Raw genomic sequence first — 111,843 nt, 5'->3', positions numbered from 1 at the left:
CGCCTGTTATGTCCGGATCCCTTGCACAATAGCTTTCATAGAAAACGGAATTTTCAGGATCGGCAACACAGAGCCTGGTGCGCCCGGTCAATTCGAATTGATAGCGGATATAGCGGCCAATGGTTGCCGATGTACCGCCCGTGCCTGCGCTCATCACCACCCAGTCGGGAACGGGATGTGCCTCTTTCGCCATCTGGGAAAACAGGCTTTCGGCGATATTGTTGTTGCCGCGCCAGTCGGTCGCGCGCTCGGCAAAGGTGAACTGGTCCATATAATGGCCGCCCAGTTCCTGCGCGAGGCGCGCGGCGGCATCGTAAATCTCGCCCGATGGAACCTCGCGCGTTTCCCCGCCATAATGGGTGATCTGATCCAACTTGCGGCGTGCCGTTCCCCGGGGCACGACGGCAACGAAACGCAGCCCCAACAGCCGCGCGAAATAGGCTTCGGAAACCGCGGTGGACCCGGATGAGCTTTCCACTATCGCGGTGTCCGGCCCGATATGACCGTTGCACAGCCCGTAGAGAAACAGGGAACGCGCCAGCCGATGCTTCAAACTGCCCGTGGGATGGGTCGACTCGTCTTTCAGGTAGAGCGAAATGTCCGGGAAGAGCGGCAGATCGAGCTTGATCAGATGCGTGTCGGCCGACCGGGTATAGTCGGCGGTGATCCGTGCAACCGCCTCGCGAACCCAGGCTCGACGTTCATCACGAGCCGAACCACAGGTCACGCTGTCGCAGAATGTTCCGATATCCGCCGTGCAATCGTCCACTTTATTCTCCCCCTCGATCCGCGCCCTGTTTAGTCCCCAAGTATGATGTTGATGTCGAGTCGGTTGGTCAAAGTTCGGTGGACGGGGCATTTTCCGGCAATTTCCATCAAGCGCGCCCGCTGATCTTCGTCGAGATCGCCCTCCATCGTGATTGCTCCGTCGACGATATCGATCTTGTTGTCTGAATTGTTGCAGGTCGCGCAGTCGTCGCGATGCTCGCGGCTGTGCTCGAGCGCAATGTGGACGGCGCTGAGCGGCCAGCCCTTGCGCTGGGCATACATTTGCATGGTGATGGCCGTGCAGCCGCCCAGCGAAGCCAGCAACAGATCGTATGGCGTTGGCCCCTTATCGTCTCCGCCCAGCGATTCCGGTTCGTCGATCAACCATTCATGGCCGCCCGCAGCCACCTTCTGCGTGTAGCGCCCGCCAGCCGTTTGCACCGTGACGATGAAGGGTTCGCCGGCCATGCTATTCCACCGTCACCGATTTCGCCAGATTGCGCGGCTGATCGACATCCGTGCCCTTCGCCACCGCAACATGATAGGCGAGCAGCTGCACGGGAATCGCATAGACAAGCGGCGCGATCAGCGGGTGAACCTTGGGCATCTCGATGGTCGCGATCGTGCCTTGGCCTGCTCTTCCTATCCCTTCGGCGTCCGAAATCAGCACGACCTTTGCGCCGCGTGCCTGGGCCTCCTGCATGTTGGACACGGTTTTTTCGAACAGCGGGCCGGACGGCGCAATTACGATCAGCGGCACCGCATCGTCGATCAGCGCGATCGGCCCATGCTTCATTTCGCCGGACGCATAGCCCTCTGCATGGATATAGCTGATTTCTTTCAGCTTCAGCGCGCCTTCAAGCGCCATCGGATAATCGATCCCGCGCCCGAGATAGAGCACGTCGCGCGCCTCGGCGATCGTGCCCGCCATGCCGGCGATATCTTCGTCATGGCCCAGCGCCGCATTCATCGCCTCGGGCGCTTCGGACAAATGGCGAACGATTTCGCGCTCTTCCTCCGGTGAAAGCTTGCCCTTGGCGCGCGCGAGGTTTGTGGCAAAAGCCGCCATCACGGCGAGCTGGCAGGTGAACGCCTTGGTCGAGGCAACGCCGATCTCGGGGCCAGCATGGGTGGATAGCAGCAGGTCGACTTCACGCGCCATGGAACTGGTCGGCACATTAATGATCCCTGCCGTTTTAACTCCCGCCCTTTTGCAGTGCTTGAGCGCGGCCAGCGTATCCGCCGTCTCTCCCGATTGCGAAATGAACAGGGCCAGCTGGTTTTCCGTAAGAACCGGATCTCGATAGCGAAACTCGGACGCCACATCGACTTCGACGGGCACACGCGCAAACTGCTCGATCCAATATTTGCCGATCATGGCGACATAGGAGGATGTGCCGCAGGCGACGATCGAGATCCGGTCGAACCCGGCCAGGTCGAACGCCATGTCGGGTAGCGCGACCTGTTCTTCCAGCGGCCGGAGATAGCTCTGCAATGTCTGGGCGACGACGATGGGCTGTTCGAAAATCTCTTTCTGCATGAAATGGGCGTGATTGCCCTTCTCATTCGCGGCCGCCGAGGCGCCCGACAGCGCAACGGGCCGCGCGATCAGCTCGTCATTCTCGTCATAGATCATCGTCGCATTGCGCGTTATGACGACCATATCGCCTTCTTCGAGATAGCTGATCTTCTGTGTGAACGGCGCGAGCGCCAGCGCATCGGACCCGAAGAAACTCTCGCCATCGCCATGGCCTACCACGAGCGGTGAACCGAGACGCGCACCGATCAGCATGTCGGGATCGCTCTTGAACATGATCGCCAGCGCAAAGGCGCCATGCAGCCGGTCAAGCGTTTTGCGCACAGCATCGCGCGGTGCAACGCCGGTCTCTATCTGTTCGGAGATCAGATGCGCGACGACCTCGGTATCCGTTTCGCTTTCGAACGCCCGGCCGCGCGCCAGCAATTCGTCCCGCAATTCCTTGAAATTTTCGATGATGCCATTGTGGACCAGCGCCACTTCCTCTGTGGCATGGGGATGGGCATTGTCGGTCGTCGGTGCGCCATGCGTGGCCCATCGCGTATGGGCGATGCCCGTCACTCCATCGACCGGATCATCGGCCAGCACCCTGACAAGGTTGTCGAGCTTGCCCTCGGCCCGGCGGCGTTCGATCCGTCCCTCGGAAAGTGTCGCGACACCGGCAGAGTCATAACCTCGATATTCAAGCCTCTTAAGTCCCTCGACCAGCCGGTTGGTCACATTGTCCTTGCCGAGAATTCCGATAATGCCGCACATATATTCCTGCCTCTTCGCCCGATCCGGGGAACCCGTTGGTCTTTAGACCGAAAACGCCGAGCATCAAGTTAACATCGCCCGGACCAAGTTGACATGGCACCAAAGTCTGGCACCTTCTGAGCAAGGGGAGATTGTCATGCATCTGATACTGCGCATACTCATCGGGCTGCTGGGCGCGCTATATACGGTTATGGGGATGGCCTATCTGTTGCAGCCGCTAGACATCGCCGCCAGTTTTTTCGTTGAACCGGTCGGCGTTCAGGGGATCGCAACCTTACGCGCTGATTTCTCGGCCTTCTTCCTCACGACCGGCCTTTTCGCCCTCTTTGCCGCCGTGAAAAACCGGCCGGGCGCATTGCTCGCGCCGTTATTCCTCTTCGCTATCGCCCTTACCGGCCGTTTCGTCAGCCTTGCGCTGGACGGAATGGAGCCAACGGCCATTCAGCCCATGGTGGTCGAAGCGGTTACAATTGTAATATTCCTGCTTGGCTATCGCTCCTACAAAGGCAGCGCAGCCTAGGGAGAGGATCCGAACAATGCCCGATCAGATTGCGGTAAAGCCAATTGCCGGTGCCCTTGGCGCTGAAATCGAAGGCGCCGATCTTTCGGCGGACCTTTCCAATCAGGCCTTCGATGCGATCCACCGGGCCTTGCTCGACCATCATGTCATCTTCTTTCGAGACCAGCACAGCCTGACGCCCGAAGCGCATAAAGCGTTCGGTCGTCGTTTCGGCAGTCTCAATGTGCATCCCTATGTTTCCGGAATGGACGGCCATCCCGAGATTTTGGAGATCATCAAGGAGCCGGACGAACAAATCAATTTCGGCGGCGGCTGGCATTCGGACATGTCCTATATCGAAAAGCCCGCACTCGGTTCGATACTTCACGCCATCGAAGTGCCCGAATATGGCGGCGACACGCTGTTCGCAAACCAGATGGCGGCCTATGACGCCCTGTCGGACGGGATGAAGGCGATGCTGGACGGCCTCACCGCCATCCATTCGGCATCGCGCGAATATAGCAGCCGGGGCCAATCGGCCCAGGCGCGCCAATCCATGGACACACAGACAACGGACGAAGCGCCCGAATATGCGCATCCTGTTGTCCGCACCCATCCGGAGACCGGCAGGAAAGGCCTGTATGTGAACCCGGCCTTTACCCTGCGATTCAAGGATATGAGCAAGCGCGAAAGCCGGCCGCTCCTCGCCTTCCTGTTCGACCATTGCCGCGACGAGCGTTTCACCTGCCGCTTCCGCTGGAGCGACGGCGCGGTCGCCTTCTGGGACAATCGCTGCGTCTGGCACTATGCGCTCAACGATTATCAGGGCCAGCGCCGCCATATGCGGCGGGTGACCGTGAATGGCGACCGCCCCGTCTAAAACGCCGGAAAACGATCATAGAGGTACGGGATCAGCTGCTCCAGCAGAAGGCGGGCACTCGGCCTCTCTTTCGCGGCAACCTTGCTTCCGTCCTCCTTCTTCCCGCGCGGCTGCCGCTGCGCCGAGGCCGCCTGAATGTCGGCGGCGCGCCCGTGCCCATGCTCGACCATGGCAGCGCAAAAACGCTGCCACGCCGGCGTTTCGGTTCGCTTAGGCATAGCTCACCACCTCGAATTCGATGCCGTTCCAGTCGAAGAAATAGAAGCGGCGGCCAGGTTCGTAGTCCGCATGATTCATCGTCTCCAGTCCCGCCGCGATGACTTTCGCCTCGACCGCATCGAGATCATCCACAACGACACCGATATGATTGAGCGGTTCGCTCTTGCGGAATTGCGGGTCCGCCTTGGCGATATCGGCATTAGTGTAGATGGCGAGATAGTCGTCGTCATTGCCGACATGGATTGTATGTCCGCCGAGCATACCCGCGCCCTCCCAGCGGATATGCCAGCCGAACAGGTCGCGCATCAGATCCGCCGATCGTTGCGGATCGGTCACCGCAATGTTCACATGTTCGAGTTTACCCTGTGTCATTGTACAATCTCCTTTGGTGTTGATTTTTTGTCGATCCTCCAGGGCGGAAACCGGCGATTTTCGCCGCCGCTGAACAGGCAGAGGGGGTTGCCGGCCGGATCGCGAAGCCGTGCTTCGCGCCAGCCCCAGCTTTCATCGCGCGGGCCGCGCTCGAACCGGATACCCGCCGCCTTGAGAGCGGCAACCCGCTCGTCCAGCGCTTCGATTTCGAAATAGATGACCGTGCTGTCGCCGGTGACGGCCTCCACCTTGTGGATGGAGAATGTCTCTCCGGAAGGCGTTTCGAACCGCGCGTATCGGGGCGATGCATCCACTATCTGCCTCAGACCGAGAGCCCGGTAGAAGGCCAGCGAGGCCGCATAGTCGGTCGCTCCAACGGTTACCTGATTGAGCTGCATAACTTGCTCCCTGAAAACGGTTTCGGCAGGAGCAGTTCGGGCCTTCACACCGAACCATCGCTGCTTCGGTTGCATGATCTACAACCTCAACCTAAGTTGAGATCAAGACTTATTTCCAACGGAAAAAGCGATCACAGTTATGGCTAAAACAGCAATGCTCTCGATCGGCGACCTGGCGGCCCGCACCGGCCTTTCGGTATCGGCCATCCGTTTCTACGAGGGGAAGGGCCTGGTGCATCCCTTGCGCAGTTCGGGTGGCCAGCGCCGCTTCCTGCGCTCGGACATTCGCCGTCTCTCCTTCGTCCTGATCGCCCAGCAGCTCGGCCTCTCGATCGGCGAGATCGAGACCCAGCTGGCCAAACTACCCGAAGGCCGGGCTCCTACCCAGCGAGACTGGACACGGATCAGCAACGCCATTCGCGGGACAATCGACGCGCGCATTGCCGAGCTGGAGCGCACCCGTCGACGGCTCGACGGCTGTATCGGCTGCGGTTGCCTGAGCCTGAAGAAATGCCAGCTCTACAATCCGGAGGATCGGGCGGGAATAAGGGGACCGGGCCCGCGCCTCCTGCTGGAGGACTGACCCGCCTCGCGTGACTTGCCGGACGCGATCTCCCATATAGTTCGCAAAAAACAATTTCGGTCCGGAGAGCAAATCCATGAAGCCGCATATCCTTTCCCTCATTCTCCTGGCTAGCGCCGCGCCGGCGTTCGCACAGCAAGGCGAACTGCGCGACCCGCCTGCCCCCGGCACCGCCACCGAAGCGACGCGGGCGGCCAACGCCGCGGTTGCGGACCGGTTGCCGCTGGCCGAGCCGTCCGATTTCGCCGATGCCCGGCGCGGCCGCATCGCCCGGATCGAGGACGAGACCATATTGGGCGCAGACGGATCGGTCATCTGGAGGGTGGGCGGCCATGATTTTCTGATGGGCGAAGCACCGGATACAGCCAATCCCTCGCTCTGGCGGCAATCAGCTCTGGCCGCCGAGCACGGCCTGTTCGCCGTCACCGACGGGATCTGGCAGGTTCGCGGCTACGACCTCTCCGTAATGACGGTGATCGAGGGCGAAACCGGCTGGATCATCGTCGATCCGCTGACAACGACGGAGACCGCCGCTGCGGCGCTGCGCCTCGTCAACGAAACGCTCGGCGAACGGCCCGTCGCCGGCATGCTCTACACCCATTCGCATGCCGACCATTTCGGCGGGGCGCGCGGGATCATGGATGAGGCCGAGATCGCGGCTCGCAACGTACCGGTACTCGCGCCGATCGGCTTTTCCGACAATGCCGTTTCTGAAAACCTTCTCGCCGGAACCCATATGAGCAGGCGGGCGACTCTGATGTTCGGCCAGATCATTCCCGCATCCCCCACATCGCATATCGGATCCGGCCTCGGGCCTGGCGTACCACGCGGTACTGTAAGCCTTATTCTCCCGACCGAGGAGATTTCCGGACGGGGCACACGCCGCACGATCGATGGCGTGCAATTCGAATTTATCGATGCGGCGGGAACGGAAGCTCCAGCCGAATTCATGTTTTACTTGCCCGAGCACCGCGCCCTCCACACGGCTGAAGTGGCGACGGCGACCTTTCATAACGTCCTGACGATGCGCGGCGCGGTCGTGCGCGATGCACTCGGCTGGAGCCGGGCGATCGATCATGTCCTGATCGAATATGCGGACCGGTCCGATGTCGTTCTGGCCTCTCACCACTGGCCGAGCTGGGGCTCGGACAATGTCGCCGCCTTCCTCACCGGACAGCGCGATATCTATCGCTATGTGCACGACCAGACGCTGCGCCGGGCAAATAGCGGTGCGACGATGGTCGAAACGGCCGAAGCGATTGCTGAACCGGATTTCATTCAGAACCGTTTCGATCCGCGCGGATATTACGGCTCGCTCAATCACAACTCCAAGGCTGTGTACCAGCACTATTTCGGTTGGTGGGGCGGTGTGATGGCTGAATATCATCGACTGCCACACGAACAATCGGCAGCGCGTTATGTCGAGGCGATGGGCGGTGCGGATGCTGTCATCGGGCGCGGCATCGAGGCGTTCGACGAGGGCGATTATCGCTGGGCGGCGGAACTGTTCAATCATGTCGTCTTTGCCAATGCTGCAAACGAGCGCGCACGAAACTGGCTGGCCGCAGCTTATGAGCAGCTCGGCTTCCAGGCCGAAAGCGGCGCATGGCGCAGCTATTACCTCACCGCATCGAGCGAATTGCGCAACGGGGTACCCGATACCGGCGGGGCGCGGCTCGGCAATGCCGATTTCCTACGCGCCGTGCCTACTCTCGCCCTGTTCGACATGCTGGCCAGCCGATACGCGCCCGAGAGATTGCAGCGCGATCCCTTTACGCTCAGCTTCGCATTTCCCGATACGAGCGAGACCATCGCTGTCGAAATTGGCCGTAGCGTAATTGTACCGCGCGAACTCGCGCCCGATAACCCCACCGCGACGGTCACGATTAGCCGGACGAACTTCGAGGCCCTGCTGCTCGGTACAGCGCGGCCATTGGCTTTGGTCCAGTCCGGTGCGCTCACCATTGGTGGCGACTCGTCTGCGCTGGCCGCATTTCTTGGCCTTCTCGAACAGCCGGAATTCTGGTTCGCAACCGCAACACCCTGAGGAAATTAGTCTTTTCCGGGTTTCATGACAGAGATACGGCGATCTGCTAGCCTGTGCTTTGCGAGCCGAGCGACCGTGGCGTTTCTCGAGCGGCGCGTGTCCGAGCGAAAACGCCGGGCCACAGGGGAACTGGGAGAGAATTATGAAGAATCTGTTTGGGGCGGCTGTTGCCGCCGCTGCACTGTGCTGCGCGAGTTCGGCAAGCGCGGAGAACTTCACCTATGAAATTACATGGGGCGATGTCTCCATGGTTGGAGGTATTGGTCCGGACGGCACCTGGGGCCGTGGCGGAGCCGTCGAAGGAACCTATGTCACGACCCTAGCCGACGGCAGCACGGTAAACGGCAATGTAAGATGTGTCGGTATGGACCAACCGCCGTCCGCCGGGGTCTTTGCCGTGACATTGGCATGCGATGCCGTGCGCGACGGCGCCACAGACGCTACCGCGATTGCCTATGGCTGTAACTATCTCGGCGAACCGGGACCGGACACGGCACTGGGCTGTGTCGGGGGAATCCGCAGCCAGACGGGAACGGTTGGCGCAGTGCGCACCGGATCGGTCACCATGCACTGGCATGGTCCGGATGCAGCCTCCGGTACGGGACAATGGTATTAGGCCACGCATAGCCTTTCGGTATCGCCCGCTGATCGTGTGAACATCATTTGTTGCATGGTCGGCGGGCGAAATACCTTGCGCAAGGCCGCCGCAATTGGCGATCAGTCCACCGAAACAGCCGCTGCCAGAAAAAATATGGCCGCCGCCAAAGCGCCGAGAGTTCGAACGTGGTTCCAGCGGGTCCAGACGACACCATATTCCTGCCAATAGTCGGCAGCGGCCGCACTGGTCGTGCCCATCCGGTCAAGCCGGTTGTTCATCGGAACATTACCCAGCATCGTGACCAAAAAGACGCTCACGACGTAAACCGCTCCACCCGCCAGTATCCAGCTTGCGCTCGAACCAGGCAGATACAAATAGGCATAAGCCCCCAGTATCAATGAAGCCGGTGCCAATCCCAGCAGCATCACAAGGAACACGGAGCGAAACACCGTGCGGTTGATCATCTGCATCGATTCTATACCGGCAGATGGCTCCGTGGCGACCAGTGCCCGCATTACGAAATCCGAAAAAGACTGAAACACGCCGGCAACAAGCGCGCTGCTCAAGGCCATGGCCAAACACGCGAATACGATCCAATTGATAGTCATGATCATTCTCCAATCATCTGAATTTACGGCAGAAGGCCCTCATGCTTCAGATTGCTGCCTTGGCGCCCATCCGCTGTGCGCGAGCAATCCAGCCTTCGATCTTCGTCGGTTTTGAGGTTTTGACTGGTCCCAGCTGGATAATCTTCCGGACCTTCACACCGCAAAACCCGAGCACCTGATTCTTCAGAACGCGCCGTCCGGGTTTCCGATTTCTTAGGGTGTCATACCAGGGCGGGGTGTCGGACGTTATGATCGTATCGGCAGTTTTGCCTTTGAGGAGCTTGTCCCAGCCCAGCCCTTCACGGTGATATTTGAAACCGAAGCCTGGCAGCAGGGCCCGATCCAGAACGGCCTTGGCTCTGCCCGGCATCGCGCCCCACCAATAGGGATGAACAAAAAGGAGATGATCGGCCCAGGCGATATTGTCCTGCCAGGCCTTAAGGTCGGGTTCGAGCGGCGACCGGGTATCCGTGTAGCCCGGAAAATCGGCGCTGAACGTCATCGCGCTCAGATTGAGCTGGCGGACTTCGGCTCCGCCCTGCTCCGCCCCCATGGCATAGGCATCCGCAAGCGCATCGCTGAGAGAACCTGCCCGGGGATGGGCCGACCAGATGAAAACCTTCTTCGCCATAGCGCAGTTCCTTTTCTTGACACTGTGTCAATTGACAGGACGTCAACTGAACGATACTTTACATCATGTCAAGAAAAAATCTCGAAACCCGAAATCGGATCGTACAGGCAAGCTGGCGAATGCTGGAGGGCGGTGACGCAAATGCAATCCGCATGGGCGATATCGCCAAAGAGGCCGGCATCAGTCGCCAAGCCCTCTATCTGCATTTTCCGGCGCGGGCTGACCTGCTGGATGCAACCGCACGCTATCTCGACGAATATTATGAGATCGACAAACGCCTTGCGGCGAGCCGGGCTGCGGAAACCGGAATCGAAAGGCTTGATGCTTTCATCGAGGCCTGGGGAAACTATATCCCGAAAATCTACGGAATGGCGAAGGCCTTTCTCGCAATGAAGGATAGCGACGAAGCCGCTCGCATCGCATGGACCAGCCGCATGGAAGCCCTGCGCCATGGATGCCGCGCGGCCATTCGCGCACTCAATCGGGACGGCACATTGTCGCCCGATCATTCACCCGGCCAGGCGGCGGATATTCTCTGGACGATACTGTCGGTCCGCAACTGGGAGCAATTGCGGCATGACTGCGGATGGTCGCAAAAACGCTATCTCAGCGTTACGAAAAACGCAGCCCGGCGTATACTGGTCAATGAGAAAGGGGCTGGCGAATAGGAGCCGGCCAAACGCTATTTCGCCGCTTTCTTCCGTATCATCGCATCCCGAAACCTTTTCGCCCATCCCGGCTTCGCGCTTTGCTCACCGCGTGCCAGCACCAGGGCGTCGGTTTCAACATCCTTCGTTACCACCGATCCAGCACCGACAATCGCGCCGGCACCAATCTTCACCGGCGCAACAAGCGCGCTGTTCGATCCGATAAAGGCACCTTCGCCGATCTCTGTCTGATATTTGAAATAGCCGTCATAGTTGCAGGTGATCGTGCCCGCGCCGATATTTGCGCCCGCGCCAATCGTCGCATCGCCAAGATAGGTCAGGTGGCTGGCTTTCGCACCCTTGCCTAGTGTGGCTTGCTTCATTTCGACGAAATTGCCGACTTTCGATCCCTCTTCCATCACCGCGCCAGGGCGCAGTCGCGCATAGGGACCAACAGAGCAGCCGGCCCCCACACTTGCTCCCTCGATATGACTGAAGGCGTGGATCGTAGCGCCGTCGGCGACGCTGGAGCCGGGGCCGAAACGAACCTGCGGCTCGATCGTCACATCGCGGCCGATCCTGGTATCGTGGCTGAACCAGACGGTCGCCGGATCGACCAGCGTAGCGCCGTCCGCCATCGCTTGTTCGCGGCGGCGGTCCTGCCATGCACGTTCGGCATCGGCGAGTTCGGCCCGGCTGTTGATCCCGGCAACTTCCCATGGCGCCGCTTCGATCACAGCGCTGTGGCGGCCATCGGCCTGTGCCACCATCACCATATCCGGTAGGTAATATTCCCCCTGGGCATTATCGTTCCCGACCCGGTCGAGCAGCGCAAACATATCCGCTGCCTTCGCCGCAATAAGCCCTGAGTTACAAAGGTTTACGGCACGTTCTTCCGCGCTCGAATCCTTATATTCTACCATTTTTCCGATGCGCCCGGCATTGTCTGCAATGATCCGGCCATAGGCGAGCGCATCGTTGGGGCGGAAACCCAGAACGACGCAGGTCGGCGCATCGGGCGCGTTTAGCGTTTCCAGCATTTTGGCCACCGTCTCGGCGCGCACCATCGGCACATCGCCGAAACAGGCCAGAACAGCGCCGTCGAAATCCGCCAGCACCTCGCGCGCCCGCAAAACGGCATGGCCGGTGCCGAGTTGATCTTCCTGCACAGCGACCGATGCGCCCCGTTCGACAACAAAGGGTTCGACTTCCTCGCGGCCGGCACCAAGCACGACCACCGTCTTGGCGGGATCGAGCCGCGCAAGCTCATCCATCAGATGGCCAAGCATGGGCTTGCCAGCGATGGAATGGAGCACCTTGTGGCGCGCAGATTTCATGCGAGTCCCCTTGCCCGCAGCAAGTATGATCGCGGCAAAGGGCATGGATGGGTTTATGGTCGAGCTGTCGGTCATGTCACGCCACGGTCTGCCAGCAAATGCTTAGCATTTCCATAGCGGAACGGCGCGATGATTGCGCCGAGGCATTACCCGAAAGAACCGGCAATCTGTTTGTGAACGTCGCGCATCGTCTCATTCACGAAAATGTCGCCAAGATCCTGCAGCAGAGCATCCAGCGGTGATCCGTTCACCTTGGCAGGCGTCCCCGGCGATGCTTTTGCAAGTTTCTTGGCCAGCTTTGCCAGTTTCTTGTCGAGCTTGGCCTTGAGTTTGGCGACAACCTTCACGCGCTCAGCATCGGTTGTCGCCTTACCGAGCCCTTCGATCAGCTCTTCAACGATTTCCCCCTCGGGCATTGCGAGCGCGTTGCGCTTCGACGTTTCCAGCGATTTGCGCGCAGCCTCTGATCTCGCGTCGAAAGCGTCCGACAGAGACCGGTGAAATATCTGCAAGTCTTTAATCGATGTCATGGCAAATTCTCCTGTTTCGTCAGGATGAAAGTGCCAGAGAATTGGGCCGGCAGTTGTGCCCGACAGCACAGGGCCAGGCTTTAATTCTGCCCCTTGCGCCACTTTGTCCACAGATGCCGGATGAGCATCAGCGGCGGCATACGCAGCCAGTGGGAGCGGATATAGAAAGCGAGGCGCAGAAATTTGCGGGTTTCACGTCCCCAGTCATCGCGGGCAAGCAGGCGGCGGATATAGAGTGCATCGCCCACCCTTCCGCGGCGCGCCAAAGCGCCATCCAACGGCGTTTCGTACAGCGCCTCGGCGAGGCGCAGCGCCCGGGCGACCGGCTTTGCCAGCTGATGCCGCTCCGCGCGTTGGCCCAGCGCCTTCCAGAACCCGTCGCGGGTTCCGAAATCACGCAGCAGCTGGTCGATATCCCACAGGTTGCGCAGCCCGCCCGCCAGATCGCCATCAGCGAAGAGGTGCGCTGCGGAATGACAGACCATATCGGCGGGAGAGAGGATGCGCAGGCCGTTCTCCAGCTCCACGCTGTCCGCGATCATCGAAACAGCATCGGGCGTCGGTTTCGCAGTGAGCGGCAAGACCGTGTGGTGAACATCAATCATCCTGTCGCGTTCCTTATGGATCAGCGGCGGCAGCTCATGCATGTAATCGCGATAATAGGCGTCATCATAGGCATCCTCCTTCACCCATTCCCAACCGCCCTGTCCGGTTAGCGCGCGCTCGACAGCATCGAGCGCCTCGTGGCTAACAAGGATGTCGAGATCGCCAATGGATCGGCCCACGCCTGCAGACAGGCCCGCCGCGACATAGGCCGTGCCTTTCAGCAGAACGACCGGCTCGCCGAGTGGAGCGAGCACACGACGCGACATTTCTGCTTCCCACAGCGCCTGCCGCCGCGCATGCTCCGCAAACCGGCGCGCATCGGCGCAGAGCTGCGCGACTTTCTCAGGCAGAAAACCGAGGCCATCCAGCCGATGCGCGAGGCTGCCCATCAGCTGTTCAGCCCGCGCCATAGCAATCAGCGCGGTCCAATCCCCGGCATCGAAATTTTGCGTCGTCGAAGGGTCAACGAGCGCACGGGTCAGGATGCCGGCGTCGGTCATTCAGCCAGCTCCATCCAGAGCCGCTCGACACTGGCGACAGCGTTTTCGGTATCAGGATAGTCAACCGCCCGGGTCGGGATCGTCCGAACCAGCGAAGACAGCGCATCGAATCCCGCCTCTCCCAGTGCAACATAATTGGTCGAGGCCTGGGTCAACCGGACGAAAACTTCCGCTTCGCCAACTTCGCGAACATCCGGCGCATGACCGAAACGCGGAAAAAGGAGCAGCGCCGGTCTGGCTGGTTCGCTCATCTTCGCAATCGCATCTGTGGGAGGCTGTAAATGCCGGATATCGCCCTTGGGAGTGTCGCGCATGAGCGGGCCGAGCCGGTCTGCATCGACCGCCCCCTCGAACAGGGTGATTGCCTCATTCTTCAGGCTAACGAGACGCGGGAAAGCATGCACCACAGCAGTGCTCAAATCGACCAGCACGAATTCGTCGCCCATGAAGCGCCAGCCGCGCTCGCCTAGCAATGCGGAAAGCGTCGATTTGCCCGCGCCCGAATGACCGGTCATCAGCAGCGCCTTGCCGTCGCGCTCCACTGCCGAGGCATGAAGCAGCAGGTAGCGTCGCTGGCCGAGCGCCATTTGCAGGTTCATCCCCATTTCCGCGGCCAGCAACCCGTGGGCGAGCGAGACCGGCGCGGCGTCAGGCAGCATATAGTCGCCGCCGATCATTACCGAGGGCCGGAGGAAGCGTCGCCACGGCCGCTGGGCAAACAGACGCACGGTGAAGTCGGGAATATCGGGGGCCGGATAGTCGCTGTACAATGCGGCCAGCTGGTCTATCGGCTGCTTCCAGTCCGAGCCTATCCGGAATCCGGCCGGACCGACGCGCACGCGAAATTCATGTTTCATGCCCGCCATACCAGACCGGACATTTCCAGCTCCGCAATGCGTGCCTCCAGCGCTGCTTCGAGATCGTCGCTGTCGCCAAAATCATAATCGCGCTTCAGCCGGTCGAGCAGCGCCGCGGGTTCCGCGTCGCCTTCTGCCAGCGCTTCGAGGATCTGCGGCGCGGGCGGCGCGAGGATATGGGTCAACCCGGAGGGACGGTGAAAAATGAGCGCCACGCCGTCGAGCGCGATTACACGCCGCGCCTCGGGCGGATCGGCGCGATATGCGTTTGTGTTCATGACGAGAAGCGGCGGAGCGTCAGCCCCGTGACATCTGGATAGATGCGTAACAGGTAAAACCGCTCATGCCGTTCTGGAGACGGCGGATATAGTTGGTATAGGCTTGGCTTTCTTCATAGCCATAACCCGGAATGGAGCCACCACTTTGCAGGGCTCTGCGCACTTCCTCTCCAACCAGGTTGCGACCCGGTGGCGGAAATGCGCCCGGTGTGCCCGGTGGCACAACAGAACCGTCAGCGGCGATATAATTGCCCATACGACCGGGATCGGGAATCGGGATTTCACAAGCCATGATCGACGCCTGAGTCTGAGCCAAGGCCGGACGCACGGTGACAACTGTCGACGCAGCCGCCGCGCCCATCATGAGCACGTGGCGGCGGTCCGGTTTGGCTATACCCCGGTCGCCTGTCTCTTCGCTGTCTTCAGCCATGCCGCCCTTCCCAAATTCCACCTCAGCATTTGTTACACTAGTCTACTGCGCCTGTACTGGCGAGTGTAACAATAGCACTGTATTAATCCGCTTAATGCCCCAGATAACCCCTCTACGCGCCATTGTCGCGCTATTAACCACCTTTGCCATCGGCTATGCCGCCTACGCGCTCGGTGCCGGACCGCTACCGGTTATATTGGCCTGTATCGGCGGTTTGATCGGTGGCGCGATACTCGGCAGCTCGACGATTGAAGACCAAAGCGACCCGCCCCCCCCCGGCCCGGCTCCCAAGCCGATATCCGACGAATCGCTGTTCCCGACCCTGGAAGAGCTGATGAACGCCATCGACGATCCCAGCCTGATCATAGTCGGTCGCCGCGTGGTAAGGGCCAATCCGGCTGCCCTGGGCCTGCTTGGCACGCATATCATCGGCGAGGACGTTCGTCTGGCGATCCGCCACCCCGCTGCCGCCGAACGCCTGACCGGTGAGGCTGGCGCCGAAGAATCGCGAGTCGCGATGGAGCTGATGGGAATTGGCGAAGTGGAGCGTCCATGGGAGCTCATCATCCATGAACTGAAAGGCAATGCGCGCTTCATTCGCCTGGCCGATCGCAGCAGCGCCCATGCCGCCGAAAAGATGCGCGCCGATTTCGTCGCCAATGCCAGTCACGAGCTGCGCACGCCGCTGGCCTCCCTGCTTGGCTATATCGAAACCCTTCAGGATGGGGCCGCCAAGGACAAGAAAACCCGCAACCGCTTTCTCGAAATCATGCATGGCGAGGCAAGCCGGATGCAGCGCCTGATCGGCGATCTCATGTCGCTCTCACGGATCGAGGCGGAAAAATATCGCGCCCCGGCCGAGGATATCGATCTCGGCCCCTTGATCGAAGAGGCCTGCCGGGCAACCTGCATAGAGAGCGGCTTTGAAAGCACCAGCGTCGAAATCCGTCCGGCGACGGGTGCTGTTCATATTGCCGGGGACCGGGTCCAGATTACCCAGTTGGTCAGCAATCTCGTCGGCAATGCCCTTAAATATGGCAAGGGCGCCGACCCTGTCATGGTCGGCTATGGCTCAATTTCCGAAACGATGGTCCGTATCACGGTGCAGGATCATGGCGAAGGCATAGCGGCGGAACATTTGCCGCGCCTGACCGAACGGTTCTACCGGATCGACCCCGGTCGCAGCCGCTCTCTGGGCGGCACTGGACTGGGCCTGGCCATCGTCAAACATATTGTCGAGCGGCACCGGGGACGGCTGAATATCGAGAGTGAAACCGGACGGGGCACGAAAGTCAGCGTCGATTTGCCGAAAAAACCATCCGCAATGTCATCTTCCCGTAACGAGAGTGTCACAAAGGCAGATGCACCATCTCTGATCGCAACCCGCGATTCGCGATGAACCGGATAACCGAGCGAATTTTCAACACTGCCGGGCATGGAAATATGCCAATCGAAGGAAGAGTGCATGCAATCCGTCATACGGCGTAAACGGCCAGCGCAATCGATTGATATTTCAGTCGAACAAGGGATTTGAACGAAACCGTGTCGATCTTCTCTCTGTCCGTAATGGTGATCGGGTTCGCGGTCATTGCGTGGTTCACGGCGCGGATCCGGGCGGCAAGACTCCGCCCAATCGGCGGCGATCGTCCGCATTCCCTGCCGGGCTATCATGGCTGGTATGTTGCGCTCTGGCTGGCGATTCCCGCCCTGCTGTTCCTCACAGTCTGGTCGCTCGTCCTGCCCGGCCTGGTCGAGCAGTCGGTGTTGCTCGATCCCGCTGCTCAGGCACTGCCCGAATCTCAGATCGAACGCTCCGCCATCCTCGGCGAGGCGCGGGCCCTGGCCGATGGCTCGCTGGGCGCCGCTTTCAATGAAGAAGCCGAAGCGCTGATCCCTGCCTATCAGGAAGCATCGAATTTCTACGGCGTCATCGGAATTATCGCGACGTTGCTTCTTGCCTTTGCATGCGGTGCCTACGCTTTTTTGCGCGTGCGCCCGGATTTCAGGGCGCGTAACCGCGTCGAACGAGTCGTGATGTGGGTACTGCTGATCGCTTCGCTGATCGCAATCCTCACAACCATCGGGATAGTCGCCTCGCTATTGTTCGAGACTATCCGCTTCTTCGAGCGCATTTCAATTATCGAGTTCATCTTCGGTACGCACTGGAACCCCCAATCGACCACCTTCAGTGACGATCCGGGTTCCTTCGGCGCCATTCCGCTCTTCTGGGGCACGATCCTGATCGGCGCGATTATCGCAATGATCGTCGCCATCCCGCTTGGCCTGATGAGCGCCGTCTATCTGACCCAATATGCGCCGGCCCGGATCCGTTCGATCATGAAGCCTGTGCTGGAGATTCTCGCCGGCGTTCCGACAGTGGTCTATGGCTATTTTGCAGCGCTGACCGTGGCACCGGCAATCCGCGATTTCGCCGTCAATTTCGTCGGCATTAGCAGCGCTTCATCGGAGTCCGCCCTTGCCGCCGGCGTCGTCATGGGCGTGATGATCATTCCGTTCGTCTCCTCGATGGCCGACGATTCGCTCGCTGCCGTCCCCGGAGCCATGCGCGACGGCAGCCTTGCGATGGGTGCCACCAACTCGGAGACGATCAAGCGGGTGCTCATCCCGGCCGCCCTGCCCGGTATCGTCGGCGGTGTATTGCTGGCCGTCAGCCGCGCCATCGGCGAAACCATGATCGTGGTCATGGCTGCCGGGCTGGCCGCGAACCTAACCGCCAATCCGTTCGAAAGCGTGACCACCGTCACCGTACAGATCGTGCAGCTGCTGACCGGCGATCAGGAGTTTGACAGCTCCAAGACATTGGCTGCCTTCGCACTGGGCCTCGTTCTTTTCATTGTAACCTTGCTGCTCAACATCATCGCGCTTGGCGTCGTCAAACGCTTCCGGGAGGCTTATGAATAGATGAACACCGCCATCGCCTCTTCCCCGCCCCGCCAGCCGACCGACTGGAGCGCCGATGCCATGCAGCGGCGCATCCGGGCGCGGTATCGCGCCGAAAAGCGCTTTCGCTTCTATGGCCTGTTTGCAGTCCTGCTATCGGCCGGCTTCCTCGCATTTCTGCTGGTCACCATGATCTCGAGCGGCGCCCGTGGCTTCACCCAGACGCAAATCGCCCTGCCGGTGAACTTCGCCGCATCCGACATTTTTCTGGAACCCGGACAACTTGAAGGCGACGGCCGGGATCAATTGCTGGCCCAGGCCGATTTTCAGGGTTTGGCCCGGCAATCGGCGATTACCACCTATGGAGAAGAGGGCCCCGGCCTTCTCTCCAACGGCGCCTGGGTCTTACTGCGTGATGCGGTGTCGGCAGATCCCTCGCTCCTGACCCGCAATGAAACATTATGGGTTCCCGCGTCGACCGAAGTCGATTTTGCAGCCCGCGGCGACAGCGGCTCACGCCAGTCCGAAGCACGCGATGTGATGATCCTGCGCTATGCCGAACTGGAAGCATCGGAGCAGGTTCGCCGGACGCTCAGCTGGAATTTCCTGACGCTGGCCGATTCGAGCGACCCGACCCTGGTCGGCATATGGGGTGCGCTCAAAGGCTCGCTGCTCACAATGACGATCACGCTGCTGCTCGCCTTCCCGATCGGCGTGCTCACGGCCGTCTATCTGGAAGAATATGCGCCGGAAAACCGCTGGACTGACATTATCGAGGTGTCGATCAACAATCTCGCCGCCGTTCCCTCGATCATATTCGGCCTGCTCGGGCTCGCGGTGTTCATCAATGTCTTCCACCTGCCCCGATCCGCAGCGATTGTCGGCGGCCTCACGCTCGCCCTGATGACCATGCCCGTGATCGTGATCGCCGGACGCAACGCCATCAAGTCCGTGCCGCCATCCATTCGCGATGCCGCGCTGGGCATCGGCGCATCGCCGGTCCAGGTGCTTACCCATCACGTGTTGCCGCTGTCGCTGCCCGGTATCCTGACCGGTACGATTATCGGTATGAGCCGCGCGCTGGGCGAAACCGCGCCGCTGCTGCTGATCGGCATGCGCGCCTTTGTCGCAACGCCGCCGGGCGGATTTACCGATCCCGCCACCGTTCTGCCCGTGCAGATTTTCCTCTGGTCGGATGAGCTGGACCCCGGCTTTGTCGAGAAAACCTCGGCGGCAATCATCGTGTTGCTGCTCTTCCTGCTGGCCATGAACGGCATCGCGATCTGGCTGCGCAACAAATATGAACAACGTTGGTGATATGATGAACGACGCTACGGACATTCAGGCCGAACCCAGAGCCGATACGCCCGCCCCGACAACGGACACGCTCAAGATGACGGCGCGCAATGTCGACGTCTTTTACGGCGCAAAACAGGCGATAGATAACGTGTCGATCGATATCGGCATGGAGAATGTGACCGCTTTTATCGGCCCGTCGGGCTGTGGCAAATCGACTTTCCTGCGCTGCCTCAACCGGATGAACGACACGATCCCGATCGCGCGCGTGACCGGGCAGATCGAGCTCGACGAACATGACATTTACGATCCCAGCATGGATGTCGTGCAGCTGCGCGCCCGGGTCGGCATGGTATTCCAGAAGCCCAATCCCTTTCCCAAATCGATCTTCGAAAATGTTGCCTATGGCCCGCGCATCCACGGCCTTGCCACATCCAAGGCGGAGCTTGACGAAATCGTCGAAAAATCGCTGATCCGCGCTGGCCTGTTCGAAGAGGTCAAGGATCGGCTCAACGACAGCGGCACCGCGCTTTCCGGCGGGCAGCAGCAGCGACTGTGCATCGCCCGCGCCATCGCCGTAGATCCCGAGGTTATCCTGATGGACGAGCCCTGTTCGGCGCTCGATCCTATCGCCACCGCCAAGATCGAGGAACTGATCAACGACCTGCGCGGCAAATATGCCATCGTGATCGTCACCCACAATATGCAGCAGGCCGCCCGCGTATCCCAGCGCACCGCCTTTTTCCATCTCGGCACACTCGTCGAATATGGCGAAACTTCCGACCTGTTCACCAATCCGAGCCAGGACAGGACGAAGGACTATATCACCGGCCGTTACGGCTAGTCAGGACATCGATCATGCCAAGAAACAGCGAACATACGGTATCCGCGTTCGACGACGATATTGGCGAATTGCGGGCTCTGGTTTCAGAGATGGGCGGGCTCGCCGAAACCGCCATTGGCGACGCCATCCACGCCCTTATCCGGCACGATCTGGAAACCGCATCGCGGATTATCGACGAAGATTCCCGGATCGACGAACTTGAATCGGAGGTGGAACGCCTTGCGGTCCGCCTGATCGCCCTGCGTGCTCCTATGGCAAACGATCTGCGCGAAGCGGTCGCCGCGATCAAGATCGCAACTGTGCTCGAACGGATCGGCGATTACGCCAAGAATATCGCCAAACGCGTGCCGATATTCGATCATCGCACGGATATTGAGCCACTCAGCATCCTTCCTTCCATGGCCCAGATTGTTCAGGAAATGGTCCATAATGTGCTGGACGCTTTTGCAGCGCGTGACGCGGAGGCTGCCAAGCTGGTGATTGAGCGGGACAGTGCCGTCGACGATTTTTACGACAGCCTCTTTCGCGCGCTCCTCACCTATATGATGGAAAATTCGCACAATATCACCCAGTCCACCCATCTGCTTTTCATTGCCAAGAACCTGGAACGCGTGGGCGATCATGCGACGAATATAGCGGAAATGGTCTATTTCGCCGCCACTGGCGACTATCTCGATGATCGTCTCGTTGGGGAAGCACCGGCACTGGAAGCCGGGGAGCCCGAAGCATGAGCAAAGCGAAACTTCTGCTGGTCGAAGACGATATGGCGCTTTCCGAATTGCTGATCTGGCATTTCGAACGCGAGGAATTCAAAGTCAAACATACGGTAGACGGGGAAGAAGCCCTGCTGCTCGCGCGTGAAAATCCACCCGACCTCGTTCTGCTCGACTGGATGATCGAGGGCCTGTCCGGGATCGAAGTGTGCCGCCGCCTGCGCCGCATGCCCGACACGGCCAATGTGCCGATCATCATGCTTACCGCGCGCGGGGAAGAAGAGGACCGGGTTCGCGGTCTTGAAACCGGTGCCGACGATTATGTGACCAAGCCCTTCAGCCCGCGCGAGCTGGTCGCCAGGGTCGGTGCTGTGCTGCGCCGGGTGCGCCCTGCGCTTGCCGGCGAACCCCTGCTGCATGGCGATCTTGCGATGGATACGGTTAGCTACAAGGTCCGGCGCGACGGCGAGGTGATCCCGCTTGGCCCGACGGAATTTCGCCTGCTCAAACATTTCCTCGAGCATCCGGGCCGGGTTTTCAGCCGTGAGCGCCTGCTCGACTCAGTCTGGGGCCATGATTCGGATATCGAACCGCGAACTGTGGATGTGCATATCCGGCGACTGCGCAAAGCGCTGAACAAGGGCGGAAAGACGGACATAATCCGCACCGTGCGTTCCGCCGGTTATGCGCTGGATTCGGACAGCGCTGGCTAGAGGGCATTTTCTGGCACACGATCGACTTTACCTCGGGTGGAGGAATAGGCCAGAGCGGCGATTTCCTGCTAAGGAAATCCTGAGGGGCAAAGTGTCTGCCAGAAAACTCGCGCTTGAACCTATAGGCCTCACAGGTTAACGCGCACGTAAACCACATATACCCCCAATACGGAGTCCCCATCATGACCATTTCCTTCGAAGACAAAGTCGCCATCGTCACTGGAGCCGGCGGCGGACTGGGCCGCGCTTATGCGCTCGATCTCGCAAGCCGCGGCGCGAAGGTTGTTGTCAACGATCTGGGTGGCGCACGCGATGGCACCGGCTCTTCGGATGCCGCGCAAAAGGTGGTCGAGGAAATCGAAGCGGCCGGCGGCGCGGCAATGGCCAATGGCGGCAGCGTCACCGACGAAGAACAGATGGTCGAGATGGTCGCCAAGACCAAGGAAGCCTGGGGCGGCGTCCATATCGTCATCAACAATGCCGGCATCCTGCGCGACAAGAGCTTTGCCAAGATGACCATGGACGATTTCCGCCTCGTCGTCGAAGTGCATCTCAACGGATCGGCCAACGTCACCAAGGCCGTGTGGGAAACCATGCGCGAACAGGCCTATGGGCGGCTTCTCATGACCGCCTCTTCGACCGGCCTGTTCGGCAATTTCGGTCAAGCGAACTATGGTGCGGCGAAGCTCGGCCTTGCCGGTCTCACCAAGACGATCGCGATCGAGGGGGCTAAATACAACATCAAATGCAATACGCTGGCCCCGATCGCCGGCACGCGCATGACCGAAGACATTATGCCGCCGGAAATGTTCCAGGCGCTGTCCCCTGAAAATGTCGCCCCGGCCGCCGTTTATCTCGTCTCCGAAGACGCGCCCACCAATATGATCGTTGGCGCGGGCGGCGGTTTCTTCCACGCTTCCTATGTCACCCACACACAGGGTGTCGCCCTGCCCGAAGACCAGCGCAACGCCGAAGGCGTCGCCGCTGTCTGGGACCAGATCATCGACCGCGCGGACGAGTTCGTCCCCCAGAGCGGCGCGGAACAGGGTGCGCAGGCGTTCAAGAAACTGCAGGGTTTGGCGGGCTAGCGAAACCGCACAGCTGAATGCAAAGAAGGAGGCGTTTCCGGCAACGGGGACGCCTCTTTTTTATCGGCCAGTCCTCAGCGATCGCCGGCCTTGTCCAGATGGACCATGATCCGCTCGAACATCGACGCCTGTTTCAGGGCCTTTTCCAGCTCCGAAAGTCTGGCCACGATCCCGCCGGCATCCGCGTCGACCTCCTCGGCCGCGGCGTCGAACGCCCGCCAGAGCGGACGCAACCGCGCCGCCATATCCCGCCCCTCGGCGGTCAGGCGCAGGCGACGCTTGCGCGCATCGGACGGATCGGCCTCCGCAGTGACCAGGCCGGCCTTTTCGAGCGACTGCCGTGTCTGGCTGACCGATACATGCGTGATTCCCAGAGCTTCGGCTAGCTGCCCGACTGTGGCGGCTTCCCTCTCCAGCAGCTGGTTCATAACCCCGAACCAACGCTGTTCGAATCGGACGCCGAGAACGGAATAGGCCCGGGCGGCATCCGCATCGATCGCGTCGGACAGTCTTCGGAGCCGCGCTCCGATAGCCCGTGCGCCCTGGCTCTGCGGATAATCCATATTCGTTCCCGGCCGATCTTGTTGACAATATGTAGGCACCTACATAATAGCGTTGCCGAATGCAATGCCCAACGGAGATCGACCATGTCCCACCACCAGAATTATTGGCGCGCTATCGCCACAGCAGCGAGGTTTCCGATCTGCCTGATCGTCCTGCTGCTTGCGGTAATCGCCACTCCAGTACAGGCCCGAACGGCGGGAGACATAGTTTCCGCGCTCGAACGCCATGTGGGCGGGCTTGCGGAAACGCACGATTTCAGCGGCGTCGTACTTCTGGCCCGTGGCGACGAGATTCTCTTTGAACGGGCCTATGGGCCCGCCAATCGATCCTTCGCGGTTCCCAACCGAACCGATACGAGATTCGGCATCGCATCAATGAACAAGATGTTCACCGCGCTCGCCATTATCCGGCTTTTCGACGAACGCGGCCTATCGCTTCAAACGCCGTTGATCGAAGTTCTGCCCGACTATCCGAACAGCGCGGTCGCGCGCAGGGTTACCATCGAACAGCTTCTGACCCACACCTCGGGTGTCGGCAATTACTGGGCAGGGCTGAGCCGCCACCCGATAACGGACTTTACGGAACTGGCGGATTACCTGCCGCTGTTCGCCGATCAAGAATTGTCGTTCGAGCCCGGCAGCGCCTTTGGTTACAGCAATGGCGGTTATGTGATCCTCGGGCTCGTGATCGAGAAGATGACGGGCGAGCGCTATCGAGACCATGTCGAGAGGACGATTTTCGCACCGCTCGGCATGACGGGCACCGGCTCGCCGCGCCTTGATATGGCGACGGCAAACCGGGCGATCGGCTACACGCGATCGCTGGATCTTCCGGGCGAATGGGCAAACAACCTATTTGTGGGAGAATTGCGAGGAAGTTCGGCGGGTGGCGGTGTCTCGACGGCCCGCGATCTGCTTCGATTTTCCAACGCGCTAACCGAAAACCGCCTCCTCCCGGCCGACCGGACGGCGGCGTATACGATGGGCAGGCACGACTATCCCAAAGGCCGGTATGGATATGGATTCAGCGAGGATATCGTCAACGGTCACCGCATTATCGGCCACACCGGAGGCCATATAGGAACTGCAGCCGAACTGAAGATATTCACCGATCTGGGATATACCTTCGTCATCCTGTCCAACGGCGACGTGGATGCCTATTGGAGCATCGAAAATTTCGTAACCGAATTGCTGGCGGGTGAAAATCCGGCATCGATCAACTACCGCTACACAGAAGCGCTGATCGATCGCATTGTCGAAGATGGCACTGAGGCCGCGCTCGCCTGGAACGCGGCGCAGCCGGAAAACGTTGCGGCCCGCGAGTCCGTGATCGAGGTGGCGAGTTTCCGTTATCTGCATCGCGGGATGAACGATACGGCGATCGCGCTCCTCTCCTTCAACACATCCGCCTTCCCGGAATCTTCGTCGGCCGAATATTATCTCGGCGAAGCGCATCGGGTTCTGGGGAACAGAAGCGAGGCCATCGCCGCCTATCGCCGATATCTGACGGCATTTCCCGGCGACGAAGACACGCTGGGGCGTCTGCGCGAGATCGGCGCGGCAGATCCATTGTGATGGGCCGACAGCAAGCCCCTTCCCTCCAAGTCAACGCAATCGTATCGCCGTATTGCATCACTAATACAGCTGTGCTAGGGCCGCCCGATAAAGGCGAAAAATGGAAGGATGCCTAATGTATAGCGATAGCGATCTGGAAGCTGCGGTGGACGCGGGGGCGTTTAGCGAGGCGGATGTAGCGAAGTTCCGGCGGTTCATGGCCGCGGACCGCTCGACCACGCTGGTCGACGAAGAGCATTTCCGGCTGATCAGCGGATTCAACGATATTTTCGTGGCGATTGCGAGCGTGCTGCTGCTCGTGGCGATTGCCTGGCTTGGCGGCGAAGTACAGCCATGGCTCGGGGCGCTCGGCGTAGCGGCTGCGGCCTGGGGCTTGGCCGAATATTTCACCCGGGTTCGCCGCATGGCCTTCCCGTCCATCCTGCTCCTCCTCGCCTTTGTCGGCGGGCTGTTTGGCGCAGTTGCGGCGGGGCTGATCGGCGATGGAAACCGGTTTGGCCCGGGCGATGAGGCGACCGTTGCCACCTTTGTATCGATCGCAGGCGCGGTTGCCGCGGCCGGCGCCTTCTTCCATTGGCGGCGGTTTCGCGTGCCGATCACCATTGCGGCCGGTGCCGCAGCGGTGGTTGGAACGGTCATCGCAATTGCGGCCATCGCAACGGACGGCAATGTCGAGCCCTTTATCAATCCATTGATGTTCGTCGCCGGTCTGGCCGTGTTCGCCTTCGCGATGCGTTGGGACATGAGCGATCCGGTCCGCGAGACGAAGCGTGCGGACGTGGCCTTCTGGCTCCATCTGCTGGCGGCGCCGCTGATCGTCCATCCGATCTTCGCCGAAATCGGCGTGTTCGAAGGCACGCTGACGGTCGCGGGCGCGGTGCTGGTCATCGGGCTTTATATCGTGATGGCGGCGATTGCCTTGGCGATCGACAGGCGCGCACTGATGGTGTCGAGCCTCGCTTATGTGCTCTGGGCGCTGAACGGATTGTTCGACAGGTTTGGGGCGGTGGAGACCAATATCGCCTTCGCCGCGCTGATCATCGGATCGGCCCTGCTGCTGCTCTCCGCCTTCTGGCACAATGCCCGCGGGCTGGTGGTCAAACCGCTGCCCGAAGCCATTACAAGCCGCTTGCCAGTGATCGGAACAGAAACGGCTACGGCGTAGTTGATCGTCAGACTCTCGCCTTTGGCGAGAGCGCGGCACCGGCCCTCTCCCCCTCCCGACCTCCCACTCAGTGTATTCTATGGGAGGTCGGGAGGGGGAGAGGGCCGGTGCCGCGATTTCCCGATAGGGAAATTCTGACAAACTAAACCGCTCTTTCTATTCGCCGACAATCTTGAGCAACCTTCGCTCGACAGGCGCCAGCACGGGTACAAGTTCGTGCCCGCGTTTCAAAATCATCCCCGCTTCATTGAGGAGCGCCCACATCCCCTGGCGGTTGCGCAAGGCGGGGCGTTTCTCGATCCTGACTTCGGGACGCTCGGCAGCGCGGCGAAACGCGGAGAATGACGCGAAATCCTTCTCGAAATTCATCGCATAATCGCGCCAATGCCCTGCGGCCACCATCCGTCCGTAAAGATCGAGTATCCGATTGAGTTCGGTGCGTTCAAAGCCGACCTGGCTGGGCTTGAGTTGACCGGAAGGGCCTCGCGGGTTCGGAAACGGCGTAACAGTTCCCATCAGGCGCAGTCACTCTCCTTGCGGAGCGCATCGTCTCCGTCCCGCTCCGCGATCAGCGCGTCGATCTGCTTGTGCATCGTCTCCAGCTCGCAGCGCATGAGTTCAAGCCTCTGGGTCGAGGGGTCGAACATTTCGCTGCACGGCGTACCATAAGGCACAAAGCCTTCGGGTTTGTCTTCGGCGCTCATCAGCGTCGGTTTGGCAGGAATGCCAACCATGACCGCTCCGGGTTGCACATCTTTCGTCACCACGGCATTGGCGCCCACGCGCGCACCCTTGCCTACCGTAATGGGCCCCAGGATTTGTGCACCAGAGCCGATGATCACGTCGTCCTCAATCGTCGGATGACGCTTGCCGGGTACACCGTCGGCCGGGTTTGTCCCACCCAGTGTGACATTCTGGTAAATGGTCACATTGTCGCCGATGCTGGCCGTTTCGCCAATCACGCTGAAACCATGATCGATAAACAGGTGGCGCCCGATTTTCGCTCCAGGATGAATGTCGATAGCCGTTACAAAGCGTGACCAATGGTTGACCCAACGAGCCAGGAAAAACAGCCGCATCCGGAACAAGCGGTGCGCGATCCGGTGATAGCCGAACGCCCAGACCCCGGGATAAAGCAATACTTCCATACGCGAACGCGGCGCGGGATCGCGAACCATGATCGAATCGATATAGGACTTCAAACGGCCAAGCATTGCGTACCTCCCGCGCCAGTGGCGATCCGCAACGTAATAATCGACCATGGCGAAAAACACCAGTTCGGCCGACTATACCCCCACAAAGCACAGCTTTCCGGCCAATGTTTATTGAAATCGATCAGTATCTCGTTATTTATCGAAACGAACGATTTCAGAAAGAGTGACGCATGGCCACCTATCTTCCGACGCTCAAACAGCTCCAATATCTGGTGGCGCTGCGCGATCACGGCCATTTCGGCAAAGCGGCGGAGGCGTGTTTCGTTACCCAATCGACTCTGTCGGCAGGCCTTCGCGAGCTGGAATCGCTGATCGGTATCACATTGGTGGAGCGCACCCGCCGGGTCGTGCGCTTTACCCCGCTCGGCCTGAGTATCGCCGACAAAGCCCAGCGCGTCCTGCGCGAAGCTGAAGAGCTTTCCGAAATGGCGCGCGCTGCAGGCAAGCCGCTGTCGGGAGAAATGCGGATGGGCGTCATACCCACGATCGCACCGTTCCTCCTTCCGCAGATTCTCCCCAAGCTCCGAAGCGACTGGCCGGATCTCAAACTCTTCCTCCGCGAAGAGACAAGTCCGGCAGCCTGCGATTCCCTGCAGCGCGGGCAGATTGACTGTATATTGCTGGCGCTGCCCTACAGCTGCGGCGAGGTCGATACGGCTGAGCTGTTCGACGACCGCCTGTTCGTCGCATTTCCCAAGGGCGAACCGGACAACCCGCCCAAAAAGATCTCGCCGGAGACCCTGGACGAGGGCCGGCTGCTGCTGCTCGAAGACGGACACTGCCTGAAAGACCATGCGCTGGCGGCCTGCAACCGGCCGGAGCTGCGCGCGGAAGCGAGGATGATGGGAACTTCGCTCCACACTCTGGTACAAATGGTCGAAAACGGCCTTGGAACCACGATGCTCCCCGAAATGGCCATCGAGGCGGGCATCTTGCGCGACACGCATATTGTCGCTCGCCCGCTCGATGCGGAGCACCCGGCGCGCACAATCGCACTTGTCTGGCGCAAGAACAGCCCGCGCGAAAAGGATTTTCGGCTGCTTGCAGACGCGATGCGCGATGCGGCCGGCTGAACCATGGTCGCCGAAAAAGGTTCCGGGGGAACCATTGCCAAGCTGGCGCGTAGCCTGAATAAGTCGTGCCCCTAAACCAACATCGAGAGGAGAATGAAATTGTTGAAGTCTATGCGATTGGCCAAAGGAACCAGCGTAGCAATGGGTTTGGCCGTGTTCGCCCTGGGCGGTGCGCCAGCGCTTGCCGATAATCATCAAGGTGAGGCAGCCGCCCCGGCAGCGGAAACCGAGGTTGTAACCATTGGCGGCGCGGAAATGCTGCCGACCCGCAATATCGTGGAAAACGCATCCAATTCGGCGGACCATACAACGCTGGTTGCCGCGGTTGTGCAGGCAGAGCTTGCCGAAACGCTTTCCGGCCCCGGCCCCTTCACCGTGTTCGCACCGACCAACGAGGCTTTCGGGCTCCTGCCCGCCGGAACGGTCGATGCGCTGATGCAGGACGCCGCGCGCGCGCAGCTTGCACAGATTCTCACCTATCATGTCGTGCCAGGCGCATTGGATGCCGAAACGCTCACCTCCAGGATCGAGGCAGCCGGTGGCGAACTCACCCTGACAACCGTTGAAGGGTCTCCGCTGGTCGCTACAATGGACAACGGCGCAGTAGCGCTCCGCGACGAAATCGGGGGGATATCCTATGTCACACAGGCTGACGCGGCTCAGTTAAACGGGATCATCCATGTCATCAACGGCATCCTTGTCCCTGAACCGGAAGCCGCCGCCGACTGAACGCGGCCAACCGCAATTCATTTGCCGGAAAGGGGTGCCGCGCCGCGGCACCCCTTTTTCGTTCGGTCGCTCCACTTTTCGCGTTGCACCGCATCGCCTTCGCGCGCTTCGACCCAGGCAGAGTGGCCATCCGCAAACTCTTCGCGCTTCCAGAACGGCGCGTCCGTTTTCAGCCAGTCGATAACAAAATGCATCGCATTGATCGCATCGCCTCTGTGGCGCGACGCCGCACCCACAAAAACGATCCGTTCACCCGGCGCCATGCGACCGACTCTATGGACGATCGTCAGCCCAGCCAGCGCCCAGCGCCCGGCGGCATCCGCAGCGATCCGTTTCAGCGCTTCTTCCGTCATTGCCGGATAATGTTCGAGTTCCAGCGCGACGAGACCTCCTTCGCCGCGAACAAGCCCCGTAAAGCTCGCGACGGCACCGGCGTCGCCCAGTTCCAGTTTCGCGCATTCGGCGACCGGGTCGAATACCGCATGCTGGAGGCGGATAACCGGCATCATCCGCCGGTTACCGGCGGGAAAAGGGCAACTTCGCGAGCGCCCGCGAGAGGTTTCTCCAGCCCGGCAAACTCCTGATCGATAGCCACCCGGATCCTGCCTTTGTCGGCAAAGGCATCCGCATAACCATCTCCGCGCGCAGAAAGCCAGTCGATCAGCTCGGCGGCGGTTGTTACGTTATCGGGCGGATCGACCGTTTCTCCATCGCAGCCGATGGCTTCCCGGATCCATGCGAAATAGAGCAAATCTATAGCCATACGGCCTAATCCATATGCTTGAGACCAGCGCGCAGATAGTCCCAACCGGTTATCATGGTGAGCCCCGCCGCCAGCCATAGAGACACGAGCCCGACGCTCTCTACCCAGGCAAAGTCCGTCCAGCCGCCATGTCGCACAGCGCCGGCCAGTATCAGCGCGCCGAGCGCGATCATCTGGATCGCGGTTTTCCATTTGGCAAGCTGGCTCACCGGCACGGATACGCTGAGACCGGCGAGAAATTCGCGCAGGCCCGAAACGATTATCTCGCGCAGCAGGATCACGATCGCGGCGATGACATGCCAGCTTTCGATATCGCGCGTGAAAATCAGCATCACGATAACCGACGCCACCATGATCTTGTCGGCGATCGGATCAAGAAAGATCCCCAATTTGGACACCGTGCCCTGCGACCGCGCGAGATACCCGTCGAGATAGTCCGTGAGCCCGACGATGCAGTAGAGAATGAATGCGCAGATATAGCCGAGCCACGCTGAATCCCACAGCAGCGCGACGAGAACCGGCACGGCGAAGATGCGCGACAGGGTGAGCAGGTTGGGCAAGGTCAGCATGGTCCCTCCCTCCTAACCGTTTTTGACAGTGCAACAAAGCCTCCTTCTGATCACTGCCCCGGCAGTTGCCCTTGGCGGGCCGCCATGCCTCGGCTATGCGTGCAGGCGAATTCTGAAGCACCCCTTCCTCTTCCTCGAAGGACTGCATGCCAACATCGCTCGATCTTTTGACCAAGCGCCGTTTTGCGCCGCTTTTCGTCACCCAGATGTTGGGCGCGTTCAACGACAATCTGTTCAAGTTCGCGATGCTCGTGCTCGTAATCTACGAAATCTACGATGACGAGGCGCTCGAATTTCAGTTCAGTACGGTTTCGACAGGGCTCTTCATCCTGCCTTTTTTCCTGCTTTCCGCGATTGCCGGTCAGCTGGCAGACAATTTCGACAAGGCCAGGGTCATTCGTTTTGTCAAAACGCTGGAAATCTTCATCGCCCTGACGGGCGCCGCAGGCCTCATCCTCCAATCGATCCCCCTTATGCTGGCTGCGCTGTTTGCACTCGGCGCGCAATCGACATTTTTCGGACCGATCAAATATGCGATCCTGCCTCAGCATCTCAAGAAAGAGGAAGTTCTGGCCGGAACGGGTCTGGTCGAGGCTGGCACCTATGTGGCCATTCTCGCGGGAACAATCCTCGGTGGGGTGATCGTCGACTGGCTCGGCGCGTTCTGGGCCGCCATCTGGGTTCTGACGGTAGCACTACTCGGCCGGATCAGCGCGCATTTCGTGCCGGATGCACCGGCGCAAAAAGAGCCCGAGCCGATCGATTTCAATATCTTCCGTTCCTCATACCGGTTGGTCAACGGAACCATGCATATCCGCCGGCTCTTCCTGGCTATCGTCGCAATCAGCTTCTTCTGGACGATCGGATCGGTACTGATCATCCAGTTCCCGCCGCTTGTGAAAAACGTGCTCACCGCCGATCCGAAGGTCGCGAGCCTGTTTCTCGGGATATTCTCGATCGGGATCGCAATCGGCTCGATTTTGGCCAATCGTCTCCTGAAGGGCAAAGTCTCGGCGCGCATTGCACCGTTCAGCGTCATCCTGATGGGTGTTTTCGTCCTTATCCTCTACTTCATCTCGGTCCAGTGGGATGGTCTGGAGAATGGCGAACTCTACGATCTTGTTGGCTTCATCATGCATCCGGGAAGCTGGCTGCTGCTGGCGGTATTGCTTGGGGTAGCCATGGCAGGCGGCATGTTTGTCGTCCCGCTCTACGCGTTTCTGACGACGACCGTCGATATCAGCGAGACCGCGCGAACCGTGGCCGCCAACAATGTCGTCAACTCAGGATGCATGGTGCTCGGTGCGCTGGTTGCACTCGGCCTTAGCTTGATGGGCGTTTCTACGACCGAACAGCTGTTCCTCGTCGCAACCATGTGCCTGGTTTCGGCCTGGACGGCGTGGCTGTTGCATAAAGCCTGCGACTAAGGTTTGGGGCTTATTTGTCAGAACGTTGCCGGCGCAACGTTGCTGCATCAGCCCAGGAAAGTCAGAAAGAAAACAAACCCGCCTGCCCAGGTCATCGTGAAGAGCTTTGCGTTTTCAGCAAACTCCGATCTGCGTGGAAATGGCGGCCTGTGCAGCGCGACGGCCGTCTCGGTTTCGCACGCCCGACGAATGAGGTCGGCGGTCAACGGCGCATAGCGCGAGTCGGGCGGAACTGTGGCCATGCCCGCTCGTTAACATTTTGTTTACTATCCTGTTTACACCCAAACAGGGTTAAGATGGGGATCGCCCATAGCTGTCTCCGATCGGGACAGGAGCGAATCCCGGATTTTGCGGAAAGTCAGTCGGCCTCATCCTCCCGTTCGGCGATCGCGTCGGCCAAGGCGGCGATCGTCGCCCGCGCATCCGCGAGCGCGCTGCGCGAAGGTGCGAAAATCCGGTTGGCGGCATCAAGCTGATCCGGATGGATGACGGTCTTGCCGTCGAACCCAAATTCCCGCCCCTGTTCGCATTCCGAGGCTAGCCCGGCATCGTCGCTGATCGCATTGAAGACGCCATCGATGACAATCTTGCCATGGGTCCGAGCCGCCATGACCGTCATCGACAAGGCCGTTACGAATGCTTCCCGCCCGGGGCGCAGCTTGGCCTGCATGTCTTTCGCAAGATCATTCGTACCCATCACCATCGCAGAGAGATTTGGCGCAGCAGCGATTGCGGAGATGTTGAGAATAGCCAGAGGGGTTTCGATCATCGCCCAGACCGGCACGCCTATGCCAGCAGCGCCATCGATATCCTGTGCCCGCGAAACTTTCGGAACCAGGACACCGTCAGGCTTGACCGCCTTGACCATCTTCAGATCGTCAGAGGCCCAGTCGGTATCGAGCCCGTTGATGCGGATGATGACCTCCCGTGGACCATAACCACCCGCCTTTACAGCCTCCGCAACCTGCTCCCGCGCCTCTTCTTTCACAGAAGGCGCAACTGCGTCCTCCAGATCGAAAATCACCACATCGGCAGGTAGCGTCTTTGCCTTCTCAAGCGCCCGGGTATTGGCACCGGGCATATAGAGGCAGGAGCGGCGGGGTCGGAATTCGGTTTTGGTCATGCCGCCCTTATTCCGCATGACTGCACACAAACCAAGGTTGACGTTCACGTCAACCGGCGCAACAGTGCCAAAAAACAGAATCACAGGAGCAGCCGATCATGTCCGAAGCCGTCCTCACCAGCGCCGAAAATGGCGTCCTCACCATCACCATCAACCGCCCGGAAGCAAAGAATGCGGTAAACCGGGCCGTTGCCGAAGGCGTTGCTGCGGCAATCGAAGCTCTTGAGAGTGACGACAGCCTGACAATCGGCATCATCACCGGTGCCGGCGGCACCTTCTGTTCTGGCATGGATCTGAAAGCCTTTCTCCAGGGAGAGCTTCCCGTCGTCAGCGGAAAGGGTTTTGCCGGCTTTGTCGAAGCCCCGCCCGCCAAGCCGCTGATCGCTGCCGTAGACGGCTATGCGCTCGCCGGCGGTATGGAGGTCGCCATCGCCTGCGATCTCGTCGTCGCCAACAAGGATGCCAAATTCGGCATCCCAGAAGTGAAGCGCGGTCTTGCAGCAGGCGCCGGCGCCTTGCTCCGCCTGCCCCGCCTGATCCCACAACGCTATGCCATGGAACTCGCGCTAACCGGCGATTTTATCGGAGCCGAACGCGCAGCCGAAATCGGGTTCGTCAATCGCGTCGTCGATGGTTCTGCGCTCGATGGCGCAAAGGAACTCGCGGCAACGATCGCTGCGAACGGCCCGCTGGCGGTAAAAGCGAGCAAGGAAGTCATAGCCAAGACCGAAGACTGGTCGCATGATGAAATGTGGGCGGAGCAGCAGAAGATCATCGGCGGCATCTTCACCTCTGAAGATGCCCGTGAAGGCGCGGCCGCCTTTGCCCAGAAACGCAAACCCGAATGGAAAGGCCGCTAGGGCCTGACCCAACAATAAGAACAAAAGACAATTCCGCCTGAGGAGGCTTATCTCTATGAAGACCCGCATCACCGAACTGTTCGGCATCGAACATCCGATCATCCAGGGCGGCATGCATTATGTCGGCTTTGCCGAGCTGGCCGCTGCAGTTTCGAATGCGGGCGGGCTCGGCATCATCACCGCACTGACCCAGCCTTCCGCAGAGGCCCTTGCGGAAGAAATCGCCAAATGCAGGGAGATGACGGACAAGCCTTTCGGTGTGAACCTGACTTTTCTGCCGGTCGTAAACTCACCCGATTATCCGGGCATGGTCAAAGCGATTATCGAAGGCGGCGTGAAAGCGGTTGAAACTGCGGGCAACAACCCGGTTCAGGTGCTTCCGGCACTGCACGAGGCCGGAATCAAGGTGATCCATAAATGCACCTCGGTTCGGCATGCCCTGAAAGCGCAGAGCATCGGTTGCGACGCCGTTTCGGTTGACGGGTTCGAATGCGGCGGCCATCCCGGCGAAGATGATATCCCCAACATGATTCTTCTGCCCCGCGCCGCCGATGAGCTGGACATTCCCTTTGTCTCGTCCGGTGGCCAGGCCGATGGCCGAAGCCTTGTCGCTTCGCTCGCCATGGGTGCCGAAGGCATGAACATGGGCACCCGCTTCATCGCCACCAAGGAGGCGCCGGTTCACCAGAATGTGAAGGATGCGATCGTCGCCGCCAGCGAACTGGACACGCGGCTTGTCATGCGCCCGCTTCGCAACACCGAACGCGTGCTCAACAATCCCGCGGTCGAACGCGTGCTCGAAATCGAAAAGGAAAAGGGTGCAGATCTGCAGTTTACCGACATTATCGAGCAGGTCGCCGGCGTCTATCCCAAGATCATGAAGGAAGGCGATATGGATATCGGCGCCTGGAGCTGCGGCATGGTCGCGGGCCTGATCAACGATATCCCGACCTGCCAGGAACTGATCGACCGCATAATGGCGGAAGCCGAAGCTATCGTGCGCGAGCGGCTGGAGGGTTTTCTGGCGGCCTGACCGCCCGTCACTCTTCCGCTTCTGTTTCCGGCACCGCCAGGAACTGCATATTCTGCCCGACAACGTCGATACGCACCACGCGGCGATCGGCGGCGCCGCGCGTGACATAGACGTCATTGTCGGGCGATCCGCCGCGTATCTCATACCGGGTCGTATCGAAGCTGCCTGCCGGCGTTTCGATGACACCGCCCGGGCGCGCCGTGATCGTGACATCGGCGAAAGCATTGCCAAGCGGTCCATACCAGCGAAACGCTTCCTCGGTGCCTTCCTCTTCAGACATGATCAGCGGCATGATGAACGCAACGGGGCGTGGCAAAATGCCCTCGGGCATGGCGATATCGACAGCCTGTTCTTCAGTGCCCTCGAGCCTCTGAATCACGCGCTGGCCCACAAGGCGGCCATTTTCCGCATCGAGGTCGAGGTTCATATAGGCCAGTCCTCTGTGGAACTCGAGATGAACGCTCTCGAACTGCAAGTCGGGCGTCAGGCCGAAAACCAGTGTCTCATAGACCTGCGCGCTCGGCATCATCGACCGGTCGTAGAGCAGCATACCGTGTTCAGTCTTGATCCATCCAAGCCGCATGAACCCATCCCGCTCGCCTTCATTGACGAGACCGAGAACAAACTCGCCGCGTTCCGGCAGGGCTGCAGATGCCTGAGCACCGATGCTCTCCTGTGCCTGTGCCTGTGCCTGTGCCTGCGTTGCGACACCAAATACCGGAACGGCCAACAGAACAGCCAATGCCGTCCGAATATGTGCAAAACTAGGCGAACGGAATGGCATGGTTGTCTCCCCTGTTGGGAGGCAGTTAAACACGCGCGTCCGGTCCGCGTACCGCAGTTCGACCAACCACCGCCAAAATTCTGACGAATGGATAATATTCGACGATTTCATCAGAAAATGGTGGAGCCGAGGGGGATCGAACCCCTGACCTCTACACTGCCAGTGTAGCGCTCTCCCAGCTGAGCTACGGCCCCATCAGGTGCGGGAGCGGCGCATGTAACGCCGCCGCCCGCGTTAGGCAAGATAGCCTGTCAGTTAAGTGTCTTCTTCCTTGCCATCCTTGGCGCCGCTCGTGTCGACCTGCAGATCGTCATCCCCGCCCAGATCGACTTCGTCGTCCGGATTGATTTCGGCATCTTCGTCGACACCGGCAGCGAGATCCTCTTCTTCATCGTCGTCGCCGCCCGAAAGATCGGCATCGTCCGACTTGGATTTTGCATCTTTCTTGCTGTCGTCAAACATGACCGGCTGTTTCGACTTGAGCACAGGTTCCGGTTCCCAGATTGCACCGCATTCGCCATTGATGCAGGTTACGGGATCCTCTTCACCGAGGTCATAGAAACGGGTTCCGCATTTCGGGCAGGTTCGCTTCGTGCCCCATTCTGGCTTCACCATTGAATTGTATCTTTCATCGCTACGGAAAATTGTTTGCGGGCAGAGCCCACGGTCGGGCGGGCGCTTGCCACATGGGGTTGCCACTGTCAAAAGCCAAGGCCAGTAAATGCGTTTCGGGCCGGGCTGGAACGAGCGGCATTTACCACTACATGCAAGCTTCCAGGCCAGCCGCGCCCCGTTTTTTTCCGAATAAGGACCATCATGTCAGAAGCGCCGATCCCACGCACCTTCACATCTGCGGGGCCAGTTCGTGGCCATGCCCGCGTGCCCGGCGACAAATCTATCAGCCACCGCGCGCTGATTCTCTCGGCTATGGCGGTTGGCGAAAGCCGCATCGAAGGATTGCTCGAAAGCGAAGACATTATCGCAACGGTTGCCGCGCTTTGGGCAATGGGATCCGAGATCGGGCAGGATTCAAACGGGAACTGGGTCGTCAACGGAGTAGGTGTGGGCGGGCTGTTACAACCTGAAACCGCACTCGACATGGGAAATTCGGGAACCAGCGCAAGGCTGCTGATGGGCCTTGCCGCAAGCAATGCCATCACCGCGACTTTTATAGGAGACGCTTCGCTCTCCAGACGTCCTATGGGGCGCATTATCGAACCTCTTTCACGGATGGGAGCAAGCTTCTCCGTAACGCCTGGCGAACGCCTCCCGCTCATGGTCCATGGCCGCGTACCGGCCGTTCCCATCGAATACCGACTTCCTGTCGCCTCGGCGCAGGTGAAGTCGGCAATCATGCTCGCGGCCCTCAACACGCCGGGCGTCACGCGGGTCATGGAGCCCGAGCGCACCCGCGATCACAGCGAGCGGATGCTGGCCGGTTTCGGCGCGGAAGTCGGGATCGAAGAAGTCGATGGCGAGCGCGTCATCAGCGTAACCGGCGAGGCTGAGCTGAATCCACACAATATGAGCATTCCCGGCGATCCGTCCTCCGCCGCCTTCCCTGTTGTTGCGGCCCTGCTCGTTCCAGGCTCCGAAGTCGTGATCCAGCATGTCGGCATCAATCCAACCCGCACCGGATTGTTCGAAGTTCTCAAGCAGATGGATGCAGACATAACGTATGAGAATGAACGTGATGTGGGCGGCGAGCCCGTCGCGGATATCCGCGTACGGCACAGCGCGCTCACCGGCATAGAAGTGTCTCCGGAAATCGCGCCGCGCATGATAGACGAATTCCCGATCCTGTTTGTGGCGGCCGCGCTGGCCAAGGGCGAAACGGTTACGACGGGCCTTCAAGAGTTGCGTCACAAGGAATCGGACCGCCTCGCCCTGATGGCCGAAGGACTAGCCCAGCTTGGCGTCCGTCTGAAGGAACATCCCGACGGGCTGACCATAATCGGTTCCGACGGTGAGAAACTGAAAGGCGAATATGCAACTCCTCAGATCGCCACGGCCCTTGATCACCGCATAGCCATGAGTTTCGCCGTTGCCGGGCTGGTTTCGGCACATGGCGTAACCATCGACGATGTCCGTCCGATGGCCACCAGTTTTCCGAGTTTCCCGCCCATGCTGGCCGATCTCGGCGCTATCGCTGCCGAGTAGCGGCTGGGGGCTGATTGGTATGGATCCCTTCATCGCCAATATCGTGGGAATTGCCGGCGGCATCCTGATCGTAGCGGCCTATGCCTATGCCAATATCGCCGACCCGGTGCGCCTGCTGCCCTATAATCTGGTCAATCTGGCCGGTGCGATACTGCTGACTCTGTCGCTGCTGGTGCATTTCAACCTTGCCTCGCTGCTCCTGGAGATCGTCTGGATGGCGATCGCCATTTATGGCATCGTCAAAGCGCTCCGGAAAAAGGAGAAACCGGCATGATCATCGCAGTCGACGGCCCCGCAGCGTCGGGCAAGGGCACCGTTGCGCGAGCCTTGGCCGAGCATTTCGGGCTGCCCTGGCTGGATACCGGCCTGCTCTATCGGGCGGTAGGGATCAGCGTCGTTCGCGCAGACCGCGATCCGCGGAAACCCGAAGACGCATTGGCAGCCTGCGACTTCCCGGAAGCGCTGCTCGACGATCCCGAACTGCGCAGCGAAGCGGCGGGCAAATACGCATCCTTTGTGTCCGCACATCCGGCCGTGCGCGAAGCGCTTGTCGATCGGCAACGGGTCTTTGCAAACCAACCCGGCGGCGCTGTTCTGGATGGCCGCGATATCGGCACCGTTATCGCGCCTGACGCCGATGCCAAGCTTTTCGTGACGGCGAGCGCGGAAGCGCGTGCGGATCGGCGCTACAAAGACGAATTGCGATCCAGCGCCGACGCCGATCTGGCCGCTATTCTCGCCGATATCGAAGATCGGGACCGGCGCGACAGCGAACGGGCCAACGCACCGCTCAAACGCGCGGACGATGCGGACTTGCTCGACACCACGAACCTTACTATATCGGCCGCCGTCCAGCGGGCGATTGCGCTCGTAGAAGCTCGGACGGGTAAGCGGTAACAACCGCATCCACCCAGCAACGTGTCAGGCAGTGGCGCTCGCGCTGCAGCCTTGGTGCGTTTTTGTGCTTTGTTCAAAGCACCGGCTTCTACGGCGGAAATGCGCGGATGGATGCGGATTCGGCATGGGGCCGGAATCGCAACACTGTTCCAAGACCTCCGGAGACAACCGGATGGCCTGAAACGAAATTGTAAGGACATATTATCCATGGCAACTGCGCCAAACCCCACGCGGGACGATTTTGAAAAACTGCTCAATGAAACGCTGGGCGACTCCGAAGGCTTTGAAGGACGCGTCGTCAAAGGCACCGTAACCGGTATCGAGAATGATCTCGCCGTCATCGATGTCGGTCTGAAATCCGAAGGCCGCGTTCCCCTGCGCGAATTCGCGATGCCCGGCCAGAAAGCCGATCTTTCGGTTGGTGACGAAGTCGAAGTCTTTGTCGACCGCGTTGAAAACAACAATGGCGAAGCCATGCTCAGCCGCGACCGCGCCCGCCGCGAAGCCGCCTGGGACCGCCTCGAAGCCGAATATGACACGGAAGCACGCGTCGAAGGCACGATCTTCGGCCGGGTCAAAGGTGGCTTCACCGTCGACCTTGGCGGCGCTGTGGCCTTCCTGCCCGGCAGCCAGGTCGACATCCGCCCGGTGCGCGATGTAACGCCGCTGATGGATATTCCGCAGCCGTTCCAGATCCTCAAAATGGACCGCCGACGCGGCAACATCGTTGTTTCGCGCCGCGCCGTTCTCGAAGAGACACGGGCCGAGCAGCGTTCGGACCTGATCCAGTCGCTGACGGAAAACCAGATCATCGAAGGTGTGGTCAAGAACATCACCGACTATGGTGCATTCGTCGATCTCGGCGGTATCGATGGCCTGCTGCACGTCACCGACATGAGCTACAAGCGGATCAATCACCCGTCAGAAATGGTCAATATCGGCGACAAGGTCACGGTTCAGATCGTTCGCATCAACCGCGAGACCCAGCGTATCAGCCTTGGCATGAAGCAGCTGGAAACCGACCCGTGGGAGGGCGCATCGGCCAAATATCCGATCGACGCCCGTTTCACCGGCCGGGTTACGAACATCACCGAATATGGTGCGTTCGTAGAACTGGAATCCGGCATCGAAGGCCTGGTCCATGTTTCCGAAATGAGCTGGACCAAGAAGAATGTTCATCCCGGCAAGATCGTTTCGACGAGCGAGCAGGTGGAAGTCGTTGTTCTGGAAGTCGATGAAGAGAAACGCCGGATCAGCCTTGGCCTCAAACAGGCCCAGGACAATCCGTGGGACAGCTTTGCAGAACGCTTCCCTGTCGGCGCCGAAGTCGAAGGCGAAGTCAAGAACGCCACCGAATTCGGCTTGTTCATTGGCCTCGACGGCGATGTCGATGGCATGGTCCACATGTCCGACATCAGCTGGGGCGTCTCGGGCGAGGACGCTCTCGAGCTTCACCATAAGGGCGAAACGGTCAAAGCGATCGTGCTTGATGTCGATCCCGAAAAGGAACGCATCAGCCTCGGCATGAAACAGCTCGAACGTGGGGGCGCGTCCACCGACACCGGCGATCTCCGCAAGGGCAAGATCTCGACGGTCACCGTACTCGACGTTCGCGATGGCGGGCTCGACGTACAGGTGGGCGACGATGGCCCGACCGGCTTCGTCAAGCGGGCCGATCTTGGCCGCGATCGCGACGAGCAGCGCCCGGACCGTTTCCAGGTCGGCCAGAAGTTCGACGCGATGGTGGTCGGTTTCGACCGTTCCAAGAAGCCGAACTTCTCGGTCAAGGCCCTTCAGGTTGCCGAAGAGAAGCAGGCCGTCAAACAATATGGTTCGACCGACTCCGGTGCGAGCCTCGGCGACATTCTCGGCGAAGCGCTCAAGCAGAAGAGCGACGACGGAGATACCAAAGACGGCGAGTAAAAACCGCCGCCTGATATCTCAGGCAAAAAAATGATCTGGCCCGCGACTCGTGCTTTTGGAAACAATCAAAACGCACGGCGCGGGCCTTTTTTTTGAGAATCCGTCCCTAATTGTAACAAAAATGCCGGATTCAAGCCGATTTCTTGCTGAATCAAGGTCAGTTGGCTTGAAAAAAAACCCAAACAAGAACATTAAGATAATGCAGAGGGCGGAAGCGTAAAGATACAGGCGCGGTCCCTGTCGCAATGGCAAAAGTCATGCGTGTGGTGTCGCAACTAATGGCCTTTCGGGGGAAATTCGCCATGATTCGATCTGAACTTGTTCAGAAGATCGCTGCTGACAATCCAGAGCTTTCGACTAAAGATGTCGAACGCCTGGTCAACAGCTTCTTCGACACGATTACCGAACAGCTGGCCAAGGGCGGGCGCGTTGAACTGCGCGGTTTCGGAGCCTTTTCTACCCGCCAGCGCGACGCGCGTGTCGGGCGCAATCCTCGCACGGGCGAATCCGTGAATGTGCCATCCAAGCGCGTTCCCTATTTCAAACCGGGCAAAGAAATGCGCGAGCGACTCAACTTCTGACTGCTCTCGATTTACGCTTGTAACGCCGATCGAGTTCGGCCACCTCTTTTTGCCATGCGGACGTGGCGAAACCGGTAGACGCTGCAGACTTAAAATCTGCTTCCCGTAAGGGAGTGCGGGTTCGAGTCCCGCCGTCCGCACCATTTTCAATTGTAACAATTCGGCGTTAGGCTCGACAGGACCGAGATTTAACAACGCTGGAAAATACTATGCCTCTCTCCCGACGGACCTTCCTCCAATATGGCAAGGCTGCAGGCCTCTTCTATTCGGCTTCGGCGCTGGGTGCGCTCTCGGTATCGCGCGCCTCCGCGCAGGCGCCGGGCCTGGTGAGCGACGCCGCCGGGATCCTGGACCTTCCGGAGGGCTTTACCTATGCGGTCGTCTCAACGACGGGTGGGCAGATGACCGACGGCTTTCTCCGGCCCGGCAGGCCAGACGGCATGGCCTGTTTCACCGATCCGGCAAATGCCGACCGCTGCATCCTGATGCGCAATCATGAAAACTGGCCCGATACAGAAACGGGCAGCCCATTCGGCGAGAATGATGAACTTCTGCCGCACCTGGACGATGATCTGGTCTTCGGTCTCAAACCGGATGGAAGCCCCTTTTTCGGCGGCGTGACCAAGGTTGTGGTCGACATGCGGACGGGTCAATTGGTGGAGGATTATCTGGTGCTGACCGGTACCGCCGCCAATTGCGCCGGCGGGCCGACACCCTGGGGGTCGTGGCTGAGCTGCGAGGAATCGATGCGCCGCCCACCCGAAGAATCCCAGCGCTACCATGGCTGGGTGTTCGAAACACCTTCCTCGGCAACAGGGGTGATCGCGCCCGTTCCCCTGACCGCAATGGGCCGTTTCGCGCACGAGGCTGTGGCGATCGATCCGGATACCGGCATCGCCTATCTTACCGAAGACAGCAGCACCGGCCTATTCTATCGCTTCCTGCCCGACACGCCCGGCAAACTCCATCGCGGCGGACGACTTCAGGCGCTTGCAATTCGCGACTGGCCTTCCGCGACGACCAGCAACTGGCCGCGCGACTGGGGCGGCCCTGGTCTTGGTCATATCGAACCGGGCCAGTCTTTTGCGACAGACTGGATCGACCTTGAAGACGTGCATTCGCCCGAGGGCGATCTTGCCGAGCGCGGCCATGCAACGGGTGCAGCCCAGTTCTTCCGCGGCGAAGGCATGGACTATGCCCGAAGGCCTGACGGCAGCGGCGGCGATATCTTCTTCAATTGCACCCAGGGCGGCAACCAGCGCTCCGGCCAGGTCTGGCGCTATACGCCAAGCGCGTCGGAAGGCCGGAATGGCGAAGCCGGCGCGCCCGGTACGTTGACCTTGCAATACGAATCTCCGGGAGCGGACACGCTGGACATGTGCGACAATCTTGTCGTCGCGCCCTGGGGCGACCTGATCCTGTGCGAGGATGGCCGCGGCGATCAGTATTTGCGTGGGCTGACTCCAACTGGAGAGATTTACGATTTTGCCCGCAACGCCCATCCCGATCGCAGCGAATTTTGCGGTGCCTGTTTTTCGCCCGATGGCCAGATCATGTTCGTCAATATTCAGGAACCCGGAATAACCCTCGCGATCCGCGGTCCATGGGCAAACCTGCACAGCTGAATTGCCGCTTGGTCAGGGAAAGCAGCATAGCCTAAGGTGGAGCTATGATCCGCCTGCGCGCATTTTTTTTGTTTCTTCTGCTGATCGCTGGCTGTGGCGGGCCGAATACAAATCCGCTTCCCGCCGATATGCTCGTCCGTCTCGCCGATGACGAAATCAAATCGCTCGACCCGCATAGCGTTTCCGACCTTGCCTCATTGCGTGTTGCGGCTGACCAGTTCGAGGGATTGACACGTTACGCGGCCAACGGCGATATCGAACCCGGCCTTGCCCGGTCATGGACAACCTCTGCGGATGGACTGACATGGGATTTTGCGCTGCGTAAAGGCCTGACCTTTTCGGACGGCGCGCCCATCGCAGCTCCGCTATTCGAGGCCGTCTTCGCCCGGCTCACAGAGCCTGCCACCGCCGCGCCTACCGCATCCCTGTTCGACGCGATCGAGACTGTCCAGGCCGCCGGCCCGGACCATGTGATCATCACCCTCGCCTATCCCTTTCCGGCGCTGCTCGAGCTGCTCGCCCACCCAGCGATGGCCGCACTGCCGCTGCACCGTATTGCAGAGGCAGGCGAAGGATGGACCAGAGAACGGCCACTTGTGACCTCGGGCCCTTACCGGCTGACCGATTGGACCCTCAATGACCGCGCTCTGCTTGAGCGCAATCCGCACTGGCACGAAGGCGCGACCCCGATTGCACGGGTCGCATGGCGACCCGTTGATGACAGTCTCACCGCGATGCGGATATTCCTCGCAGGCAGTGCCGACATAGCTGGCGAGTTCCCCTCGACGCGCCTGCGATGGTTGCGCGCCAATCGCGACGAAGCAACGCGCGTGGCGGGATATCGGGGCGCCTATTATTTCGCCTTCAACACCCGCCGACCGCCCTTTGACGATGTGCGCGTCCGCCGGGCGTTGAGCCTTGCCGTCGATCGGCCCTGGATATCGGAAGAATTGCTGGCCATAGGCACGGTGCCCGCCTGGGGCATTATCCCGCCCGGCCTGTCCGGCCTCGACCCGATCGCCCCGGTCAGCCGAACGATGACGCGTCGGGCGCGCCTCGAAGAGGCCAGGCGCCTGTTGGACGAAGCCGGTTACGGCCCGCGCAATCCCCTTTCATTCGACATCCGGTTCAACAGCGCAGCCGAGCATCGCCGGATATCGGTTGCGCTCGCGGCCATGTGGGAACCGCTGGGCGTTGATGCACGACTGTTCAACAGCGAAGCGACATTGCATTTCGCGGCTCTGAGACGGGGCGATTTCACTCTCGCCCGCTCAGGCTGGATTGGCGATATTTCCGCGCCGGAAAACTTCCTTGCTGTGCATCGATCGGACGCCGGAGTTATTAACTATTCCGGCTATGCCAATCCCACCTATGATACCGCGCTGGACCGAGCCCTTGGCGAACCGGAACCTGCCGCACGCGCGCGGCTGATGCGTGCCGCAGAGGATATCCTTGTCCGCGACGTGCCGATCCTGCCTGTCTATTATTATGTCAGCCGCTCCCTTGTCGGACCGCGTGTTTCGGGCTGGATCGACAATTCGGCCAATGTGCATCCCAGCCGCACGCTGCTACTGAGCGAGGCGCAATGAACCGCACTACACCCTTAATTCTGGCTCCCATACTGGCCCTTTTTTCTGCCTCCTGCGCAGACGGCGAAGATCTGGGCCCGATGCGCGTCGACATGATTGGGGAAGCCACGGCATTCACCCGGCCGATTGCCGCCCTGCCCTCGCCCTCCGATGCGCTATTGCTCGAAGCGACAGCACAGGGGCTCGTCAGGCTGGATGGAGAGGGTCAGATCGAACCGGCGCTCGCGCAGCGCTGGATCGTGCTCGACGAGGGGCAGACCTATGTCTTCCGCCTGAACGAAATCACCTGGGATGATGGCACCGCAGTCACCGCTCGCCAGATCGCACAGCAATTGCGCAATGCCAGCCGGTCCGGCAGCCGCAACCGGCTGGCCCGTTTGCTGGCTGATATAGACGCCGTTCAGGCCGTGACGCCGCAGATTGTCGAGATCAACCTTTCCCGCCCCCGACTCGATTTTCTCCAATTATTGGCAGCACCGGACCTCGCCATCTTTGTCGAAGGACGGGGCCTGGGGCCCTATACCCTGACCGGCGAACCGACCGACGAAGACGAGACGGTGTACCTTGCGCCCCGCCGCGAGCCACCGGAAGAGATTGACGGGGATACCGCCGAAGCGCCCCCGATTTCGCCCGAAGAAACGGTTCAAATCCGGTTTGGACCTGCGCCGGCTGCCGTTGCGCGTTTCGATGCGGGCCACACGGATATCGTTCTTGGCGGCAACTGGACGACCATATTCTACGCTGATGCGATCGATCCCAATTCCAGCCAGCTCCGGATCGATCCCGTCGACGGCCTGTTCGGCCTTGCGATAGTCGAGCAGACCGAATTTCTCTCCGAGCCGCAAAATCGGGAAATTCTGTCTCTCGCCCTGGATCGCGGGCAGCTTGCCGGATATTTCGGCGGCAATCGCGCGGAAGCCCGGCTGGAAATCGTTCCGCCCGATGTCGAAGGGCTCAACGATCCGGTCGGACCGCCCTGGGCCAGCAGCACCATGGACCTGCGCCGCGCATTTGCCCGGGATGCCATCGCCGAGTGGCGTACGATCAATGGCGAGATCGAGCCCATCCGCGTTGCTCTGCCGGAAGGCGCCGGCAGCCGGGTCATCTTCGCAGTGCTGCGGACAAATTGGGCGGTTGTGGGCATTCCCGCCGTGCAAGTCGCCTGGGATGCGGATGCGGACTTGCGACTGGTTGACCGTGTGGCGGCAACCGAAAGCGCGACCTGGTATCTTCAGCAATTCCGCTGCTCCCGTGGGCTGCCGTGCAGCGATGCCTATACGCAGAAATTGAGCGAAATCGAGGAAGCTCCATCTGCGCGGGTTCGCGCGATCAGGATTGCCGAAGCCGCAACAGAGCTGCAGAGAATAACGCCGTTCATTCCTCTGCTGAGGCCCATTCGCTGGTCATTGGTGTCCCAGCGGATCGCCCATTTTTCGGTAAACCGTTTCGGCCGGCATCCGCTGGATACGCTGGCGCCACCTAGCTAATCGGAGTTTCGCTTCCTATATCGGGAGCGGGCATCAAATGCTGTAGGGGAAAAGCATTTAGTTAGAAAAGGTTATTGATGACTCTTACACAGGAACATCTGGAACGGATTGCGCATGGCATCCCCGAAATCGGACGCGATCCCTCCTCTGTCCGACAGCGCGTGGAAGCCATGGAAGCCCTGCTCGAGCGCGGTTTCACAATGCCGGTTCTCAATCGCCAGTTCGGCCTTGATTTCATTCTCGGACTGGTCCCGGTCATCGGCGACATTATCGCCGCCGCCATGGGCACCTGGCTGGTATGGGAAGCCCGCAACCTCGGTATGTCACGCTGGAAAATCGCGAGAATGTTCGCCAATATCGGCGTCGATCTCGCCGTTGGCGCCGTGCCCTTTGTCGGCGATGCAGTGGATTTCGTGTTTCGCTCCAACACCCGCAACCTGCGAATTATCAAAAAGCATCTCGACCGGCATCACCCCGAAACGACAGTGATCGAAGGCACTGTTATCCGATAGTGTTCCAGAGCCATCGGTCAGCAACAGCCTGACACACTAGCGTCCGCGCCATATCCGCAATCTTAAGTTGGATCGTGCGCCGCGCCTCGCAGCGCCGCACCGCATCGGCCTGAAATCACGGCCCAGGCATATCCGCACCTCGGTCAGCCAGCCCCGGTCGTTGACACCCACGCGCAACATGTCCGCCGATACGCCGCGATTGGCGGCGGCGAAAGCCCTGGTAAACTGGCCAACGGTCAGATTGCGACGCGAAAGCGCGTCCATATCCGGGTAGCGGACGGCGCGGTAAAGGATCGCTCCCGCCCGCAGATAGCGCCCCGGATCGCGGGTCATGCAACTGCCATGCTTGGCCCATTCATGCTGGAGCAGCTGGACAGAAGGCGTCGTGCACAGATGTTCGCGAACAAGGCGCCGGGGCAGCGGCGAGACCGGTCTGCACCATTGCGGCCAGCGCGGCCCGTTCGTTTCCGGCCAGAGACCATGCAGTATGAAACCAAACCGCCCCGCTCCACCATTGGCGATACCCCCGCACTGCATCCTGTGGCCGGGAACGCGGCCCCGCGTGCGGCAGAACTCCGGCGACCAGCTCAAAGCCAGAAGATAATCCGTGATCGGTCCGGTCCGTCGCGCACCCTGTGGGATCGCTTCGGCCCGCGGCGCGGCAATGCGATCCGGTATCCGGCATTCGCGAGCCTGAGCGGAGAGCATGGCCGGCATGGCAAGCAATACGAGCGCAACCAGCCAAGGCCGCATCAGTCAATCTCTGCGAAGTCGAGACCGATATCGGCTGCCGGGGCGGACTGGGTCAGGCGGCCGACCGAAATGAAATCGACGCCGGTTTTCGCAATCTCGTTGATCGATTCCAGCGTAACGCCGCCCGAGGCCTCGGTGGGGACGCGATCGCCAATCTGCTCAACCGCACTGCGGAGCATTTCAACGGGCATATTGTCGAGCAACAAATGGGTGGCGCCTGCCTCCAGAGCCGGTTCGATTTGATCGAGTCTGTCGACCTCGACAATGACCTGCGCGATCCCGGCGTCGACCGCACGGCGCACTGCTTCTCTGACACCGCCGGCAACCGCGACATGATTGTCTTTGATCATCGCCGCATCCCACAGACCCATCCGATGGTTCTGCGCCCCGCCCATACGGGTCGCATACTTCTCCAGAGCGCGCAGGCCCGGGATCGTCTTGCGCGTATCCAGCAGCACCGCGCCAGTGCTGGCAATCTCGTCGACGTAACGCCGTGCCAGTGTCGCGATGCCGGACATGTGCTGTACCGTGTTGAGCGCCGAACGCTCGGCGGTAAGCATCGGCCGGGCAAGGCCCCTGAGCCGCATCAGGTCCGTGCCTGCCGGCACGCTATCGCCTTCGCTGACCAGCACCTCGATTTCGACATCCGGGTCCAGTGTCCGGAAAAAGGCTTCCGCGATCGGGATACCGGCGACGACAATAGCATCGCGGCTATCCATCGCCCCCTTGAACCGGGCGGTTTCGGGAATCACGGCAGCCGAGGTAACGTCTCCCCCATCCCCGAGATCTTCGGCAAAGGTTGCAGCGATAAATGCGTCGAGATCGAAGCGATCGAGTGTAAAGTCTGTCATATGCCCTGTTTCTGAATTGCCTCGACGAAATTGTCGAATCGGGTTTCGAGTTCCTTGAGCGATGGCCCCCGCAAGGCCGTCCGCGCTTGAACGACCAGATATGTCGCCTCTTCAAGAAACAGTCGGCGACGGGGAGCGGAATTGCATGCCAGCGATGCTGTTTCCAAGGCATCGATAAATTTTTTTGCGGCCAGCGGGCTGCCAGCGGCCGAAGCCCTGATACCGCCGAAACCGCGTTGCAGGAAATGTTCGAAATCATCGTCCAGCGGTTGGACACGGTTGGGATCGTAATTGTTCTGTTCGGGACCCCGGTCGAGACTGCGATGGCCCAGTTCCGCTGTTGCCGCACCAAGCCAGTGCAGCGCGGTAATGGCGGTGAATGGATCGTTGATGCCCGGAGAGAGCGCCCGCAGCGCGATTTCGACCAGCTCGTCGAACAGGAATTCCAGATCCTGGGTCGGTGTGCGCATGCCGCCCGCACTAAAACAGGCGCGAATATCGTCTGCGATGGCATCGCTGGCATCAGCCTGCGCCAGTTCGGCAATCGGCACAAAAGGATGGACGAAATCACCGGTCCGCACCTTAAGCGCAATCACGCCTCCCGTGCGTTCGGCAATGGAGTCGAGCGTTTCGAAGTCGATGATCTTTATGTAGCCCGTGGTCTTGGCCACAACCGCCTCGCCCGTTGCGCGCGTACCGGGCTCTTCGCCGCGCCAGTCTTCGGGAAAACGCTCATCGATATCGTCGATCAGGCGTTGGCCAATACCCTTGAGCACGGTGTTGATTCGGATGCTGTCTGGAATATGGTGGAGGAAATAGACGAGCACGGCGACCGCAACCAACGCCAGTGCCGTTGCGATCAGAAGCGACAGTTGCGGCGTGAAGCCCGGCAGCGCAGTGGCCGCCGCGTCGACGGAATCGCTGGCCTGTTCGTCCGCCCCCCGCACGACGCGCAACACCAGAACAGCATAAACAAAAGTTGCAATAAACACGCCAAGCGAGAGTTGATTGCCCTTGTCCTGCATGAAATTGGTGAGCAGGCGCGGGCCATAATTACCCGATGCATATGCAACAGCGGCGATGGTGATCGAAAAGACCGTCGAAGCGACACCGATCATAGATCCCGCGATCACCGTCAACACGGTCCGCGCGCCCTCGGGACGGCTGGAATGGATCCAGCTGACTTCGTTTAGCCAGTCGGCAAAGCCGTTGCGATCGAGGTAAACCGTCACGAATGCCGCGATTCCGGCGATGATCGAGAACAGCGCCGGGTAGAACCAGTAGCTGGCGTTGACGTTGAGCCAGAGCGAGCGAAACCAGGCGATCATCGTAGCATTGTTTCGGGTTCGCTGGTCACTCCGCCCTAGTCGCCGCTGACCGGCGCCCCAAGATCGCCCTGACCCACCGTGGCTCCAGCCATTTCGAGCATCTTGTCGAGGCTCTTCTTCGCCTGAACACGCAGCTCCTCGTCGAGCTCTATCCGAGGTTCGAGGTCGCGAAGCGCAATGTAGAGCTTCTCCATCGTGTTGAGCGCCATGTACGGGCAGATATTGCAATTGCAGTTTCCGTCCGCGCCCGGTGCGCCGATAAAGGTCACCTCAGGCAGCGCCTTTTCCATCTGGTGCATGATATGCGGTTCGGTCGCGACGATCACGGTATCGCTCTCGGTTGCCTTGGCTTCGGCAAGGATCGAACTGGTCGACCCGATATGATCGGCATGATCGAGAATTGCTGCCGGGCATTCGGGGTGGGCGAGCACGGGTGCGCCCGGATGCTTGGCCTTGAGTTTCAGGAGCTCGGTTTCAGAGAACGCCTCATGGACGATACAGACGCCCGGCCAGAGTAGCATCTCGCGGCCCGTCTTGCGCGCCATATAGGCGCCCAAATGCTTGTCGGGTGCGAAAATGATCTTTTGGTCCTTGGGAATCTGGTTGAGAATCTTTTCGGCAGATGAAGAAGTTACGATGATATCCGAAAGTGCTTTCACAGCTGCCGAACAGTTGATGTAAGTCAACGCGATATGATCGGGATTGGCGTCGCGGAATTCCTTGAACTTGTCGGGCGGGCAACTGTCTTCAAGACTGCACCCGGCATTGAGGTCCGGCAGCACGACGATCTTTTCGGGCGAAAGTATCTTCGCCGTTTCCGCCATAAACTTCACACCGCAGAATGCGATCACATCGGCATCGGTCTCCGCCGCCTTGCGGGAGAGGTCGAGGCTGTCGCCGACAAAATCGGCAATGTCCTGGATCTCCGGATCCTGATAATAATGGGCAAGGATGACAGCGTTGCGCTCCTTACGCAGCCGTTTGATCTCTTCCTTGATATCGACTCCAGCAAGGCTGCCGCCGATTCCGTCGCGTACGTCCATGAATCTGCTCCTTTGGGATTATATAGTTACTCGAACGGCGAATGTCTTGGGGAGAGTCCCGCCCGATCTGCCATGAATTCCGGGACATTTCGTTCATCAATACCGGCCATTGAATGTGCGATTCCTGTCATCTGCCCAGTCTTTCAAAGATTTTCCTACTTTGGAAGGGATATACGCATGCCCATGGTGTATTGGTAATATAGTACACTATGGACATGCGCGGAAATCGTCATTAGGGGACCCCGATGGAACAAGATCAATCAAACAGGCGAGATGCATGGAAAACCATTTCCATTTTTCTCATTGCCTTATTCGCGCTTAGCGCCGTCGCTCACGATGCAATCGTTACGCTGAACCCCGCCAGCATCTATGTTGGCGCGTTGATGTGGTGCCCGGCAATCGCGGCTTTCGCGACGTTGAAGATTAGAGGTCGAACGCTCGCCACCCTGCCCTGGAAATGGGGAAGCTGGTCGAGCAACTGGGCCGCCTATGCTGTGCCGGTTTTGTACATTTCCGTCGCCTACGCACTGATCTGGCTGCTGGGGTACGGCGGGGTGCCGAATCCGGAAACAATCGCAGAATGGGCTCAGGAGCTCGGATTTTCAGCCGCATCGCCCATCATGACAATCGCAGTGATGGTCTTCCTGCTGGGAACGGTGCAGCTCATCAAATCGCTGGGATCGATTGCCGGCGAGGAAATAGGATGGCGTGGTTTCTTTATCTGGGAGCTCCGCAAGGTCATGCCGTTCGGTGCGGTATCGATCGTTAGCGGCGTCATCTGGGCGATGTGGCATTATCCGATCATCATTGCCTATGGCGGCGGCAATGCGACATTTCAGCTCGCCTGCTTCACGCTCATGATCATCAGCATGTCCGTCATCATGGCCTATTTTACATTCAGGTCCGAGAGCGTTTGGCCCGCCATTTTCTTTCACGCCGCGCACAATATCTACATTCAGAAGATATTCTCGCCGCTCACGGTTGAAAATGAGCAAACCGGCTTCTGGATCGACGAATATGGCCTGATGATTCCAATCGTCGTGACCCTGCTGGCTCTATATTTTTGGAGAAAGGCCAAATCGGAAGGGATGTGATGTAAGGCGCTCCAGCGCTTACTCACCCGTACTCCGCCGGGCTTCGCCCAGCACATCGCGGGAGCGGTCCATCTGGTTGGGATTTGCTTCGTTGCGGAACTGGGCGCGCACTGTGGCATCGATCCCGGCGGCGCGGAGCGGCAGTGCGAAGTTCGTTTCGACCGCCCGGCGCGCAGCATCGCGGGCCAGCCGCATCGGCGCGGTCGCCTGTGCCTGACGCAGCAACGATCGCTGCCCTTCGGCGCGATTGGCCGCATCGAGCGTGGATTCCGCATCGGTGACGGTAATCAAGATTCCGCCATCATCATATTCGCGGATTGCGTCGATATCGATATCGGGCCCGGCGATGCGCAGGTCGGGCAACGTCACGGTCAGCGTGTTGGAAGCGGCCTCCCATTCCACATCGTCATCGCCCAGCGCGGAAAGATCAAGCTCATAGCGGACATTGCCCGGCATGATCAGAGTCTTGCGTGCCGACAGGCCAAAGCGCCGCTGGGTCGAAGTCACGACCGCCACGAACTGCGCGGAAAAGGGTATGAGGGTGTTCTGCTCGCGTAGCCCTTCGAGACTGGCGCTAGCGACCGTTTCAGGATCAGGCCCGCTACCGAAAATACGCTCGCCGACACTGCCGATGCCGATGACGAATATCGTGATGATCGCCACCACGCTCAGCAGGCAGCCCAGCGCCCAGAAGCGGCCCGACCCCTGCCGGATGATCATCGTCGGATGGGAGCGCTCGAAATTCGGCGTTTCGGGAGGATCGATTTCTATGCGGCTGTCGTCGACCATGACTCTTCGCTTTCTTCGACCAGCCCCCGATCCCTAAGATCGATCAGATGGGCCAATACGGACCGCCCGGCCGCGCCGTGCAGCCTTGGGTCGATGCCCTTGTACATTTTCTGAACCATATCGGGGATGGCCGTCAGCCCCTCGTCAATGGCGCGCAAGATTTGCCCTTCGCGCTGTTTCCGGTGCCCCATCAGGCCGCGCGTGAACCGCCGCGCCTTTTCGATGGGTTCGCCATGCGCAGGGTAATAGAGCGTCTCCTCACGATCGATAAGCTTGGCGAGGCTTTCCATATAGGATTTCATATCGCCGTCCGGCGGCGCTATCACGGTCGTCGACCAGCCCATGATATGATCGCCGGTAAACATCGCTTCCGCCTCATGCAGCGCGTAGCAGAGATGGTTGGACGTATGGCCCGGGGTCGCCACGGTTTCGAGCGTCCAGCCCTCGCCTGTCAGCAGTTCGCCATCCTCCAGCACGCGGTCCGGCGCATAGGAGGAATCGAACGCCGCATCGGCCCGTGGACCGGCATCCTCCAGCGCCAGATACGCGCAACCGACAATTTGAGCCCCGGTTGCCTCCTTCAGGGGCGCAGCCCCGGGGCTGTGATCGCGGTGGGTGTGGGTGCAGGTGATATCGCGGATCGTCTCACCCTTGGTCGCCGCAAGGATCGCATTGATATGGCGCGCATCGCTGGGCCCCGGATCGATCACAGCGACGTCGCCCCGGCCGACAAGATAGGTCTGCGTCCCGGTGAAGGTGAAGGGCGAAGGGTTGGGCGCGAGTACGCGGCGCACCAATGGGTGCAGCTCCATCGTCAGGCCCGTAGGCATATCATCTGCTGTCTTCATTCCCTCCCTGTGCCAAGTTGCAGCGCTTGGCGAAAGGGGAAGCAGTCAAAAAACGACCGGCTCTCCCTGCTACGGAAGAGCCGGCGCCAGCAGGCCGATCAGCGCGGGACTAATGGCTCATCCGGGCGATATGGGCGTCGAGCGAAGCCAGAACTTCGGCACGAAGATCGCCCGGGATATCGGCATCGGCGGCTATCTCCCGGCGTGCTTCCTGCAAACCGTCAAGAGCTTCAGCCCAGACTTCGGTCACCAGGGCTTCACTATCCGGCATCATGGCACGGAGTTCGGCCTCGCTCGGGATCATTTCCCGCAATTCGGCTTCGCTGGGAATCATCGCCGCCAGCTCTTCCTCGCTCGGAATCATCGCCTCGATCTCTTCGGCGGTAGGCATGCGTTCGCTGGCATAGTGACGGGCATGGCTTTCGTCGTCCTGATGGGCGGCGGCCGGACCAGCCAAAGCCGTCATCGTAAGGGCAAGCGTGGCGCCGATTGCAGCCAGACTGGCGGCTCGGCAAAATTGGGAAAGGATGTGCATGGCGGGTCTCCTGTGCCTTTTCGTTCGTGATCGGAGGCTCCGGCAGAAAGGATATCCTATGTCGCCGGGCCTGTTTACGACACCATTCGTAATATCCGACCGCCACACTGTAAACGACAAGCGTCGTATCTGGTCGATGGGAAATGACGGATCGTCGAAATTTCTTACAGTTCGACAAATGGTAAACAGGCTGGAAACCATCGAATTACCGGTTTTCCGCCACTTGCTCAAAACTGGCACGACCGCTGCATGGTATAGGGTGTTCCATACCCACATACCCCCATGAGGGACGGGTTAGCCAGCTATACTGGTCTCGCGCTAACCCGTCCCCTCATCCCCAGAAAAATCAGCGCAGCCAGCCCGGTGGGCACATAAAAGAGCATGAGGCGCCATATCACCATCACCGGGCCCAATGTGTCTGGAGAAACGAACGGCGCATAAAGCAGCAGGAACGCCGCTTCGCTGCCGCCTATGCCGCCTGGTGTGGGAACGACGGTGCTGAAGGTGAAGGTGAGCCATTGCAGCGCCCAGTAGAGCAAGGGGAGCATCGCGCCTCCGGCAAAGCCGATAATTGCCGTCGCCACCGAATAGCGCGCGCCCCATTGCACCGCCGATAGCGCCATGCTCGCCATGACAACCGATTTGCCGCCCCTGAATACCGTCTTCCAGTCGCTTACGATATTCCGGCACAGTTCGCCGGTTCGCGCCGCCGCGCGCTGAGCCAGGCCGCCAATCCGCGCGCCGAACCAGCCGCGCCGCGCGATACTGAAGACCATGCCCGCAATCAGGACAATCGCGACAAGGAACAGCAGCGCCTGTGCCGTGGACGCTCGCGCGCCCACCCAATCCAGTTCGCGCAGGGTGGAAGGGAGCTCGAAACCGAAGGCAAAGAACAGGGCGAAAGCCAGAAGGCTGAGCATGACGATCGTGTCTTCGGCGATTTGCGTCGAGATCAGCGTCCCCGCCTTGTCGGCCGACACGCCTTCATTGACGAGGAATCCCCATTTGATGACGGTGCCACCGGTTGCCGTGGGGGTTACCGAGTTGGCAATCACGGTGCCCAGGATAATCCGGACAATCTGTTTCAGCTGCAATGGTACGCCCAGAAAGCGGCACCAGATGGCAAGGCGCAGGACATTGGTAATCCAGGGGACGAAGGCAAGCCCCGCCGCCAACCCCAGCAGCCAGGGGCGCTCGGCAATCGACGAAAGCGGCCGGCCGTCCAGCGCCCAGAGGAAAAAGACGATATTGCCGAGTGCGGCCAGAGGCAAAGCCCAAAGCGCTATCCGGATCGCTTGTCGGCTGAGCTTGGCGGGTTTGGCCGGTTCGGCGGTCAAATCGACTCTGCGGGAAAAGTTGTCAATCGTGACTCGGCGCTGCTGGAAAGTCGCGCATCCCGGCATGAAAAAGCGTGCGGATAGATCACGTCCAACAACGTATCGAATGTCTGCTGCCACGAAAAGCGATTAGTGACTAAACGGCGTCCGCGTTCGCCAATAGCCGTGGCCCCGTCCCGCCAGACCTGCGCAATATTGTCGGCCATTGCCTGAGGATCATCAACCGGGCCCAACATGCCGGTATTTACGGCAACGCGCTCCGGCATTGCGCCACTCGCCACACCCACAATCGGCAAGCCCGCTGCCTGTGCCTCTATCACCGAAATACCAAATGTCTCGTAAGGCATGGCGGACACATATATATCGGATGAGGCAAGCGCGACTGCCAGCCGCCCACGATCCCTCTCGTAACCCGGCAGATGGACACGCATACCGTCAGCTCGGGCAATTAGCCTGTCCCGGCACTTGCCCTCGCCTATCAGCAACAGATGCGCCCGCATTTCGGCCGGCAATCGCCGAAATGCCTCGAACACGGTCATGACCCGCTTTTCCCGATCAAGACGTCCGACATAGACCAGCAACGGTTCGCACGGACCGACGCCCAGGGAATATCGAAAGGCCGGATCGCGTTTTGCCGGACCGAACTTTCTGTGATCCACCCCCAAAGGCAGGATGTGGACGCTTTGCGTACCCATTTCCTCAAGCCTATCTTTTGCATTGGAATTAAGAGCATATACGCCATCAAACCGGCTGTAGAGCGCTGCGGCATAGCGATGCGAAAGCCGACGCGTCCCGCGTCCCAGCCAGCGACCAAACCAGCGGTCCGTGAAAGAACCAATATGTGCGTCTGGAAAATCAGTACGGTAGCCGGCGACCACAGCCGATTGCGGATACTTCTTGCGATGGGCGAGTGCGGCCCAGGGCAGATTATAGGGATCGAGAGACTCAACAATATCTGGTTTCAATTGTCCCAATATCCGCTGGACAGCGCGATTGCGCAGCAATAGCCGGTAGTTGGGCGATCCAGGTACTGGCGGGCTGGCAATTTCAACCGTCTTACACCGCCCCGTTCCACGGATACGGTCTTCCTTGCCGGGGACGATCAGCAAATGCTGGTGAGCAGTATTTTCCTCGATAAAGGCTCTTTTTTGGCGAAGGTATGTGCCAACCCCGCCCCCTGTTTCTGACCAGCTTTGTGTCAGATCGCATAAGAGCAAACCATCATCTCGCATATACTCCCCCCCCGAGGACATAGGAGACGAATACCGCCTTATTATCTAAGGCGTCAAACGGCGCGATAACGGGCCAAATATTCTATGTGACGGAGACATTTCGACGCGCCTTCACCGCGTCCAGTTACTGTGCAGTATCTCCGCCGTTTTCTCATCCGCCGGGAAAAACGCTTCGATGGCAAGTTCGGACAGGGTGATGTCGACCGGCGTCCCGAAAATCGTGATCGTTGCCACGAAGGAAAGCCGCCCGAGCACCGTGTCGAGGATCAGCGGAACCCATATCCTGTCCGGATCGGCAGGCGGGGGCGTCTTGTCGCTTTCATGCGGATAGGAGGCCACTTCGTCGCGCAGTTCTATCAAACCCGGATCGGCGCTGCTGGCAATCTGCTGGTCGAGCTGTTCCAGCACATGGCTGTGCCATTCCGCGAGATTGACGATCTGCGGGGCCAGCCCGTCCGGATGGAGCGCCAGCTTGATCGCGTTGATCGGCGGTACGAGCAGCGTCGTCCCGATCTGCTCGGTAAAGAAGCTGATGGCATCGTTCATGGCAACGACATTCCAGTGCCGGTCGACGGCGATCGCCGGATAGGGCTCATGTCCTTTGAGGATATGTTGGATAGAATTGCGTGCGACCGCCATCGCCGGGTCGTCGAGACTGCGCTCGCCATGGCGCGGTGCAAAGCCCGCTGCCGTCAGCAAGCTATTGCGCGCACGGAACGGTATATCCAGCCGCTCGGCGAGACGGTCTATCGTACCGGTGCTCGGCTGCGACCGCCCCGTTTCGATAAAGCTTAGATGGCGCGGCGAGATCTCCGCGTCCAGCGCCAGCTGCATCTGGCTGAGTCGCCTGCGCTCCCGCCATTGCCGGATATGCTTTCCCACCACCATCGTCGCCATTGGATCGCTCCCTGTCTCGATAGCCTCCGGGATAGGCCGACCAGCGATCCAATTCCATTACCTCTAAGGTAATCGACTTGACCCCGGCCTGTGCGGAAAAGGCGCCTGTTTCAATGACAGGAGGCTCCGATGACCCCGGACTATGTGAAGAAGATTTTCCTGATCGATGCCGCAGCATGCGCGCTGACCTTTGGCAGTGGTGTGTTCGCGACACAGATGATCGCCACCGATACCGGGCTCAGTCCGTTTATCGTGGCCGAAGCTGGCTGGATTTGCCTCGGCGCGGCATTGCTCTGGGGGTGGCTGGGTACACGCGCGCATCCTCCCCTCCGCATCTGCTGGCTGGCCATCGCACTCAATATCGGCTGGATAGCGGCCAGCATCGGTGTGCTCGAACTGAACTATGCCAGCCTGACCACTCACGGCCAGCTGCTCGTCCCACTTCAGACGGTGGGCGTTATCATATTGGTTACGTTGGAAATTATCGGCGTTCGGCAGATGAGTCGCCAGCGCCTTTCGGCCGCATAATACCGGAAGAAGGGCGTCAGCTCGCCGCGGCTTTGACGCCCTTCTTCTGCAGCAGTTCCTGCAGCTCGCCGGCTTCGTACATTTCCATCATGATATCCGAACCGCCGACAAACTCACCCTTCACATAAAGCTGTGGGACGGTCGGCCAGTCGGAATAGTCTTTCACGCCCTGGCGGACTTCCTGATCCTGCAGCACGTCGACGCTGGCAAATTCAACGCCGCAATGTTCGAGGATCGCAACCGCACGGCTTGAGAAGCCACATTGCGGAAAAAGCGGCGAGCCTTTCATGAAAAGAACAACATCGCTGCCGTTAACGGCCTGATCGATACGGGAATGTGCGTCGGACATGGTAATGCTCCTAATCGGGTATCGCGGTGGTTACTTGCAAGGCATGGAGGACACCGCCCATGCGGTCACCCAGCGCCCTGTACACCGCTTGATGTTGTTTGATGCGGGTCAGGCCGCGAAAGCTCTCGGCAACAACACGCGCGGCATAGTGATCGCCGTCGCCCGCCAGGTCGGTAATCTCGACCTCGGCATCGGGGATCGCATCGCGGATCATCGTTTCGATATCGTCTGCAGCCATCGGCATTGCGCGTCTTACCTTTTAGTCTGTCGATTCGATCAGCTGTCGGCGCGCCTGGACTGTCATTTCTTCCAGCTTGGCGCGAATGGCATCGGCGTCGACATCTTGACCGGCCGTGGTCAGATCGCCCAGAACCTTGCGGACCACATCGTCGTCGCCCACTTCTTCGAAATCGGCCTGAACAACAGCCTTCGCATAGGCGTCAGTTTCTTCGGCCGTAAGCCCCATAAGGCCCGCAGCCCATTCGCCGACCAGGCGATTGCGCCGCGCCGTGATGCGAAACTGCGTTTCCTGATCATGGGCAAACTTGTTTTCGAACCCTTTTTCGCGATCCTTGAAATTGGCCATGAAACTGTCTCTCCGGGAAATAGATGCGTTGGCGATTAAAATAGGGAGGCAAGCGCCCCGGCGCAACGGGGCTGCGCCCGATCGCGAAACTTAGTCGGCGACCCGGACAACCAGTTTTCCGATCGCCTTGCGCGCGCCCATCTTGGCGATCGCCTCTCCGCCCTTCTCGAACGGAAAGACTTCCGTGACCTTCGGCGCAATCTTGCCCTCGCTCCACCAGTTGAACAGCTGATCGACATTCTGCCGGTTGTGCTGGGGATCCCGGGCCGCAAACGCACCCCAGAAAACGCCGCGCACGTCGCAGGATTTCAGGAGGGTAAGGTTGAGCGGCAGCTTCGGGATACCTGCGGGAAAGCCGATGACCAGATAGCGGCCTTCCCAGGCGATCGACCGCAACGCAGGCTCGGCATAATCGCCGCCTACCGCATCATAGATAACATCGGCGCCATTCGGCCCGACCTTTTCCTTGAACTGGCTCGCTAGCGCCTTGGACGCATCCTTGTCGAACGGCCCGCGATCATAGACCAGTACGTCGTCCGCGCCGGCATCGCGCACAGCCTGCGCCTTTTCTTCGCTGGAAACCGCGCCGATCACGCGCGCACCCATCGCCTTGCCAATCTCGACGGCGGCAAGACCGACTCCGCCGGCCGCACCGAGCACGAGCAACGTCTCACCCTCTTTCAGGTTCCCGCGATCGGCCAGCGCATGGATGGTCGTGCCATAGGTCAGGATCATTGCGGAGCCAGGCTCGAAATCCACACTGTCGGGTAGCTTGAAGGCGCCCGTCGACTGGACCGCCGCATATTCCGAAAGCCCTCCATTGCCGCACATCGCCAGCACCCGGTCACCGACGGCGAAATCCGTCACACCCTCGCCAACGGCCTCTACGATACCTGAAATCTCGCCCCCCGGCGCAAAGGGTCGCTCGGGCTTGAACTGGTATTTGTCGACGATGACAAGCACGTCCGGATAGTTGATCGCGCAGGCCTTGACCGCGACCAGCAATTGCCCCGGCCCGGCTTCCGGCTTATCCAGCTCACCCATTTTGAGGGTTTCGGGTCCGCCGGTTTCGTAGGACAATAGGGCTTTCATCAGGCGGTCTCCTTTATGAGCCATGGCCGGGCGGCGCTGACTTGCTGTTCATAGGAGGCAATCGCTTCCCCGCTCTCCAACGTCAAGCCGATCTCGTCAAGTCCCGCCACGAGACAGGATTTGCGAAACGCATCGATGGGAAATTCGAACCGATCCTGAAACGGTGTCGTCACGACCTGATTTTCAAGATCGACGGTAATCGGGTCGGTCGTGGCGACCTCCATAAGCCGGTTGATCGCCGCTTGAGACAGTTCGACGGCCAAAATGCCGTTCTTGAACGCATTGCTCGAGAAAATGTCGGAGAAGCTCGGCGCGACAACCACACGAATGCCCATATCGTTGAGCGCCCAGGCGGCATGCTCGCGGCTCGATCCACATCCGAAATTGTCACCGGCGATCAGGATTGGAGCGCCGGCATATTCGGGATCGTCAAACACATTCCCTTCCTCGGCACGGACAACCTTGAACGCGCCTTCGAACAGGCCTTCGCGGCTGATGGTTTTCAGATATTCGGCCGGAATGATGACATCCGTATCGACATTTTTCCGCCCGAACGGATAGGCGCGGCCCTCGACTTGCTTGAATGGCTCCATCAGCGCGCGCTTTCCGGAAAGACCGGTAGCCGCTCCAGGTCGCCGGGGTCGTGCTGGATGACGATCATCGCATCGAGCGCCAGATCGATCTGCAGGAAGCGCGCGAACGACGCGAGCGTATCGGCACGGTCGGTGTTGAAAACCGGCACGCCTTCATTTTCGATCTGCTCGCGGAAATGATAAAGATCGCCGGTCAGAAGCACCGGGCCGGTTTCCGGGAGACGAACGAGCAGCGAACTGTGCCCCGGCGTGTGGCCCGGCATGAACAGGATCGTCACGCTACCATCGCCAAACACGTCATGATCGCGGCCGATATCCACGCTCTCCGCCCCGCCGGAAATCCAGGGTGCAAGAGCAGCCTGAGCGGACGGCATCTCCTGATCGCGAACCGCGGCAATATCCCGCTGGTTCATCAACAAGGTCGATCCGGCAAAATCGGGTGCCTGACCGATATGATCGTCGTGATAATGGCTGAGGCCAAGAAAAGTGATGTTATCAGGCGCAAGCCCGATATCGCCAAGCTGGTCGGCGATTGTCCGGTCGAGCGACATTGTGAAAACCCACTGGGTGACGGACGTCCCAAGCAATTGGCCGGAAAGCCCGGCATCCCAAAGCAGGTAGCGATCGCCGTTGCGGATGAGATAGCAGCTGTCCGTCAAAGTCCGCGGTTGCCCGTCATAAAGATGGCCATCGGAAAAAGGCGCGGTATCGCTCAGGACCAAAGAGCCGCAATCAAGCCGCCACATCTCGATATCGGGCGTGTGGGCCTGCTGCGCGAAAACCGCTGTGGACATCAGGAGCGCAGCCAACCCGGCGCCCAATTTTCGTATCATCTTCATCCCATCATCTCCCTGATATCGGCGAGTTTGCCCGTAATAGCGGCAGCGGCAGCCATCGCCGGCGAAAGCAGGTGCGTGCGCGCTCCCGGACCCTGTCGACCGACGAAGTTGCGGTTGGACGTCGAGGCGCAACGTTGGCCCGGCGGAACCTTGTCGGGATTCATGCCGAGACACATGGAACAACCCGGCTCCCGCCATTCGAAGCCCGCTTCGATAAAGATGCGGTCGAGCCCTTCTTCCTCGGCCTGGCGCTTCACAAGACCGGATCCCGGCACCACGAGCGCCTGCTTGATACCGCCCGCAATCTTGCGACCTTTCGCCACTGCGGCGGCGGCTCGAAGATCCTCGATCCGGCTGTTTGTGCAGCTGCCGATGAAAATGTTGTCGACCGGGATATCCTGCATCCGCTGGCCGGGAGTCAGCCCCATATAATCGAGCGATTTTGCAGCGGCAGCGCGTTTCGATTCATCCGCGAAACTATCGGGATCCGGAACATTTCCGGTGATCGGCACAACATCTTCGGGACTGGTGCCCCAGGTGACGTTGGGCGCGATATCGGTGGCATCAAGCGCAACGCGCTTGTCGTATCTCGCTCCCTGATCGCTGGGCAGCGATTGCCACCAGGCAAGGGCCGCGTCCCAGTCCGCACCGGTCGGCGCATAGGGGCGGCCTTTCAGATAGGCATAGGTTTTCTCATCGGGTGCGATCAGCCCGGCCCGTGCGCCCGCTTCGATCGACATGTTGGAAATAGTAAGCCGCCCTTCGATGCTCATGTCACGGATCGTGGAGCCAGTATATTCGACGACATAGCCCGTGCCGCCGGAAGCGCCGAGCTTGGCCACAATCGCAAGCACCAGATCCTTCGGCGAAACGCCAAATCCGAGTGTTCCCTCGACGCGCACTTCCATGCTTTTCGACTGTTTCAGCAGCAGGGTTTGCGTCGCAAGAACATGTTCGACTTCACTCGTTCCAATACCGAAAGCCAGCGCGCCAAGAGCGCCGTGCGCAGCCGTGTGACTGTCGCCGCACACCAGCGTGCAGCCGGGCAGCGTGAAACCCTGTTCCGGGCCCACAACATGGACGATCCCCTGCTCGGGCGCGGCGTCGTCGATATAGCGGATACCAAAAGCCGGCGCGTTGGCTTCAAGGGCTTCAAGCTGTTTGGCCGACATCGAATCAGCGATAGGAACGCGATTGCCGCCTGCATCCCGGCGCGCCGTTGTCGGAAGATTGTGGTCGGCGACGGCAAGAGTCAGGTCGGGCCGGCGAACGGGTCGCCCCGCCGCGCGCAGTCCTTCAAAGGCCTGCGGGCTCGTCACCTCATGGACCAGGTGGCGATCGATAAAGACGATACAGGTGCCGTCATCGCGCCGTTTGACGACGTGCGAATCCCAGATCTTTTCATAAAGCGTACGTGGTTGATTCATGCGAGCTTCCCTAACGCTATTTTGCCGCAGTGCAAAAGAAGGATTTCTTAGAATACTAATTATATGGATTATGCAACCGGGCGCAAAGCTGATTCGGTTCGTCGCGAATGGCAGCCTGCCGACTATCCTTTGCCGCATTTCCGGCGGAAACTGCCATCAGTGTGCAACGTGTTGAGTAGGATCGCCGAAATGAAGAACTCCAAGCCGAAATCCATAACCCCGTTGATCGCCCTTGTTGCTACGCCGCTGGCGGCCGTTCCCGTACAGGCTCAGAGCATACCCTTTGTCCCCGATATCTATATGGGGCTGGAAGCGGGAACAGGCGAGCGCAGCGCCAGCCGGTTCGGCCAGCCGGGCACTGTCGTTTCGAGCGATGAGAGCAATGGCGTGGACTATGGCGCCTTTGTCGGTGTGGAGCTTCCCGCCTTTCCGCTGGGCTATATGGCAGTGGAAGCCGGTATCGGGGATTCAACGGGCGAAACGACCGCGATCGTCCGCGATGGCGCGACCGATCGCCGCGTTTCGACCCAGGCGCGATTCAACTGGAGCGCGACGGCGCGGCTCGGTCTTGCGCCTCTCCCCGGTTTCGCGGCCTATGGAATCGCCGGATATGGCGGCGAACAGATCGACCTTACGGTCACCGATGTCACCACGGGGGCAAGCTTCGAAAGCGACGATTCAATGGACGGCATCATCTATGGTCTCGGCGCGCGCTATATGGTCGGCACCGATGTCGGCATCCGGGCCGAATACCGCCACCGCGAAGCCAGCGGCGCCTATGACCCCGAGCAGTTCATGCTCGGGGCGTTTGTGAGTTTCTAGAAGTTACCCCGGAAGATCGACCAGCGGACCGCCGATCTCAATCGCTTTCTTATAGGCCGGGCGCGCCATCAGCCGCTCGAGATAGGCTTTCGCGTTCGGGCGATCGTCGAGAAGGCCGACCAGATTGGACAGTTCAAGCAGATATTCGAGATTGATATCCGCACCGGTCATCGTATCGCCGACCACGAATTCGCGGCCTTCGAGATGGGCGTCGATATAGTCGAGCAGCTTTTTCACTTCGCCGCCGACAAACCCGCCAAGGACGTCGCCCAGCCCGCCGAAACGCGGCCCCAGCAAGGTCAGCAGAACCGGCATGGCCAGCGTACCTTCTGCGAACTGCAGCCATTCCAGATAGGCCGCGCGATCGGCGTTGGATGCCGGCGCAAGCTCACCCTCGCCGCGCGTTTCGATGATATATTCGATGATCGCCCCGGACTCGAACATGACATGCCCATCGATTTCGACGGTCGGAGCCTTGCCGAGCGGATGGATCGCAAACAGGTCTTCCTGCGAACGATTGGTCTCCGGATGCCGGTGATGTTCCACCAGATCGTATGAGATCCCGAGTTCTTCGAGCAGCCAGATGATGCGCGTCGAGCGCGAAAAGCGGAGATGGTGAAGTTTGATCATGAAGGGGTTCCTGAATGAAATATGTTCTGTTTGGCAGTCTTGTTGCCGCTTATGCGGGCCGGATCAATGGCCAACCACGCCGAGGCTCTGAAAAGGCTTCTCATTATCGCTATATTTCTCGATCAGCGTCGCGCTGGCTTGATTGAGGCCGATCACGCGAACCTGCTTGCCCTCGCGCTGTAGTCGCGCGACCACCTTGTCGAGCACACCGGTGGCCGAAATGTCCCAGAAATGCGCGTGCGTCAGATCGATATCGACATCGGTGATATCCTCCTCGCCATATTCCATCGCTTCGGTGACCTGATCGACCGAGGCGAAGAATATCTGGCCCGCGACCACATAGTGCCGGGTCGTGTCCTCGACGCTGGTCGTGATCTTCACGAGGGTGCGCACCATCCCGGCGAAGAAGATACCGCTCAACAACACACCGACCAGCACACCTTGCGCGAGATCATGCGTCCAGACGACGGTCACGACGGTCGCAAGCATCACCGCCGTCGATACTTTCGGATGGTGACGGATTTCGAGGAAGGATTTCCAGCGGAAGGTGCTGATCGATACGAAGATCATCACTGCAACGAGCGCAGGCATCGGGATCTGCGCAACCCAGGGGCCGAGGACGACGATCAGCACGAGCAGCATGACACCCGCGATCATCGTCGACAGTCTGCGCCGTCCGCCCGATTTGATGTTGATGACCGACTGGCCGATCATCGCGCAGCCCCCCATACCGCCGATGAAACCGGTGAAGAAATTGGCTGCGCCCTGGCCATAGCATTCCTGCCGTTTATCGCTGCGCGTTTCGGTCATATCGTCGACGATCGAGGCGGTGAGCAGCGATTCGAGCAGGCCGACGGCAGCCATGCCGGCCGCATAGGGGGCGATGATCTGGAGCGTCTCCAGGGTCAGCGGAACGACCGGGAGATGAAACATCGGCAGGCTGTCCGGCAGCGTGCCCATATCGCCGACCGTCGAGACGCCGAACCCACCGAATATGCTCACCAGCGCCAGCAATATGATCGCGACGAGTGGCGACGGCACGGCCTTGGTGAGCATCGGCAGCAGATAGATGATCGCCAGCCCGGCACCGACCATGGCATAGGTTTCGATCGTGAAATTGTCGCCGATCAACTGCGGTATCTGCGCCATGAAAATGAGGATCGCGAGCGCGTTGACAAAGCCGGTGATCACCGAGCGCGCGACGAAGCGCATCAGCAGATCGAGCCGCAACAGTCCCGCAATCCCCTGAAACACGCCCATCAAAATCGTCGCGGCGAACAGATATTCGACGCCATGATCGCGCACCAGCGGGATGACAAGCACGGCCACCGCCGCCGTCGCCGCCGAAATCATCCCCGGCCGGCCGCCGAGCATCGCCGTGATCACCGCGATCGAGAAACTCGCATAGAGCCCGACCCGCGGATCGACGCCCGCGATGATCGAAAAGCCGATCGCCTCGGGAATCAGGGCGAGAGCAACGACGAGGCCAGCAAGGAACTCGGTGCGTGGCTGGGAGAGCCAGTCGCGCTTGAAATTGCGGTGCATGGGCATGCGGGTATGACTTTCAGGCGGTGCCGGGAAACTGCAGGGCGCATGAGCGCTCCGCAGTCGCCGAGGCTTTGATATATGGAATCAAAGGCCGATCAGGCCCTTATTGCTGCGCTGCAATATAGGAAGCCCACACGAAACGGAACCCCCGGTCCGGCAGCAGGCAACTATTCGACGGTGATCAGGCCGCTTCGGTCTTGGTAACGACAATCCTGTGCCGCCGCCGCGTTTCCGCATTTTTGGTGGAGCGCGTCTCGCTCAGCATCTCGCGATCGGCCTCATCGTCGGGTGCAATCGCAGCATCGCGATATTCCGTCCGGTCCGGATCTTTCAGGATGCGCATCATACGAACCCGGAGGCGCCACCATGTCCGCGCTACACGGGCCGTATTGTAGACACCTATGGCCAGATATTTGGGATAAAAGACCAGCGGATTTTCAATTTTCATGCCGGGCCGGCGCTGCTTACGCGAACGCAGCCGCAAATAGCCCGATTCCAGCTTCGCAATGCCGGCGATGCGCACGGATTCTCGATAGGCAACGAGGCGGTTCAGCGTGACATATTTCTTGTTCGATCCCAGCGCCGCCATCCGCTTGATGATCCGTTCCATATGTTCCCAACTGTAAAAGCTGTTATGCGCATCGCGGAATGCCCGCTCCCATTCCTCGTCGCTCATCTTCGGATGATGGGTGACGCGATGATTGAGATCGTATTTGGCCAGATCGGGGTCCATCCAGATGCCCGATTCATACAGCTTCTTGTGATCCTCGCTCCCGGGCAGCGGCGTCAGATAGTTGAGATAGAGCGCATCGACGGCGAGGTCGGACTTGATCAGCTCGATATCGTGCATGATCGACTCATAGCTGTCGTTGGGGAAACCAAGGATATAACCGCACATGATAAAGACCGGGTGCTGTTTCCAGGCAAGGAACATGTCGCGATATTCCTCGACCCTGTTCTGCCTCTTGTTAGCCGCTTCCAGATTGTCGGCATTGACGTTCTCGAGACCGATAAAAATCTGGTCGGCGCCAGCTGCGCAGCATTTGTCGATAAAGCCATCGATCCGGTGGGCAAGCGTGTCCACCTGGATCGCCATATTGACGGGGAACCCCTGTTTCCTGAGATCTATCAGCCGGTCGAGAAAAGATTCCCAATTGCGATTGCGCGCGAAATTGTCGTCGGTGAGCAGAAAGCGCGTAACGCCCTCCTTGGCGTTTTCACGGACGATCAACTCTAAATCGTCGGCCGTGCGGAAGCGGCTCTTGCGCCCCTGCACATTGATGATGGTGCAGAAAGAACATTCGAACGGGCAACCGCGCCCCAGATCGAAGCTCGAATAGCTGTTGATGTTTCGCTTCACCTGTTCGGGCGGCATGAAAGGGATCGGAGCCCCGGCCAGGTTGGGCGTATCGTCGAGATAATTGTAAACCGGTTTGAGCGCGCCATTGGCCGCATCAACCAGAACATCGTCGATCCGCCCTTCTTCAGCCTCACCACCGAACAGGCCGATGCCGAGCGCCTGAGCTTCGAGAATTTCGGGTGGCTGTTCCTTGAGCATCGACAGGCAGCCGGAGACATGGAAGCCGCCGATCGAAACCGGCATACCGGCAGCGCGAAACTCGCGCGCCAGATCCATAGCCCTGGGGTACTGGTTGGACTGGACGCCAACCAGACCAATAAAGGCCTTGCCGCCCTCCTTGCGGATCGTGCGGATGATCTTGGTCGGCTGTACGTTCTGATGAATCTCGTCAATCGCGTGGACGACACAATCATATTCGGAGAGTATTCCGCGCTCCAGCGCATCGTTCACGATGCCCGCCAGGCAGGCCAGCGAGTTGGAGGGGATGAGCGACCGCCACCATTGCAGAGGATAACCATCGTCATGATAGCGCGTCGGTTTGATCAGATAGATATGAAATTTTTCACGCATCAAAAGGCCCCTGCGGAAAAGAACCTACGCGACTATGGCCTTTATCGCCACATTATTTCGCCAATAGGCCGGATTCGCAGCCCACCGCATACCTTCTCGACAAAATGGGCTGTCGTCTTCTCGCCAACTCCATCAACTGTGACCCCGGGCCAGTTCGATCTGTTCCACACGCTGCCCGGACGTAAAAAAATGGTCAGATCACCATCAAGTCGCGCCCGACGATTATCTCTCCGGTGAAGCCAGCTCTGACGGCTGCCTCCCACACATCGTCTTCGATAAACGGATAACCGCCAGGTACGAAATGCGACAAAACCAGAGTTTCAACGCCCGCGCTGGTTGCGATCTGCGCGGCCTGCTCGGTTGTCGTGTGGCTGGCGAGCAGATGATCGCGAAGGCTTGCCGGATCGTGGGCGTCTGCGATCAGGCCCTCGATCGCGGGCAGATACATCACCTCGTGCACCAATATGTCCGCCCCCTCTGCGAGGGCGATCAGCGCATCGGATGGAGCCGTATCACCCGAAAAGACGATGGACCGGTCGGGACAATCGAACCGATAGGCAAAGGCGGGTGAAACCGGCGGATGATCGACCAACGCGGAGGTAACCCGGACATTATCATCCTCGAATATCAGACCCGGTTCGCTGAATTCATGGGCGTTGATGAGGTCGGCGAGCGGCGGCCTGCCTTCATCTGCGATGCGCGTCGCGATATCATAGGCGTTCAGATCCAAAAACTGCTGGCGCATGGCCTCAAGCGGAGGCGGGCCGAAACATTCGACCGGTGAGGCCAAGTCGTCCGCCCAGGCAAGCAGCAGCAAATTTCCGAAATCGGCGTTATGGTCGGAATGATGATGGGTTAGAAATATCGCCGTCAAATCGGCGGGATCCAGGCCCGCCAGCACCATCTGACGGGCAACGCCGTCTCCACAATCGACGATATAGACATTGTCGCCGACGACTATCGCCTGGGCGGGCGCGGACCGATTCGGTTTTGGCGAAGGTCCGCCCGCCGTTCCCAACAAGATCAGTCGTGACGCCAGTCCGTCCGCCGCGATCGCCGGGCGGAGGGATAATAACGGCGTGACTGCTGCCCCGAGAAGAAGCGCCCGCCGCGACAAGCGCGCCCGGGCAGCCGTCTCTGAAAGGTCGCTACGAGGCATCAAAGCACTTCGATATAGTGCGCCGTCGTCTTCCCACCCACTTCCTCGACCGTCACGCCCGGCGCCAACTCGATCAGTTCGAACGGGCTGTCATGATCGGGGCGGCGGAACACACCGAGATTGGTAATGATCATGTCGACGACATTGGTCCCGGTCAGCGGCAGCGTGCATTCCGGAATGAACTTGGGATCGCCCGCCTTGGAATTGTGATCCATCACGACGATGATCTTTTTCACGCCCGCGACGAGATCCATCGCGCCGCCCATGCCCTTGATCATCTTGCCAGGGATCATCCAGTTGGCGATGTCGCCATTTTCCGCAATCTCCATCGCACCGAGCACCGTCAGATCGATGTGCCCGCCACGGATCATCGCAAAACTGTCGGACGAGCCGAAATAACTCGACGAGGGCAATTCGCTGATAGTCTGTTTACCGGCGTTTATGAGATCCGCGTCGATATCTTCGGGATAGGGAAACGGCCCAATGCCGAGCATGCCGTTTTCGGACTGCAAGGTAACCTCGACACCATCCGGGATATGGTTGGCGACCAGCGTCGGGATACCGATGCCGAGATTGACATAATAGCCATCCTCAAGCTCCTGCGCCGCCCGCGCGGCCATCTGGTTGCGGTCCCACCCTTGGTTTTCCTGGGCCATTAGGCGCTCTCCCTCTCGCGGGTGGTCTCGAACTCGATCTTCTTGTCATAGGGCGAACCGTCTATCAGACGTTTGACGTAAATGCCCGGCAGATGAATGCCGTCCGGATCGAGTTCCCCGACCTCGACGATTTCCTCGACCTCGGCGACGCAGATCTTGCCGGCCGTCGCCATCGGGGCGTTGAAGTTGCGCGCCGTTTTGCGGAAAACGAGATTGCCCGATTTGTCCGCCTTCCAGCCCTTGATGATGCACAGATCGGCAAAGATGCCGCGCTCAAGGATGTAATCTTCGCCGTCGAACTGCTTCACTTCCTTGCCTTCGGCGACCACCGTGCCGACGCCGGTCTTCGTGTAGAACCCCGGAATACCCGCACCGCCAGCCCGGCACCGCTCCGCGAGCGTCCCCTGAGGGCAGAACTCCACTTCGAGCTCCTTGGAGAGAAACTGCCGCTCGAATTCCTTATTTTCCCCGACATAGGAGGAGATCATCTTCTTGACCTGTTTGGTACGGAGCAGCTTGCCCAGCCCCTCCCCGTCAATGCCCGCATTGTTGGAGGCGATGGTGAGGTCTTTCGTACCCGCATCGCGGATCGCGTCGATCAGCCGCTCGGGAATACCGCACAGGCCAAAGCCGCCCGCGCAGATATGCATGCCATCGAACAGCAGGCCATCGAGCGCCGCAGCAGCATTCGGGTAAATTTTCTTCATCGTCGAGCTCCGCATGGGGTTTGCCCCATTAGGCAGCCGCCACGGGTCGGGTCAATTGCCGTATCCGTCACCCCGGTCTCGAAATCTGCAACTGCGGAGCGACCGACAATTGCCGCCCGCGGCCATCCGGACAATCGCTCCGCTCAGGCCCAGAATGCGAGATAGGCGAAGATCAGGCTTCCGGCCGCGAGGGTCAGGATTGTCGGACGCCGATAGGCTGGTGCAAGTAGCCCGACCAGCACACCGCCGAACACGACGAAAAAGAGCGCCACCCCAACGACGATGCCATAGGTGCGGTATATCTGGGGGCCATGGCCCTTGTGCAGCTCTGTCAGCGACTCCAGCAGATCAGGCTCAACAAGCTGAACGCTGGTTTCCTGCTCGCCATTTTCGACACGCAGATGAGGCCGCGATGTTGGCCGGGTAACGAAACTGTCTCCGCGGCCCCGGATATAGTCGAACTCGATATCAAGGTTCTGATCGGAAATATAACGCCGGACTTCAGCCTCCAGCTCCGGGTTTTCGGCCTCCAGTGCATAGCCGGTCGGCGCGGCAAGGTCCGTCTCTACACTATCGCCCTGAACGCCGGCCAGGTACAACCCGCCCGTGATCGCCATGAGCAGAAAAGCCGGAGCCAGCATAGCCGCCAGGTAAAGATGGATATTCACCAGGGTACGGCGCAGCTTAACCTTGTTCATTCCGATCATCCTTTTCATTGACTGGACAGAGCGAATGCCTGGCCCCTTGATCTATAATTGCTATTGCGTACTATTCGCATTAGATCGGGTCAATGCGGAAAGCGCGCTATTTGACCTTGATCAATGCGCAGCTCCCTGAACTGTCCTATACGGAAATGGAAGAGTCAGTTCGTTCTGGGAGAATGATAATGAAATCCATCCTGTTATCTGTAAATGACGAAGAAGGCTTCGAATCCCGCCTACAGGCGGCGCTTGATATCGGACGCGCGAATAATGGGCATATCACCTTCCTGCATGGCATTCCGGTCAGCGATTATGTAGCGCTCGATCCCTTTGGCGGCTCCTACTATGTCGCGGAACAGCGCGAAGCCGCCCTCGAGGAAGCCGAGCGCAAGCGCGAAATGCTGCGGGAAACCATGGCGAACGAGGACGTGTCATGGGATTTCCTGTCTGAAGACGGCGCCCCGGACGATGTGCTGGTCAGCCAGTCGCGCATGGCCGATGTTGCCGTACTCAGCGAACCAGCCGGAGATCACGACGCCGATCTCGCTTCCAGCGTCACCTATATGGTCATGACAGCCCAGTGCCCGGTCCTGGCGGTACCCCAGTCCAGCAAGGCGCTCGACTGCGCAGGCAAGGCCGTTATTGCCTGGAACGGGTCGGAACAGGCCGGCAATGCCATGCGCGCAGCCGTCCCCATCTTGCAGACCGCGAGTTCGGTCGAGGTCGTCACGATTGGCGAGGATCCGGCTTATTTCCCGGCTTCGACCGCTGCCGTCTATCTTTCGCGCCACGGCATCAAGGCCGATCTGATCCAGCGTGAGCGGAACGAAAAAATTGCCGATGCGATGCACAGCCTGCTTATCGATCGCGAAGCCGATTATATGGTGATGGGCGCCTATGGGCACAGCCGCGTCCGTCAGACTCTGTTCGGCGGCGTCTCCCGACACTTCATCCAGCGTTCGCCTGTGCCGGTCTTCATGGCGCATTAGGAGCGGTTACGGCCGGGGTGAGGTGCTCGGGGAAAAATGCCCGTCGATCGTTAGCGAAATGCTGGTAAGGGTGCCGGCCCATCCCTCATCGCCCGCCCTCCTCCAGTACCGGCTTTCGGGCCTGCCGACAAAGGTGAACTCGGCATTGCGCTTGCCGTGATCCTGCCGGACATCGACATCGATCACGGCATTGCCCCCCAGATAACGTTCGCTTACCTGAAGGGTTCGGCGCTCGCTTTCCAGGGCGTCTAGCGAGCGTGCGCTCGGCCAGATACCGCCATACACCCTCTGGCGGTCCTCGACCGGACGACGGTCTGCGTCTGGACTGACCTCCAGATCGGTGAGCGACAGCCGATCCCCCTCGTGCAATCGCGACAATCGCAGGCCGCGGACCAGAAACCCCGATATACTGGCCGTCCGCGATGCCCGCCGGCCGTCGAGCAGCGTCACCGCCCCCGGTCCCAACACCCGCGCGCTCGCCCGTTCGAGATCGACAAGCAGCCCGGTATCGACATCGATGCCAAGGCCGATGCGCGCGGGTCCGGGCTGCCCCATTATCGCGTGCGCCAGCCGGCCGAGACGCCCTTCCTGGCCGAAACGGGTATCGATGGTGAACGGCGAAAAGAGACGCAGACCCTGCGGCATCACCAGTGGCTGGACCCCGTTTGCAAACTCCTGCGAGTCCGCCCTTATTTCGCTGAACAGTGCGTTGAACGCATCGCCGTGCGCGATCATCGGATTGCTCATCGCGGCCGCGGCCCCATCGATACCGCCAACAATCGCGCCCGCTGCCAGCCGCGCCCGGATGGCCGCCAGCATAGGGCTATCGGCGCCCCGCCCCTGCACAAGCAGTGCGGTCAACCGCTGCGGATTGCCCCCGGCGAACCAGATTGCTCCGGCATTTTCGATCTTCGCAATTTCCTCGGCGCTATCCGCGCCCGCCGCCCAGTCAGTTTCGTCTACGTCTGGCGTGTCAGGATCGTCGGATCGGGCAAGGTGCACAATCGCGATGTTTTCCGGCTCCACGCCATGAAACATCAATCCCCCGGCAAAGATGGCGGCCTGGCTGGCCGGTTCGGCTGATGCCGCCGGGATGATCGCGATGCGCGGCGCATCAGCCGGGCGATGGTCTATCAACGCGCGGTAGATGGCGTCATTTTCGAGGCTGAGCCCGCCGCCGACAATCAACAATCGGCCATTTACCGCCTGGGCCGGGCCGCTGAACAGGAGCCACCCGGCCAGCAGCACGCCAACAATCGCCAGCAACCGCCTCAAAGCCATCCGTCCTGCAATTCCAGAACCGTTCCCAGATCATCGAGCGCCTGCGCTTCCCCGGTCACCTTGATCGCCGCCATGCCCAGCGCCGCCGCCGGCTTGCAGTTGATCCCCAGATCGTCGAGATAAACGCATTCGGCCGGTTCAACATCCAGGGTTTCGCACATCATCTGATAGATTCGCGGGTCAGGCTTGCGCACGCCCGCTTTGGAGCTTTCGATGACATGATCGAAACGGGTCATGATATCGGCAATGGCCATCGCCTTCTGCTCGGACCCGGCCATGCCAGCGCCCTTCCCCGCGGGAACATTGTTGGTGATGCAGCCTAGCTTGTGCCCCTTGGATTTGAGCACATCGAGCGCCGCGACCATTTTGGGCCGGATATCGCCGGAAAGACAGGCAAGCACATCGCTTCCCCGCAATTCCACACCCATGGCGCGGGCTTCCTCGGCGAACAGCTCGTCAAACTGCGCAGCATCGATTTCGGCGCGTTCGAACAGCGCCCAGGCGTTGCCGTCCGGATTGGTCGCATTGATCCGGCGAACGCTGTTCACCGGCATGCCGCGCGCTTCCTCCATCCGGTTGAACGCATCGAACGGCGAGGACGTAATGACGCCGCCAAAGTCCCAGATAATCGCAGAATAGCTCAAGCGTTATGCTCCAGTCTGAGGCCCGGCCGGGCCCATTCGGTTTTCACCAGCCGGCCCGTACCCGACAGGCAGATATAGGCGGTGCGCATATCCGCGCCTCCCCAGCAGATATTGGTTGTGAAGATATCGTCAGTCTCTACAAATTCGACCAGCTCACCAGCAGGAGAGACGACGGAAATTCCGCATTCGCCGATTGTCGCGACGCAAATATTGCCATTCGCCTCCATGCCCAGGCTATCGAAAAACTTATATCCTGCCGGCCGGTAGAGCGGGATACCCGGGCCGCCAGGCCCCGCAGCATCGTCGACCTTGCCGGGCGCAATGATATTGAATGCGGTTAGCCGGCAGGTGAATGTTTCGGCCGCGTAGAGCGTCTTGCCATCGGGAGAGAGGCCCACACCGTTGGGATTGTATGACGGGAAAATCACTTCTTCGAGGTGGCTGCCATCGGCCTTTGCGTAAAAGATGCCAACAATGTCGTGGCAGCGCGTTTCAAAATTCTGCTTGCCGTGGTCGGTGAACCAGAAACCACCATAAGCATCGAAAACAATGTCATTTGGACCGCGCAACGTGCAGCCGAAATCACCGGACTTGTAGAGAGTCTCCACTGCACCGGTTTCCAGATCGATCCGCTCAATCCGTCCGCCGGAATAGTCTTCGGCGATGCCGTGGGGCGCCAGCATGCCGCCTGATTCGACATAGTTGAAGCCACCATTGTTGCAGACATAGAGCTTGCCATCGGGGCCGATCGCCAGTCCATTGGGTCCGCCGCCCGGTTCCGCAACGATCTCCTTCGTACCGTCGGACCGAACCCGTGTAATCCGTCCCGCCGCGATCTCGACCAGCACAATGCTGCCATCGTCCATCGCCACCGGACCTTCCGGGAAGCGCAGTCCGTCTGTTACCAGTTCCATGTCTCATCCTCTCCTGGAATGCGGCCTTGTTTTCTTTTGCCGCCTTTGCAGGGCAGCCAACTATCGTTGCCCGCGCGGGTCAAGTGACTTAATAGCCGGGGCAGAGAAAAATCCTCCCGGGAAACACATTATGAGCACCGAATATCCGCAAAATCTGCGCTTCCATATCGATAGCGAATGGATCGAAGCCGGAGACCGGCAGATGCAGGATGTCGTCAATCCTGCGACTGGCGAAACACTGGCCGCGCTACCTCTGGCGACGGCCGACGATCTCGACCATGCCCTGGCCGCGTCGGAGCTCGGTTTTCGCGAATGGAAAGCACGGGACGTCAACGAGCGGGGCGCAATCCTGCGCAAGGCCGCCGAGCTGTTACGCGAACGGGTGAGCGATATCGCGCCACTCCTGACGATGGAACAGGGCAAGCCGGTCAAGGAGGCGATGGGCGAAGTGCTGGGCGCCGCCGCGCTGTTCGACTATTTTGCCGAGGAAGCGAAGCGGGCCCATGGCCGCGTCCTTGTTCGCCCCACCGGGCAGCGCGCGATCGTGATCAAGCAGCCCGTTGGCCCGGTGGCCGCGTTCAGCCCGTGGAACTTTCCGCTTTTTCTGATGGCCCGCAAACTCGCCCCCGCCCTGGCAGCAGGCTGCTCGATCATCTGCAAACCGCCCGAGGAAACCCCGGCGTGCGCAATGGAGTTGATGCGCTGCGTGCTCGACGCGGGCGTGCCCGGAAACGTTGCGCAGATGGTGTTCGGCGTGCCCGACCAAGTCAGCACGCATCTCATCGCCTCGCCGATTGTCCGCAAGATCAGCTTCACCGGCTCGGTGCCGGTCGGCAAGCATCTGATGAAACTTGCTGCAGATGGCGTGAAGCGCACGACAATGGAGCTGGGCGGCCATGCGCCGGTGCTCGTGTTCGACGATTGCGATCTGGAGCGCACCCTCGATATCATCGTCCCGCAGAAGTTCCGCAATGCCGGACAGGTCTGTGTGAGCCCGACGCGGTTTTATGTGCAGAACGGCATTTACGACCGTTTCGTCGACGAATTCACGAAGCGTACGCAACAGTTGACGGTGGGCAACGGCCTGGAAGACGCGACCCAGATGGGCCCGCTCGCCAATGAACGCCGCCCCGAAGCGGTCGGCGCACTGATCGCCGATGCCGCCGACAAGGGCGCGCGGATCATGACCGGCGGCGATGTGCTGGGCGAGAGCGGCTTCTTCTTCCGCCCGACCGTTATCGCCGATGTCCCGCTAGACGCACAGATCATGGCCAACGAGCCGTTCGGTCCGGTCGCTATGATGCGGCCATTTGAGAGTTTCGACGAGGCTATCGAGCAGGCAAACCGCCTCCCTTACGGCCTCGCGGCCTTCGCCTTCACCGAGAATGGCCGGCAGGCGATGCTGCTGGGCGATGCCATCGAAAGCGGTATGGTCGGGATCAATACTGTCGGCATCAGTGCGGTCGACGCGCCGTTCGGCGGGATCAAGGAATCCGGCTTCGGGAGCGAGGATGGGCCGGAAGGGCTGGAGGCCTATATGGTCACCAAAGCGGTGCATCAGGCATGAGCGACGCAGCGACACCCCGCACCGGTGGCCAGATATTGGTCGACAATCTCGTCACGCAAGGCTGCGATCGTATCTTCTGCGTGCCCGGCGAGAGCTATCTCGCCGTGCTCGATGCGTTGCACGACACGTCGGAAATCGATCTCGTCGTCTGCCGCCAGGAAGGCGGCGTCTCCTTCATGGCGGCGGCCGATGGCGCGATGACGGGTAAACCCGGCATAGCCTTTGTCACCCGCGGGCCCGGCGCAACCAATGGCTCGATCGGCGTCCATGTCGCGATGCAGGATTCAGTGCCGATGATCTATTTCATCGGCGATGTCGGGCGCAGCGACAAGGACCGCGAAGCCTTTCAGGAAATCGACTTTCCGGCAATGTTCGGCCCCATGTGCAAATGGGCGGCGAAGATCGACCAGGCCGAGCGCATTCCCGAATATATCGCGCGCGCCTATGCAGTTGCAATGAACGGCCGACCCGGCCCGGTCGTGCTCGCGCTGCCTGAAGATATGTTGCGCGATACCGTGGAGGCCATGGATCGTCCCAAGATCATCCGCCCCGCCCAGCATCCCGATCCCGAGGCGATAGCCGTTATGATGGAGCTGCTGAAGGACGCGGTCTCACCCGTCGCCATCGTCGGCGGCGCGGATTGGTGCGCGGGCGCATCCCATTATTTCCGCGAATTCGCCGAGGATATCGGCCTGCCCGTCGCCTGCGGCTTTCGGCGGCAGGACGCGATTGCGAACGAGAGCCCGGTTTGGGCCGGCAATCTCGGCTATGGGCCGAATCCCAAGCTGCTCGAGCGGATCCGGGGCGCCGATCTGTTGCTCGTCGTTGGCGCACGGCTCGGCGAGGCTACGACCGACGGTTATACACTGATCACGCCCGATCATCCCGATCAGACGCTCGTCCATGTCCATCCCGATCCGGAAGAACTGGGCAGCGTCTATCGCACCGATCTCGCCATCTGTGCCGATATGCGCGAATTTTCGGAAGAAACCTCGCTCTGGGAGCATGATATTATCGATTTCGATTGCGGCAAAGAGGCCCATGCCGAATGGGAGGCCTGGAACACGGTTGAACCCAATGACGATCTGACGCTGGATCTCGCACAATGCGTGAAAGCGGTGCGCGAAACCCTCCCCGCGGACAGCATCATCTGCAACGGCGCGGGCAATTTTTCCGGCTGGTGGCATCGTTACTGGCGCTATGGCGGGCCGGTTTGCCAATTGGCACCGACGGCAGGCGCGATGGGTTATGGCGTTCCGGCGGCAGTGGGTGCCGCCCTGCGCTATCCGGACCGTCAGGTGATCGCCGTTGCCGGCGATGGCGACTTTCTGATGAACGGGCAGGAATTGGCGACCGCGGTCCAGCATGGCTGCAACATGCTCGTGATCGTTATCGACAATGGCAGTTACGGCACGATCAGGATGCACCAGGAACGCAACTATCCCGAGCGGCTCTCGGGCACGGCGCTCACCAATCCGGATTTTGCGGCGCTGGCCAGGGCCTATGGCGCCTCGGGAGAAACGGTCGAACAGACTGCGGATTTCGCACCCGCGCTAGACCGGGCCAAGGAGAAAAAAGGTGTCCGCCTTCTGCACCTGAAAATCGATGTCGAGGATCAGCTGGCGGCGGGCACGTCGGTGGCGAAGGTGCGCTCCGCCTCGCAAAGCTAACGCCCGGCGCCAAATCGGAAAGGGCCACCGCCGGGAAACCCGGCGATGGCCCGATGCGACCCGGTTTACCTACAGGGGCAGTAGTCACCGAGCGTCTCCGACTAGTGTCGTAGGCCCGATAACCGGTTTCGAGTAAAGGGTTGGCCGGGCCGTTTTCGACGAACGGCCCGTGAGCTTAGATCAAGCCCGCCAGAGGACTGGAGGGGTCGGCATATTTGCGGGTTGCCATCCGGCCGCTGCGATAGGCTTCGCGCCCCGCCTCGACCGCCAGCTTCATCGCCCGCGCCATACGCACCGGTTCCTTCGCCTCGGCTATGGCGGTATTCATCAGAACCCCGTCGCAGCCCAGCTCCATCGCAACCGCCGCATCGGAGGCGGTGCCTACCCCCGCATCGACAAGCACGGGCACATTCGCACCCTCGACGATAAGCCGGATCGTAACCCGGTTCTGGATACCCAGCCCGGAACCGATCGGCGCGCCAAGCGGCATCACGGCGACCGCGCCAGCCTCTTCCAGCTGCTTCGCGGCGATTGGATCGTCCACGCAATAGACCATCGGTTTGAAGCCTTCTGCCGCCAGCGTTTCCGTGGCGCGCAATGTTTCACGCATGTCCGGGTAAAGCGTCTTCGCCTCGCCGAGTACTTCGAGCTTCACGAGATCCCAGCCGCCCGCCTCGCGCGCCAGCCGCAGGGTGCGGATCGCTTCATCAGCAGTGAAACATCCAGCGGTATTCGGCAGGTAGGTGTATTTCTTCGGATCGATAAAATCGGTCAGCATCGGCGCGTTCGGATCCGACACGTTCACCCGGCGTACGGCCACGGTTATGATCTCCGCGCCGGAAGCCTCGAGCGCTGCGGCATTCTCTTCGAAATCCGCATATTTGCCGGTGCCGACAATCAGCCGCGATTTGAAATCTTGGCCCGCAACGCTCCAGCCGTCCTCGTCCATACCGCTTCCGCCTCCCACAAAATGCACAATTTCCAGCTCGTCACCGTCCTCGACCAGCACGTCGCCAAGGGTCGATCGGGGCATGACCTCCAGATTGCGCTCCACCGCCACCTTGGCCGGATCGAGACCGAGAATCTCGCTGGCCAGGGCGGCCAGGCTCAACCCCGGATGAACGCGCCGGTGCTCGCCATTGATGCGAATGGAAATCGTGCGCTCGTCGGTCATTGCTGCATCCTGCCTTTGCGTTACGGAACGAGCCGCATATAGGTGTCCGCCCCGTATCGCTGCAACCGAAAGGCAAGGCCAATGGCCGATAAACCTGTGATATATGTCCTGAATGGGCCCAATCTGAACCTGCTGGGTTCCCGGGAACCTGAAATATATGGCTCCGACACGCTCGACGATATCGCGGGCCGGCTGGAAGACCGGGCCCAGGAACTCCGTGTGGACGTCGAGGTCAGGCAATCGAATCACGAAGGCCATCTGCTTGACTGGATACATGAGGCCGAGGCTGAAAACGCCAGGGCTATCCTGTTGAATGCGGCCGGTTTTACCCACACATCGATCGCGCTGCACGATGCCATAAAGGCCGTTTCGGTTCCGGTTATCGAGGTTCATCTTTCGAACCCCCATGCCCGCGAGCCCTTCCGCCACCAAAGCCTGGTGGGCGAGGCCGCTCGCGGAACTATTTCCGGATTTGGAGCACTTTCCTATATGCTGGCGCTGGACGCAGCCATACAGCTTTGAGTAAAGCAAAAGCTTGCAGTCCGGCCCGGGGGGCCGACAACAGGGATAAAGGGTCTGTGATGACAACCAACAAAGGCGCCGCTGCCGGCACCATGAATGTTGACGTCGATCTGGTTCGCCAGCTCGCCGAAATGCTGGACGAAGCCAATCTTACCGAAATCGAAGTGGAGGACGGCGATCGCTGTATCCGCGTGGCCCGCTCGGCGAGCGGCGCGGCCGTCATGGCTGCCCCCGCCCCTGCTCCCGCGGCGACTCCGGCACCTGCCGCCGCTCCTGCTCCGGTCGAAGCCGCCCCGGCAGCAAGCGCCGAGAACAATCCGGGCACGGTGAAATCGCCGATGGTCGGCACCGTCTATCTTGCACCCGAACCCGGCGCCGCCCCGTTTATCAAGGTTGGCGATTCGGTATCGCAGGGAGATACTCTGCTGATTATCGAAGCGATGAAGGTGATGAACCCCATCGTCGCGGAAAAATCGGGCACCGTGACTGCCCTTCTGGTCGAAGATGCCGAGCCGGTCGAGTTCAACCAACCGCTCGCCACAGTCGAATAGGCCGGCGGCTGTGATCAAAAAGGTCCTGATCGCCAATCGAGGCGAGATTGCACTCCGTATCCATCGGGCATGCCACGAAATGGGTATCAAGACGGTGGCCGTGCATTCAACCGCCGATGCCCAGGCCAAGCATGTGCTGCTTGCCGATGAGACCGTATGTATCGGCCCGCCCTCGGCAACCGACAGCTATCTCAACATTCCGAACATCATCTCTGCCGCAGAGATCAGCGGCGCCGATGCGATCCATCCCGGCTATGGTTTTCTCTCCGAGAACGAGAAATTCGCCAAGATCGTCGAAGACCATGACATTATCTGGATCGGACCAAAGCCCGAACATATTCGCATCATGGGTGACAAGGTTGAGGCAAAGCGGAGCGCGGGCAAGCTGGGGCTTCCACTCGTGCCGGGTTCCGACGGTGCGGTGAAAGAGATTTCCGAAGCCAAGAAAGTGGCGGATGAAATCGGCTATCCGGTGATTGTGAAAGCCGCTTCAGGCGGCGGCGGGCGCGGCATGAAGGTTGTGCCGGATGCCAGCCAGCTCGAATCGCTGATCAAACAGGCGGGATCGGAAGCCAAATCGGCCTTTGGCGACGACACGGTTTATCTTGAGAAATTTCTCGGCAATCCGCGCCATATCGAATTCCAGATCTTTGGCGACGGCAAGGGCAAGGCCGTCCATCTGGGCGAGCGTGACTGTTCGCTCCAGCGCCGCCATCAGAAAGTGCTGGAAGAAGCGCCTTCGCCCGTCATCACGGAGGAAGAACGCACCCGGATGGGCGATATCTGCGCCAATGCAATGGCCGATATGGGCTATCGCGGGGCGGGCACGATCGAATTCCTATATGAAGATGGTGGCTTCTATTTCATCGAAATGAACACCCGGCTCCAGGTCGAGCATCCGGTGACAGAGATGATCACGGGTCTTGACCTGGTGCGCGAGCAGATACTTGTCGCCGCCGGGCAGCCGCTGTCGGTAACCCAGGACGAAGTAACGTTCACCGGCCATGCAATCGAGTGCCGGATCAATGCCGAACATCACAAGACCTTTGCCCCATCGCCGGGCAAGGTGATCAACTATCACGCCGCCGGCGGCATGCATGTGCGCGTCGATAGTGGCCTGTATTCGGGCTATTCGATTCCGCCTTACTATGATTCGATGGTCGCCAAGCTGATCGTCTACGGCAAAAACCGGAAAAAGTGCATCATGCGCCTGCGCCGCGCACTGGAAGAAATGGTGATCGAGGGTGTGGACACGACCCTGCCCCTGCACCAGGCCTTGCTCGACGATCCGGAGTTTCTCGAAGGCGATTATACGATCAAATGGCTCGAGGAATGGCTGGCGCGCGACCAGACCGAAACCAGTTAAATGCCCGGCGAATCGGAACTTGCAACGCTATTGCGTGACCTGAAACCCATGCTGGCAGAAGAAGAGCATGGCTTTGTGACGATTCCGATCGGATCGGGCTGGCCGCAGGGCCTGGTGCCCGTTGCCACCTTCGCCGAAACCGAGGGCGCGAGCGTAATTGCGCTTTCCTCCATCCTTGATGGGATCGGCCTGGAATACGAAGAGGGCTGGGCAAAAATCACAATCGGCGCTACGAGCGCGCTCAGCGCCGTTGGACTGACGGCGAAAATAGCCGCAGCGCTTGCCGAAACGGGGATTAGTGCCAATATAGTGGCGGCATATCATCACGATCATGTTTTCGTGCCCTGGGCCCGGCGTGACGAGGCGATGGCAGTTTTGGAAAACTTGTCGAAGGTACAGGAGTAGTTAGTTCGATGCAGGCCATAATCTACCACAATCCGCGCTGCGGCACGTCCCGCAAGACGCTGGAGATTCTGGAAAAGGCACCGGCTATTGCTGTTCGCGTCGTGGAATATCTGAACGACACGCCCAGCAAGAAAAAGCTTGCCGATCTCTATAAAAAGGCCGGGATTTCCCCGCGCGACGGTTTACGCGCCAAAGAGTCCCTCGCAAAGGAACTCGGCCTGAACGATCCGGATGTCAGCGATGAGGCAATCCTCGATGCGATGGTCAAAAACCCGATCCTCATCAATCGGCCGATTGTCGAAACCGAAAAGGGTGTGCGGCTCTGCCGTCCTCAGGATCTGGTCAAAGAGATAATCTAGACGCACGGGAAAAAGGGAGCGGCGCGGCAATGAAAAGGTTTTTCAAATGGGCCGCGCTGATCCTGCTGATTTTGATCGGCGGCGCCGTTTTCTGGTTCTGGACGCCGGACCGGGATGTGGACGATCTCCGCGCGCGCTACACCAATGAGGCGTCGCAATTCATCGAACTACCAGGCGGGCTGACTGTTCATGTCCGCGACGAAGGACCGCGCGATGCACCCGTACTCGTGCTCGTGCACGGCTCAAGCGCCTCGCTGCAGACGTGGGAACCGTGGGTCGAGCGTCTTTCGGACGACTATCGCATCGTTACCTATGACCAGCCGGGCCACGGACTAACCGGCCCCACCCCCGACGGCGATTACAATACGGCCGTATTTGTCGAAACTCTGGACGGCGTCGCCAATGCGCTCGACCTTGGCCAATTTGCGGTGGGCGGCAGCTCGATGGGCGGCTGGGTCAGCTGGAACTATGCACTTGCGCATGGCAACCGGCTTACCGGCCTCGCACTCATCGGCGCTTCCGGCGTACCCGACGCACAGCCACGCAGTCTGCCAATCGGATTTCGTATCGCGCAGATGCCGGTGATTTCCCGCTTGATGGAGAAAATCACTCCGCGCTCGATGGTCGAACGCTCGATCCGGGAGAGCGTGAGCAACGACGACATTGTCGACGATGTCATGGTGGACCGTTACTATGATCTCCTCCTCTATCCCGGCAACCGCGCGGCAACCGGCGCGCGGGGGCGTGCAGAGCGCACCGTGGCCAGCCCGGAAACTATGGCGCAAATTACCGTGCCGACATTGCTGATATGGGGTGAGGAAGATCCGCTTGTGCCGCTTTCGTCGGGCCAATGGTTCGACGATCATATCCCCGACAGCGTCCTGATCGCCTATCCGGATATCGGCCATATACCGATGGAAGAAGCGCCCGACCGCAGCGCTGCCGATATGCGAGCCTGGCTCGACAGGCTCTATGTGAGCGAAGACAGCCAAGCCGTTGAATAGGAGCGCGAAACAGCGTCCCAAAATGGGATGTTCTTAACCATCGCGATTTGGCGATGCGATCTACGGACGCTAGGATCACGGCATGGCAACGATTGCGATTTACAGCATGAAAGGTGGCGTCGGAAAAACGACGCTGGCGGTAAACCTGGCATGGTGCTCCGCCATGCTTTCATCGCGCCGCACTCTGTTATGGGACCTCGATCAGCAAGCGGCGGCCACTTTCCTCATGCAGGATGGTAAGAAGCCCAAGCGCCGCGCCGAGGGCGTTTATGATCAGGAAATCAAGCCGGGCAAGCTGATCCGGCCCACGAGCATCGAGCGGCTGGATCTGCTGGCGGCCGATCATTCGCTGCGGGAGCTTGACCGCATGTTCTTCTCCTTCGGCAAGAAGAAACGGCTCTCCAAGATTATCGATTCCGTTTCGCGCGATTATGACCGGATCATACTCGATTGCCCGCCAGGCCTGACCGAGACAAGTGACCAGATTTTGCGCGCTGCAGATCTGGTTCTCGTGCCCGTCATCCCCTCCCCGCTTTCACAGCGAGCGTTTGAAACGGTGGTCGGGCATATCGAGCGCAACCATAAGGGACGCACCGCAATTCTCCCGGTGTACACCATGGTCGATCGCCGTCGGACCTTGCATCGCAATGCCCTGGAAGACAAAAAACGCTGGCCCGTTATTCCCTATGCAAGCGCGATCGAGCAGATGGCGAGCCACCGCGCACCGGTGGGCGCTTTCGCACCACAATCCCCGGCCGGCCAGGCGTTCGCAAAATTGTGGCGCGGCGTAGAGCGCAAGATCGCCAAACTCTGACCCCAGCGATTTTTCAGCCGATGACGGGCGGCGCGACCTGCGCTACTATCGTCGGGTGAACTTGCTCGATCCGAATATGTTGCTGCGCGCCTATGCGGTGGGAGTCTTTCCCATGGCGGACAGCCGGGATGCGGATGAAGTTTTCTGGGTCGAACCGAAAATGCGTGCGGTCCTGCCGCTTGACGGTTTCCAGCTATCTCGCTCACTCGCCAAAACACTGAAATCCGACAGATTTCGCGTAACCCGTGATACCGCCTTCGGCGAGGTTGTAAGCGCATGTGCGGAAGCGCAGCCCGACCGCCCTGACACCTGGATCAACCCCGCCATTGAAAGCGCCTATGGAGAGCTTCACCGGCGCCAGCACGCGCATTCGATCGAATGCTGGCAGGATGGCAAGCTGGTTGGCGGGCTATACGGTGTGCAGCTAGGCCGCGCCTTTTTCGGGGAGAGCATGTTCAGCCGGGTATCGAACGCCTCAAAGGTGGCATTGGCGCATCTGGTGGCGCGCATGAAAACGGGCGGGTTCGCCCTGCTAGATTGCCAGTTCATGACCGATCATCTCGCCTCGCTCGGCGCGATCGAAATTTCCAAAGACGATTATACGTCGTTGCTCGACGCGGCGCTGTCTTCTGTCGGGCTGTCGGGAACGGGCTCAACCGGTTCGGCTGCCGGGGCAGGTCTTGCAGCACTCGAGCGACTATTTCCCGACGATGCGGACGAAGACGGCGCATTGTCCGGATATGTCATTTCGCAGGCCTTGGGCCAGACATCGTAAAGCCGGTGCTCAATCACATTGAGCGACGGGCGCTCCTTGAACAGCCAGCCGGAAAACACCCGCTCCCAGCTTTCCTCGTTGCTGCCGCGGGCGGTTTGCCGGACAAAGAGCTGGACAAAGGCGCCGGTCAGCCTTTGCGGCTCCCAGGGCGCGGTTTCTTCGCACGCCCGTAAGCGAATCAGAACGTCGCCGACCCGCGTCGATTCGCCGGGACTGAGACGGATTTCGCGCGATAGGCCGTTGCGCTTGTTCAACAGGCCGAGCACCGCGACACGCTCCGCCATCGGGGTAACGCCGGTGAGATCCGCAGGCAGATCGCCAATCTCTTCAATATCGTCGATATTGAGTGTTTCATCGTCCGCTTGCCCGGTCCGCGTCTGATCGAGCGTCAATTCAGCGGCGGGGGCCTCTGCTTCGGGGTTATCTGTCGATCCGCAGGCCGCAAGCGCTACCAGGGTCGGTACTGCAACCCACCGGATCATGGGAGCATTTCCCCGTCTTCCGCCCCGAAATCGTCACTCATCGTATCGCCCATACTGCCGGAGCTGCCGCCCGAATCGTTGATCATGGAACCGATCAGCCCGGTCATGTCTATGGCGCCCTGGGTATCCAGAATGACATCGTCCTGGACAAAGGGGTCCGATGATCCGCCGGGCAGGAGAGCGATGAAGCTGCCGCCCAAAAGGCCTTCGCTGGTGATCGCCGCACTGCTGTCATTGGGCAGATTCGTATCCGGATCGATAGCCATCCGCACCTCGGCCTGGAAATCGTCAGAATTGAGCCGAACCTCGGTGACCTCCCCGATGGAAAGTCCCGCAACGCGAACATCCGTACCGACATCGACGCCGCTGACATTAGGGAAATAGGCGATCACTTCGATGGCGTGGCTTCCGGCCCCGCTCGCGGTGCGACCGAGAAAGGAAAAAACTAGCAAAACCGCCGCGATAACGACGACAAGCCCGACCAGCGCTTCGAGCAAATGATTTCGAACGGCGCTCAACTTGGGCTCCATGCCTCATAGTCGCCGCTCGCCCGCGCCCGGGCACGATTCGATTCCAGCGCCCCGGCCGGATGATAGGCGCCGCCCGTCCCGGTCAGATTGGCCGTATAGGGAGCCTCCCATGCGCGCGCCGGCGGCAGGCTCTGGTCAGGCACATCTTCCACCGTCTGATGAAGCCAGCCATGCCACTCGGCCGGCACATTGCTCGCATCGTTGGGCTTGCCGCTTGCATAGATGACCCAGCGACGGCGCGGGCCCTTCTTGCTTTCATAATAGCGATTTCCGGAGGAATCCTCGGCAATGAACCGGCCTTTGCGCAGCGAGTGCCATGCCGTGCCGATTGTCGCACCGTCCCACCAGATGAAGATGTTTTTAAAAAGTCCCATAGCGATTGGCGTTTAGCGCCTCTTCAGCGACACGCCAACTCTTCTTGCGTCGAATCGAATTGCTTATTCCGGCAAGGCCGGGCCCTCGGGCCAGCTAACGCGGTCGCCGGCGGCTATTCCCAGCTCCTCGCTGCGCCCCCCCGCAATCTCGAGTACCGCGATTACCGGTTCATTCGAATAATAGGAATCGAGCGTATAGGGTACCGTCTCTGCGGCGATGTTGGTGATGACGCCGTCGGATCGGATGAAGATCATGTCAAGCGGGATCAGCGTATTGCGCATCCAGAAGCTCGCCAAACGCGGAAATTCGAATGGAAAGATCATCCCGCCATTTTCGGGAAGCGATTCGCGAAACATCAGTCCGCGCCGCTGCTCTTCTGGCGTGATCGCCGTCTCGACATCGAACAGGCGGTCGCCAGTCGCGGTACGCACCGTTACGGGAATCGTTTCCACGCCAGCTTCGTCGCTGGCATTCTCTTGCGGGCCGGCAGCTTCCGCCATTGCCGGGGGATCGGCCGGAAGCTGCGTTTCAGCCCTGCATGCGAGCAGCGCGAGAGCGGCCAACGCACAGGGCCCCGCTCGATACGGTAAATAGGTCATGCCTTGCTATTCGCAATGCTGGAGCGTCACCGCAAGTGGCCCTTTGCCGCCATCGGCAATGCGCGCCTCCAACCGATCGCCGGCGTCGATCTCGCCAAGACCCGAACTGCGGACAACCTCCATATGGACAAACACATCCCGGCCCTTGCCTTCTCGAACAAGAAAACCATAACCTTTCAGGCGGTTGAACCATTTCACGGTAACCGGTTCGAAATCCCCTGCAGCCTCTGCCAGTGCATCATGTTCATGCCTGCTATCACCTGAATTCTGATCCGAAAAGTCTTCGCACCCTTCAAGGTCAATCAAGAGAATTTCTGTCGCCTGCCGGCCCCGATCCCGCTCGGCAAAATTGCATTCCAGCCGCGCACCTTCCGGCAGGGTTCGCCGGCCGTGATCGCGCAGGATGGAAAAATGAATAAGAATGTCTCCATCGCCGTCATCGGGAACGAGAAAACCGTAACCGCGCGTCCCATCGAACCATTTGACGATTCCCGATGCCCGCGACAGCGCCTCTCCAGATGCGCCTTCACCGGCAGCATCATGCGCTATATCCTCCGGCACAGCTTCCAAAGCCGCCGCGTTCCCTTCCGATGTCATGCACCGTCCCCTGTTTCGGCAATTATCTAACACAAAATTCGCTATTCGTGAAAGGGTGCCACGAAGGAGGCGCTACGCATCGCGTTCGGGAAAGTCTCCGGGATCTCGGTCGATGAATTTTCGTGCAAGCTCATAAGGATGGCCAGCGCGGATCATCGCGGCCAGCGCCTTGCGCTTGCGGTCCGGGTCGAAGGACTGGGATGCATAGGGGCCGAACCGTCGCTTCCGGACAAAGGCTAGCGCCGCGTCCCAGGCCTGATCGGCAGCAATCCCCCGCGCATCGGCGCCGTCAGCCTCTTCGATTCCGGCAGCGTAAAGCGCCTGTTCGACCCGCCTTGCTCCGTAGCCGCGCCGGCCGAGCGATGCTGCGCGCGAAGCGGCGAAGGCGGCATCATCGATATAGCCGAGCTCGGAGAATTTCTCGGCAAGCGCTTCTATCGCAGGCGGCCTCTTCCCTACCCATCCCCGCTCCCGTAGCTTGCGCGCAAGATAACTGCGCAGCTTGGCTCGCGTGGTCGCGTACCGGCCGACATAGAAGAGCGCAAGTTGCTCCAGACTCTCTCTATCGAGCGGTGGACGGGGTTTTTTGCGGGCTTGACCGGTCATGCGCCATCTTTGTGCCATAGTGGAGCCGAATTTTGAACGCGGCTCATCGGCTATGCGTCCAATCAGAATAATATCCGTCGCGCATATGGCATGGCGACTGTCGCAAAAAGAGAAATATCCGATCGCGACGCGGGGAGCATTTGAAGGAAATCATGACAGATTCTCTTGAACCGACACCGATTCATGACGAATTGCCGCGACGTTTTGCCGATTTCGACACGTTGGGTGAAGCGCTGGACTATGCCGCCACCGGCAAACGGGGATTCAATTTTCATGACGCCCGCGGCAATCTCGTGCATCCCTACCCCTATTCCGAACTGCGGGCCGATTCGATAGCCGCCGCCAAAAGACTGATCGACTTCGGGATCAAACCCGGCGATCGGGTTGCGCTCATCGCCGATACCGAGCCGGAATTTTGCGCACTGTTTTTCGGCACCGTCTATGCAGGCGCGCTTCCTGTTCCCCTGCCCCTGCCGACCTCGTTCGGCGGCAAGGAGGGCTATATCGACCAGCTGGCGGTGCAGCTGCGCAGTTCCGAACCCCAACTGCTGCTCTATCCGGCGGAGATCGGAGAAATTTCGCAAGCCGCCGCCGAAGCCTGCGCCGTGCCCGGCCAGGACTGGGAAAGCTTTGCTGAGCGCGATGCGCCGGATGTCACCCTCCCTCAGGCGGGCCCCGACGATATTGCCTATCTGCAATATTCGAGCGGTTCGACCCGCTTTCCGCACGGCGTGATCATCAGCCACAAGGCGCTGCTTCACAATCTCGGTTCGCATGCCAATGGCATGCTGATCGGTGGGGAGGATCGCTGCATCTCCTGGCTGCCCTTCTATCACGATATGGGCCTTGTCGGGTGCATGCTCTCCATGGTCGCAAACCAGGTATCCACCGACTATCTGAAGACCGCCGATTTTGCGCGCCGCCCGCTCGCCTGGCTTGACCTGATCAGCCGCAATCCGGGCACGTCATGTAGCTATTCGCCGACCTTCGGCTATGACATCTGCGCACGCCGGATTGGTAGCCAGTCCCACGTCGCCGACCGCTTCGATCTCTCCCGCTGGCGCCTGGCCGGCAACGGCGCGGACATGATCCGGCCCGATGTGATGCAGCATTTCACCGATGCCTTTGCCGATGCAGGCTTCGATCCGAAATGTTTCGTACCGAGCTATGGTCTGGCCGAGGCCACACTCGCAGTTACCCTGATGCCCGCAGGTGAAGGCATCGTCGTCGACCTCGTGGAAGAGAGCGAGCTTTCCGGCGTCCCTAAAGCCGATAATGACGAGCCTGTCCGTTATCGCGCCATCGTCAATTGCGGTAAGGCCGTGCGCGATACGACCATTCAGATCCGCCATGAAGATGGCTCAATCATGCCTGACAAGGCGATCGGCCAGGTCTGGATCCAGGGACCGGCGATCATGGACGGCTATTTTCGCGATTCCGAAGCGACCGATGCCTGTATGAAGGATGGATGGCTCGATACCGGCGATATGGGATATCTGTCAGATGACTATCTCTATGTGGTTGGCCGCGCCAAGGATATGATCATCATCAACGGCAAGAACCATTGGCCGCAAGACATTGAGTGGGCCGTCGAACAGCTGCCCGGTTTCAAGTCCGGCGACATTGCCGCATTCTCGATTACCGCGCCGGGCGGGGAGGAAACACCCGCGGTTCTAGTGCAGTGCCGCACATCGGATGTTAACGAACGAACAAGACTTCACGGCATGATCCGCGACAAGGTGCGGGCGATTACAGGTATGAATTGTGTGATCGAATTGGTTCCGCCACGAACGTTGCCGCGAACGAGTTCGGGCAAGCTAAGCCGCGCAAAAGCCCGTAATCTTTACCTTTCCGGCGAAATACAGCCCTACGACATCGCTGCCTGAGACGCCGTACCGCCGAAAAGCGCGGTAAAGATCAGATTAACTGTTCTGGTCCGGGTTTCGGAAAGGCTTTTTCCACTATTCCTTGTCCAAAGGGATGGTGATGGCTGCAACGGATAACAACCAGCTTGGCTGGATGGAAATCTTGGGATTTCACGAACCGCAAGGCGGCGAGTGGAAAATGGTGCGTGCCGCCCAGTTGCGCGAACTCAGCAAAAACTCCCTGCTCCCGGTCGTTGCCGTGATCCTGGCGACATTGTCATCGGCATCGCTATTCTGGGATGTCGTGCCAGCCGGAATGATGGCCGTCTGGCTGATTACCCTGATCATCGGCCTGCTTTCGACAATATCCGCCCGGAAAGCCAATCTTGCCCGAACCGGAGGTGCCCGACGCCGAGACATCATGCGCGCTATCGCCAATTGCACGATCATCGGCCTGTTCTGGTCCATCCCTCCGCTCTTTTTCGCTCAATATGGCGATATGGAGCAGATTATCACGATTGCAGCCTTCAGCCTCGCGCTGATGGGGGCAAGCGCATTGATGCTCAACGTCGTGCCCCTGGCCGGCATCATGCTCAATGGCCTGGTCGGCTTCAGCCTGAGCATCATGCTGCTCCGGATGGATCTGACCCTGCTTGCCAGCCTTGTCCTTTCCTATACGCTCTGCCTGACTTTCACGATGCTCATCAACGGTCGGGCAGTCATCGTCAGGCTGCGCAATGATATGGCACTGGCTGAACAACGCGAAGTGGTGAACCTGATGTTACGTCAGGACGATTCAGCGGACAGCGACTGGCTGTGGCAGGTCGATTCCCGCAAGTGCATTGTCGAACCTTCCCAGCGTTTTGCTGCTGCCACCGGGCTGAGTTCGGAGCAATTGAACGGATTGCCGCTGTTGGACATTCTGGCCGGCCCTACCTGGCGTGAAGAGCGACTTGGCAAAGAAGTCAGCGAGTTGCTGTCCAAGATGCAGGCTGGCCGGACATTTAGCGATTTCACTGTTCCGGTGATTTTGGGAGGCAACCAGCGCTGGTGGAAAATATCCGGCACGCCCAGGTTGAGCGCGAACCGGCATATCATGGGATATCGCGGTGTCATCGCAGATGTCACCGAACGCGAAGCTATTGAACGTCGTATATACCATATGGCGCATTTCGACACGCTAACCGGGCTACCCAATCGTGCTTATACCAACGAGCTCCTGCGCGACCGGATCGCCCAAGCGGCGAACGAACACGCATACTGCGCCTTTCTCATGATCGATCTCGATCGCTTCAAGGCCATCAACGATACGGCCGGCCATCCGGTCGGTGACAAATTGCTTGCCCAGGTCGCCGAGCGGCTGAACAAACTGTGCAAACCCGATGACGACTGCGGTCGTCTCGGAGGCGACGAGTTCGCCATGATTATTGCAGACAGCCAGTCCTCCGAAGGGCTTGACGTACGCGCGCGTGAAATCATCATGAGCCTCTCCGCCCCCTATTCCGTCGACGGTCAAATCCTGCATATCGGGGCGAGTGTCGGCTCCGCCATTTATCCGAAAGACGGAGCCTCGGCCTCCTCGCTGCTACGCAAGGCCGATCTGGCTCTTTACCGAGCCAAGGACGGCGGACGGGGAGTCCATTCGCCCTATGAACCTGCTTTGCTCCAAAAAGCCGAGGAGCGCCGGGCCATCGAAAGCGCGTTGCGCAACGCGCTGAAAAAGGGTGAGCTGCATCTTGTTTACCAACCGGTTATCACACTCGCTACGGGCGAAACGGCCGGATTCGAAGCTCTCCTGCGCTGGACGAACCCGGAATTGGGTAGCGTGTCTCCCGACAAATTCATCGCGATTGCCGAAGAAACCCGGCTGATAGACACGATCGGCGAGTGGGTTTTCAGGGAAGCGTGCAATGAAGCCGCTTCATGGCCGGAACAATATCGCCTCGCGATCAACCTGTCCGCCGGGCAGCTCCGCAATCCGCGGCTGAGCACAGCGGTCATTTCCGCACTTTCGCGTTCCGGAATCGCTCCGAGCCGCCTCGAGCTGGAAACCACAGAGGCCATTCTGAACAATGATTGCGAACAGGCGGTCAATACCTTCGAACAGCTGAATGCGCTGGGCGTAACTATGGCCCTCGACGATTTTGGAACCGGCTATTCCACTTTGGGCTTCATCGGACGCACGAACTTCAATTCCATCAAGATCGACAAACGCTTTATTCGGGACGCCCAGAGGGGATCAAAATCAAGCATCGCCATCATCCGCGCAGTCATCGCCATGGCCGACAGCCTTGGCGTCGCCACGATTGCCGAGGGCATCGAGAATGAAGAACAATACGCCATTGCCGAACGTCTCGGCTGTTCGCAGGTTCAGGGCTATTTCATCGATCCGCCAATGAACGCCGCCGCCGTCCGGTCCCGAATTGGCGGAACCGATGGAAAGGCCGTCGCCTGACTTTGGCGCCAGGTGGGCGCATCCACGACAATATCCTTGCATCCCCCTCCCCGCCCCGTTAAACGCGCGCATCTCGGACTCGGAGGAGTGTAGCTCAGTTGGTAGAGCATCGGTCTCCAAAACCGAGGGTCGTGGGTTCGAGCCCCTCCGCTCCTGCCATCCGGTCTTCAATTGGTCCGGCAGGCATGCCTTGTAATGGCAGCTTGCGGGTCCGAGATAGAGTTTAACACTCATGCCAATGTCGGCCGACAAGGCCGATGGCGGCGTGTGTGTGTTTTTGGTTTTGAATAAGGTGAATGGAAACCGTGGCAAAGGTCAATCCAGGCGAGTTCATCCGGCAGGTCCGCGCCGAGACGTCGAAAGTCGTCTGGCCAACCCGTCAGGAAACGATTCAGACCGGTATCATGGTGATGATCATGACCGCCGTCCTCGCCGTGTTTTTCCTCGGCGTCGATTCCTTCTTCAACATGATCGTCCGGTTCCTGATCGGGCTGGTGAGTTAAAAGCCTCAGCTTAAGGGTATTCAATGTCACGCTGGTACATCATTCACGCCTATTCGGGCTTTGAGAACAAGGTGCGGGACGCCATCCTGGCGGAAGCTACGCGCATGGGTCTTGAGCCGCTCGTCGAGGAAGTCGAGGTACCGACCGAGGAAGTGACCGAAGTCAAGCGCGGCAAGAAGGTACAGACCGAGCGGAAATTCTTCCCCGGTTATGTGCTCGCCAAGCTGAGCATGAACGACGATGTGTATCACCTCGTCAAGAACACGCCGAAGGTAACCGGCTTTCTGGGTTCCAACGGCAAGCCGCAGCCGATCAGCGAAGCCGAAGCCGCGCGCATCCTCAACACGAAGGAGGAAGCCGCAGCGGCACCGAAACAGAAGATCAACGTCGATTACGAAATCGGCGACCAGATCAAAGTGCTCGACGGGCCGTTCGCGAGCTTCAACGGCGTGGTCGAAGAGCTCGATTTCGACCGGGCCCGCGTCAAGGTCTCGGTGTCGATCTTCGGTCGCGCAACGCCGGTCGAACTGGAATTCGAGCAGGTCGAACTGGTCAAATAGGAATTTACGAGTTTCCGGAATGATCCGGGAAATGTGGAAGGCAGTGCCACTGCCGCTTGTACCACTAAGCCAAGAGAAAAGGTGAGAAGACAGTTATGGCGAAGAAAATAGACGGCTATATCAGCCTGCAGGTTCCTGCCGGCACAGCCAACCCCTCCCCGCCGCTTGGGCCCGCATTGGGCCAGCGCGGCGTGAACATCATGGATTTCTGCAAGGCGTTCAACGCGCAGACCCAGGAAATGGAAAAAGGCGCTCCGATCCCGACCAAGATTACGGTCTATGCTGATCGCAGCTTTACCTTTGTCACGAAAACGCCGCCGGCGAGCTACCTGCTGAAAAAAGCAGCCAAGCTCAAAAAAGGCGCGAGCACGGTCGGCACCGAGATCGTCGGTCAGATCAAGCGTTCACAGCTTGCCGAGATCGCCGAAACCAAAATGGCCGACCTCAATGCCAATGACATTGAAGCCGCAACCCGCATCATCGAAGGCTCTGCCACGTCGATGGGCCTCGAAGTGGTGGAGGGCTAAATCATGGCAAAACTGAGCAAAAAGCGTAAAGCGCAACTCGAAGCTATCGATCGCGATGCACTGCATTCGTCGGACGATGCACTGAAAATTGTAAAAGCCAATGCGACCTCGAAATTTGACGAGACCATCGAAATTGCGATGAACCTCGCCGTCGACCCGCGCCACGCCGACCAGATGGTCCGCGGCGTTGTTTCTCTCCCCTCGGGTACGGGCAAGGACGTTCGCGTCGCCGTATTCGCCAAGGATGCGAAAGCAGATGAAGCCAAGGAAGCTGGCGCCGATGTGGTTGGCGCCGACGACCTTATGGAAGCCATGCAGGGCGGCGATCTCAATTATGACCGGGTCATCGCGACGCCGGACATGATGGGCGTTGTCGGCCGTCTCGGTAAGGTTCTCGGTCCCAAGGGCCTGATGCCGAACCCGAAACTCGGCACGGTTACGCCTGATGTCGCGAAAGCGGTCAAGGATGCCAAGGGCGGCCAGGTTGAGTTCCGCGCCGAGAAAGCCGGTATCGTTCATTCGACGATCGGCAAGGCGAGCTTCACCGAAGCGGCTCTCAAAAAGAACTATGACGCATTTGTCGGCGCCATCGTGAAGGCCAAGCCTTCCGGTGCCAAAGGCAAGTACATCACGAAGATCGCCGTCAGCTCGACCATGGGCGCCGGCGTAAAGGTTGATCCGACAGACGTCGGAGCGTAAAGGGCTTCCCGGCTCTTCGGAGCCGGGATTCGGCCGAAGGCGGTTTTCGCATTCGGTCACACCGTCCGAGACAGTTGGTGATGGCAATTGGGCCATCTTAATTTCCAGCCAAGACGGGGATATGTTTTTGCGGGTGCTTTTCCATCAGGAAAGCCCCGGTCTGCTGCGGCACCGGCCGGTTCAGACAACAGACCCCTCGGACAATTTGTACGGACCAAAGGGCGTTTCGCCCTGCGGTTCATCATGGTTTGCGGATGTTCCGCAGGCTGAACAAGGAGTGCGATATATGGATCGAGCTCAAAAGACCGAGGCGGTTACTGAACTGAACCGCACCTTCACCGAGGCGGGCGTGATCGTTGTCACGCGCAACCTTGGCCTCACTGTTGCCGAATCCGGCGAACTGAGGGCGAAGATGCGTGAAGCCGGTGCCAGCTTCAAAGTATCGAAAAACAAGCTTGCCAAGATTGCGATCAAGGACACGCAGTATGACCCGCTCAGCGATATGCTGACCGGCCCTACCGCTCTGGCCTGGTCGGACGATCCGGTTGCAGCCCCGAAAGTGGTTGCTGAATTCGCGAAAGCGAATGACCGGCTCGAGATCATCGGCGGGGCGATGGGCGAAACCGTCCTCGATCTCGACGGTGTGAAGGCATTGGCAGCTCTGCCTTCGCTTGACGAACTGCGCGGTAAGATTGTGGGTCTGCTTAACGCACCTGCAACCAAGGTCGCTCAGCTCGCCAATGCTCCGGCATCCAAGCTGGCTCGTGTTTTCGGCGCCTATGGTGCGTCGGAAGCCGCCTGATTTTCGAATAGCTCAACACTGAATTGACGGGGCCGACGCGCCCCAATTGGAGACTTTAAAATGGCAGATCTTGATAAACTCGTGGACAGCCTTTCTGAGCTGACCGTTCTGGAAGCCGCTGAACTGGCTACCAAACTTGAAGAAAAATGGGGCGTTTCGGCCGCTGCAGCTGTTGCAGTTGCTGGCCCGGCTGCTGGTGGCGATGCCCCGGCTGCGGAAGAACAGTCCGAATTCGACGTCATCCTCACCGGCGACGGCGGCAAGAAGATCCAGGTGATCAAAGAAGTCCGCGCCATCACCGGCCTCGGCCTCGGCGAAGCGAAAGCTCTCGTCGAAGGTGCACCGAAAGCCGTCAAGGAAGGCGTCGCCAAGGCGGAAGCCGAAGAAATCAAAGGCAAGATCGAAGAGGCCGGCGGTACCGTCGAACTCAAGTAAATCGGTTTTCCGACTATTTCGCGAAGGGGCGGCGCAGCGATGCGCCGCCCCTTTTCGTTTCAGCCAAGAGCGATGCGCCGTTCGACGCCGATAGCCCGCAGGAATGCCTCGTCATGGCTGACGCACAAAATGGCGCCGTCATAACCCGCCAGTGCGTGCTCCAGCAGTTCGGTTGATTCGATATCGAGATGGTTGGTCGGCTCGTCGAGGAGCAGGAGCTGCGGCGGTTCCGCGCGCGTCACTACGCCCGCAAGCGCCAGCCGGATCCGCTCGCCGCCGCTTAGCGAACCAGCCTGTCGATCCGCCCAGATGTTGCGAAAAGCGAAGCGAGCCAATGCCGCGCGCGCTTCTTGTCCAGACAGGCCCGGACTGATCCGTCGCATATTGTGAAGCAGACTCTCCTCCCCGTCCAGTAGCGTCAACGCCTGGTCCAGCAGCGCCAACCGCCCGCTCACCCGCCGCGCTTCGCCGCCAGCCGGCGTAATTTCACCCGTCGCGATCCGAAGCAGGGTGGATTTTCCCGAACCGTTTGGGCCGGTGATGGCGAGCCGTTCCGGCCCGTGCATCGTAAAGGATAGCGGCGAAAAATCGGGGTCGCCCAGTCGATCATGGGTTACCGCGTCGAATGCCAGCATCTCGCGATTGGACGGGAGGCCCGTCGGCGGCAGGTCGATACGGATCGGTTGATGGATTGCGATCCGTGATCGCACCTGTTCGAGCCTGTCCTCTGCCTCACCTACCTTGCGTTCCGATAGACCGGCGCCACGGCCAGCGGTTCGCTCGGCCCGTTGCTGTTGCGCATCGAGATAGACTTTCGGATCGGCTCGTTTCGCTCGCCGGGCCCGCCCCATACCGTCACGCCGCTCCTGTTTTTCGCGAGCCCGCTGGGCCGACCGCCCTGCACCCCGGACTGCCTGCTCGGCCGATTCCAGCTCAGCCGCGGTTCGCTCTCGCTCGGCATCGCGCTCGGCGACAAAGGTGGACCAGCCCCCACCGACAATCGTCGCGCATGTCGGCGAGACATGGACGATGCGGTCCATATCTTCGAGAAGCGTCCGATCGTGGCTCGCGACGATCACACCGCCGCGCCATTGTTCGAGCAGCCGGCCGATCGTCTCGCGCCCCGCTCCATCGAGATTGTTGGTGGGTTCGTCGAGCAATATCAGATCGGGCTCTTGCAAAAGCACCGCAGCCAACGCCAGTCGTGTTTGCTCCCCGCCGCTAAGGCTCCCCAGTTGGCGGTCCAAGGCCAGGGCCGGCAGGCCTCCCTCGGCCAGCGCTGTTTCAATACGCGCCTTAAGGCCCCAGTCGGCTTTGTCGAGATCGCCTTCTCTGGGATTGCCTGCCTCGATCCGCTGCAGTCGCGCCAACGGCGATTCCACGCCGAGCGCCGAGGATATGGTTGTGGGAAGTGCAGCAGAAATCTGGCGGAGCATCGCGACCCTGCCACTGCGAACGATTTTGCCGCCAACGGGATCGATTTCTCCGACCAGGGCACGAAGCAATGTCGATTTACCCGAGCCGTTGCGACCGACAAGACCAACCCGTTCGGCACCAACGGCCAACGATAGATTTGTGATCAGCGGGTGCCTATCAGGCGTTTCAAGCGATAGGGAATCGAGAGTGAGAAATGCAGACATATGACACCAGACAAGGATTGCGCGAAGAAGCGGAAATCGTTGGTGCCTTGTTCATGACTGCCTCCTTTGGATGCGAATTTCGATATTATCTGCCCCGATCTCCGAACTCAACAGCCGCCTTGTCTTGAAATATGGCTAGGTTAGATGGCCAGGCTAGCGCGATGCGCGGATGAATTGACACTCGCCCTCCCCAATCCTATATCATCGGCATCACCGCTACCGTTCGAGAAATGATGCGAATTTGCGCGCCGTGTCACAAGAATAGATCGGTTTTGGTTTCATAGACGCTGAAAGCTGCGGACTCCGCGATTTCGAGGCCAAGAACCTCGAACATTGGAGTCTTGCGGCTTTTTGTCGTTTTTGCGTTATGAAATTTGAGAAGAAACCGAGGCATATACTCCATGGCGACCAAGGCGAAAGCGGCAGACCAGAGCCGCACCAAGCGTATCCGCAAGATATTCGGCGACATTCACGAAGTGATCAAAATGCCGAACCTCATCGAAGTTCAGAGGGACAGCTACGAACAGTTCCTGCGCTCCAACCCCGAGATCGACTACGTCTCGGGTCTTGAGAAAACGCTTCGTTCGGTTTTCCCGATCCGGGATTTCGCCGGCACCGCCGAACTCGATTTCGTCCATTACGAACTCGAACCGCCAAAATATGACACAGAGGAATGCCGCCAGCGCGGGATTACCTATGCCGCTCCGATGCGCGTTACGCTGCGCCTGATCGTTTTCGAGGTCGACCCCGACACGGAAACCCGCTCGGTTCTCGATATCAAGGAACAGGACGTCTATATGGGCGACATGCCGTTGATGACCGACAACGGCACCTTCCTTATCAATGGCACCGAGCGCGTCATCGTCTCGCAGATGCACCGTTCGCCGGGTGTTCTGTTCGATCATGATCGCGGAAAGACCCACGCCTCGGGCAAATTCCTCTTTGCAGCCCGTGTCATTCCTTATCGCGGCAGCTGGCTCGATTTCGAATTCGACGCGAAAGACATCGTCAATGTCCGCATCGACCGTAAGCGGAAATTGCCGGTCACGGCCCTGCTCCACGCACTCGGCCTGACCAGCGAGGAAATCCTCGCACAGTTCTACGAAACCGTTGTGTACAAACGCGCTAAAGATGGCTGGGAAATCCCGTTCGTAGCCGATGCGTGGCGGGGTATGAAGCCAACCTTCGACATGGTCGACGGGAAATCCGGTGAAATCATCTTTGCCGCAGGCCAGAAGGTTACGCCTCGCGCTGCCAGCAAAGCCGAAAAGGACGGCCTCAAGAGCCTCCTTATCCCAACGGAAGAGATTTTTGGCCGCTACAGCGCGTTCGATCTGATCAATGAGAAGACCGGCGAAATCTATATCGAAGCAGGTGACGAGGTTTCGGAAGAAAATCTTGAACTGCTCGATAATGCCAAGATCAATGAGCTGGTGCTGCTCGACATCGATCACACCAACACCGGCCCCTGGATCCGCAACACGCTGAAAGCCGACAAGGCCGAAGATACCGATCAGGCACTGGCCGATATCTACCGCGTCATGCGCCCCGGCGAACCGCCCACGCGCGAAACCGCCGACGCGCTGTTCGAAGGCCTGTTCTTCGATCCCGAACGCTATGACCTTTCCGGCGTTGGCCGCTGGAAACTCAACATGCGGCTCGAACTGGATGCCCCGGAAGACCTGACGACACTGCGCAAGGAAGACATTCTCGCAGTGGTTCAGGAAATCGTGGACCTCAAGGACGGCAAGGGCGAAGTCGATGATGTCGACAATCTCGCTAACCGCCGTGTCCGCTCGGTCGGTGAGCTGCTGGAAAACCAGTACCGTGTCGGCCTTCTCCGTATGGAGCGCGCCGTCAAGGAACGCATGAGCTCGGTCGATGTGTCGACCGTGATGCCGAACGATCTGATCAACGCGAAGCCGGCCGTTGCCGCTGTTCGCGAGTTCTTCGGTTCGTCCCAGCTCTCGCAGTTCATGGACCAGACCAACCCGCTCTCCGAAGTCACGCATAAGCGCCGCGTTTCGGCGCTTGGGCCGGGCGGTCTCACACGTGAGCGCGCCGGCTTCGAAGTCCGCGACGTTCACCCGACCCATTATGGCCGTATCTGCCCGATCGAGACGCCTGAAGGTCCTAATATCGGCCTGATCAATTCGCTGGCCTCGTTCAGCCGCGTCAATAAATATGGCTTTATCGAAACGCCTTATCGCAAGGTTGTCGACGGCAAGGTGACCGACGAGGTCGTCTATCTATCTGCAATGGAAGAGCAGAAGCATACGGTCGCACAGGCCAATGCCGAGCTAAATGCCGACGGCTCGTTCGTCGAGGAAATCGTCTCTTCGCGTCAGGCCGGCGAATTCCTGATGGCCCAGCGCGAACAGATCACCCTTATGGACGTTTCGCCGAAACAGCTGGTTTCGGTTGCGGCCTCGCTGATCCCGTTCCTCGAAAACGATGACGCAAACCGCGCGCTCATGGGCTCGAACATGCAACGCCAGGCCGTGCCTCTGGTAAAAGCCGAGGCGCCGCTTGTTGGCACCGGCATGGAAGCGACCGTGGCCCGGGATTCCGGCGCAGCCGTCGTCGCCCGCCGCGGCGGCGTGGTCGACCAGGTTGATGCCACACGTATCGTGATCCGCGCATCTGGCGCGGTGAACGCGAATGAGAGCGGCGTGGATATCTACACGCTGATGAAGTTCCAGCGCTCGAACCAGAACACCTGCATCAACCAGCGCCCGCTGGTGAAAGTCGGTGAGATGATCGAAGCCGGCGACGTCCTGGCCGATGGTCCTTCCACGGAATATGGCGAGCTCGCGCTCGGCAAGAATACGCTCGTCGCGTTCATGCCTTGGAACGGCTACAATTATGAGGATTCCATCCTCATTTCCGAACGCATCGTGAAAGACGATGAATTTACCTCGATCCATATCGAGGAATTCGAAGTCATGGCCCGCGACACCAAGCTCGGGCCTGAAGACATCACCCGCGACATTCCGAATGTCGGCGAGGAAGCCCTGCGCAACCTCGACGAGGCGGGTATCGTATATATCGGCGCGGAAGTGCATCCGGGCGATATTCTCGCCGGCAAGATCACGCCGAAGGGCGAAAGCCCGATGACGCCGGAGGAGAAGCTTCTCCGCGCCATCTTTGGTGAAAAGGCTTCGGACGTTCGCGATACGTCACTCCGCCTGCCGCCGGGCGTTGCCGGCACGGTTGTGGAGGTACGGGTGTTCAACCGCCACGGCATCGACAAAGACGAACGCGCCATGGCCATCGAACGCGAGGAAATCGAACGCCTCCGTAAGGATGCGGATGACGAACGCGCCATTCTCAACCGCGCCACCTATGGCCGACTGAAGGAAATGCTCGTCGGCCAGACGGTAACCGCTGCGCCCAAGGGCGTGACCAAAGGATCGAAGCTGACAGCAGCAATGCTCGACGAAGTCGAAAAGCATGACTGGTGGGAATTTGCGGTAAAGACCGACAAGCGCCAGGGCGAACTCGAACTCGTCAAACAGCAATATGACGAAGCGGCCGAGAAAATCGAAGCCAAATTCCAGGATCGTCGTGAGAAGCTGGAACGGGGCGACGAACTGCCGCCAGGCGTTCTCAAGATGGTCAAGGTTTTCGTCGCGGTGAAGCGCAAGCTGCAGCCGGGCGACAAAATGGCCGGCCGTCACGGCAACAAAGGTGTGATTTCCCGGATCCTGCCGCACGAAGACATGCCGTTCCTGGAAGATGGCACGCCGGTCGATATCGTGCTCAACCCGCTTGGTGTGCCTTCGCGCATGAATGTCGGGCAGATCTTCGAAACCCATCTCGGTATGGCCGCTCGTGGCCTTGGCGGGCAAATTAAAGAAGCCCTTGAGGATTGGCGGCATGCCAACCCGGATGCCAGCACAGGAAAACCGCCAGCGGCGGTTCGCGATGCGATGAAGACCGCCTATGGCGAACCTTATCACGAGAGCATCAAGGCAATCGACGATGATAAAGTGATCGAGATGGCAGGCCGGCTCACAAGCGGCGTTCCGATGGGCACACCGGTGTTTGACGGCGCGCGCGAAGGCGATGTCACCGACATGCTGACGCTCGCCGGGCTCGACGCAAGCGGTCAGGTTGATCTGTATGATGGCCGCACCGGCGAATGTTTCGATCGCAAGGTAACGGTGGGCTATATCTACATGCTCAAACTGCACCATCTGGTCGACGACAAGATTCACGCCCGTTCGATCGGTCCGTACAGCCTCGTTACCCAGCAGCCGTTGGGCGGCAAGGCGCAGTTCGGCGGCCAGCGCTTCGGCGAGATGGAGGTCTGGGCGCTCCAGGCCTATGGCGCGGCATATACGTTGCAGGAAATGCTCACGGTCAAGTCCGACGATGTCGTCGGACGGACCAAGGTCTACGAGGCGATCGTCAAAGGCGACGACACGTTCGAAGCCGGCATTCCCGAAAGCTTCAACGTGCTTGTGAAGGAAATGCGTTCGCTGGGCCTCAGCGTCGATCTCAAGTCTATCTCAGAGGACGGAGAAGACGGGGACGACCTTTCCATCGCCGCCGAATAATTACGACTATTCAGTCCCCCGCTCGTGATCGGGCGGAGGCAGACAAGGATCAGACATGAACGAACTGACCAACTTCCAGAATCCCGTCGCCAAGCCGGAGACGTTTGACCAGATCCAGATCGGTCTCGCATCTCCCGAGAAGATCCGCAGCTGGTCTTTCGGTGAAATCAAGAAGCCGGAAACCATCAACTACCGGACGTTCAAGCCGGAACGTGACGGCCTGTTCTGCGCCCGTATCTTTGGCCCGATCAAGGATTATGAATGCCTGTGCGGCAAGTACAAGCGCATGAAATACAAGGGCATTGTGTGCGAGAAGTGCGGTGTGGAAGTCACCGTATCGAAGGTCCGCCGTGAGCGGATGGGCCATATCGACCTCGCTGCCCCGGTTGCCCATATCTGGTTCCTGAAGTCCCTGCCTTCGCGCATCGGCCTTCTTCTGGATATGCAGCTGAAGCAGCTCGAACGGATTTTGTACTTCGAGCAATATGTCGTGATCGAGCCGGGCCTGACGCCGCTCGAGAAATTCCAACTGCTGACCGAGGACGAGATTCTCGAAGCGCAGGACGAATATGGTGAAGATGCCTTCTCCGCCGGCATCGGTGCAGAGGCCGTCAAGCAGATGCTGATCGATCTCGACCTTGAACGGGAACGCGAAGACCTGCTCGAAGATCTGGCGACGACAAAATCGACGCTGAAGCCGAAAAAGATCATCAAGCGGCTCAAGGTCGTCGAGAGCTTCATCGATTCCGGTAACCGCCCCGAATGGATGATCCTCGATATCGTTCCGGTCATCCCGCCCGAACTGCGCCCGCTGGTCCCACTGGACGGTGGTCGCTTCGCAACGTCGGACCTCAACGACCTGTATCGCCGCGTGATCAACCGCAACAACCGCCTGAAGCGCCTCATGGAGCTGCGCGCACCGGACATCATCGTCCGCAACGAGAAGCGCATGCTGCAGGAATCCGTCGATGCCCTGTTCGATAATGGCCGCCGCGGCCGGACGATCACTGGCGCCAACAAGCGCCCGCTGAAATCGCTTTCGGACATGCTCAAAGGCAAACAGGGCCGCTTCCGCCAGAACCTGCTCGGCAAGCGCGTCGACTATTCCGGTCGTTCGGTCATCGTGACCGGCCCGGAGCTGAAATTGCATCAGTGCGGCCTGCCGAAAAAGATGGCGCTCGAGCTGTTCAAGCCGTTCATCTACGCCCGTCTCGATGCCAAGGGCCTCTCCATGACGCTCAAACAGGCCAAGAAATGGGTCGAGAAAGAGCGCAAGGAAGTCTGGGACATCCTCGACGAGGTTATCCGCGAGCATCCGGTAATGCTGAACCGCGCGCCGACGCTTCACCGTCTCGGCATCCAGGCTTTCGAGCCGGTCCTGATCGAGGGTAAGGCCATCCAGCTTCACCCGCTGGTCTGCGCAGCCTTCAACGCCGACTTCGATGGCGACCAGATGGCCGTCCATGTCCCGCTGAGCCTCGAGGCCCAGCTGGAAGCGCGCGTGCTGATGATGTCGACGAACAACATTCTCTCGCCCGCCAACGGTAAACCGATTATCGTGCCCTCGCAGGATATGGTGCTCGGCATCTACTATCTGTCGATGGACCGTGAAGGCGAGCCCGGCGAAGGATCGATCCTTGCCGATATCACCGAAGTGCACCAGGCACTCGAAGTTGGCGCGGTAACGCTCCACTCGAAGATCACGAGCCGAGTTCCGCAAACCGACGAGAATGGCAAAACCTATATGGCGCGCGTGGAAACGACACCGGGCCGGATGCTGATCAGCGAAAAGCTGCCCCAGTCGCACAAGGTGCCTTATGAGACGATCAACCGCCTGCTCACCAAGAAGGAAATCGCAGACGTCATCGATCAGGTCTATCGCCACACTGGCCAGAAGGACACCGTCCTGTTTGCTGATGGCATCATGGCACTGGGCTTCAGGCACGCATTCAAGGCGGGGATTTCGTTCGGTAAAGACGATATGATCATCCCCGATGCGAAAGAACCTCTGGTCGACGAAACCCGCGCGCTGGTGGCCGATTATGAGCAGCAGTATCAGGACGGCCTGATTACCCAGCAGGAAAAATATAATAAGGTCATCGATGCCTGGAGCCGTTGTTCGGACCAGGTGGCAAACGCCATGATGGACGAAATCCGTGCAACGCCGAAGGACGATGACGGCCGTGAGAAAGAGATCAACTCGATCTACATGATGTCGCATTCGGGCGCTCGCGGCAGCCCCGCCCAGATGAAACAGCTGGCTGGTATGCGTGGCCTGATGGCCAAGCCGTCGGGCGAAATCATCGAGACCCCCATCCTTTCCAACTTCAAGGAAGGCCTGACGGTTCTCGAATATTTCAACTCGACCCACGGCGCCCGCAAGGGCCTTGCCGATACGGCTCTCAAGACGGCGAACTCGGGTTATCTGACCCGTCGCCTTGTCGACGTGTCGCAGGATTGCACAATCGTCGAGGAAGACTGCAAGACGAAGAACAGCCTTGAGATGAAAGCGATCATCCAGGGCGGTTCGACCATTGCCACCCTCAGCGAGCGTATCCTTGGCCGGACGGCTGCCGAAGACATTGTCGACGGCAAGACCGACGAGGTGATCGTCAAGGCCGGCGTGATGATGGACGAACCGACGGCGCTCGCTGTCGAAGAGTCCGGCGTCCAGTCGGTGCAGATCCGTTCGCCGCTGACCTGCGAATCCAAGGTCGGCGTCTGCGGCAAATGCTATGGCCGCGATCTTGCCCGCGGCACGCCGGTCAATATCGGCGAAGCTGTTGGCGTTATCGCAGCCCAGTCGATCGGCGAGCCGGGCACCCAGCTGACGATGCGGACCTTCCACATCGGCGGCGCGGCGCAGCTCAACGAGCAGTCCAACCTTGAATCGCCGGCCGACGGTAAGCTCGAATATCGCGAGCTTAACGCCATCGTCGACAGCAAGGACCGGACGCTGGCTCTGTCTCGCTCCGGCGAACTGGCGATTATCGACACCGAAGGCCGCGAAGTTGGCGTGTTCCGCGTGCCTTATGGCGCACGGCTCCTCCAGAAGGACGGCGAAACCGTCGCCAAGGGCGATCGGATTGCCGAATGGGATCCGAGCTATGCACCGGTCATCACCGAAAAAGGCGGTACGGCGAAGTTCCAGGACATCATCGACAACCGAACGGTCAAGGACGAAACCGATGAGGCGACGGGTATTACCCAGAACGTCATCACCGAAGACCAGGCCAAGACCAAGAAGGACGATCTCAAGCCGCGTATCACGCTGCTCGACGATGACAGCGGCGAGGCAGGCGTCTATCGCCTGATCCCCGGCGCGGTTATCTCCGTCACGGACGGTCAGACGCTCCATGCTGGTGACATTGTCGCCCGTCTGCCGCGGGAAGCCGCCAAGACGCGCGATATTACCGGTGGTTTGCCGCGGGTTGCCGAGCTTTTCGAAGCCCGGATTCCGAAGGACAATGCAGTTATCGCCAAGATCGATGGCCGCATCGAATTCGTCCGCGACTATAAAGCGAAGCGCAAGATTGCGATCATCCCGGAAGAAGGCGATCCAGTCGAGTATCTGATCCCGAAAACAAAGATCATCGATGTGCAGGAAGGCGATTTCGTTAAGAAGGGCGACGATCTCGTTGCCGGCTCGCCCGATCCGCACGATATTCTCGAGGTTCTTGGCGTTGAAGCACTGGCCGAATATCTCGTTTCGGAAATCCAGGAGGTCTATCGTCTGCAGGGCGTGAAGATCAACGACAAGCATATCGAAACGATCGTTCGTCAGATGCTTCAGAAGGTCGAAATCACCGATGGTGGCGATACCACGCTGCTCGCAGGCGAACAGCTTGACGAAGAAGAGATGAACGAGATCAACGAGCGCCTGACCAAGAAGCAGAAGCCTGCCATCGGCAAACCGGTGCTTCTCGGCATCACCAAGGCCTCGCTGCAGACGCGCAGCTTCATCTCTGCAGCATCCTTCCAGGAAACGACGCGCGTTCTTACCGAAGCCGCCGTTCAGGGCAAGATCGACACGCTGCAGGGCCTGAAAGAGAATGTCATCGTTGGCCGGCTCATCCCTGCTGGCACCGGTGCGGGCATGAACCGCGTCCGTGTAACGGCATCTTCACGCGATGCGGCACTCCGTGCTCAGCAGAAGAAGCTCCAGGAAGCCATGCTTGCTGCGCAGGAAGCTGAAGCTGAACCGGCCGCCGAAGAGGCCGCCGTGGAAGCCGAGACCAGCGAAAGCTAGGGCGCGACCATGCGTGCAATGAGAACAGCCTCGCCGGTGTGAACCGGCGGGGCTTTTTCTCGCCAGAAGGGCATCGAAGCCCGGCATTGGCCTTTGCAGCGCAAACCCCTATTCCGTCATCATGGAAGTTACCGATCTCCGCATTGCACTGTTCAGCGGCAACTACAATTATGTCCGGGACGGTGCGAACCAGGCGCTGAACCGGCTGGTCGGCTATTTGCTCAACCAGGGCGCGGCCGTCCGGGTCTATTCGCCCGTTGTCGAAGAACCGGATTTCGAACCGACTGGTGATCTCGTTCATGTACCGGCTCTCGCCCTACCCGGCCGCGCGGAGTATCGCGCCCCCGTTCGCCTCCCCGGCAGAGTCCGCAAGGACATTGCCGAATTCGCGCCGAACATATTCCATATCGCGAGTCCGGAAATCCTGGGTCACCGCGCGCTCAGCCTCGCGCGGCGCTGGAACATCCCGGCCGTGGCCTCTGTGCACACCCGGTTCGAGACCTATCCCCGCTATTACGGCCTGACTTTTTTGGAGCCGTTGGTCGTTGCCGTGCTTCGCCGCTTCTATCGCCGGTGCGATGCGATTTTCGCGCCATCGGAGTCCATGGCCCAAATCCTCCGCGAACAGCGGATGAGCTTTGACGTCGGCATCTGGTCCCGCGGTATCGACCGCGGAATATTCGATGCGCGCCACCGCGATCTCGAATGGCGGCGGGGGCATGGCATCGGGGATGATGAAGTCGCTATCGGCTTTGTCGGCCGTCTCGTCATGGAAAAAGGGCTCGACGTCTATTCGGACGCGATCGACCAGCTGGAAAAGCGCGGCGTTAAACACCGCGTCCTCGTCATCGGCGAGGGCCCGGCTCGGGAATGGTTCGAGCGGCGCCTGCCGAACGGCGTTTTTGTCGGCTTTCAGAAGGGTGCGGACCTTGGCCGTGCGGTCGCGTCGATGGATATGCTGTTCAACCCCAGCATCACCGAAACTTTCGGCAATGTCACGCTGGAGGCCATGGCCGCCGGCCTCCCGGTCGTCGCAGCCAGGGCGACGGGCAGCCAGAGCCTCGTCGATGACGGCATCACGGGCCGGCTCGTCCGCCCCGGTGCTATCGAAGCCTTTGCAGACGCACTTCAGCTCTATTGCGAAGATGACGCCGCCAGAAAGGCAGCGGGAGCCGCCGGATGCGCCGCCAGCGAGCGCTATGGCTGGGATCAGGTGAACCAGGCGCTAGTTGACGGCTATCTGCGTGTCGTCCGCCAGCGAGTCGATGGAACTTCGGGACCGCCACGCAGCCCCGTACCCTAAAGCCGCTCGATACGCTGCGCCGTCTCGTCGAGAATTTCCGTGATCTGCCTGGCCAGCGCTTCATCCGTGTCGTCACGCGAGAAACGGTGGCCGAGGACAGCGAAGAGGTTGCCCATGGCCCGGCGCACAGATGCATTTTCGGCCTTATTTTCCCGCTCTCTCATTTGCGACAAGCGGGCGAGCAGCGCCTCGACTTCCGCCTGCTTTTCTTCAATCTCGGCCCTGCCTGCATCGGTAGCCGCAAACGCCTTGCGCGAACCATCGGCCTCCACCGGCTCGATTAAAGAGCTGTCTTCCAGCAAGTTGAGCGTTGGGTAAATGATACCCGGGCTTGGTGTGTAGGCACCGCCCGTCAGCTCCTCAATCGCGCGAATGAGATCATAACCATGCCGGGCTTCATCCGCGATCAGCTTAAGCAGAACGAGGCGCAACTCGCCGGAATCAAAGATCCGCCTGCGCCGTTTACGCTGCTGCCGGCCGCTGAAATCTCTGCCCCGCCAACCATCAAACTGCATGGCAAATAGCGATTCGGGAAAGCCCTTGTTCCAGCGGCTCCGGTGGCCGCTCCGATGGTTCCTTGTCATAGTCACGTCCTTTTCAAGATAGATTTAAGATATATCTTGATAGTTTTTTGTCAATAGCGCTATGCCTTGTGCTTGGATGGCATGCCTGCAGAAATCGGCTAGAGTGCCACGATGGCCGACCTGTTTGTAAGCGACGACCCCGAAGACGGGGAAATAACGAACGCTCCCCTTGCCGACCTGCTTCGGCCCGCGTCACTTGTAGATGTCGTTGGGCAGGAGCATCTGACCGGTCCCGACGGACCGATCGGCCGGATGGTCGCCGCCGGCAGGCTCGCCTCCATCATCTTCTGGGGACCGCCAGGAACCGGTAAGACAACCATCGCCCGGCTTCTCGCCAATGCGGTCGACCTGCGCTTCATCGCCATTTCGGCGGTATTCTCCGGAGTGGCCGACCTGAAAAAAGCCTTTGCTGAAGCCCGGCAGATGGCCAGCGCCGGAAAGCGGACGCTTCTTTTTGTCGACGAAATCCACCGTTTCAATCGCGCGCAGCAGGATGGCTTCCTGCCCTATGTCGAAGACGGCACCGTCACGCTGGTCGGCGCGACGACCGAAAACCCGTCTTTCGAGCTGAACTCCGCTCTGCTGAGCCGCGCGCAAGTGTTGATCCTCAATCGCCTCGATACCGTTGCGCTGAGCACGCTGCTCGATCGCGCCGAGGCGCATGAAGGCCGCCCACTGCCCCTGACCGCGGAAGCGCGCAGCGCCCTGATCGCATCAACCGATGGCGATGGCCGCTTCCTTCTCAACCAGGCGGAAACGTTGTTTTCGGTCGACCTTGCAGAACCACTGGATCCTTCGGGCCTGGCCGACATGCTCCATCGCCGCGTGCCGGTTTATGACAAGGACCGGGAAGGCCACTACAATCTGATATCGGCACTGCACAAGGCGATGCGCGGGTCCGATGCTCAAGCCTCTCTCTATTATCTCGCCCGCATGCTCGTGGCGGGCGAAGAGCCACTCTACGTCCTGAGGCGGATTACGCGATTTGCCAGCGAAGATATTGGGCTGGCCGATCCCCAGGCTCTGCTCCAATGCCTCGCCGCCAAGGATGCCTATGCGTTTCTCGGCAGCCCGGAAGGCGAGCTCGCGATCGTCCAGGCCTGTCTCTATTGCGCGACAGCCCCAAAATCGAACGCCACCTACAAGGCGCAAAAAGCGGCTTGGAAAACCGCCATGGAAACCGGCTCGCTGATGCCGCCCAAGAATATCCTCAACGCCCCGACCCGGCTGATGAAGGATGTCGGATACGGCAAGGGCTATGCCTATGACCATGACAGCGACGATGCCTTTTCCGGCGACAATTACTGGCCGGAAGAGATGGAAAAGCAGGAATTCTACAAACCGTCCCCGAGAGGTTTCGAAGCAAAAGTGGCGGAACGCCTGGCGTTCTGGGAGAAGTTACGGATGGGTCGATAGTATTGATTGGCTAATGACCGCAAAAAAGCGTATTCTGCACCAGACAGATAGTAATGTTACAACAGGGGAATTTTCATGGAATTCGATCTCAACCGTGACATAGATTGGGCATTGATCTGGGAATGGTCGCTCAAAATTGGCGCGGCATTGCTGATCCTTCTGATCACGCACTTTATCGCCAAAGCGGTAAAATGGGCCATCGCCCGAATGGTCGACAAGATCCCGGCACTGCAGAAACACAGTTCGGCCGAACCCGGCGAGACCGTTGGCAGCCAAATCGGATCATTGGCTTACTGGATCGTCTGGCTTGTCGGCCTTGTCGTGGCCCTGCAGCCGTTGGAACTCAGCGGCGTTCTCGACCCTGTTCGCGAACTGACCACGGACATATTCGGATTCCTTCCCAATCTGATCGGTGCAGGGTTGATCATGTTCGGCGGCGTTATCGTTGCAACGATCGTCCGCCGTATCGTCGAGACTTCACTGAAAGCGATCAATGCGGACGCATGGTTTGCACGGGCAGGAGCCGGCGAGATCACCGGCGGTGACGACGTTGCGGCAGGATCCGGCACCAGCACGTCCCTGAGCGGCGCCATCGGCGTCATCGTCTTCGTGCTGATCATCATTCCGATCGCGACGGGTGCTCTGCAGACGCTCCAGCTGACGTCGATTTCCGAACCACTGGTCGCAATCCTCAATGATGTCGCCTTTTTCATTCCGCGAATGATCGCCGCGGCCCTGATCCTCGGCACGGCCTATTTCATCGGCCGCTGGGTCAAAGGCTGGATCGAGCAGGTTCTTGGGGCTCTGGGTGTCGATGCTGCAGCATCGGGCTCGGGGCTTGTTCCGGAGAGTGTGCATGCCAGCAAGGTCATCGGCACTATAGCCCTCACCGCTATTATGCTGGTATCCGCCGTCGCCGCCATTGAAGTGCTCGAAATCCAGTCCGTACAGGCCATGGTGACCGAAGTGGTTGCGCTGGGCAGCCGGGTGATTTTCGGTCTTGTCATCATCGCTGTCGGTATCCTGCTTGCGCGGGTTCTCAGCAATCTGATGGCAAGCTCGACCGGCGAAAGCGGACTGCTGCAGACCATCCTGAAATGGCTGATCATCGCGCTGTTCGCGGCCATGGGCCTCAAATTCATGCAGATTGCCGATGAGATCGTCGTGATTGCCTTTGCCGCGATCCTCGGTTCGGCCGCAGTCGCCGCCGCCATCGCCTTCGGGCTTGGCGGACGGCCGACGGCGCACAAGCTGCTTGAACGTTGGACGGAAGGCAAAGCCAATCGAACCAACCCGGGAGACAAGACCCCTCCCGGTATCTAGGGCGGGAGCCGCATGCGGCGTTTTGGCCAGTTCGCCTGTTTCGACTGGTCGGGACAGGCGGTAGCGAGGCCCAAAGGCATTGCCTTGGCGGTAACGGAGGCGGGAGCGAAAGCCCCCGCCCTTGTTGCGCCTGTAAAGGGCTGGTCGCGCGGTGAAGCCCTGCACTGGCTCGGCGATCGCGCGGCCGAGAATGCGGACATGCTGATCGGCTTCGACTTTTCCGCCGCCCTGCCCTTTGTCGATCATGGCTCTTATTTCCCCGGCTGGGGAGACAGCCCGGGCAGCGCTCGCGCGCTGTGGCAGTGGATCGACACATTTTGTGCTGCCGAACCGCATTTCTCTGCCTCAACGATCCTCGAGCAGGACTTCCTCGCCCAGCATTTCCGCTATCAGGTCCGCCGCGAGACTATCACCGGCACCCGGTTCGAGGGACCGCTAGGCCGCTTGCGCGTAACCGAACAGGCATGCCGTACACAGAAGCGCGGCAACGCGGTCTCCTGTTTCAATCTTGTCGGCGCAGCACAGGTCGGAAAATCGAGCCTTACCGGGATGCGGATCCTGCACCGGCTTGGCGGAGCAATCCCCATCTGGCCATATGATGCGATCCCGGAACAGGGCCCGATGCTCGTTGAAATCTATACCGGCATCGCCGCCCGCGCAGCAGGGCTTACAGGTCCTACAAAGCTTCGCGACGGGAATAGCCTGGACGAAGCGCTAGCCAGTCTTGGCAGCGCGCCGCACAATCGCCTCCTCCACTATGACGATCACAGTACCGATGCGATTCTGGCGAGCGCCTGGCTGCGCCGTGCCGCTAACGATTCCGCACTCTGGAACCCTGCCCGACTCAGCGCCCCGCTGGCGCAAACCGAAGGATGGACTTTCGGCGTGGCCTGATGACAGGGATGGGCGCGACGGCAAAGACAACGGGGCTGGACCTCCGCAATCTTTACAGGCATGGGAACGCGGCGCGCCGGATTAGCTCAGCTGGTAGAGCAACCGCCTTGTAAGCGGTAGGTCGTCCGTTCGAGTCGGACATCCGGCACCACACAGTTTATCCTTCCAAATCAATAACTTAGCCTGCGCATTAACTCGGCGAATTGAGGCGCAATTACCGCCCCTTAGCCCTATTATGCG

115 protein-coding genes, 4 tRNA genes and 1 pseudogene (1 of these 120 only partly in view) are annotated in these 111,843 nt (G+C 59.8%); 60 read left to right on the top strand and 60 right to left on the bottom strand.

Annotation, left to right across the window (positions count from 1 at the left end):
* The 3 genes in view from DFR46_RS00635 to glmS are tightly spaced (at most 29 nt apart) and all read right to left on the bottom strand, a layout consistent with a single transcriptional unit that may run on beyond the window.
* Positions 1-769, bottom strand: the 5' portion of a protein-coding gene (locus DFR46_RS00635) for a PLP-dependent cysteine synthase family protein (RefSeq protein ID WP_281269996.1). Its footprint begins 353 nt before the window's first position; 769 of the gene's 1,122 nt are visible here — the first part of the coding sequence; its start codon is at positions 767-769; its stop codon lies off the left edge, out of view.
* Between the two features lie 29 nt (positions 770-798).
* Positions 799-1,236, bottom strand: a complete 438-nt coding sequence (locus DFR46_RS00630; protein ID WP_116234699.1) for an OsmC family protein — start codon at positions 1,234-1,236, stop codon at positions 799-801.
* A gap of 1 nt (position 1,237) precedes the next feature.
* On the bottom strand, positions 1,238-3,061 hold the full coding sequence (gene glmS / locus DFR46_RS00625) for a glutamine--fructose-6-phosphate transaminase (isomerizing) (RefSeq protein ID WP_116234698.1): 1,824 nt from the start codon (positions 3,059-3,061) through the stop codon (positions 1,238-1,240).
* Positions 3,062-3,197: 136 nt separating this feature from the next.
* On the opposite strand from glmS, the gene DFR46_RS00620 reads away from it, so the two are divergent.
* A complete protein-coding gene (locus DFR46_RS00620) occupies positions 3,198-3,581 on the top strand; it encodes a DUF4345 family protein (RefSeq protein ID WP_116234697.1) in 384 nt (127 codons plus the stop codon).
* Between the two features lie 16 nt (positions 3,582-3,597).
* A complete protein-coding gene (locus DFR46_RS00615; protein WP_116234696.1) occupies positions 3,598-4,440 on the top strand; it encodes a TauD/TfdA dioxygenase family protein in 843 nt (280 codons plus the stop codon).
* Here the strand turns inward: DFR46_RS00615 and DFR46_RS00610 are convergent.
* The 3 genes from DFR46_RS00610 to DFR46_RS00600 are packed head-to-tail and all read right to left on the bottom strand — an operon-like array spanning position 4,437 to position 5,429.
* A complete protein-coding gene (locus tag DFR46_RS00610) occupies positions 4,437-4,658 on the bottom strand; it encodes a hypothetical protein (protein WP_116234695.1) in 222 nt (73 codons plus the stop codon). The two genes, DFR46_RS00615 and DFR46_RS00610, sit on opposite strands and share 4 nt — an antisense overlap.
* Positions 4,651-5,031 carry a VOC family protein gene (locus DFR46_RS00605; protein WP_116234694.1) on the bottom strand — a complete coding sequence of 127 codons (381 nt, stop codon included), beginning with the start codon at positions 5,029-5,031 and terminating at the stop codon, positions 4,651-4,653. The genes DFR46_RS00610 and DFR46_RS00605 overlap by 8 nt, the downstream gene beginning before the upstream one ends.
* The gene (locus tag DFR46_RS00600) at positions 5,028-5,429 is read right to left on the bottom strand and encodes a VOC family protein (RefSeq protein ID WP_116234693.1); all 402 of its coding nucleotides are present in this window, start codon (positions 5,427-5,429) and stop codon (positions 5,028-5,030) included. The genes DFR46_RS00605 and DFR46_RS00600 overlap by 4 nt, the downstream gene beginning before the upstream one ends.
* Before the next feature lie 139 nt (positions 5,430-5,568).
* On the opposite strand from DFR46_RS00600, the gene soxR reads away from it, so the two are divergent.
* The 3 genes from soxR to DFR46_RS00585 all read left to right on the top strand — a co-directional run bounded on the left by soxR (position 5,569) and on the right by DFR46_RS00585 (position 8,675).
* Entirely contained in the window at positions 5,569-6,012 is a 444-nt protein-coding gene (gene soxR, locus DFR46_RS00595) for a redox-sensitive transcriptional activator SoxR (RefSeq protein ID WP_116234692.1), read from the top strand.
* Between the two features lie 76 nt (positions 6,013-6,088).
* A complete protein-coding gene (locus DFR46_RS00590) occupies positions 6,089-8,059 on the top strand; it encodes an alkyl/aryl-sulfatase (RefSeq protein WP_116234691.1) in 1,971 nt (656 codons plus the stop codon).
* 142 nt (positions 8,060-8,201) lie between these two features.
* Positions 8,202-8,675, top strand: coding sequence for a hypothetical protein (locus tag DFR46_RS00585; protein ID WP_116234690.1), 474 nt, complete (start codon positions 8,202-8,204; stop codon positions 8,673-8,675).
* A 101-nt stretch (positions 8,676-8,776) separates the two neighbouring features.
* Here the strand turns inward: DFR46_RS00585 and DFR46_RS00580 are convergent, their stop codons facing one another.
* Positions 8,777-9,265 carry an anthrone oxygenase family protein gene (locus tag DFR46_RS00580; RefSeq protein ID WP_211306354.1) on the bottom strand — a complete coding sequence of 163 codons (489 nt, stop codon included), beginning with the start codon at positions 9,263-9,265 and terminating at the stop codon, positions 8,777-8,779.
* 46 nt (positions 9,266-9,311) lie between these two features.
* Positions 9,312-9,896: an NAD(P)H-dependent oxidoreductase gene (locus tag DFR46_RS00575; protein WP_116234689.1), complete on the bottom strand. Its 585-nt coding sequence runs from the start codon at positions 9,894-9,896 to the stop codon at positions 9,312-9,314.
* 65 nt (positions 9,897-9,961) lie between these two features.
* Between DFR46_RS00575 and DFR46_RS00570 the strand changes: the two genes are divergently transcribed.
* Positions 9,962-10,564 (top strand): TetR/AcrR family transcriptional regulator, encoded by a 603-nt coding sequence (locus tag DFR46_RS00570; protein ID WP_116234688.1) that lies wholly within the window; start codon positions 9,962-9,964, stop codon positions 10,562-10,564.
* A 14-nt stretch (positions 10,565-10,578) separates the two neighbouring features.
* Here the strand turns inward: DFR46_RS00570 and glmU are convergent, their stop codons facing one another.
* The 6 genes from glmU to DFR46_RS00540 form a co-directional block, all read right to left on the bottom strand.
* Positions 10,579-11,925 (bottom strand): bifunctional UDP-N-acetylglucosamine diphosphorylase/glucosamine-1-phosphate N-acetyltransferase GlmU, encoded by a 1,347-nt coding sequence (gene glmU / locus DFR46_RS00565; protein WP_245953878.1) that lies wholly within the window; start codon positions 11,923-11,925, stop codon positions 10,579-10,581.
* 101 nt (positions 11,926-12,026) lie between these two features.
* Positions 12,027-12,410, bottom strand: a complete 384-nt coding sequence (locus DFR46_RS00560) for a hypothetical protein (RefSeq protein WP_116234686.1) — start codon at positions 12,408-12,410, stop codon at positions 12,027-12,029.
* An 80-nt stretch (positions 12,411-12,490) separates the two neighbouring features.
* On the bottom strand, positions 12,491-13,516 hold the full coding sequence (locus DFR46_RS00555; RefSeq protein ID WP_116234685.1) for a nucleotidyltransferase domain-containing protein: 1,026 nt from the start codon (positions 13,514-13,516) through the stop codon (positions 12,491-12,493).
* Positions 13,513-14,373, bottom strand: coding sequence for an HprK-related kinase A (locus tag DFR46_RS00550; protein ID WP_116237059.1), 861 nt, complete (start codon positions 14,371-14,373; stop codon positions 13,513-13,515). Before DFR46_RS00550 ends, DFR46_RS00555 begins: the two co-directional genes overlap by 4 nt.
* Positions 14,370-14,651, bottom strand: coding sequence for an HPr-rel-A system PqqD family peptide chaperone (locus tag DFR46_RS00545; RefSeq protein WP_116234684.1), 282 nt, complete (start codon positions 14,649-14,651; stop codon positions 14,370-14,372). The genes DFR46_RS00550 and DFR46_RS00545 overlap by 4 nt, the downstream gene beginning before the upstream one ends.
* Before the next feature lie 19 nt (positions 14,652-14,670).
* Positions 14,671-15,081 (bottom strand): hypothetical protein, encoded by a 411-nt coding sequence (locus DFR46_RS00540; protein ID WP_116234683.1) that lies wholly within the window; start codon positions 15,079-15,081, stop codon positions 14,671-14,673.
* Between the two features lie 94 nt (positions 15,082-15,175).
* Between DFR46_RS00540 and DFR46_RS00535 the strand changes: the two genes are divergently transcribed.
* From DFR46_RS00535 to DFR46_RS00505, 7 genes are all read left to right on the top strand, one after another.
* Complete coding sequence (locus DFR46_RS00535; protein ID WP_116234682.1) at positions 15,176-16,480, top strand: sensor histidine kinase; 1,305 nt, start codon at positions 15,176-15,178, stop codon at positions 16,478-16,480.
* A gap of 167 nt (positions 16,481-16,647) precedes the next feature.
* On the top strand, positions 16,648-18,003 hold the full coding sequence (gene pstC, locus DFR46_RS00530; RefSeq protein WP_425453152.1) for a phosphate ABC transporter permease subunit PstC: 1,356 nt from the start codon (positions 16,648-16,650) through the stop codon (positions 18,001-18,003).
* Positions 18,004-19,299, top strand: a complete 1,296-nt coding sequence (gene pstA, locus DFR46_RS00525; RefSeq protein WP_116234681.1) for a phosphate ABC transporter permease PstA — start codon at positions 18,004-18,006, stop codon at positions 19,297-19,299.
* 76 nt (positions 19,300-19,375) lie between these two features.
* Positions 19,376-20,122 (top strand): phosphate ABC transporter ATP-binding protein PstB, encoded by a 747-nt coding sequence (gene pstB, locus DFR46_RS00520; protein WP_245953877.1) that lies wholly within the window; start codon positions 19,376-19,378, stop codon positions 20,120-20,122.
* Positions 20,123-20,136: 14 nt separating this feature from the next.
* Positions 20,137-20,853, top strand: coding sequence for a phosphate signaling complex protein PhoU (gene phoU / locus DFR46_RS00515; protein WP_116234680.1), 717 nt, complete (start codon positions 20,137-20,139; stop codon positions 20,851-20,853).
* A complete protein-coding gene (gene phoB / locus DFR46_RS00510; protein WP_116234679.1) occupies positions 20,850-21,548 on the top strand; it encodes a phosphate regulon transcriptional regulator PhoB in 699 nt (232 codons plus the stop codon). The genes phoU and phoB overlap by 4 nt, the downstream gene beginning before the upstream one ends.
* Positions 21,549-21,730: 182 nt before the next feature.
* On the top strand, positions 21,731-22,636 hold the full coding sequence (locus DFR46_RS00505) for an SDR family NAD(P)-dependent oxidoreductase (protein WP_116234678.1): 906 nt from the start codon (positions 21,731-21,733) through the stop codon (positions 22,634-22,636).
* A 74-nt stretch (positions 22,637-22,710) separates the two neighbouring features.
* Here DFR46_RS00505 and DFR46_RS00500 read toward each other — a convergent pair whose 3' ends face one another.
* Positions 22,711-23,199, bottom strand: coding sequence for a MarR family winged helix-turn-helix transcriptional regulator (locus DFR46_RS00500; RefSeq protein ID WP_116234677.1), 489 nt, complete (start codon positions 23,197-23,199; stop codon positions 22,711-22,713).
* A gap of 84 nt (positions 23,200-23,283) precedes the next feature.
* On the opposite strand from DFR46_RS00500, the gene DFR46_RS00495 reads away from it, so the two are divergent.
* Positions 23,284-24,774 carry a serine hydrolase gene (locus DFR46_RS00495; protein ID WP_116234676.1) on the top strand — a complete coding sequence of 497 codons (1,491 nt, stop codon included), beginning with the start codon at positions 23,284-23,286 and terminating at the stop codon, positions 24,772-24,774.
* A gap of 115 nt (positions 24,775-24,889) precedes the next feature.
* Complete coding sequence (locus tag DFR46_RS00490; protein WP_116234675.1) at positions 24,890-25,939, top strand: hypothetical protein; 1,050 nt, start codon at positions 24,890-24,892, stop codon at positions 25,937-25,939.
* Between the two features lie 156 nt (positions 25,940-26,095).
* Here the strand turns inward: DFR46_RS00490 and DFR46_RS00485 are convergent, their stop codons facing one another.
* Together DFR46_RS00485 and epsC are read right to left on the bottom strand one after the other, a co-directional pair.
* The gene (locus DFR46_RS00485; protein ID WP_116234674.1) at positions 26,096-26,455 is read right to left on the bottom strand and encodes a DUF2794 domain-containing protein; all 360 of its coding nucleotides are present in this window, start codon (positions 26,453-26,455) and stop codon (positions 26,096-26,098) included.
* A complete protein-coding gene (gene epsC / locus DFR46_RS00480) occupies positions 26,455-27,153 on the bottom strand; it encodes a serine O-acetyltransferase EpsC (RefSeq protein WP_116237056.1) in 699 nt (232 codons plus the stop codon). Before epsC ends, DFR46_RS00485 begins: the two co-directional genes overlap by 1 nt.
* A 170-nt stretch (positions 27,154-27,323) precedes the next feature.
* Between epsC and DFR46_RS00475 the strand changes: the two genes are divergently transcribed.
* Positions 27,324-28,226 (top strand): hydrogen peroxide-inducible genes activator, encoded by a 903-nt coding sequence (locus DFR46_RS00475; RefSeq protein WP_116234673.1) that lies wholly within the window; start codon positions 27,324-27,326, stop codon positions 28,224-28,226.
* Between the two features lie 141 nt (positions 28,227-28,367).
* Positions 28,368-28,955, top strand: a complete 588-nt coding sequence (locus DFR46_RS00470) for a fasciclin domain-containing protein (protein WP_116237055.1) — start codon at positions 28,368-28,370, stop codon at positions 28,953-28,955.
* A 17-nt stretch (positions 28,956-28,972) separates the two neighbouring features.
* On the opposite strand, the gene DFR46_RS00465 is transcribed toward DFR46_RS00470, so the two are convergent.
* Genes DFR46_RS00465 through pgsA form a run of 3 tightly spaced genes read right to left on the bottom strand, consistent with a single transcriptional unit; the run spans position 28,973 to position 30,287 of the window.
* The gene (locus DFR46_RS00465; RefSeq protein ID WP_116237054.1) at positions 28,973-29,461 is read right to left on the bottom strand and encodes a molybdenum cofactor biosynthesis protein MoaE; all 489 of its coding nucleotides are present in this window, start codon (positions 29,459-29,461) and stop codon (positions 28,973-28,975) included.
* Entirely contained in the window at positions 29,461-29,718 is a 258-nt protein-coding gene (gene moaD, locus DFR46_RS00460; protein ID WP_116234672.1) for a molybdopterin converting factor subunit 1, read from the bottom strand. The genes DFR46_RS00465 and moaD overlap by 1 nt, the downstream gene beginning before the upstream one ends.
* Positions 29,719-29,723: 5 nt before the next feature.
* On the bottom strand, positions 29,724-30,287 hold the full coding sequence (pgsA, locus tag DFR46_RS00455; RefSeq protein ID WP_116234671.1) for a CDP-diacylglycerol--glycerol-3-phosphate 3-phosphatidyltransferase: 564 nt from the start codon (positions 30,285-30,287) through the stop codon (positions 29,724-29,726).
* A 146-nt stretch (positions 30,288-30,433) separates the two neighbouring features.
* Between pgsA and DFR46_RS00450 the strand changes: the two genes are divergently transcribed.
* Positions 30,434-31,714 (top strand): MFS transporter, encoded by a 1,281-nt coding sequence (locus tag DFR46_RS00450; protein WP_116234670.1) that lies wholly within the window; start codon positions 30,434-30,436, stop codon positions 31,712-31,714.
* Between the two features lie 358 nt (positions 31,715-32,072).
* On the opposite strand, the gene DFR46_RS00440 is transcribed toward DFR46_RS00450, so the two are convergent.
* Positions 32,073-32,837 carry an HpcH/HpaI aldolase/citrate lyase family protein gene (locus DFR46_RS00440; RefSeq protein WP_116237053.1) on the bottom strand — a complete coding sequence of 255 codons (765 nt, stop codon included), beginning with the start codon at positions 32,835-32,837 and terminating at the stop codon, positions 32,073-32,075.
* Positions 32,838-32,935: 98 nt separating this feature from the next.
* Here DFR46_RS00440 and DFR46_RS00435 point away from each other — a divergent pair, with 98 nt between their 5' ends.
* Positions 32,936-33,697: a crotonase/enoyl-CoA hydratase family protein gene (locus DFR46_RS00435; RefSeq protein ID WP_116234668.1), complete on the top strand. Its 762-nt coding sequence runs from the start codon at positions 32,936-32,938 to the stop codon at positions 33,695-33,697.
* Between the two features lie 55 nt (positions 33,698-33,752).
* Positions 33,753-34,730 (top strand): NAD(P)H-dependent flavin oxidoreductase, encoded by a 978-nt coding sequence (locus tag DFR46_RS00430; protein ID WP_116234667.1) that lies wholly within the window; start codon positions 33,753-33,755, stop codon positions 34,728-34,730.
* A gap of 7 nt (positions 34,731-34,737) precedes the next feature.
* On the opposite strand, the gene DFR46_RS00425 is transcribed toward DFR46_RS00430, so the two are convergent.
* The 3 genes from DFR46_RS00425 to DFR46_RS00415 all read right to left on the bottom strand — a co-directional run bounded on the left by DFR46_RS00425 (position 34,738) and on the right by DFR46_RS00415 (position 36,129).
* Positions 34,738-35,472, bottom strand: coding sequence for a hypothetical protein (locus tag DFR46_RS00425; protein ID WP_147297588.1), 735 nt, complete (start codon positions 35,470-35,472; stop codon positions 34,738-34,740).
* A gap of 160 nt (positions 35,473-35,632) precedes the next feature.
* Positions 35,633-35,708, bottom strand: a tRNA-Ala gene (locus tag DFR46_RS00420).
* A 61-nt stretch (positions 35,709-35,769) separates the two neighbouring features.
* Complete coding sequence (locus DFR46_RS00415) at positions 35,770-36,129, bottom strand: TIGR02300 family protein (protein ID WP_116234665.1); 360 nt, start codon at positions 36,127-36,129, stop codon at positions 35,770-35,772.
* Positions 36,130-36,330: 201 nt separating this feature from the next.
* Between DFR46_RS00415 and aroA the strand changes: the two genes are divergently transcribed.
* The 10 genes from aroA (at position 36,331) to DFR46_RS00365 (ending at position 46,288) form a co-directional block, all read left to right on the top strand.
* Positions 36,331-37,674 carry a 3-phosphoshikimate 1-carboxyvinyltransferase gene (gene aroA / locus DFR46_RS00410; protein WP_116234664.1) on the top strand — a complete coding sequence of 448 codons (1,344 nt, stop codon included), beginning with the start codon at positions 36,331-36,333 and terminating at the stop codon, positions 37,672-37,674.
* A gap of 19 nt (positions 37,675-37,693) precedes the next feature.
* The gene (locus tag DFR46_RS00405; RefSeq protein ID WP_116234663.1) at positions 37,694-37,948 is read left to right on the top strand and encodes a CBU_0592 family membrane protein; all 255 of its coding nucleotides are present in this window, start codon (positions 37,694-37,696) and stop codon (positions 37,946-37,948) included.
* Positions 37,945-38,571 (top strand): (d)CMP kinase, encoded by a 627-nt coding sequence (locus DFR46_RS00400; RefSeq protein ID WP_116234662.1) that lies wholly within the window; start codon positions 37,945-37,947, stop codon positions 38,569-38,571. The genes DFR46_RS00405 and DFR46_RS00400 overlap by 4 nt, the downstream gene beginning before the upstream one ends.
* A 207-nt stretch (positions 38,572-38,778) precedes the next feature.
* Complete coding sequence (gene rpsA, locus DFR46_RS00395) at positions 38,779-40,494, top strand: 30S ribosomal protein S1 (RefSeq protein WP_116234661.1); 1,716 nt, start codon at positions 38,779-38,781, stop codon at positions 40,492-40,494.
* A gap of 302 nt (positions 40,495-40,796) precedes the next feature.
* Positions 40,797-41,075, top strand: coding sequence for an integration host factor subunit beta (locus DFR46_RS00390; protein ID WP_116237052.1), 279 nt, complete (start codon positions 40,797-40,799; stop codon positions 41,073-41,075).
* 56 nt (positions 41,076-41,131) lie between these two features.
* Positions 41,132-41,218: transfer RNA gene (locus DFR46_RS00385), tRNA-Leu, on the top strand.
* Positions 41,219-41,284: 66 nt separating this feature from the next.
* Complete coding sequence (locus tag DFR46_RS00380) at positions 41,285-42,700, top strand: alkaline phosphatase PhoX (protein WP_116234660.1); 1,416 nt, start codon at positions 41,285-41,287, stop codon at positions 42,698-42,700.
* A gap of 44 nt (positions 42,701-42,744) precedes the next feature.
* Positions 42,745-44,289, top strand: a complete 1,545-nt coding sequence (locus tag DFR46_RS00375; protein WP_116234659.1) for a peptide ABC transporter substrate-binding protein — start codon at positions 42,745-42,747, stop codon at positions 44,287-44,289.
* Positions 44,286-45,776: an ABC transporter substrate-binding protein gene (locus DFR46_RS00370; RefSeq protein WP_116234658.1), complete on the top strand. Its 1,491-nt coding sequence runs from the start codon at positions 44,286-44,288 to the stop codon at positions 45,774-45,776. Before DFR46_RS00375 ends, DFR46_RS00370 begins: the two co-directional genes overlap by 4 nt.
* 77 nt (positions 45,777-45,853) lie before the next feature.
* On the top strand, positions 45,854-46,288 hold the full coding sequence (locus DFR46_RS00365; RefSeq protein WP_116234657.1) for a DUF4112 domain-containing protein: 435 nt from the start codon (positions 45,854-45,856) through the stop codon (positions 46,286-46,288).
* A gap of 36 nt (positions 46,289-46,324) precedes the next feature.
* Here the strand turns inward: DFR46_RS00365 and DFR46_RS00360 are convergent, their stop codons facing one another.
* From DFR46_RS00360 to nadA, 4 genes are read right to left on the bottom strand one after another with little or no spacing between them, the layout of a single operon-like run.
* Positions 46,325-47,041 (bottom strand): ribonuclease T2 family protein, encoded by a 717-nt coding sequence (locus DFR46_RS00360; protein ID WP_116234656.1) that lies wholly within the window; start codon positions 47,039-47,041, stop codon positions 46,325-46,327.
* On the bottom strand, positions 47,041-47,892 hold the full coding sequence (gene nadC, locus DFR46_RS00355; protein WP_116234655.1) for a carboxylating nicotinate-nucleotide diphosphorylase: 852 nt from the start codon (positions 47,890-47,892) through the stop codon (positions 47,041-47,043). Before nadC ends, DFR46_RS00360 begins: the two co-directional genes overlap by 1 nt.
* Entirely contained in the window at positions 47,889-49,220 is a 1,332-nt protein-coding gene (locus DFR46_RS00350; protein WP_116234654.1) for a DUF2254 domain-containing protein, read from the bottom strand. Before DFR46_RS00350 ends, nadC begins: the two co-directional genes overlap by 4 nt.
* A gap of 35 nt (positions 49,221-49,255) precedes the next feature.
* Positions 49,256-50,263 (bottom strand): quinolinate synthase NadA, encoded by a 1,008-nt coding sequence (gene nadA, locus DFR46_RS00345; protein WP_116234653.1) that lies wholly within the window; start codon positions 50,261-50,263, stop codon positions 49,256-49,258.
* Between the two features lie 245 nt (positions 50,264-50,508).
* On the opposite strand from nadA, the gene DFR46_RS00340 reads away from it, so the two are divergent.
* Positions 50,509-51,357, top strand: coding sequence for a CPBP family intramembrane glutamic endopeptidase (locus DFR46_RS00340; RefSeq protein WP_116234652.1), 849 nt, complete (start codon positions 50,509-50,511; stop codon positions 51,355-51,357).
* A gap of 18 nt (positions 51,358-51,375) precedes the next feature.
* Here DFR46_RS00340 and DFR46_RS00335 read toward each other — a convergent pair whose 3' ends face one another.
* From DFR46_RS00335 to DFR46_RS00310, 6 genes are all read right to left on the bottom strand, one after another.
* Positions 51,376-52,146 (bottom strand): DUF4230 domain-containing protein, encoded by a 771-nt coding sequence (locus DFR46_RS00335; protein ID WP_245953577.1) that lies wholly within the window; start codon positions 52,144-52,146, stop codon positions 51,376-51,378.
* Complete coding sequence (locus DFR46_RS00330) at positions 52,125-52,994, bottom strand: MBL fold metallo-hydrolase (RefSeq protein ID WP_116234651.1); 870 nt, start codon at positions 52,992-52,994, stop codon at positions 52,125-52,127. The genes DFR46_RS00335 and DFR46_RS00330 overlap by 22 nt, the downstream gene beginning before the upstream one ends.
* A 109-nt stretch (positions 52,995-53,103) precedes the next feature.
* On the bottom strand, positions 53,104-53,529 hold the full coding sequence (locus tag DFR46_RS00325; RefSeq protein ID WP_116234650.1) for a hypothetical protein: 426 nt from the start codon (positions 53,527-53,529) through the stop codon (positions 53,104-53,106).
* Positions 53,530-53,831: 302 nt separating this feature from the next.
* Positions 53,832-54,866 (bottom strand): lysylphosphatidylglycerol synthase transmembrane domain-containing protein, encoded by a 1,035-nt coding sequence (locus tag DFR46_RS00320; protein WP_162843367.1) that lies wholly within the window; start codon positions 54,864-54,866, stop codon positions 53,832-53,834.
* Positions 54,863-56,098, bottom strand: a complete 1,236-nt coding sequence (locus DFR46_RS00315; RefSeq protein WP_116234648.1) for a glycosyltransferase — start codon at positions 56,096-56,098, stop codon at positions 54,863-54,865. Before DFR46_RS00315 ends, DFR46_RS00320 begins: the two co-directional genes overlap by 4 nt.
* A 111-nt stretch (positions 56,099-56,209) precedes the next feature.
* Complete coding sequence (locus tag DFR46_RS00310; RefSeq protein ID WP_116234647.1) at positions 56,210-56,995, bottom strand: helix-turn-helix domain-containing protein; 786 nt, start codon at positions 56,993-56,995, stop codon at positions 56,210-56,212.
* Positions 56,996-57,124: 129 nt separating this feature from the next.
* Here DFR46_RS00310 and DFR46_RS00305 point away from each other — a divergent pair, with 129 nt between their 5' ends.
* The gene (locus DFR46_RS00305) at positions 57,125-57,523 is read left to right on the top strand and encodes a hypothetical protein (protein WP_116234646.1); all 399 of its coding nucleotides are present in this window, start codon (positions 57,125-57,127) and stop codon (positions 57,521-57,523) included.
* Between the two features lie 16 nt (positions 57,524-57,539).
* Here DFR46_RS00305 and grxD read toward each other — a convergent pair whose 3' ends face one another.
* From grxD to leuC, 7 genes are all read right to left on the bottom strand, one after another.
* The gene (grxD, locus tag DFR46_RS00300) at positions 57,540-57,872 is read right to left on the bottom strand and encodes a Grx4 family monothiol glutaredoxin (protein ID WP_116234645.1); all 333 of its coding nucleotides are present in this window, start codon (positions 57,870-57,872) and stop codon (positions 57,540-57,542) included.
* Between the two features lie 10 nt (positions 57,873-57,882).
* Complete coding sequence (locus DFR46_RS00295) at positions 57,883-58,116, bottom strand: BolA family protein (RefSeq protein ID WP_116234644.1); 234 nt, start codon at positions 58,114-58,116, stop codon at positions 57,883-57,885.
* A gap of 15 nt (positions 58,117-58,131) precedes the next feature.
* A complete protein-coding gene (locus DFR46_RS00290) occupies positions 58,132-58,458 on the bottom strand; it encodes a DUF1476 domain-containing protein (RefSeq protein WP_116234643.1) in 327 nt (108 codons plus the stop codon).
* A 90-nt stretch (positions 58,459-58,548) separates the two neighbouring features.
* Entirely contained in the window at positions 58,549-59,550 is a 1,002-nt protein-coding gene (locus tag DFR46_RS00285; RefSeq protein WP_116234642.1) for an NADPH:quinone oxidoreductase family protein, read from the bottom strand.
* Positions 59,550-60,143 (bottom strand): 3-isopropylmalate dehydratase small subunit, encoded by a 594-nt coding sequence (leuD, locus tag DFR46_RS00280; RefSeq protein ID WP_116234641.1) that lies wholly within the window; start codon positions 60,141-60,143, stop codon positions 59,550-59,552. The genes DFR46_RS00285 and leuD overlap by 1 nt, the downstream gene beginning before the upstream one ends.
* A complete protein-coding gene (locus DFR46_RS00275) occupies positions 60,143-60,982 on the bottom strand; it encodes an N-acyl homoserine lactonase family protein (protein WP_211306353.1) in 840 nt (279 codons plus the stop codon). Before DFR46_RS00275 ends, leuD begins: the two co-directional genes overlap by 1 nt.
* The gene (gene leuC / locus DFR46_RS00270; RefSeq protein ID WP_116234640.1) at positions 60,979-62,409 is read right to left on the bottom strand and encodes a 3-isopropylmalate dehydratase large subunit; all 1,431 of its coding nucleotides are present in this window, start codon (positions 62,407-62,409) and stop codon (positions 60,979-60,981) included. The genes DFR46_RS00275 and leuC overlap by 4 nt, the downstream gene beginning before the upstream one ends.
* A gap of 189 nt (positions 62,410-62,598) precedes the next feature.
* On the opposite strand from leuC, the gene DFR46_RS00265 reads away from it, so the two are divergent.
* Positions 62,599-63,231 carry an outer membrane protein gene (locus DFR46_RS00265; protein WP_162843366.1) on the top strand — a complete coding sequence of 211 codons (633 nt, stop codon included), beginning with the start codon at positions 62,599-62,601 and terminating at the stop codon, positions 63,229-63,231.
* A 3-nt stretch (positions 63,232-63,234) separates the two neighbouring features.
* Here DFR46_RS00265 and DFR46_RS00260 read toward each other — a convergent pair whose 3' ends face one another.
* The 7 genes from DFR46_RS00260 to DFR46_RS00230 all read right to left on the bottom strand — a co-directional run bounded on the left by DFR46_RS00260 (position 63,235) and on the right by DFR46_RS00230 (position 70,559).
* Complete coding sequence (locus tag DFR46_RS00260; RefSeq protein WP_116234638.1) at positions 63,235-63,861, bottom strand: glutathione S-transferase family protein; 627 nt, start codon at positions 63,859-63,861, stop codon at positions 63,235-63,237.
* A gap of 63 nt (positions 63,862-63,924) precedes the next feature.
* A complete protein-coding gene (locus DFR46_RS00255; RefSeq protein WP_116234637.1) occupies positions 63,925-65,412 on the bottom strand; it encodes a SulP family inorganic anion transporter in 1,488 nt (495 codons plus the stop codon).
* 178 nt (positions 65,413-65,590) lie between these two features.
* The gene (locus DFR46_RS00250) at positions 65,591-67,339 is read right to left on the bottom strand and encodes a B12-binding domain-containing radical SAM protein (RefSeq protein WP_116234636.1); all 1,749 of its coding nucleotides are present in this window, start codon (positions 67,337-67,339) and stop codon (positions 65,591-65,593) included.
* Between the two features lie 193 nt (positions 67,340-67,532).
* On the bottom strand, positions 67,533-68,498 hold the full coding sequence (locus tag DFR46_RS00245) for an MBL fold metallo-hydrolase (RefSeq protein ID WP_116234635.1): 966 nt from the start codon (positions 68,496-68,498) through the stop codon (positions 67,533-67,535).
* Complete coding sequence (locus tag DFR46_RS00240; RefSeq protein WP_116234634.1) at positions 68,498-69,154, bottom strand: 3-oxoacid CoA-transferase subunit B; 657 nt, start codon at positions 69,152-69,154, stop codon at positions 68,498-68,500. The genes DFR46_RS00245 and DFR46_RS00240 overlap by 1 nt, the downstream gene beginning before the upstream one ends.
* Positions 69,154-69,861, bottom strand: coding sequence for a CoA transferase subunit A (locus DFR46_RS00235; protein ID WP_116237049.1), 708 nt, complete (start codon positions 69,859-69,861; stop codon positions 69,154-69,156). Before DFR46_RS00235 ends, DFR46_RS00240 begins: the two co-directional genes overlap by 1 nt.
* A gap of 143 nt (positions 69,862-70,004) precedes the next feature.
* Positions 70,005-70,559, bottom strand: coding sequence for a hypothetical protein (locus DFR46_RS00230; RefSeq protein WP_147297587.1), 555 nt, complete (start codon positions 70,557-70,559; stop codon positions 70,005-70,007).
* A gap of 188 nt (positions 70,560-70,747) precedes the next feature.
* Between DFR46_RS00230 and DFR46_RS00225 the strand changes: the two genes are divergently transcribed.
* On the top strand, positions 70,748-71,551 hold the full coding sequence (locus DFR46_RS00225; RefSeq protein ID WP_162843365.1) for a universal stress protein: 804 nt from the start codon (positions 70,748-70,750) through the stop codon (positions 71,549-71,551).
* A gap of 6 nt (positions 71,552-71,557) precedes the next feature.
* Here DFR46_RS00225 and DFR46_RS00220 read toward each other — a convergent pair whose 3' ends face one another.
* Genes DFR46_RS00220 through DFR46_RS00210 form a run of 3 tightly spaced genes read right to left on the bottom strand, consistent with a single transcriptional unit; the run spans position 71,558 to position 74,390 of the window.
* Positions 71,558-72,832 (bottom strand): cyanophycinase, encoded by a 1,275-nt coding sequence (locus DFR46_RS00220; protein WP_116234631.1) that lies wholly within the window; start codon positions 72,830-72,832, stop codon positions 71,558-71,560.
* Complete coding sequence (locus DFR46_RS00215; RefSeq protein WP_116234630.1) at positions 72,823-73,476, bottom strand: HAD-IA family hydrolase; 654 nt, start codon at positions 73,474-73,476, stop codon at positions 72,823-72,825. Before DFR46_RS00215 ends, DFR46_RS00220 begins: the two co-directional genes overlap by 10 nt.
* Entirely contained in the window at positions 73,473-74,390 is a 918-nt protein-coding gene (locus tag DFR46_RS00210; RefSeq protein ID WP_116234629.1) for an SMP-30/gluconolactonase/LRE family protein, read from the bottom strand. The genes DFR46_RS00215 and DFR46_RS00210 overlap by 4 nt, the downstream gene beginning before the upstream one ends.
* A gap of 130 nt (positions 74,391-74,520) precedes the next feature.
* On the opposite strand from DFR46_RS00210, the gene DFR46_RS00205 reads away from it, so the two are divergent.
* Together DFR46_RS00205 and DFR46_RS00200 are read left to right on the top strand one after the other, a co-directional pair.
* Entirely contained in the window at positions 74,521-75,957 is a 1,437-nt protein-coding gene (locus DFR46_RS00205; RefSeq protein ID WP_116234628.1) for an NAD-dependent succinate-semialdehyde dehydrogenase, read from the top strand.
* Positions 75,954-77,627 carry a thiamine pyrophosphate-binding protein gene (locus DFR46_RS00200; RefSeq protein WP_116234627.1) on the top strand — a complete coding sequence of 558 codons (1,674 nt, stop codon included), beginning with the start codon at positions 75,954-75,956 and terminating at the stop codon, positions 77,625-77,627. The genes DFR46_RS00205 and DFR46_RS00200 overlap by 4 nt, the downstream gene beginning before the upstream one ends.
* A 175-nt stretch (positions 77,628-77,802) precedes the next feature.
* On the opposite strand, the gene thiS is transcribed toward DFR46_RS00200, so the two are convergent.
* Positions 77,803-78,801 carry a sulfur carrier protein ThiS gene (thiS, locus tag DFR46_RS00195; RefSeq protein WP_116234626.1) on the bottom strand — a complete coding sequence of 333 codons (999 nt, stop codon included), beginning with the start codon at positions 78,799-78,801 and terminating at the stop codon, positions 77,803-77,805.
* Positions 78,802-78,882: 81 nt separating this feature from the next.
* Between thiS and aroQ the strand changes: the two genes are divergently transcribed.
* The 8 genes from aroQ to aat all read left to right on the top strand — a co-directional run bounded on the left by aroQ (position 78,883) and on the right by aat (position 84,597).
* Positions 78,883-79,323: a type II 3-dehydroquinate dehydratase gene (gene aroQ, locus DFR46_RS00190; RefSeq protein ID WP_116234625.1), complete on the top strand. Its 441-nt coding sequence runs from the start codon at positions 78,883-78,885 to the stop codon at positions 79,321-79,323.
* A gap of 59 nt (positions 79,324-79,382) precedes the next feature.
* Positions 79,383-79,874: an acetyl-CoA carboxylase biotin carboxyl carrier protein gene (gene accB / locus DFR46_RS00185; protein WP_245953576.1), complete on the top strand. Its 492-nt coding sequence runs from the start codon at positions 79,383-79,385 to the stop codon at positions 79,872-79,874.
* On the top strand, positions 79,828-81,240 hold the full coding sequence (gene accC / locus DFR46_RS00180; protein ID WP_116234624.1) for an acetyl-CoA carboxylase biotin carboxylase subunit: 1,413 nt from the start codon (positions 79,828-79,830) through the stop codon (positions 81,238-81,240). Before accB ends, accC begins: the two co-directional genes overlap by 47 nt.
* On the top strand, positions 81,241-81,645 hold the full coding sequence (locus tag DFR46_RS00175) for an ACT domain-containing protein (protein WP_116234623.1): 405 nt from the start codon (positions 81,241-81,243) through the stop codon (positions 81,643-81,645).
* An 8-nt stretch (positions 81,646-81,653) separates the two neighbouring features.
* Entirely contained in the window at positions 81,654-82,004 is a 351-nt protein-coding gene (arsC, locus tag DFR46_RS00170; protein ID WP_116234622.1) for an arsenate reductase (glutaredoxin), read from the top strand.
* 29 nt (positions 82,005-82,033) lie between these two features.
* On the top strand, positions 82,034-83,008 hold the full coding sequence (locus DFR46_RS00165; RefSeq protein ID WP_116234621.1) for an alpha/beta fold hydrolase: 975 nt from the start codon (positions 82,034-82,036) through the stop codon (positions 83,006-83,008).
* Between the two features lie 82 nt (positions 83,009-83,090).
* A complete protein-coding gene (locus DFR46_RS00160) occupies positions 83,091-83,822 on the top strand; it encodes a ParA family protein (RefSeq protein WP_116234620.1) in 732 nt (243 codons plus the stop codon).
* Positions 83,823-83,877: 55 nt separating this feature from the next.
* On the top strand, positions 83,878-84,597 hold the full coding sequence (aat, locus tag DFR46_RS00155) for a leucyl/phenylalanyl-tRNA--protein transferase (protein ID WP_116234619.1): 720 nt from the start codon (positions 83,878-83,880) through the stop codon (positions 84,595-84,597).
* A 35-nt stretch (positions 84,598-84,632) separates the two neighbouring features.
* Here the strand turns inward: aat and DFR46_RS14910 are convergent.
* The 6 genes and pseudogenes from DFR46_RS14910 to DFR46_RS00125 form a co-directional block, all read right to left on the bottom strand.
* Positions 84,633-84,881, bottom strand: a pseudogene (locus DFR46_RS14910) (DUF2155 domain-containing protein); the annotation flags it as partial.
* A gap of 194 nt (positions 84,882-85,075) precedes the next feature.
* On the bottom strand, positions 85,076-85,597 hold the full coding sequence (locus DFR46_RS00145; RefSeq protein WP_245953572.1) for an MlaD family protein: 522 nt from the start codon (positions 85,595-85,597) through the stop codon (positions 85,076-85,078).
* Entirely contained in the window at positions 85,594-85,983 is a 390-nt protein-coding gene (locus DFR46_RS00140; RefSeq protein WP_116234617.1) for an NADH:ubiquinone oxidoreductase subunit NDUFA12, read from the bottom strand. Before DFR46_RS00140 ends, DFR46_RS00145 begins: the two co-directional genes overlap by 4 nt.
* A 63-nt stretch (positions 85,984-86,046) precedes the next feature.
* Positions 86,047-86,583 carry a DUF192 domain-containing protein gene (locus DFR46_RS00135; protein ID WP_245953570.1) on the bottom strand — a complete coding sequence of 179 codons (537 nt, stop codon included), beginning with the start codon at positions 86,581-86,583 and terminating at the stop codon, positions 86,047-86,049.
* Between the two features lie 6 nt (positions 86,584-86,589).
* On the bottom strand, positions 86,590-87,180 hold the full coding sequence (locus DFR46_RS00130; RefSeq protein ID WP_116234616.1) for a cold-shock protein: 591 nt from the start codon (positions 87,178-87,180) through the stop codon (positions 86,590-86,592).
* A 72-nt stretch (positions 87,181-87,252) separates the two neighbouring features.
* Complete coding sequence (locus DFR46_RS00125) at positions 87,253-87,786, bottom strand: regulatory protein RecX (RefSeq protein ID WP_245953568.1); 534 nt, start codon at positions 87,784-87,786, stop codon at positions 87,253-87,255.
* Positions 87,787-87,938: 152 nt separating this feature from the next.
* Here DFR46_RS00125 and DFR46_RS00120 point away from each other — a divergent pair, with 152 nt between their 5' ends.
* The 9 genes from DFR46_RS00120 (at position 87,939) to rplL (ending at position 95,632) form a co-directional block, all read left to right on the top strand.
* On the top strand, positions 87,939-89,672 hold the full coding sequence (locus tag DFR46_RS00120) for a fatty acyl-AMP ligase (RefSeq protein WP_116234614.1): 1,734 nt from the start codon (positions 87,939-87,941) through the stop codon (positions 89,670-89,672).
* A 100-nt stretch (positions 89,673-89,772) separates the two neighbouring features.
* Positions 89,773-92,106, top strand: a complete 2,334-nt coding sequence (locus DFR46_RS00115; RefSeq protein WP_162843364.1) for a putative bifunctional diguanylate cyclase/phosphodiesterase — start codon at positions 89,773-89,775, stop codon at positions 92,104-92,106.
* An 83-nt stretch (positions 92,107-92,189) separates the two neighbouring features.
* A tRNA-Trp gene (locus tag DFR46_RS00110) sits at positions 92,190-92,265 on the top strand.
* 146 nt (positions 92,266-92,411) lie between these two features.
* The gene (gene secE / locus DFR46_RS00105) at positions 92,412-92,609 is read left to right on the top strand and encodes a preprotein translocase subunit SecE (RefSeq protein ID WP_116237046.1); all 198 of its coding nucleotides are present in this window, start codon (positions 92,412-92,414) and stop codon (positions 92,607-92,609) included.
* Between the two features lie 23 nt (positions 92,610-92,632).
* Complete coding sequence (nusG, locus tag DFR46_RS00100; RefSeq protein ID WP_116234612.1) at positions 92,633-93,169, top strand: transcription termination/antitermination protein NusG; 537 nt, start codon at positions 92,633-92,635, stop codon at positions 93,167-93,169.
* Between the two features lie 95 nt (positions 93,170-93,264).
* Complete coding sequence (gene rplK / locus DFR46_RS00095) at positions 93,265-93,696, top strand: 50S ribosomal protein L11 (protein ID WP_116234611.1); 432 nt, start codon at positions 93,265-93,267, stop codon at positions 93,694-93,696.
* Between the two features lie 3 nt (positions 93,697-93,699).
* A complete protein-coding gene (rplA, locus tag DFR46_RS00090) occupies positions 93,700-94,395 on the top strand; it encodes a 50S ribosomal protein L1 (RefSeq protein WP_116234610.1) in 696 nt (231 codons plus the stop codon).
* 286 nt (positions 94,396-94,681) lie between these two features.
* Positions 94,682-95,197: a 50S ribosomal protein L10 gene (gene rplJ / locus DFR46_RS00085; protein ID WP_116237045.1), complete on the top strand. Its 516-nt coding sequence runs from the start codon at positions 94,682-94,684 to the stop codon at positions 95,195-95,197.
* A 60-nt stretch (positions 95,198-95,257) separates the two neighbouring features.
* The gene (gene rplL, locus DFR46_RS00080) at positions 95,258-95,632 is read left to right on the top strand and encodes a 50S ribosomal protein L7/L12 (protein WP_116234609.1); all 375 of its coding nucleotides are present in this window, start codon (positions 95,258-95,260) and stop codon (positions 95,630-95,632) included.
* A gap of 59 nt (positions 95,633-95,691) precedes the next feature.
* On the opposite strand, the gene DFR46_RS00075 is transcribed toward rplL, so the two are convergent.
* Positions 95,692-97,197 (bottom strand): ABC-F family ATP-binding cassette domain-containing protein, encoded by a 1,506-nt coding sequence (locus DFR46_RS00075; RefSeq protein WP_342769817.1) that lies wholly within the window; start codon positions 97,195-97,197, stop codon positions 95,692-95,694.
* Positions 97,198-97,673: 476 nt separating this feature from the next.
* Between DFR46_RS00075 and rpoB the strand changes: the two genes are divergently transcribed.
* From rpoB to DFR46_RS00060, 3 genes are all read left to right on the top strand, one after another.
* Positions 97,674-101,834, top strand: coding sequence for a DNA-directed RNA polymerase subunit beta (gene rpoB, locus DFR46_RS00070; RefSeq protein WP_116234607.1), 4,161 nt, complete (start codon positions 97,674-97,676; stop codon positions 101,832-101,834).
* A 55-nt stretch (positions 101,835-101,889) separates the two neighbouring features.
* The gene (rpoC, locus tag DFR46_RS00065) at positions 101,890-106,083 is read left to right on the top strand and encodes a DNA-directed RNA polymerase subunit beta' (protein WP_116234606.1); all 4,194 of its coding nucleotides are present in this window, start codon (positions 101,890-101,892) and stop codon (positions 106,081-106,083) included.
* A gap of 121 nt (positions 106,084-106,204) precedes the next feature.
* Positions 106,205-107,386 carry a glycosyltransferase family 4 protein gene (locus tag DFR46_RS00060; RefSeq protein WP_116234605.1) on the top strand — a complete coding sequence of 394 codons (1,182 nt, stop codon included), beginning with the start codon at positions 106,205-106,207 and terminating at the stop codon, positions 107,384-107,386.
* On the opposite strand, the gene DFR46_RS00055 is transcribed toward DFR46_RS00060, so the two are convergent.
* Positions 107,383-107,970 carry a PadR family transcriptional regulator gene (locus tag DFR46_RS00055; protein WP_116234604.1) on the bottom strand — a complete coding sequence of 196 codons (588 nt, stop codon included), beginning with the start codon at positions 107,968-107,970 and terminating at the stop codon, positions 107,383-107,385. The genes DFR46_RS00060 and DFR46_RS00055 overlap by 4 nt on opposite strands.
* Before the next feature lie 111 nt (positions 107,971-108,081).
* Here DFR46_RS00055 and DFR46_RS00050 point away from each other — a divergent pair, with 111 nt between their 5' ends.
* The 4 genes from DFR46_RS00050 (at position 108,082) to DFR46_RS00035 (ending at position 111,754) form a co-directional block, all read left to right on the top strand.
* Entirely contained in the window at positions 108,082-109,386 is a 1,305-nt protein-coding gene (locus DFR46_RS00050) for a replication-associated recombination protein A (protein WP_116234603.1), read from the top strand.
* Positions 109,387-109,461: 75 nt separating this feature from the next.
* On the top strand, positions 109,462-110,709 hold the full coding sequence (locus DFR46_RS00045) for a mechanosensitive ion channel (RefSeq protein ID WP_116234602.1): 1,248 nt from the start codon (positions 109,462-109,464) through the stop codon (positions 110,707-110,709).
* A gap of 12 nt (positions 110,710-110,721) precedes the next feature.
* Positions 110,722-111,603: a hypothetical protein gene (locus tag DFR46_RS00040; RefSeq protein ID WP_116234601.1), complete on the top strand. Its 882-nt coding sequence runs from the start codon at positions 110,722-110,724 to the stop codon at positions 111,601-111,603.
* Between the two features lie 75 nt (positions 111,604-111,678).
* A tRNA-Thr gene (locus DFR46_RS00035) sits at positions 111,679-111,754 on the top strand.
* The last annotated feature ends 89 nt before the right edge of the window (positions 111,755-111,843 follow it).

This window comes from Parasphingopyxis lamellibrachiae, assembly GCF_003385775.1.
Lineage (GTDB): Bacteria > Pseudomonadota > Alphaproteobacteria > Sphingomonadales > Sphingomonadaceae > Parasphingopyxis > Parasphingopyxis lamellibrachiae.
The sequence above is the reverse complement of the archived record's forward strand: the minus strand, read 5'-3'. Positions and strand labels throughout refer to the sequence as shown.

Excerpts from the sequence above, each read along its gene's own strand:
- DFR46_RS00630 (WP_116234699.1), bottom strand. The coding sequence starts at position 1,236 with ATGGCCGGCGAACCCTTCATCGTCACGGTGCAAACGGCTGGCGGGCGC.
- glmS (WP_116234698.1), bottom strand. The coding sequence starts at position 3,061 with ATGTGCGGCATTATCGGAATTCTCGGCAAGGACAATGTGACCAACCGG.
- DFR46_RS00620 (WP_116234697.1), top strand. The coding sequence starts at position 3,198 with ATGCATCTGATACTGCGCATACTCATCGGGCTGCTGGGCGCGCTATAT.
- DFR46_RS00615 (WP_116234696.1), top strand. The coding sequence starts at position 3,598 with ATGCCCGATCAGATTGCGGTAAAGCCAATTGCCGGTGCCCTTGGCGCT.
- DFR46_RS00610 (WP_116234695.1), bottom strand. The coding sequence starts at position 4,658 with ATGCCTAAGCGAACCGAAACGCCGGCGTGGCAGCGTTTTTGCGCTGCC.
- DFR46_RS00605 (WP_116234694.1), bottom strand. The coding sequence starts at position 5,031 with ATGACACAGGGTAAACTCGAACATGTGAACATTGCGGTGACCGATCCG.
- DFR46_RS00600 (WP_116234693.1), bottom strand. The coding sequence starts at position 5,429 with ATGCAGCTCAATCAGGTAACCGTTGGAGCGACCGACTATGCGGCCTCG.
- soxR (WP_116234692.1), top strand. The coding sequence starts at position 5,569 with ATGGCTAAAACAGCAATGCTCTCGATCGGCGACCTGGCGGCCCGCACC.
- DFR46_RS00590 (WP_116234691.1), top strand. The coding sequence starts at position 6,089 with ATGAAGCCGCATATCCTTTCCCTCATTCTCCTGGCTAGCGCCGCGCCG.
- DFR46_RS00585 (WP_116234690.1), top strand. The coding sequence starts at position 8,202 with ATGAAGAATCTGTTTGGGGCGGCTGTTGCCGCCGCTGCACTGTGCTGC.
- DFR46_RS00580 (WP_211306354.1), bottom strand. The coding sequence starts at position 9,265 with ATGACTATCAATTGGATCGTATTCGCGTGTTTGGCCATGGCCTTGAGC.
- DFR46_RS00575 (WP_116234689.1), bottom strand. The coding sequence starts at position 9,896 with ATGGCGAAGAAGGTTTTCATCTGGTCGGCCCATCCCCGGGCAGGTTCT.
- DFR46_RS00570 (WP_116234688.1), top strand. The coding sequence starts at position 9,962 with ATGTCAAGAAAAAATCTCGAAACCCGAAATCGGATCGTACAGGCAAGC.
- glmU (WP_245953878.1), bottom strand. The coding sequence starts at position 11,925 with ATGCCCTTTGCCGCGATCATACTTGCTGCGGGCAAGGGGACTCGCATG.
- DFR46_RS00560 (WP_116234686.1), bottom strand. The coding sequence starts at position 12,410 with ATGACATCGATTAAAGACTTGCAGATATTTCACCGGTCTCTGTCGGAC.
- DFR46_RS00555 (WP_116234685.1), bottom strand. The coding sequence starts at position 13,516 with ATGACCGACGCCGGCATCCTGACCCGTGCGCTCGTTGACCCTTCGACG.
- DFR46_RS00550 (WP_116237059.1), bottom strand. The coding sequence starts at position 14,373 with ATGAAACATGAATTTCGCGTGCGCGTCGGTCCGGCCGGATTCCGGATA.
- DFR46_RS00545 (WP_116234684.1), bottom strand. The coding sequence starts at position 14,651 with ATGAACACAAACGCATATCGCGCCGATCCGCCCGAGGCGCGGCGTGTA.
- DFR46_RS00540 (WP_116234683.1), bottom strand. The coding sequence starts at position 15,081 with ATGGCTGAAGACAGCGAAGAGACAGGCGACCGGGGTATAGCCAAACCG.
- DFR46_RS00535 (WP_116234682.1), top strand. The coding sequence starts at position 15,176 with ATGCCCCAGATAACCCCTCTACGCGCCATTGTCGCGCTATTAACCACC.
- pstC (WP_425453152.1), top strand. The coding sequence starts at position 16,648 with ATGGTGATCGGGTTCGCGGTCATTGCGTGGTTCACGGCGCGGATCCGG.
- pstA (WP_116234681.1), top strand. The coding sequence starts at position 18,004 with ATGAACACCGCCATCGCCTCTTCCCCGCCCCGCCAGCCGACCGACTGG.
- pstB (WP_245953877.1), top strand. The coding sequence starts at position 19,376 with ATGACGGCGCGCAATGTCGACGTCTTTTACGGCGCAAAACAGGCGATA.
- phoU (WP_116234680.1), top strand. The coding sequence starts at position 20,137 with ATGCCAAGAAACAGCGAACATACGGTATCCGCGTTCGACGACGATATT.
- phoB (WP_116234679.1), top strand. The coding sequence starts at position 20,850 with ATGAGCAAAGCGAAACTTCTGCTGGTCGAAGACGATATGGCGCTTTCC.
- DFR46_RS00505 (WP_116234678.1), top strand. The coding sequence starts at position 21,731 with ATGACCATTTCCTTCGAAGACAAAGTCGCCATCGTCACTGGAGCCGGC.
- DFR46_RS00500 (WP_116234677.1), bottom strand. The coding sequence starts at position 23,199 with ATGGATTATCCGCAGAGCCAGGGCGCACGGGCTATCGGAGCGCGGCTC.
- DFR46_RS00495 (WP_116234676.1), top strand. The coding sequence starts at position 23,284 with ATGTCCCACCACCAGAATTATTGGCGCGCTATCGCCACAGCAGCGAGG.
- DFR46_RS00490 (WP_116234675.1), top strand. The coding sequence starts at position 24,890 with ATGTATAGCGATAGCGATCTGGAAGCTGCGGTGGACGCGGGGGCGTTT.
- DFR46_RS00485 (WP_116234674.1), bottom strand. The coding sequence starts at position 26,455 with ATGGGAACTGTTACGCCGTTTCCGAACCCGCGAGGCCCTTCCGGTCAA.
- epsC (WP_116237056.1), bottom strand. The coding sequence starts at position 27,153 with ATGCTTGGCCGTTTGAAGTCCTATATCGATTCGATCATGGTTCGCGAT.
- DFR46_RS00475 (WP_116234673.1), top strand. The coding sequence starts at position 27,324 with ATGGCCACCTATCTTCCGACGCTCAAACAGCTCCAATATCTGGTGGCG.
- DFR46_RS00470 (WP_116237055.1), top strand. The coding sequence starts at position 28,368 with ATGGGTTTGGCCGTGTTCGCCCTGGGCGGTGCGCCAGCGCTTGCCGAT.
- DFR46_RS00465 (WP_116237054.1), bottom strand. The coding sequence starts at position 29,461 with ATGCCGGTTATCCGCCTCCAGCATGCGGTATTCGACCCGGTCGCCGAA.
- moaD (WP_116234672.1), bottom strand. The coding sequence starts at position 29,718 with ATGGCTATAGATTTGCTCTATTTCGCATGGATCCGGGAAGCCATCGGC.
- pgsA (WP_116234671.1), bottom strand. The coding sequence starts at position 30,287 with ATGCTGACCTTGCCCAACCTGCTCACCCTGTCGCGCATCTTCGCCGTG.
- DFR46_RS00450 (WP_116234670.1), top strand. The coding sequence starts at position 30,434 with ATGCCAACATCGCTCGATCTTTTGACCAAGCGCCGTTTTGCGCCGCTT.
- DFR46_RS00440 (WP_116237053.1), bottom strand. The coding sequence starts at position 32,837 with ATGACCAAAACCGAATTCCGACCCCGCCGCTCCTGCCTCTATATGCCC.
- DFR46_RS00435 (WP_116234668.1), top strand. The coding sequence starts at position 32,936 with ATGTCCGAAGCCGTCCTCACCAGCGCCGAAAATGGCGTCCTCACCATC.
- DFR46_RS00430 (WP_116234667.1), top strand. The coding sequence starts at position 33,753 with ATGAAGACCCGCATCACCGAACTGTTCGGCATCGAACATCCGATCATC.
- DFR46_RS00415 (WP_116234665.1), bottom strand. The coding sequence starts at position 36,129 with ATGGTGAAGCCAGAATGGGGCACGAAGCGAACCTGCCCGAAATGCGGA.
- aroA (WP_116234664.1), top strand. The coding sequence starts at position 36,331 with ATGTCAGAAGCGCCGATCCCACGCACCTTCACATCTGCGGGGCCAGTT.
- DFR46_RS00405 (WP_116234663.1), top strand. The coding sequence starts at position 37,694 with ATGGATCCCTTCATCGCCAATATCGTGGGAATTGCCGGCGGCATCCTG.
- DFR46_RS00400 (WP_116234662.1), top strand. The coding sequence starts at position 37,945 with ATGATCATCGCAGTCGACGGCCCCGCAGCGTCGGGCAAGGGCACCGTT.
- rpsA (WP_116234661.1), top strand. The coding sequence starts at position 38,779 with ATGGCAACTGCGCCAAACCCCACGCGGGACGATTTTGAAAAACTGCTC.
- DFR46_RS00390 (WP_116237052.1), top strand. The coding sequence starts at position 40,797 with ATGATTCGATCTGAACTTGTTCAGAAGATCGCTGCTGACAATCCAGAG.
- DFR46_RS00380 (WP_116234660.1), top strand. The coding sequence starts at position 41,285 with ATGCCTCTCTCCCGACGGACCTTCCTCCAATATGGCAAGGCTGCAGGC.
- DFR46_RS00375 (WP_116234659.1), top strand. The coding sequence starts at position 42,745 with ATGATCCGCCTGCGCGCATTTTTTTTGTTTCTTCTGCTGATCGCTGGC.
- DFR46_RS00370 (WP_116234658.1), top strand. The coding sequence starts at position 44,286 with ATGAACCGCACTACACCCTTAATTCTGGCTCCCATACTGGCCCTTTTT.
- DFR46_RS00365 (WP_116234657.1), top strand. The coding sequence starts at position 45,854 with ATGACTCTTACACAGGAACATCTGGAACGGATTGCGCATGGCATCCCC.
- DFR46_RS00360 (WP_116234656.1), bottom strand. The coding sequence starts at position 47,041 with ATGCGGCCTTGGCTGGTTGCGCTCGTATTGCTTGCCATGCCGGCCATG.
- nadC (WP_116234655.1), bottom strand. The coding sequence starts at position 47,892 with ATGACAGACTTTACACTCGATCGCTTCGATCTCGACGCATTTATCGCT.
- DFR46_RS00350 (WP_116234654.1), bottom strand. The coding sequence starts at position 49,220 with ATGATCGCCTGGTTTCGCTCGCTCTGGCTCAACGTCAACGCCAGCTAC.
- nadA (WP_116234653.1), bottom strand. The coding sequence starts at position 50,263 with ATGGACGTACGCGACGGAATCGGCGGCAGCCTTGCTGGAGTCGATATC.
- DFR46_RS00340 (WP_116234652.1), top strand. The coding sequence starts at position 50,509 with ATGGAACAAGATCAATCAAACAGGCGAGATGCATGGAAAACCATTTCC.
- DFR46_RS00335 (WP_245953577.1), bottom strand. The coding sequence starts at position 52,146 with ATGGTCGACGACAGCCGCATAGAAATCGATCCTCCCGAAACGCCGAAT.
- DFR46_RS00330 (WP_116234651.1), bottom strand. The coding sequence starts at position 52,994 with ATGAAGACAGCAGATGATATGCCTACGGGCCTGACGATGGAGCTGCAC.
- DFR46_RS00325 (WP_116234650.1), bottom strand. The coding sequence starts at position 53,529 with ATGCACATCCTTTCCCAATTTTGCCGAGCCGCCAGTCTGGCTGCAATC.
- DFR46_RS00315 (WP_116234648.1), bottom strand. The coding sequence starts at position 56,098 with ATGCGAGATGATGGTTTGCTCTTATGCGATCTGACACAAAGCTGGTCA.
- DFR46_RS00310 (WP_116234647.1), bottom strand. The coding sequence starts at position 56,995 with ATGGCGACGATGGTGGTGGGAAAGCATATCCGGCAATGGCGGGAGCGC.
- DFR46_RS00305 (WP_116234646.1), top strand. The coding sequence starts at position 57,125 with ATGACCCCGGACTATGTGAAGAAGATTTTCCTGATCGATGCCGCAGCA.
- grxD (WP_116234645.1), bottom strand. The coding sequence starts at position 57,872 with ATGTCCGACGCACATTCCCGTATCGATCAGGCCGTTAACGGCAGCGAT.
- DFR46_RS00295 (WP_116234644.1), bottom strand. The coding sequence starts at position 58,116 with ATGCCGATGGCTGCAGACGATATCGAAACGATGATCCGCGATGCGATC.
- DFR46_RS00290 (WP_116234643.1), bottom strand. The coding sequence starts at position 58,458 with ATGGCCAATTTCAAGGATCGCGAAAAAGGGTTCGAAAACAAGTTTGCC.
- DFR46_RS00285 (WP_116234642.1), bottom strand. The coding sequence starts at position 59,550 with ATGAAAGCCCTATTGTCCTACGAAACCGGCGGACCCGAAACCCTCAAA.
- leuD (WP_116234641.1), bottom strand. The coding sequence starts at position 60,143 with ATGGAGCCATTCAAGCAAGTCGAGGGCCGCGCCTATCCGTTCGGGCGG.
- DFR46_RS00275 (WP_211306353.1), bottom strand. The coding sequence starts at position 60,982 with ATGAAGATGATACGAAAATTGGGCGCCGGGTTGGCTGCGCTCCTGATG.
- leuC (WP_116234640.1), bottom strand. The coding sequence starts at position 62,409 with ATGAATCAACCACGTACGCTTTATGAAAAGATCTGGGATTCGCACGTC.
- DFR46_RS00265 (WP_162843366.1), top strand. The coding sequence starts at position 62,599 with ATGAAGAACTCCAAGCCGAAATCCATAACCCCGTTGATCGCCCTTGTT.
- DFR46_RS00260 (WP_116234638.1), bottom strand. The coding sequence starts at position 63,861 with ATGATCAAACTTCACCATCTCCGCTTTTCGCGCTCGACGCGCATCATC.
- DFR46_RS00255 (WP_116234637.1), bottom strand. The coding sequence starts at position 65,412 with ATGCCCATGCACCGCAATTTCAAGCGCGACTGGCTCTCCCAGCCACGC.
- DFR46_RS00250 (WP_116234636.1), bottom strand. The coding sequence starts at position 67,339 with ATGCGTGAAAAATTTCATATCTATCTGATCAAACCGACGCGCTATCAT.
- DFR46_RS00245 (WP_116234635.1), bottom strand. The coding sequence starts at position 68,498 with ATGCCTCGTAGCGACCTTTCAGAGACGGCTGCCCGGGCGCGCTTGTCG.
- DFR46_RS00240 (WP_116234634.1), bottom strand. The coding sequence starts at position 69,154 with ATGGCCCAGGAAAACCAAGGGTGGGACCGCAACCAGATGGCCGCGCGG.
- DFR46_RS00235 (WP_116237049.1), bottom strand. The coding sequence starts at position 69,861 with ATGAAGAAAATTTACCCGAATGCTGCTGCGGCGCTCGATGGCCTGCTG.
- DFR46_RS00230 (WP_147297587.1), bottom strand. The coding sequence starts at position 70,559 with ATGAACAAGGTTAAGCTGCGCCGTACCCTGGTGAATATCCATCTTTAC.
- DFR46_RS00225 (WP_162843365.1), top strand. The coding sequence starts at position 70,748 with ATGAAATCCATCCTGTTATCTGTAAATGACGAAGAAGGCTTCGAATCC.
- DFR46_RS00220 (WP_116234631.1), bottom strand. The coding sequence starts at position 72,832 with ATGGCTTTGAGGCGGTTGCTGGCGATTGTTGGCGTGCTGCTGGCCGGG.
- DFR46_RS00210 (WP_116234629.1), bottom strand. The coding sequence starts at position 74,390 with ATGGAACTGGTAACAGACGGACTGCGCTTCCCGGAAGGTCCGGTGGCG.
- DFR46_RS00205 (WP_116234628.1), top strand. The coding sequence starts at position 74,521 with ATGAGCACCGAATATCCGCAAAATCTGCGCTTCCATATCGATAGCGAA.
- DFR46_RS00200 (WP_116234627.1), top strand. The coding sequence starts at position 75,954 with ATGAGCGACGCAGCGACACCCCGCACCGGTGGCCAGATATTGGTCGAC.
- thiS (WP_116234626.1), bottom strand. The coding sequence starts at position 78,801 with ATGACCGACGAGCGCACGATTTCCATTCGCATCAATGGCGAGCACCGG.
- aroQ (WP_116234625.1), top strand. The coding sequence starts at position 78,883 with ATGGCCGATAAACCTGTGATATATGTCCTGAATGGGCCCAATCTGAAC.
- accB (WP_245953576.1), top strand. The coding sequence starts at position 79,383 with ATGACAACCAACAAAGGCGCCGCTGCCGGCACCATGAATGTTGACGTC.
- accC (WP_116234624.1), top strand. The coding sequence starts at position 79,828 with ATGCCGAGCCGGTCGAGTTCAACCAACCGCTCGCCACAGTCGAATAGG.
- DFR46_RS00175 (WP_116234623.1), top strand. The coding sequence starts at position 81,241 with ATGCCCGGCGAATCGGAACTTGCAACGCTATTGCGTGACCTGAAACCC.
- arsC (WP_116234622.1), top strand. The coding sequence starts at position 81,654 with ATGCAGGCCATAATCTACCACAATCCGCGCTGCGGCACGTCCCGCAAG.
- DFR46_RS00165 (WP_116234621.1), top strand. The coding sequence starts at position 82,034 with ATGAAAAGGTTTTTCAAATGGGCCGCGCTGATCCTGCTGATTTTGATC.
- DFR46_RS00160 (WP_116234620.1), top strand. The coding sequence starts at position 83,091 with ATGGCAACGATTGCGATTTACAGCATGAAAGGTGGCGTCGGAAAAACG.
- DFR46_RS00140 (WP_116234617.1), bottom strand. The coding sequence starts at position 85,983 with ATGGGACTTTTTAAAAACATCTTCATCTGGTGGGACGGTGCGACAATC.
- DFR46_RS00135 (WP_245953570.1), bottom strand. The coding sequence starts at position 86,583 with ATGACCTATTTACCGTATCGAGCGGGGCCCTGTGCGTTGGCCGCTCTC.
- DFR46_RS00130 (WP_116234616.1), bottom strand. The coding sequence starts at position 87,180 with ATGACATCGGAAGGGAACGCGGCGGCTTTGGAAGCTGTGCCGGAGGAT.
- DFR46_RS00125 (WP_245953568.1), bottom strand. The coding sequence starts at position 87,786 with ATGACCGGTCAAGCCCGCAAAAAACCCCGTCCACCGCTCGATAGAGAG.
- DFR46_RS00120 (WP_116234614.1), top strand. The coding sequence starts at position 87,939 with ATGACAGATTCTCTTGAACCGACACCGATTCATGACGAATTGCCGCGA.
- DFR46_RS00115 (WP_162843364.1), top strand. The coding sequence starts at position 89,773 with ATGGCTGCAACGGATAACAACCAGCTTGGCTGGATGGAAATCTTGGGA.
- nusG (WP_116234612.1), top strand. The coding sequence starts at position 92,633 with ATGTCACGCTGGTACATCATTCACGCCTATTCGGGCTTTGAGAACAAG.
- rplK (WP_116234611.1), top strand. The coding sequence starts at position 93,265 with ATGGCGAAGAAAATAGACGGCTATATCAGCCTGCAGGTTCCTGCCGGC.
- rplA (WP_116234610.1), top strand. The coding sequence starts at position 93,700 with ATGGCAAAACTGAGCAAAAAGCGTAAAGCGCAACTCGAAGCTATCGAT.
- rplJ (WP_116237045.1), top strand. The coding sequence starts at position 94,682 with ATGGATCGAGCTCAAAAGACCGAGGCGGTTACTGAACTGAACCGCACC.
- rplL (WP_116234609.1), top strand. The coding sequence starts at position 95,258 with ATGGCAGATCTTGATAAACTCGTGGACAGCCTTTCTGAGCTGACCGTT.
- rpoB (WP_116234607.1), top strand. The coding sequence starts at position 97,674 with ATGGCGACCAAGGCGAAAGCGGCAGACCAGAGCCGCACCAAGCGTATC.
- rpoC (WP_116234606.1), top strand. The coding sequence starts at position 101,890 with ATGAACGAACTGACCAACTTCCAGAATCCCGTCGCCAAGCCGGAGACG.
- DFR46_RS00060 (WP_116234605.1), top strand. The coding sequence starts at position 106,205 with ATGGAAGTTACCGATCTCCGCATTGCACTGTTCAGCGGCAACTACAAT.
- DFR46_RS00055 (WP_116234604.1), bottom strand. The coding sequence starts at position 107,970 with ATGACAAGGAACCATCGGAGCGGCCACCGGAGCCGCTGGAACAAGGGC.
- DFR46_RS00050 (WP_116234603.1), top strand. The coding sequence starts at position 108,082 with ATGGCCGACCTGTTTGTAAGCGACGACCCCGAAGACGGGGAAATAACG.
- DFR46_RS00045 (WP_116234602.1), top strand. The coding sequence starts at position 109,462 with ATGGAATTCGATCTCAACCGTGACATAGATTGGGCATTGATCTGGGAA.
- DFR46_RS00040 (WP_116234601.1), top strand. The coding sequence starts at position 110,722 with ATGCGGCGTTTTGGCCAGTTCGCCTGTTTCGACTGGTCGGGACAGGCG.